The following is a 115,343-nucleotide window of genomic DNA, read 5'->3' on the forward strand; positions in this document are numbered from 1 at the left end:
CGACGGCGAAGCCGGATAGGTCTTCGCCTTCTCCTCCAGCGTATGCGGCGCGTGGTCCGAGCCGAGCACGTCGATGATGCCCTGCTCGATGCCGTACCAGATGCCGGCACGGTGATCGGCCGAGCGCACCGGCGGGTTCATCTGGGCGAGCGTGCCGAGCCGCTCGTAGCATTCCGGCGCGGCCATCGTCAGGTGATGCGGCGTCGCCTCGCAGGAGGCGACATCCTTGTGGTCGCGCAGATAGAGGATCTCTTCCTTGGTCGAGATGTGCAGCACGTGAATGCGCTTGCCGGTCTCGCGCGCGAGATTGACCAGGCGCTCGGTCGCCATCAGGGCTGCGGTCTCGTCGCGCCACACCGGATGCGAGCGCGGATCGCCCTCGATCCGCAGCGGCTTGCGCTCGTTGAGGCGGTATTCGTCCTCGGCGTGGAACGCGGCGCGGCGCCGGATCACCTTAAAGATCCGCCGCAGGCTCTCGTCGTCCTCGACCAAGAGCGCGCCGGTGGAGGAGCCGATGAACACCTTGACGCCGGCGCAGCCCGGCGCGCGCTCGAGCTCCGGCAGGTCCTGCACGTTCTCGCGGGTGCCGCCGATGAAGAACGCGAAATCGCAATGCATGCGATGGTGGCCGCGCTTGATCTTGTCGGTGAATGCTTCCTCGGTGACCGTCAGCGGATTGGTGTTCGGCATCTCGAACACAGCGGTGACGCCGCCCATCACGGCGCTGCGCGAGCCGGTCTCGAGATCTTCCTTCTGCGTCAAGCCGGGCTCGCGGAAATGCACCTGGGTGTCCATCACGCCGGGCAGGATGTGCAGGCCCTTGCAGTCGATCACCTCGCCGGCCGAGGCTTGGCCAAGCGAGCCGATCGCGGCGATGCGGCCATTCGTGACGCCGATATCGCGCACGCCCTCGCCGTCCTGATTGACCACGGTGCCGGATTTTAGAATGGTGTCAAAATGCTGATTCATCGGTCCTCGGCGCCCGCTTTCGGCTGTCGCGCGGGCCTTGTTCGGGGCACTCTAGCGCCTTAGCTTGGCAGGGGATATCCGCGAGGACCGCGTTTCCCAAGGAACTTGGAAAAAGAGCCAAATTTGCGAATGAAAGCAGCGTTTCTTCCAGATCGGGGCGTGGTCAAAGTCTCTGGCGAGGACGCCCGCAACTTCCTCAACGGCCTCATCACGACCGACGTCGAGCAGCTGGCCCCGGGGCAGGCCCGGTTCGGCGCGCTGCTGACACCGCAGGGCAAGATCATCGTCGACTTCCTGATCACCGAGATACCCACAGGCCATGGCGGCGGCTTCCTAATCGACGCACCGCGTGCGCTCGCCAAGGGGCTCGCCGACAAGCTCAGCTTCTACAAGCTGCGCGCCAAGGTCGTGGTGGAAAACCTCTCCGACAGCCTCGGTGTGCTGGCGGCCTGGGATGGCGAACCGGCGGCGATCCCCGATCTCGCTTTCGCCGATCCGCGCACCCCGGCGCTCGGCTGGCGCATCCTGATCCCGGAAGATTTGAAGCAGAAACTCGCTGATCTGATCGGCGCCGATCTCGTCGACTCCAGCGCCTATGAGGCGCATCGGATCGCGAGCGGCGTGCCGCGCGGCGGGCTCGACTTCATGTATGGCGACGCCTTCCCGCACGAGACCAACATGGACCGCCTCAACGGCGTCGATTTCGACAAGGGCTGCTATGTCGGCCAGGAGGTGGTGTCGCGCATGCAGCACCGCGGCACCGCGCGCACCCGCACGGTGAAGATCATTCTCGACGGCCCCTCGCCCGAAGCCGGCGCAACCATCCTCGCCGGCGACAAGCAGGTCGGCACCATCGGCTCGACCGCCGGCGAGAAAGGCCTCGCGCTGGTGCGCATCGACCGTGTCGCCGATGCGCTCGACGCGGGCCTCGCGCTGACCGCGGGCGGGCTGTCGCTTCATCTCGCCGAGCCGGACGCTGTCCGCATCACACCCAAGCAGACCGTCGCATGAGCCGTACCGCGCAACTGCATCCCGACGGCAAGACGCGCTGCCCGTGGCCGGGCGAGGACGCGTTTTACGTCGCCTATCACGACAATGAATGGGGTGTGCCGGAATATGACGACCGCGCGCTCTATGAAAAGCTGATCCTCGACGGCTTCCAGGCCGGCCTGTCCTGGATCACGATCCTGCGCAAGCGCGACAATTTCCGCAAAGCGTTCGACGATTTCCAGCCCGAGAAGATCGCGCGCTACACCGACAAGAAGGTGCATGCGCTGATGAACGACGCCGGCATCGTCCGCAACCGTGCCAAGATCGAGGGCGCGGTGGCGAGCGCGAAGGGCTATCTGGAGATCATGGAGAAAGGTCCCGGCTTCTCGAAATTCCTCTGGGACTTCGTCGACGGCAAGCCGAAGGTCAATCAGTTCAAGACCACCGCGAGCGTGCCGGCTTCGACGCCGGTCTCGATCAAGGTCTCCAAGGAGCTCGGCGCGCGCGGCTTCAAATTCGTCGGCCCCACCATCGTCTACGCCTTCATGCAGGCGACCGGCATGGTCAACGATCACCTCGTCACCTGCTTCTGCCACGAGTCTTGCAGCGGCAAGCTCCGCACGCCGCGGCTCAAGAAGAAATGACGGCGCGTAAATCGACGGAGACAACCCGCGCCTGGCAGCGGATGTTGTCGGGACGCCGGCTGGACCTGCTCGACCCGTCACCGCTCGATATCGAGATCGTCGACATCGCGCACGGACTGGCGCGGGTTGCGCGCTGGAACGGCCAGACCTCAGGCGCGCACATCTTCTCGGTGGCGCAGCACACGCTGCTGGTCGAGGCCGTGATGCGTCAGCAGACGCCGCGCGTCGACATCAGCCATCGTCTCGCCGCGCTGCTGCACGACGCACCGGAATACGTCATCGGCGACATGATCTCGCCGTTCAAGGCGGTACTCGCAGGCGAATACAAGATCGTCGAGAAGCGGCTGCTGTCGGCGATCCATATCCGCTTCGGCCTGCCTGCGGTGCTGGCGGACGACATCACCCAGCAGATCAAGGCCGCCGATCGCGGCGCCGCCTATCTCGAGGCCACGCATCTGGCGGGATTCTCGCAAGCCGAAGCCAAGCGGCTGTTCGGCCGCGATCCGGAATTGCCCGAGGCGACCGAGCGCGACTATCTGACGCCATGGACCGCAGCGCGGGCCGAGAAGCAGTTCCTCGAACGCTTCGGGGCATTGCACGCGTCGTAGGTACAGCACCGCGAAACCTGCCGCGGTTGCGCCGCAAAACGAACAACAGGCATGGCGCCCCGCGCCTTTGCCCACCGGGGAGCAGCCGTTATAATCGGGCTCACCCGATACCCAAGGACTATCATGCTTCACGTCTGCTCGCTTGCCGCGCTCTCCGACACGGTTCGTGCCACCGGCGCCAGCCATGTGCTGACCGTGATGGCCAATGTCGATCAGGTGCAGCGGCCGCCCTCGGTGCTTCCGGCCAACCACCTGAAAGTGTCGATGGACGACATCGTCGAACAGATGGACGGATTCGTTGCGCCCAACGAGACGCATATCGAGCGGGTGCTGAGCTTCGTGCGCGGCTGGGATCGCCGCGCCCCGATGGTGGTACATTGCTACGCCGGCATCAGCCGCTCGACCGCGAGCGCATTTGCCACCGTCTGCGCGCTCAATCCGCACCGCGACGAAATGTCCATCGCCCGGCTGATCCGCGCGGCCTCGCCGATCGCGGCACCCAACCGGCTGATCGTCAGCCTCGCCGACAAGGCGCTGGGGCGCGAGGGCCGGATGCTGCGCGCGCTCGATGCGATGGGCCCCGGCAGCATGAGCGTCGAAGGCCGGCCTTTCCACATCGATCTGGAATAGCACGGGCTGCGTGCCCGGATCGCTTGAACTTCCAGTCCCCTCGACTGCACTACTAGGTTGCGACGGACGGCCGGCCAGCCGATGGTCCGGCGCGTCCCGCCGGAGGCCCAATGTTCGATTCGCCGTTCGATTTCCTGACGCTCGTCATCGCCATTGTTGCGATCATTTTCTCGCGCAAGGCACTGGGCCAGATCGCGGTGCTGCAACGCCGGCTGGATGCGATCGAGACGGCCGGTGCGGCCGCCGCGCGCGCGGCCATGCCGCCTCCGCTGGCCCCGCAGCAGGAGTTCGAACAATCGCTTCCGGCGGCATCTCCCATCGCGCCGCCGCCGCTCCCTGAGGCGGCTGCCAGCGAGCCGACGACGCAGCCAGAGCCAGGTGCGGAGACTGCAAGCGGCGCCCCACCGCCGCTGCCAGAACCGCCCGCTCCGCCACAGCCGGCCCCCGGCTTCGAGGAGACCCTCGGCACCCGCTGGGTGGTGTGGATCGGCGGCCTGACGCTCGCGCTCGGCGGCTTCTTCATGGTGCGCTATTCGATCGAGGCCGGGCTGCTCGGCCCCGGCGTGCGCACGATGCTCGGCGGATTGTTTGCACTGGCGCTGCTCGGCGCCGGTGAATGGACGCGGCGCAAGGAGAGCATCTCGAATGTCGCGGCACTGCCGATCGCCAACATTCCGGCGATCCTCACCGCCGCTGGCACCGCGGTGGCGTTCGCCACCGTCTACGCCGCCTATGCGCTGTACGACTTCCTCGCGCCGGCAACCGCCTTCATCCTGCTCGGCATGGTCGCGCTCGGCACGCTCGCGGCCGCGCTGTTGCACGGGCCTGCGCTGGCCGGGCTCGGCATCGTCGGCGCCTTCGTCACGCCGATCCTGGTCTCATCAGACAAGCCCGACTTCTGGTCGCTCTACATCTATCTCGCGATCGTCACGGCGGCGGCGTTCGGCCTCGCGCGGATCCGGCTGTGGCGCTGGCTCGCGGTCACGACCATCGCCTTCGCGCTGCTGTGGACCTTCCCCTGCCTGCAATGCGGCCCGGAGATGATCGCGCCGCACGTCTTCCACGTCATCGCGGGCTTCGTGCTGGCGGCGCTGCTCGTGGTCTGCGGCTTCATGTTCGGCCCCGACGGCGATGGCGAGGAGATCGAACCGATCTCGTCGGGTTCGCTCGCCGCCTATCTGTTCGGCGCGATGCTGATCGTGCTCAACAGCGCCCATGCCGACACCGCGATGATTGGCTTCGCGTTGCTGACGGCCGCGAGCCTTGCCGTGGCCTGGCGAGCACCCGCCGCGACTGGCGCGATCGCCGCCGCATCGGCGTTCGTCTTCATCGTGTTCGGCGAATGGGCCGTGCGCCGTAACGTCGACATGCTGGTGCTGCCGGGCGGTGCGATCCCCGGGATCGGCTCGTCGGCGACCGACGGGTCGGTCTCGCTGCATCTCGTCACGGCTGCGCTGTTCGCCGCTGCTTTCGGCATCGCCGGCTTCCTCGCGCAATTCCGTTTTGCCACCACGAAGATCACGGTGAGCTGGGCCGCGGCAGCCGTGTTCACACCGGTCGCGCTGCTGGTCGCGCTCTATGCGCGGATCGCGCATCTCGATCGTTCGATCCCGTTCGCAATTCTGGCCGTGTTGCTCGCCGCAGCCTACGGCGCCGCGACCGAAGCACTGACCCGGCGCGGCGAGCGGCCGGAGCTGTCGCCCTCGATCGCGCTCGCGGCCACCGGCGCGCTCGCCTCGCTGGCGCTGGCGCTGACCTTCGCACTCGACAAGGGCTGGCTCACCATCGCACTGGCGCTGGTGTCGATGGGCACCGCGTGGCTGTCGGTGCAGCGGCCGATCCCGTTCCTGCGCTGGCTTGCCGCGATCTTCGCCGGCATCGTGGTGCTGCGCATCGGCTATGAGCCGCGGATCGCGGGCGATGTCGTCGGCACCACGCCGATCTTCAACTGGCTGCTGTGGGGCTATGGCGTTCCGGCGCTGTCATTCTGGGCGGGAAGCCATTTCCTGCGCCGCAACGGCGACGACGTGCCGCTGCGCATGGTCGAGTCGGCTGCGATCCTGTTCACGGTGCTGCTCGCCTTCATGGAGATCCGCCACGCGGTCAATGGCGGCGACGTCTACTACGCCAGCGCGGGGCTGACCGAGGTCGCCTTGCAGGTCGGCGTGGCGCTTGCGATGGCGATCGGGCTGGAGCGGCTGCGGCTGCGCAGCGGCAGCATCGTCCACAATGTCGGCGCGGTGCTGCTGACCGCCTTCGCCGGGCTTGCCAGCCTGTTCGGACTGCTGGGGCTGGAGAACCCGATGTTGTGGTGGCAGGACGTCGGCGGTAGCTTCATCAATCTGCTGCTGCTCGGCTATGCATTGCCGGCTGTGCTGGCGCTGTTGCTGTCCTATGCGGTGGCGGGGCATCGTCCCACTGCCTACGCCAACACGATCGCGGCCGGTGCGCTGGTGCTTGCGCTCGCTTATGTCACCTTCGAAATCCGCAGGTTGTATCATGGACCGGTGCTGACGCACGGCGAGACCACGGGCGCGGAGCAGTACACCTATTCGATCGCGTGGCTGATGTTTGGCGTCGCGTTGCTCGGCATCGGCATCGTGGTCAATTCGCAGCGGGCGCGGCTCGCCTCCGCTGCGGTGATCGGGCTGACGATCCTGAAGGCGTTCCTGGTCGACATGTCGACACTCACCGGTGTCTACCGGGCGCTGTCGTTCATGTGCCTTGGCATCGTGCTGGTCACGATCGGCTGGCTGTACCAGCGGATCCTGTTCCGCAGGCGGGCCGCTCCGCCTGTCCCGCAGACCGAGGCTTGAAGCTTGTTGTCCTGAGCGGCGAGAGCCTCAGTCGACGGATTCAGCGACCAGGCGAATCCGGAATACCGGTTTTCTGCCCTCGTCGAGCAGTTCCATGTGCCACTCGCTGTTCTGCTTCATGTTGCGCGAAATGCTGCCGAGGAAATTACCGCAGACCTTGGTCATCTCGGCCCAGGCCACGTCGCGGCTCTCGAACTCGGTCGCGTGATCGGATGCACCAGCGTAATCGCCATCGCTGATGCGGAAAAAATATTGCGCCATATGACTACTCAAATCGGTGTCCCCACCATCCCGCCTCTCGGCGATGAACGCTAGGTATTGAGTAGCTATCAACGCGTGGCGACCGCCATCCGTATGACTACGGCTCGGAGCGTATTCCCGTTAGCGCGCAGATGAGACGTTAGAACGCTTTCGAGCGAAGCCTGTCCCGCACTTGATGCGGGATGGATACCGGTTCGCGTGAAGAAAACGCGTCAAAACAAGAATCTAGAGCCTCGTTCCGATTCAATCGGAACGAATGGGCTCTAGTCGGTGGAGCGGCGCAATTCCGGTGCGCTCTCGACCTTTGCGGGCTCGGCCTTGACCGGCTCCAGCTTCGCGCTTCCGACCTGTGGCGTCTCAACGCGCGACACTTCGGTCGGCGTCGCATCGGCGGATCGGGTGCGCGGGTGCAGCGTGCGCGGACGCGCCGCTGCGCGCGCCATCAGCATCTGCTGGCCGCCCTGGTGATGGAAATCGCAATAGGCGAAGCCCATGCCGGAGACCGAGCCGCGGAACGAGCGGTCGTCCTGCTTGTCGAGATTGAAGCAAGGTTCGAACGGAATGCCCTTCAGCGACGCGCAAACGCTCTGACCGCGGATTTGCAGCGTATTGCCGGGCAGGCGCACGTGGCGGATCGGGCCGGAGCCGGAGAACTGGATCGAGCCTGCCGCGCCGAGATCGTCGAGGATACGGCCGGCGCCGCGGGTGCCATCGAAACAGGTGAACGCGAATACCTTGCCGGCGACGAATCTGCGGGCCTCATCGGCATTCATACTGCCTGCGAATGCCGGCACGACCATCGCTCCGGCCGTGACGGCCCCCAACACCAAACGCGCAAGCATGAGCTACTCCACTTACGAGCGCGGGCACCCGCTCCTTGTTGAGCATGATCCCCGCTACCGACGCTTCTCGGCGTCTGCGCGAGGACACCCGGCCCCCCGGGATCATGCCGCAAGCCTCTTTACCCGCTGCTTACCATACCAACAGTGGCAACATTGGAGCAGCTTCGTTGGTAAAGTCTGAACGTCCTCAGACTATTTTTACCACGATCCGCCCGCGGACCTGGCCACCGAGGATTTTCGCACCATAACCCATGACATCGTCCAAGGCGATTTCATGAGTGATATCAGCCAGTTTTGCCTTATCCAGATCGCGGGCAAGGCGCTGCCAGGCGGTCCTCCGGAGCTCGATCGGGCACATCACGGAATCGATGCCGAGAAGGCACACACCCCGCAAAATGAAGGGCGCGACCGACGACGGCAGGTCCATGCCGGCCGCCAGACCGCAGGCCGCGATGGCGCCGCCGTATTTGGTCATCGAAAGCAGGTTGGCGAGCGTGGTCGATCCGACGCTGTCGACGCCGCCGGCCCAGCGCTCCTTCGCGAGCGCCTTCGGGGCACCCGACAGCTCGGCACGATCGATCACCTCGGTGGCGCCGAGCCCCTTGAGGTAATCGGCCTCCGACATCCGGCCGGTCGAGGCGATGACGTGGTAGCCGAGCTTCGACAGCACGGCGATCGCGACCGAGCCGACGCCGCCGGCCGCGCCCGTCACCACGATCGGACCGCTCTTCGGGGTCAGACCATGCTTCTCCAGCGCCAGCACTGACAGCATCGCGGTATAGCCGGCGGTGCCGACCGCCATCGCGTCGCGGGCCGAGATGCCGTCAGGCAGCCGGACCAGCCAGTCGCCCTTGACGCGGGCCTTTTCGGCATAGGCGCCGAGATGGGTCTCGCCCATGCCCCAGCCGTTGCAGACGACCTTGTCGCCCGCCTTCCAGTCGGGATGGCTGGATTGCTCGACCGTGCCGGCGAAATCGATGCCGGCGATCATCGGAAAGCGGCGCACCACCGGAGCCTTGCCGGTCAGCGCCAGGCCGTCCTTGTAGTTCAGCGTCGACCATTCGACGCGGACGGTGACGTCGCCGTCCATCAATTCCGCGTCGTCGAATTGGGTCAGTGCGGCGGTGGTACCCTTGTCCGCCTTGTCGATCCTGATTGCCTTGAACGTTGCCACGATGAGCACTCCCCGTAATTCTGGTTTCGGGGAGTGTTTAGAGCATGATCCGGAAAAGTGGAAACCGGTTTTCCGGACAGATCATGCTCACTTGAAAGAGCATCAGGCGGGCTGCGCAACCGGGCGGGCGACCGGCGCCTCGACGATCGGCAGGTTGATCAGTGCCGACAGCACCCCGAACAGCACCGAGAGCCACCAGATCGGGGTGTAGGAACCGAACTGCTCGAACACGACGCCGCCGAGCCAGACCCCGAGGAAGCCGCCGACCTGATGGCTGACGAAGGCGAAGCCGTAGAGGGTGGAGAACCAGCGGGTGCCGAACATCAGTGCGACCAGCGCCGAGGTCGGGGGCACGCTCGACAGCCACAGCAGCCCTGAAACCGCGCCGAATGCGATCGCCGAGAACGGCGTGACCGGGAACGAGATGAAGGCGACCGTCGCCAGTGCGCGCGACAGGTAGATCATCGAGAGCAAATAGCGCTTCGGAAAGAAGTTCTGCAGCCAGCCGACGCTGAGCGAGCCGACAATATTGAACAGGCCGATCGCCGCGACCACCCAACCGCCTGTTGTCGCCGCAATGCCGCGATCCGCCAGATAGGCGGGCAGATGGATGGTGATGAAGGCGAGTTGAAAGCCGCAGGTGAAGAAGCCGAGCACCAGCAGGACGTAGGAGCGATGGCCGAAGGCCTCCGCCAGCGCAGTTTTGAACGATTGCTGATCGGCGGGCGCCACATCCTTGGTCTCTGCGGGCGGCGTCGCCAGCGCGAGCGAGAGCGGCAGGATCAACAGCATCAGCGCGCTGAACACGACCAGCGCAGTCTGCCAGCCGAAATTGTCGATCATGGCGACGCCGAACGGCGCAAACAGGAACTGGCCGAACGAGCCGGCGGCGGTGCCGGCGCCGAGCGCGATGCCGCGCCGCTCGGGCGGCAACAGCTTGCTGAAGGCCGCCAAGACGAGATTGAACGACGACCCCGACAGACCGAACCCGATCAGCACGCCGGCGCTGATGTCGAGCGACACTGACGTGGTCGAGTAACGCATCAGCAGCAGGCCGGCGGCGTACAGCAACGCGCCGACGATCATGACGCGCAGCAGCCCGAAGCGGTCGGCAATGGCGCCTGCGATCGGCTGGCCGAGACCCCACAGCAGGTTCTGCAGCGCGATGGCGAGGCCGAACACGTCGCGGCCCCAGGCGAATTCGCGGCCCATCGGCTGCACGAAGAAACCGAGGCTGGAGCGCGGGCCGAAACTCAGCAACGCGATCGCGCAGCCGCAGACGATGATGACGAGCGGCGTGCGCCACGTGCCGGACGCCGGCCGAAGATCTCCTGTCGTAACAGCCATCCTGTCTTCCCCCGCAACTGTTGCGGGGGAACCGCCCCGCCCAACGTTACCGGGAGTTAATGCAGTTGCATGAAAACCCCAAGAGGGGGCGGGAGAAAAATATTCGCCTGCAGAGCTGCCCTGCAGAATCCGAGAGGATGATGAGCGTCATTCCGGGGCATGGCTAACCCGGAACAGGGAAGCGACCGGCCTACCGCTTGGTGCTGGCCTGTTCGGCCGAGCTCTGGGCGGCCTCGGCGAGCTGCGCCGAGATCTTGGCGGTCTCGGCCGCGCTGCCCCAGCTCGGCGCATCGCTACCGTCGCCCCAGGCGCGCGGGCGATAGAAGGTGTGGACGCCGAACTTGTACATCTTCTTCATTTCGCTGACCCAGGACGGCCGCACCCAATAGGCGTGGTAGTGGGTCGAGCGATCGACTTCCGGCAGCCACAATTTGCCGTCGAGCATCGCCTTCGCGATCTTCTTGGCGCGGTCCCACATGTCGGGCTCGCGGACGACGTCGGGGATGTTGTCGCAGGCGAAGGTGAACTGGCAGGCGTAATGGCGGTTCTTGTTCTGGTAGACCACGCCGCACACCGTCTCAGGATACTTGCCGGAGAAGGCGCGGTTCAGCACCACCTGGGCGACTGCGATCTGGCCGCGCACCGCTTCGCCGCGCGCTTCGAAATAGACCGCCTCGGCGAGGCACTTCTCCGACTTGGCGCGCGACTTCTCGTCGAACAGGCCGAGCCGCTCCGCCGGCGTCTTGCCGTGCTGGTCGTCGGCATTGACTTCGCCCTTCGGCGCGATGCTCTCGCCCATCTCGCCGGCCTTGACCGGGCCGTCGGCATCGACCGGCAGTGACGCCATCACCTTCATGTCGGGATCGGGCTGCGCTGCGGGCGCCACGACGACCGGCGCCTCGCCGGGCTGCCAGCGCTCGAGATTTTCGGGCGTGCCGAGCGACGAGCCGAAGAACAGGCTGGCGGTCTTGAATGCGAACGGGTCGCGCTCGTGCGTTGCATCGACAGGCGGCGCAGCAGCGGATTTCGCGGGCGCAGGCTTCATATCGTCGAGCGGGTTGGCCTCGAGCGACATCGACACGTCGTATTGCTGCGGCGACGGCTTGGCATATTGCGGCAGCGGCGGCGCACGCAGCGCCTCCTGCAATTCGGGATCGAGCGGCGCGTTGTCCGCAGGTGGGCTGCCACTCGTTGCGGTCGCGGTCTTCATGCCCTTGACCGACGAATTCGACGTCGCGGGATCCTCGTTCGCCGGCGCCGGGTTTGCGGGCTCTGCGGGATCAACCTGGTCGGGCCGCCTGACGGCGAGTCGATCGCCCTTCAAAGTGCGATCGACTTTGGGAAAATCCGATGCCTGGTAGCGCGGCGGTGGCGTGGTGATCGGATTGCGCGTCACGGCGCCGGTGATGTCAGCGCTTGAGCTGTCCAGCCGCGCGAGCAGGATTTGCGGATCCTGCGGCGCGGAGGTTCCGATCGGACGGCCGAAGCTGTAGGTCGCAACCTGGATGGAGCCGACCGCGGAGGCGAAGACGCGCTTCTGCCAGCGCTCGGCGACGCCGGGCTGCCGGGCCAGGAGCGAGGCAATATCCTGATATCCGAGCTCGGTCGGCATCAGTGCGAAGATGCCAAGACCAAGACCGAAGAGCGCGAGCCGTGCGCCCTTCGGCTGGTTACGCGACACAAACATCGTACGCTCACGCAACGCTTACTGAGTGCAATCGAACGCGGTACATCCGCGCAATTCGACCTTTCCCGTTGCTAACTTGTTTAGGTTGCCGCGGAGTTAATCGGCGTTGCCCGCGCGCTACACTCAAGCGATCGCGCACATGTCGCGCGCTGCATCGCGCGCGTTGGTAAATGCGCAGCGCATGAAAGTCGTAAACGACAGGTCAACGAAGATGGTGAACGAGACGTTACCCGTCCCTCACCCGTCATTGCTAGGAGCGAAGCGACGACTTGTCCGCCGAGCCTTGGCGAAGGCGGAAGCAATCCATTGCTCCGCATAGCCGCTGTCATCACCCGCGAAAGCGGGTGATCCAGTATTCCAGAGGCAGCAGTGCATGAGCCGAGAGGTCGCGGCGTACTGGATCGCCCGGTCAAGCCGGGCGATGACGGCGGAGAGGCGCGTAGGATGGGTGGAGCGCAGCGATACCCATCATCTCTTCAAGCCGACGCAAATGATGGGTATCGCTTCGCTCCACCCATCCTACGAACTGCGCACGCATCAAACAAAATGGCCGGGACTTGGTCCCGGCCATTGCGCTTTCTGAACTGCGTTGCTTACGCCTGGCTGGCGATCTCCTTGCCGAGCGCGGCCTGTGCGGCGGCGAGACGCGCGATCGGCACGCGATAGGGCGAGCATGAGACGTAGTCGAGCCCGACCTCGTGGCAGAACGCGACCGAGGCGGGATCGCCGCCATGCTCGCCGCAGATGCCGACCTTGAGGTTCGGCCGGGTCTTGCGGCCGCGGGTGACGCCGATCTTGACCAGCTCGCCGACGCCGTCGCGATCGACCGAGATGAACGGGTCGATCTCGAGGATGCCCTTGGCGACATAGGTGCCGAGGAAGCTCGCGGCGTCGTCGCGGCTGATGCCGTAGGTGGTCTGCGTCAGGTCGTTGGTGCCGAAGGAGAAGAACTCCGCGGTCTCCGCCACCTCGCCGGCCATCAGGCAGGCGCGCGGCAGCTCGATCATGGTGCCGACCTGGTAGGTCAGCTTGACGCCGGTTTCCTTCATCACCGCGCCCGCGGTCGCATCGATCCGCGCCTTGACCAGATCGAACTCGGCCTTGGTCGCGATCAGCGGCACCATCACCTCGAGACCGACCGGCTTGCCGGTGCGCTTGCCGGCTTCGACGGCGGCCTCGAAGATCGCGCGTGCCTGCATCTCGGCGATCTCGGGATAGGCGATCGCGAGACGGCAGCCGCGGAAGCCGAGCATGGGATTGAACTCGGACAGTTCGCGGGCGCGGTCGGCGAGCTTGCGCGGATCGGTGTTCATGGCGCGCGCCACTTCCTCGATCTCGGCCTGGGTGTGCGGCAGGAACTCGTGCAGCGGCGGATCGAGCAGGCGGATCGTGACGGGCAGGCCCTTCATGATCTCGAACAGCTCGACGAAGTCGGCGCGCTGCATCGGCAGCAGCTTCGACAGCGCGGCGCGGCGCGACTGCTCGTCCTCGGAGAGGATCATCTCGCGCACGGTGCGGATGCGGGTCTCCTCGAAGAACATGTGCTCGGTGCGGCAGAGGCCGATGCCTTCGGCACCGAACTTCACCGCAGTGCGCGCATCATCCGGCGTGTCGCCGTTGACGCGGACACCGAGCTTGCGGACCTCGTCGGCCCAGCCCATCAGCGTGCCGAACTCGCCGGACAATTCCGGCTCGATCATCGGCATGCGGCCGGCCAGCACCTGCCCGACCGAGCCGTCGATGGTGATGACGTCGCCGGTCTTGAAGGTGCGCTGACCCACGCTCATGGTGCCGCGGCCGTAATCGACACGAATGGTGCCGCAGCCGGAGACGCAGGGCTTGCCCATGCCGCGCGCGACCACCGCCGCATGCGAGGTCATGCCGCCGCGGGTGGTGAGAATGCCTTCCGCGGCGTGCATGCCGTGGATGTCTTCCGGGCTGGTCTCGATGCGGACCAGGATCACCTTACGCCCGTCGGCCTGCAGCTTGGCCGCTTCGTCCGACGAGAACACGATCTCGCCCGAGGCAGCACCGGGCGATGCCGGCAGGCCGGTCGCGATCACGTCGCGCTTGGCGGCCGGATCGATGGTCGGATGCAGCAGCTGGTCCAGCGACGCCGGATCGATCCGGGTCACCGCGTCCTTGCGCGAGATCAGGCCTTCATTGGCGAGCTCGACCGCGATCCGCAGCGCCGCCTTCGCGGTGCGCTTGCCGCCGCGGGTCTGCAGCATCCACAGCTTGCCCTGCTCGACCGTGAACTCCATGTCCTGCATGTCGCGGTAGTGCTTCTCGAGCAGCGTGTAGATCCGCGTCAGCTCCTTGAACGCGACCGGCATCGCGGCTTCCATCGACAGCTTGTCGGAGCCGGATTCCTGGCGCGCCTCTTCGGTGATGTCCTGCGGCGTGCGGATGCCGGCGACGACGTCCTCGCCCTGTGCATTGATCAGGAACTCGCCGTACAGCTTGCTCTCGCCGGTCGAGGGGTTGCGGGTGAACGCAACGCCGGTCGCCGACGTCTCGCCCATGTTGCCGAACACCATCGCCTGCACGTTGACAGCGGTGCCCCACGACTCCGGAATGTCATGCAGCTTGCGGTAGGTCACCGCGCGCGCGTTCATCCAGGATGAGAACACCGCGCCGATCGCGCCCCAGAGCTGGTCATGCGGATCCTGCGGGAAGTCGTGACCGGTCTCCTTGGCGACCGCCTCCTTGTACTTGCCGACCAGCTCGACCCAGTCGTCGCCGGTGAGGTCGGTGTCGAGCGAATAGCCCTGGCCGTCCTTGAAGGTGTCGAGGATGTCCTCGAAGTGATGATGCTCGAAGCCGAGCACCACGTCCGAATACATCGTGATGAAGCGGCGATAGCTGTCATAGGCGAAGCGGCGGTCGCCGGAGAGTTCGGCAAGCGCTTCGACCGTGCGGTCGTTGAGGCCGAGATTGAGCACGGTGTCCATCATGCCCGGCATCGAGGCGCGCGCGCCCGAACGCACCGAGACCAGCAGCGGGTTCTTGGCGTCGCCGAACGTCTTGCCGGTCAGCTTGCCGACATAGTCGAGCGCCTTCTCAACCTGTGCTTTCAATTCCTTCGGATACGTCTTGTCGTGGTCGTAGAAATAGGTGCAGACCGAGGTCGGAATGGTGAAGCCGGGAGGCACCGGCAGGCCGAGATTGGCCATTTCCGCGAGGTTGGCGCCCTTGCCGCCGAGCAGATCGCGCAGGGTCGCCTGGCCCTCGGCCTTGCCGTCGCCGAACGTATAGACCCACTTGCCGGCCTTGATCGCCGGCGGAGCCGCCTTCTTCGCAACGGCCTTCGCCGGCGCCTTGCTGACGGGCTTTGCGGCCGGTTTCACAGCCGGCTTGGGGGCGGCTTTCGGCGCCGCTTTCGGGGCGCTTTTCTTCAATGCCTTGCGCGCCGGAGCAGCCTTGCGGGCCGCGGCGGAGGGCTTTGATTTCGCTGCAGTTTTCTCGGCAGTTTTCACAGCAGATTTCTTGGACTTCGCGACGGCTTTGGCCATGTCAGACAACAATCCGGAAGGAGGGGTCGAAGATGCGCGCCTTACACCATTTTGAGGGGTTCCGCGCAAGCCGCGAAACCCCGCTTTCCCGCTACAGGTGCAGCCAGCGCAGCAGGCCCATTCCGACGAGGCCAACGAAGATCAGGTAGATCGCGACGATGTAGTTGAGGAGCCGCGGCATGATCAGGATCAGGACGCCTGCAGCCAGCGCCACGATGGCAGGCAGATGCCCAGCGGTGATGGTCATTGAAGTTTTCTCCGGCAGTTTTTGGAGGTGCGAATCGAGCGGCAGTTTATCCGCTGAGGAGGTTCCCACATCAAGACGCATGGCACCGCAACAGGTTCCCGCGACTCATGAAAATTGCTCCAAATTGCCACGGATATGACAGCGGTTTTTCCGGAACATCACCGCAGCCGATGCATTGGCTCGACGTGCGCTTCGGCGAAGGCCGGCGCGCGCCATAAAGAATGGAGCGAGCCATGCGAAACAGAATACTTGCCGTTGCAGCCGTTGCTGCTGCGATCACGGTGCCGGCTGTTGCCGCACAGGCCCAGACCGTTGGCGTTGTCCGCGGTGGCCCGCCGGTTGCAGTCGAGGAGGATGGCGGGATTGCAGTCGATCAGCGACCCGCCTTTCGCGAATACATCGTGCGCGAGCGCGTACCGAATTACACCATTCCGGATCGCGTCGTGGTCGGCACCGTGCTGCCGGACGCCGGCGTGACCTATTACGACGTGCCGCAACGTTTCGGCGCGACGCCGTATCGCTACACCGTCGTGAATGGTGAGACCGTTCTGGTCGAGCCGCGTTCGCGACGGATCGTTCAGGTGGTCGACTAGAGCAAACGTCAGCGCGATGGCCTGAACGAACAGTCCGGGCGCCGCGCAAGCGGATCTGCGCGAAGATCGACCGGACCAGAAAGCCCCGCCCGGCCTCCCCACCGGGCGGGGCTTTTCTGTCGTGTTGGAATGTCGCGCCGGCTTAAGATTTCAGGATCGAGAGCAGCGTCGAGGTCGACTTGTAGCTCTTGATCGCGGCGTCCTGGAAATCCTGCGTCCAGTTGGCCGCCTGGCGCTCCTCCGCGCTCATCGAGGAATACTGCTTGAGGATGCCAAGTGAGAACTGGCGCGGATCGCCGGCCGACTGGCTCTGCTTCAGCGCATCGAGCACCGCAAGGCGCGTCCGCGTGTTGAGTTCCTGCTTGGCCGCGAAGGTCTCCTCGGCGGAGAACTTCTTGTCCTGGTTCAGCGAAATCGCCGACAGCGAGCGGTTGTCGAGCGAGGACAAGTCGGCGAGCTGTCCGGTCTTGCGCCTGGCATCGTAGACCAGTTCCTTGCCATGGCTTGCCGCATCGCTCTTCTGCCGGTCGAGGAAAGCGCGCACGTCGCTCGCCACGCTAGAGAAGTCGCGCGTGTTGCCTGTCGTGGGAGACGCGGTCCCTGCCAGCGCGGCCGCGACCGGGTCACCGGCAATTCCGGTCGGCGCCTTGTTCGGATCCTGCTGCGTCGCCTGATAACCCTTGAGCACCGCGGCGCGCTGGCTGGCCCAGGTCGCGGTGGCTTTCTCCTCGTCGCTGGCGCCATCAAGATAATCGAGCGCCGCCTTGTAGCTGACGCTGTAGTCGCCGGTCAGACGCGTGGTCGCCAGCGACGGCGCCAAGGCCTTGTCGAAGCGCTGCTTCAGTTCGGTCGCGGCAACCGCCTGCTCGTCCGGCGTGAACTTGCCGCCATTGTTGGTCGAGATCGCAAACAGCGAGCGGCGATCCAGGGTCGAGAGATCGATCGTGGTCTTGCCGTCGACGATCGGCTTCTTCACCCCTGCGACGGTGTAGAGCCGGTCGAGCGTGACGCGCGCATCATTAGTAACAGTCGCAAAATCCGGTAGCGGCGCCTTGGCGAGCTGCGCGCGGGCGGCATCCGACAGCGTGAGGTTGGTTGCCGCGCTCGATGTCAGGGACGCCGAAAGGTCGCCGGCCGTGCCGTCACTCGACAACGTCGCCGCCAGCGAGGGCGTCGCGGCGGCCCGCGCATAGGCCGAGCCATACTGGGCGTAGGGATTGGGCGAGGTGCCGATCGAGGTCATCGGGGAGGTCCCTGCATTGGCGCGAGGGGCGATTTCTTAAGAAATCGTTGATCCGGCGCGACCTTCGCAGGGCATGGTTAACAAATTGCAAATTGTGTCTAAATATTTCCCCGCCGGAACAAGCGCCCCGATCCGTCAGATGTCCGCCACCCAGCCGTGGCGGCGCTGCTTGTGGACCACGACGGAAGGCGCCGGAAAATCCGGGTCCGCGAACGCACCGACCGCGACCGCAACGAGGTCGGGCATCCGCGCGGGCTCCCAATAGACCGACGACCCGCAATTCGGGCAGAAATGGAACACCACGGAGGAGCCGCTGTCGCCAGGCCTGGTGTATTGCCGCGCCTCGCCCTGCGGCTCGACGTCGGCGCGGCTGAAGAAGGCCGCGATGCCGTAGGTACTGCCGGTTCGCTTCTGACATTCGAGGCAATGGCACAGCGCGACCGTGGCCGGTTCGCCCTGACAGGTCGCGCGAAGCTGTCCGCAGGCACATGTCGCAAGCCGCGTCATTGTCACCTCCTCTTGCTGGCGACCAGACGGTGAATGATCTTGCCGGAGGACGCGCTGACGACTTCCGCGTCGAGCAGCAATTCGGCCGCCGCCAGTTCGGCCCGCACCAGCGCGGTATCGAAGGCGGCATAGAGCCGGCCGTGCGTATCGCGCGCATCGTCGCCTCTGGTGACGCGCCAGCTCAGGTAGAAGATGCCGCCGGGCTTCACGATTTCGAACATGCGGCGCACCGACGGCGCGATCAGCGCGGGATCGAGATGCATGATCACGGTCTCGCACAGCACATTGTCGAAGCTGTTGGCCGCGATCCCTGAGAGTTCCGGCAGCTCGGCGCGCGCAAAGCGCAGCGCCGGATAGCGCGCGCGGGCTTCCGCGAGCAGGCCCTCGGAGGCGTCATAGCCTTCGGCCGGAAAGCCATTGGCGTTGAGCCAGGCGACCTCGCGGCCGCTGCCGCAGCCGATATCGGCGGTTGCGCCGCCCTTGATGAAGAATTGCCCGACGATCTCCTGCAGATCGGTTGGCGCCGGCTGGTCGTGCCAGTCCTGCGCAAACGCCGCCGCCTCCTTGTCGTAAGCGGCGAGCGTTGCGCGGTCCATCGGTCAGCCTTCGATCCTGGAGAAATCCGCCACCGCACGGGTCGCGGCGCGGATCTCGTTGAGCAGCTTCAGGCGATTTTCGCGGACCTTCGGATCGTCGTCGTTGACCTTGACCTTGTCGAAGAACGCATCGACCGCCGGACGCAGCTTGGCCATCGCGCTCATCGCGGCGGCGAAGTCTTCCTTGGCAACCGCAGTGGAGGCCTCGGCCTTCACCTGCTCGATCGCCGCAGCCAGCGCCTTCTCCTCATCAAGCTTGTAGAGCGCGGCATCGGGTGCGCCATCGAAGGTCCGCTTGTCCTTCTTCTCCTCGATGGCGAGGATGTTGCTGGCGCGCTTGGTGCCTGCGAGCAGGTTCTTGCCGTCGTCGCTGTCGAGGAACTTGCCAAGCGCCTCGACGCGGCGGACGACGAGCAACAGATCGTCCTGGCCACCGAGCGAGAACACGGCATCGACGAGATCGTGACGGGCACCCTGGTCGCGGAGCTGAACCTTGAGGCGGTCGGCGAAGAAGCCAAGTAAATCCCGTCCAAGGCTATTAAGTTTTTCGTTAAGGTCAGCAAGCGGCAGACTGATGCCCTCATCGGCTAGGGCTCGAGCGTCAATCGTCAAGTTACCGCTGTAGTTGACGTACCGAGAGACATCACGAACCCGACCGACGATGTCCAGTGTCTTTGCATTTCCGAGGTCGGACCAAACTAAGAATGCCGCGCGCGAGATCGGCCCTCGCAAGGGCATGCGAACCGAATTCTCGATCAAGAGTCTGATTACGCCTAAAGCTGCTCTTCGGAGAGCGAATGGGTCTTTCGATCCGGTCGGCTTCTCGTTGATTTCCCAGAATCCAACCAAGGTGTCGATTTTGTCAGCCAGCGCAACAGCAACGCTTACGGGATTCGTCGGCACACGATCAGACGGTCCCTGTGGCTTGTAGTGCTCTTCGCACGCGGCAGCCACAGAGCCTTCCTCCCCCTGAGCTTCGGCGTAATATTTACCCATCAGCCCCTGCAACTCAGGGAACTCACCAACGACTTCCGTGAGGAGGTCCGTTTTTGCCAACTGGGCCGCACGCGCAGATTTCGTTTGATCCGCGCCAACCCACGGCGCAATCTCGACTGCGAGATCCTGAATACGCCTGATGCGCGCAGCCTGCGTCCCGAGCTTCTCGTGGAACACGATCTGCTCGAATTTCGGCAGCCGATCTTCCAGCCTGGTCTTCAGGTCGGTCTCGTAGAAGAACTTCGCGTCGCTCAGCCGCGGGCGGATCACGCGCTCATTGCCGGCGACGATGGTCTTGCCGCCGTCCGGCGCCTCGATGTTGGCGGTCAGCACGAACTTGTTGGTCAATTTCCCCGTCTTGGGATCCCTGACCACGAAGCACTTCTGGTTGTTGCGGATGGTGGCGCGGATCACCTCATCCGGGATCGACAGGAATTCCTTCTCGAACGATCCCATCATCACCACAGGCCATTCGACGAGGCCGGAGACTTCGTCGACCAGCACCTGGTCCTCGACCAGCTCGAGGCCCTGCGCGAACGCCAGCTCCTTGGCGTCCTCGACGATGATGTCCTTGCGCGCCTGCGGATCGAGGATGACCTTGGCGGCCTTCAGCTTGGCTTCGTAATCCTCGAAGCGCCGCACCGAAATCGCACCCGGCGCCATGAAGCGATGGCCATAGGTGGTCTGCCCGGCCTCGATGCCGTCGACCGAGAACTTGACGATATCGGGCTCCTCGGTCTCAAGACCGAAGGTCGCGGTGATGGCGTGCAGCGGGCGCACCCAGGTCAGCGAGCCAGACTTGGCCGAGCGCGCGCCCCAGCGCATCGATTTGGGCCAGGGGAAGGTGCGGATGATCGCTGGCAGGATTTCGGCGATGACGTCGATCGCAGCGCTGCCCGGCTTTTCGATCAGCGCGATGTAGAAGTCGCCCTTCGCATCCTTCTGGATCTTTGCTTCATCCAGCGACTTGAGGCCGGTCGCTTTCAGAAAGCCCTGCACCGCCGCATCCGGGGCGCCGATCTTCGGGCCGCGACGCTCCGTCTTCAGGTCGGGCTGGCGTGCAGGGATGCCGTGCACGGTCAGCGCCAGGCGTCGCGGGGTCGCGAACGCCTTGGCGCCCTCATAGACGAGGCCTTCGGCGACGAGCTTGTCGGTCACCATGCGGCGCAGGTCGTCCGCGGCCTTGGCCTGCATGCGGGCGGGAATTTCTTCAGAGAACAGTTCGAGGAGAAGATCGGGCATCAGACCGCCCTGCCCGTTTCAGTGTGGATCCAAGCCTCGCCGCAGGCCTTCGCCAAATCGCGGACGCGGGCGATGTAGCTCTGCCGCTCGGTCACCGAGATGACGCCGCGGGCGTCGAGCAGGTTGAAGACGTGACTGGCCTTGATGCACTGGTCGTAGGCCGGCAAGGCCATCAGATGTTCCTTACTGTCGCCGCCCGGGCTCTTAGATTCTTGCCAGCCGGCGGCGAGATATTTGCGGCAGGCCTCTTCCGCCATCTTGAATTGCTCGAACAGCATCGTGGTGTCGGCGTACTCGAAATTGTGCCGCGAATATTCCTGCTCTGCCTGCAGGAAGACGTCGCCATAGGTCACCTTCTCGGCGCCCTCGCGGCCGTTGAAGTTGAGGTCATAGACGCGGTCGACGCCCTGCACATACATCGCGAGCCGCTCGAGCCCGTAGGTGAGCTCGCCCGCAACCGGCGCGCATTCGACGCCGGCGACCTGCTGGAAGTAGGTGAACTGCGAGACTTCCATGCCGTCGCACCAGCATTCCCAGCCGAGCCCCCAGGCGCCCAGCGTTGGGCTCTCCCAATCGTCCTCGACAAAGCGGATGTCGTGGATGGCCGAATCGATGCCGATCGCGGCCAGCGACTTCAGGTACAGGTCCTGAAGGTTCGGCGGCGACGGCTTCATGATCACCTGGAACTGGTAGTAGTGCTGCATCCGGTTGGGATTTTCGCCGTAGCGGCCGTCCTTCGGCCGCCGCGAGGGCTGCACATAGGCCGCGTTCCAGGGCTTTGGCCCGAGCGCGCGCAGCGTGGTCGCGGGATGGAAGGTGCCGGCGCCCATTTCCATGTCGTAGGGCTGCAGGATGACGCAGCCCTGCTCGGCCCAGAATCGCTGGAGGGCCAGGATGAAGCCCTGGAACGAACGTTCCGGGCGCATGTGGTCAGGCAGGGCGTCCATCGTTGGAATCGATCTCGCGAGGGGGTGTGAAAACGCGCGGGACCGTATCGGCGGCGGCCAATGGAATCAAGGCGATGGGGGTGGCGTTCGTCATTCCGGGATGGTCCGAAGGACCAGACCCGGAATCTCGAGATTCCGGGTTCGATGCTGACGCATCGCCCCGGAATGACATGAGTGGCTAGCCCGGGCGATATGCCCCGGTCACGGGGTCCCGGCGCAGGGTCTTGATTTCGCTCGCACGCGAGGCCTCGGCAACGCGGGACAATCGCGCCTCTTCCAGTTCCTGGTTGATCCGGACGGCCGTCTTGTATGCCCAGCGGACCACGGCCAGGCCACCCAGGACGCCTGCGAATGCAATCAGCGGCGGCATCGGTCGATCCTTGTCGTTCACGTCTGTCAGGCCCCCAATGGCCTCATTGTCGCGCAAGGCGGCCTGCGCCGCAATCGCGGTTTTGGGGCTAAATGGCGCGCTCAAATCCCCGTGTTCACAGCCCGAATCTGGCCCAAATTGCCCGTGTTTCCACCGCGGAGATCAGATCGTCCGGCAAGCTCGCGATCCCGTCCAGCGCCGCCATCGAGCCCGCCCCGGGCGCCCTGCGGCCGAGCAGGCCGGACAGCATGCCGCTGGCGGGCGCGATCACCGGAGTCAGCACCTTCTCGCCATAGCGGGCCCGCAGCGTGGCGCGGAGGTCGCCGATGCCGTCGGCAAGCCCGAGGCCAATAGCGGTCTCGCCCGCCCAGTATTCGCCGGTGAACAACTCGTCGTCAGGCCCCTTCAGGCGGCCGCCGCGGCTCTGCTTCACCAGGTTGATGAAGATCGCGTGGATCTCGCGCTGGATCGACTTCAGCCGGGCGACGTCGTCGGGGTTTTCGGGGAGGAACGGATCGAGCATCGCCTTGTGCGCGCCCGCCGTATAGAGCCGCCGCTCGACCCCGATCTTCTTGATCAACCCCTCGAGGCCGAAGCTGCCGCCGACCACGCCGATCGAGCCCAGGATCGAGGACGGGTCGCAATAGATCTCGTCGCCCGCGCAGGCGATCATGTAGCCGCCGGAGGCCGCGACGTCCTCGACGAACACCAGCACCGGCAGCTTCTTCTCGGCCGCCAGTTGGCGGATGCGCAGATAGATCTGGCGCGACTGCACCGGCGAGCCGCCCGGCGAATTGATCACCAGCGCCACCGCCTTGGCATTCCGCGTGCCAAAGGCGCGCTCCAGCATCTTGGCAACGCCGGAGAGCGTCATGCCGGGCCGCAGCGGCGTCACCGCACCGATCACACCCGACAGCCGCACCACCGGCACGACCGCCGTGCCGCGCCGGAAACGTGCCGGCAACATTCCCTGCACGCGATCGAACACTGCCGAACGTCCTCCGGAATGTGCTCCGGAATGGCCTTGGCGATCACTTATTTGTTCACTCATGCCGTTACCTCGGATTAACCACTTTTTATCACGCCACTGTCATTGGATTCCGTGGAACGCGTTTTGCATTTTGTCATCGGGGTTGCAATTCGCGGCGGAGAGGGACTCATGAAGATCTATCTGCTGATTATGCTGATCGGTACGCTCCTGACGGCGATCCGCTTCACATCAAGGCCGGAACGCCAGTCGGAAACGGCTTCGCAGTGATTTAGTGCCAGTGACTCGGGCAGCCCCACCTGCCCGTCAGCGCCGCGCCAGCGGCAATTCTCCCTTTCCAGCCAAGATCTCCTGCACCCATTTATTGGGCACACCTGACTCTTCATTGAGCAACAGCGCGGCATGGAGCCGCGTCGGCGCCCGGCCACCCTTGGTGGCCCGCACCAGGATTCGGATCGCAGGCGACATCCCGTCACCATGAACCGGCAGCAATTCGAGGCTGCCGAAGCCGCGGTCCAGCGCCGCCAGCACGTCGGCAATCCCGTCGGCCCGCCAGATCATCGCAAGCTGCCCGTTCGACTTGAGAATCCGCCGCGCCGCATGGACCCAGGCCGCAAGCGTGGTCGCGGTCGCGACATGGGCGCGCTGGCGGACGCCGTCCGGGGAGGCACGGTGCCGCGACGCATCGTTGAACGGCGGGTTCATCAGCACGACATCGGCGCTGTCGGACGCGAGGCCGGCATGCTCGAAGGCTGCGGCGCCGGCCTCGACGTCGAGCACGATCACGTCGGCCATGATCGCGTTGGCGCCGGCGTTATTCCGAGCAAGCTCGGCCATTGCAGGGTCGATCTCGACCAGGACGAGGTCGATCCCCCTCACCCGCCGCGCCACCGCAAGCCCGGCGGCGCCGACGCCAGCGCCGAGATCGACGACGCGGTCGCCTGACCGGGCCGGCGTCGCCGCGGCCAGCAGGATCGCGTCATGGCCGGCACGGTGGCCGCTGCGGGGTTGCCGGATGCGCAATTGCCCGCCGAGGAATCCGTCTTCGGTGATCTCGGCAGCCGGCGACTGCTTTTTTGACGCGTTTTCTTCACGCGAACCGGGGCCCACTTCGCTTGAAAACGCTCTAGTCATCGGCCCGCAATTCGTGGCCGAGGCCGGCGTCGGTCAGGAGCTGGCGGGCCTCGTGGTTGTCGTCCTCGTGCACCAGGATCCGCCGCGGCAGCACGCCGAGCGAGCCCTCGATGATGCTCATGTTCTGGTCCAGCACCAAATGGTGGATGTTAGCGCTGTCGAGCAGCGCGCCAATGGCGGAGACCAGCACCATGTCATTGGTCCGTACCAATTCCCGCAAAATACGCTCTCCTGTCGCCCCGGCAGTGCAGCGAATGCCTCACATGTCAACAGCTTCGAGGCCTTGCCGCTGCACCGCGCAGTTTCTATTGTTATAGCTGAGCATAATGCGTATTCGGCAAAATTGGAGACCAGCGTGGCGGTTATTGTACCCTTCGAAAGCCCGTCCAATGCTTCGATCGACGGGCTGGTGGGACTTGTCGCCGCCGACATGGAGCGCGTCAACGCGACCATCATTTCGCGGACCGGCTCCGAGGTCACCATGATTCCCGAGGTCGCCAATCATTTGATCTCCTCCGGGGGCAAGCGGCTGCGCCCGATGCTGACCCTGGCGATGGCCCAGCTGTCGGAATACTCCGGCGACGGCCATATCAAGCTCGCCGCCGCGGTCGAGTTCATGCACACCGCGACCCTGCTGCATGACGACGTGGTCGACGAGAGCGAACTGCGCCGCGGCAAATTGTCCGCGCGGATGCTGTGGGGCAACGAGGCCAGCGTGCTGGTCGGCGACTTCCTGCTCGGCCAGGCGTTCCGGATGATGGTCGAGGTCGGCTCGCTGCGCGCGCTCGACATTCTGTCGGCGGCCGCCGCCACCATCGCCGAGGGCGAGGTGATGCAGCTTGCCGCCGCCAAGAACACCGCGACCACCGAGGACGAATATCTCGCCGTGATCAGGGGCAAGACCGCGGAGCTGTTCGCCGCCGCCTGCGAGGTCGGCCCGGTGATCGCCAACCGCCCCAAGGCCGAGCAGACCGCCTGCCGCTCGGTCGGCATGAATCTCGGCATCGCCTTCCAGCTCGTCGACGACGTGCTGGACTATGGTGGCAAATCCGCAAAACTCGGCAAGAATGTCGGCGACGATTTCCGCGAGGGCAAGATCACGCTGCCGGTGGTGCTCGCCTTCCGCCGCGGCAACGATACCGAGCGCAAGTTCTGGATCCGCGCGCTCGAGCGCGGCGAGATCGGAGAGGCCGATCTCGACCACGCGATCGGCCTGATGACCAAGCACCGCGCCCTCGAGGACACCATCAGCCGCGCCCAGCACTACGGCGCGATGGCAGTCGACGCGCTGGCCCTGTTCCCGCCCTCGCCGATGAAGACGGCGCTGGAAGAGGTCGTGGCGTTCTGCCTGGCAAGATCGCACTGAGCTTCGCCAGCCAAACCGCCGCCGCATGAACGGTGTCGTCCCGGCCTAGTGCGCAATCGCGCACGGGGGCCGGGACTCATACTCCGCAGCAGATGTTGTGAGCGGGACTCGTCGTTCCAGCGTCGTTCAACAATCACCATTCGTGGTTATGGGTCCCGGCCTTCGCCGGGACGACATATCGTTTGCGGCCCGGGTGGACCGTCCGGTGCGCGAGCTTCAGCTACACGTCCTGCACGCAGTCGAGCACGGCGTTAAACACGGCTCCGGGAACGTGCACCCGCTCATCGCGATCAAGCGCAGCGAGTTCATCGACGTGCGCATCGGGCTCACGACTGACGATTGCCAGTCGGTCGAAAAAGGCGAGATCGAGTTCGCTGTCGTGCATGCGCATGGCGCCCCAAACGTCCCATGGCAGCATCTCACGATTGTTCAGCGCGCCGATGTCGCGGACGAGATTGCCCGCAATGAACCAAAGTCCGTGCATGTCGAGGATGCCGAAGGCGCCCGGGTCACGGCTCCCGGCACGGCAGAGCGACCAGGCATCGCCGGCGACCAGGAACTGATCTCGCGGCACATCCGCCGCATCGAAGCCGATCCCGAACAGCTCACGCTGCCGATCGTCGATCTGGGAATCGAACAAGACCCAGCATTTCCTGTCTTCGTTCCAGTACTCCGTCACCCAATGGTCGAGGTATTTTCCCGCTTCGAAATAGGCGCCAAACCCGCAACGGGCGCGCGCCGGAATGCCCTGCGTGCGCAACATCGCCACATGAAGCAGCGTGAAGTGCCTGCACACACCGACCTGCCGGTCGCCAACGGCACGTGCCACGGCAAGTGGCCGGGCGTCGCGCGCCACGATTTCACCCAGCATGTCCTCGACGGCGCGGACCTGCGATTGCGCTTGCCGGTCGCCGCCGAGCGTCACCCCATAGGCCGGGGCGATGTGCTGATGGATCAAGAGACCCTGCACCGTTGCCGCAAGCGCACTGGGCCCCCGCGGCAGGCCATCGAACAGAGCGGCGTGACGCCCCGGATCACTCATGGCAACGGGTCTTTCGTATCTGTCGACGTTCATCTGAAGGGTCTCCTGCACGTCTCGCCTCCCGCGCAACCACCACACAAGCCGCTACTCCTTCACCGGCACCCAGATCTCGAGCCCGCCAACGCCGGTCGACGCGTCGAACCTCTCGTCGTAGCGCTCGAAGTTCGGCGCGTCGGCGACCTTCATGCCGGATTGCGGCAACCAGCGATTCCAGATCGTGTTGACCGTGCGGCGGATGGTCGAGATGTGATCCTTGTGGGTGAACACCACATATTTCTGCGCCGGGATGCGGACGCGCGCGAACTCACGCGGCAAGTCGGAGAAATCGGCGACCTCGACGCCCGCGATGTAGTCAAAATTGCCGGCATCGTCGCCGTTGCAGCAGACGCCATAGGCGACATTGCCGACCTGGCGGGGAATGTGCGCGTATTGCTGGTGGAAGCCATGCCACTGGTTCGGAATGCCCGCGGTGCTGTCATTGGCGTGGTTGTAGCGCTCGCCGACACCGGCAACGAGAAACGCCTTGCCGGTGGCGATGCGCGGCGGATCGATGTGATCGAGAGCGGTCGAGATCATGGTGATCGGCTCCTGGAGCTTGAGCGTCGCCAGGCACGTCGTCGCGCGCACCGTCTCCGGCGTGACGCCGAAATGGTCGCGAAACGCGCGGGTGAATGCTTCGTGAGAGCCGTAGTCCGCATCCAGCGCGAGCGTGAGAATATCGGGCGCACCGGCCGCAAGCTCGCGCGCGGCCTCGCTGAGGCGGCGTGCCCGCACGTAGCGCATCACTGAGAACCCGGTCGCCTCCGCGAACGCCCGCACCAGATGGAAGCGCGAGACCCCGGCGACAACAGCGATATCATCGAGCGTCAGCGACGTGCGCAGGTGGCTTTCGATGTACCAAAGCGCCTTCTGGGCTGGATTCATGGACGACGGCCTTCCTGCAAAGCGCCGGCATCATGCACGGCCGCGACGCGCGGCATTTGACAGTCCTTGCTGCGCGCAGCGAAACCGTGGTTCCGCTCCGCAAAATTTTAACCCAAAGCCGTCGCTGGCAACAGCGTTGCAATCGTGCATACTCGCAGTTGCATCGATCCGACGGCTCATCAAGCTGCCCGAAAATCAAGACTGCACGAGCCGCGGCCAGCATGTCAGGGAGGACAATGATGCACCACCAACGCCTGAGCTATGCCAACTGCGTCGCATCAGCGGCGCTTGCCGGACTTTTGACGATCACCGTCGCCGGCGCAGCCAACGCCCAGAAGAAATACGATCCGGGCGCGACCGACACCGAGATCAAGGTCGGCAACATCATGCCCTATTCGGGCCCGGCGTCGGCCTATGCCACGATCGGCAAGACGGAAGCGGCCTATTTCAACAAGCTCAACAGCGAGGGCGGCATCAACGGCCGCAAGGTCAACTTCGTCTCCTATGACGACGGATACAGCCCGCCGAAGATGGTCGAGCAGGCCCGCAAGCTTGTCGAGAGCGACGAGGTGCTCTTGATCTTCAATCCGCTGGGCACGCCGGGCAACACCGCGATCCAGAAATACATGAACGCCAAGAGGGTGCCGCAGCTGTTCGTCTCCACCGGCGCCGCCAAGTGGAACGATCCGAAGAATTTTCCGTGGACCATGGGCTGGCAACCGAGCTACCAGGTCGAAGCGCGCATCTACGCCAAATACATTCTGGAGAAATATCCCGGCAAGAGCATCGGCGTGCTCTATCAGAACGACGATTTCGGCAAGGACTACCTGATCGGCCTGCATGAGGGGCTCGGCGATGCAGCCAAGAAGCTGATCGTCGTCGAATCCTCCTACGAGACCACGTCGCCGACGGTGGATTCGCAGATCGTGCAGATCAAGGGCGCCAACCCCGACATCTTCGTCAACATCGCGACGCCGAAATTCGCGGCGCAAGCGATCAAGAAGGCCGCTGAGCTCGACTGGCATCCGGTCCAGTTTCTCACCAACGTCTCGGTCTCGATCGGCGGCGTGATGAAGCCGGCCGGCTATGAAGCGAGCCAGGGCATCCTGTCCACGCAGTATCTCAAGGACCCCAAGGACACCGAGTGGAAGAACGATCCGGCCATGAATGAATGGCGCGCCTTCATGGGCAAGTGGTATCCCGAAGGCGACCTCGATGATGCGGCAACCGTGTTCGGCTACGGCGTCGCCAAGGGACTGGAGCAGGTGTTGCGGCAATGCGGCGACAACCTCACCCGCGAGAACCTGATGAAGCAGGCGGCCAGCCTCAACTTCGAGATCGGCATCTATCTGCCCGGCACCAAGATCAAGACCGGGCCGGACGACTATGCGCCGATCGAGCAGTTGCAGATGATGCGCTTCAAGGGCGAGAGCTGGGAGCGGTTCGGCCCCGTCATGAGCGGCGAGAAGAACAGCTAAGGGCTTCTCTCCACAACTTTGGGCTTCATGATGCCCGGCCTCGCGCCGGGCATCCACGTCTTCGACACGATTCACCCGCAAGCTTTTTTACAAACAAGGGTTGGCATGGCCGGAACCCGGCGAGCCGAAGCGACATTGTGCTTCTGGCAAAACTGTCCGGTCATCACGACATCCAGGCACATCCTGCGATCGGAAGGACAACAACAATGAAAATCACCGACGTCCGCGCCCACCATATCCGCATTCCCTATGACGCAGGCCCTGCGAGCTTCCGCCAGGGCGCATCCGCGATCTCGGCGCTCGACATGGTGCTGGTCGAGGTGTCGACCGATGCCGGCCTGACCGGCTGGGGCGATGCCTTCGCCTATGTCTGTCCGAAGACGAGCTGCACGGCGGTGGCCGAGATGATCGCGCCGCAGGCCCGCGGCCTCGAGGTGCCGGACGCCGCCCAAATTCCCGCCGCGATGGAGCAGATCCAGCGCAATCTGCATCTGTTCGGCCGCTACGGCATCACGATGTTTGCGATCTCGGCGCTCGACATCGCGCTATGGGACCTCGCCGGCAAGGTGAAGGGCGTGCCGCTGCATCAACTGATCGGCGGCGCGAAGCGCAGCACGATCCCGGCCTATGCGAGCCTGATGCGGATCGGCAATCCCGGCCACATCGCCGCCGAATGCAAGAAGGCGATCAAGCTTGGCTATTCCGCGATCAAGCTGCACGAGACCACCGTGCCTGCGGTATCAGCCGCGCGCGAGGCGATCGGCCCCATTGTGCCGCTGATGGTCGACATGAACTGCCCGCTGGACGGGCCGGCCGCGATCCAGTTCGCGCGCGACTGCAAGCAGGCCGCGCCGATGTTCCTGGAGGAGCCGGTCTGGCCGCCGGAGGATTTTGCGACGCTGGCGGAAGTACGCAGGGAAGGCCGGCTCGATATCGCCGCCGGCGAGAACGCCTGCACCGTGCATCAATTCCGCCAGATGATGACCGCAGGCGCCGTCAGTCACGCGCAGCCGTCGGTGATCAAGGTCGGCGGCGTCACCGAATTCCTGCGCGTCGCCGTGCTCGCCGACGAGTTCGGCGTCCAGGTGATTCCGCACTCGCCCTATTTCGGTCCGGGCTTCCTCGCAACGCTGCATCTGATGGCGATCCGCGACGCGGGGATGATCGAGGTGTTCTTCATGAAGCGCCCCGCCTGCCTGTGGGGCGACCGCATCGACGTCGATGCCAAGGGCCACGTCGCCGTGCCGCAGGGCCCCGGTCTCGGCTACGAGCCGGATCGCGACGTGATGGAGAAGTATCGGGTGGCTTGACCAGCCCGTTTCTCGCCACCGTCATTGCGAGGAGCGAAGCGACGAAGCAATCCATCTATCCGCGCGTTGAGATATGGATTGCTTCGCTTCGCTCGCAATGACGATCCCTACTTCGTCCCGTCCTTCGCGGCAGGCGTCGCGTCCTTCGCCGGCGGCACGTCGGCTTTCTTCTTCGTGTCATCGGTCAGCTTGACCTGCGCCGCCTGCAAATCGGTGACGAGCTTCTGCAAGGTCGCGAGCGAACTCTTCAGGCTGTCGATCTGCCGGTTGGCGGCGTCGAGCTTCTGCTGATGATCAGTCGTGAGCTTGCTGATCGTCTTCTGCAGGAAATCGACGTTGCTCTGCAGACAGCTCGTCCGCCGCTCCATCGTCTTCTCGACGGTGCAGATCTCGATGCCGGGAACGTCCTGCGCATGTGCTGTTCCGACGACGCCGAGCGCAAGCGGCACGAGCAGGACAAGAGCGAAACGAGCGATCATCGGCATCCCCATCAAACGCGTCATTCACAGTTTTGTGCTCGCGACGCTGAAAGCTGGGCAGACATACCACACTGAAACCGTATTCGAGCGGTGTGCTGCACGCATTACGGGGACTACTCGTGGGGACGGGGGCCTTCGGAACTTTGTTTGGTTCGACCCCTTTTGGCTCGACCTTGGGCAGTGGAGACAGATCGCATGGCAACGCGCGAAAAACGGCTGGCGCAATTCGATGGCAATGGCGAACCTTCGCCGGAACAACGCGTGGAAGTGCTTTGTGAGGATCACAGCGGAACGTATCAGCTGCCGTTCGCCTGCCGCTTCGTCGACGGCCAGTGGCGCAATGACACGACAGGTGGCGCGCTGGAAGCCAACGTCATCGCCTGGCGCAAGCCGCGCGAGAAGCAACCGGGCATGGCCTGAGCCGATCAGGCGCCGTTCTTGCGCATGGTCCTTCCGGGACCATGCGTGCTGTTTCAAAACGCGACGCGCACGCAGTGCGCTTTAAGATTTGGAACGCGGATGGAACGAACCGCGTCCGAATCACTGATTGAGCAGCGTACTCCGATGTTCACGGCTAGATGTGGTCAGCAACCCGAGCCGGCGCACCACATACAGAAGCATGACGATCGGCCGCAGCCAGCGGCCAACAACAAAGGTTAATTCCTCCGCAGACGACATTTGCGATCCCTCTCTGATCCTGCTTGGCGATCATTTCCACGGCGTGGTCGGCGGCACGGTCTCGGTCGCCGGCGGCACATCCACGGTCTTGAAATCGGCGGGGCTGACGATCTCGAGGTATTCCATGTCCTTCGAGTAATCGAACAGGTAGTGCGTGATGCCGGGCCGCTGGTGGATGACGTCGCCAGCTTCGACCAGCGTCTCCTTGTCCTCATACATGAAGCGCGCCCAGCCCTTGGTCATGATGACGATCTGGAAGTCGCACAGATGCTTGTGCCAGCCGGTGCCCTGCTCCGGCGGCATGTCGGGATTGGCCTTGACCAGATGGCAGATCACCTGCCCGCTGGTGGCATCGGCAATGCCAAGATCGCGATACAGGAAGAAGTCGCGCAGACCTCCGCCCTTGAACTCGGTGTCACCGGGTTTGACGTGGGAGAATTTGCTGACGACGGCGTGCTGGTTCATTTCAAGCCTCCACGGTTCTCGTGTTCGCGAGATCGCGGCGGGGCTCAGCGTCCAAATTTTCGGCAGCGTCGCATCGTCGCGGTCACAGCTCGATCATTGCTATGCGAAATCCTTGCCAGCCCGGCCACGCTGCGACGATCGGCCCCGCCACGCGCCGATATCGCGGCGGAAGCATTTGGCGTGAGGCGCATATTTGCGTTCGGCGCGCGCCGTGCTCGATCGCCCGCAGCGCCCGATCGCTGACGCGGACGGCACGACGTTTGAGCAAGGCTTGCCTGGAGCTTGAGCCGCCGACGCAGGCAGGCCGGGCGTGCGGGTTGCCTAATATTCGACCTCGAGCTCCTCGACGTCGGCAGGCTCCGCCTTCGCGGCCTCGATCCATTCCTGCATCTCGGGCATCGCCATGATGGTCCGGGCATAGGCCGCAAGAACAGGATCGAGCTTCACGTCATAGGTCATGAATCGGGTCACGACGGGCGCATACATCGCGTCCGCCATGGTGCGACGTTCGCCGAACAGGAACGGCCCGCCTGATTTACCGAGGCAATCGGCCCAGATGGTGCAGACACGGTCGATATCGGCCTGCGCCCGCGACCAGATCTTGAAGCCGGGAAAATGCCCCTTGAGGTTGACCGGTAGCGACGACCGCAGCGTGGCGAAGCCGGAATGGATTTCGCCCGAGATCGAGCGGCAATGCGCACGCTGGATCCGGTCCTCCGGCAACAGCCCGGCATTCGGCATGATCTCGTTGAGATACTCGCCGATTGCCAGCGTATCCCAGACCGTCGCGCCCTCATGGCGCAGGCAGGGCACCAGGATCGAGGACGACAGCAGCAGCAGTTCGGCCCGCGCCGAGGGGTCATCGGGCGCGGTGACCACCTCCTCGAACTCCAGCCCGGCGAATTTCGCCAGCAGCCAGCCGCGCAGCGACCAGGACGAATAGTTCTTGCTGCTGATGGTGAGTGTCGCCTTAGCCATATCGGTCCCTCACGCCTGAACGCGTCCTTGGCTCCCGGACCTGCGCGCGGGTCCAACCGCCGCGCCCCCGGGGAGCCGGTCATTTTCGCAGCAAGCCACGTGCCAATTTGCCGGGCAGGCCGCCCGCCTCTGGCCTCGATATTGCTTGGCAGACCGAGCCACCGGGTGGATGCGTATGATGTCAATGCTGTACCAGGCCTATCAGAACCAAATGGACCTCACCGCGCCGTGGCGGACCGGCGCCGCGGCGGCCTTGCGCTATCTCAATCTGGTGCCGCGGGGCACCTCCGACCGGACGTTCGGCCGGCTCGCCGCGGCGCTCGAGCTGATCTCGCGGTCCACCCTGACCTACGCCCGCCCCGACTACGCCATCGGCAGCGTGACCGTCGGCAACAGGGAATTGCAGGTGACCGAGGAGGTCGCCTACGCGACGCCGTTCGGCTCGCTGCTGCATTTCAGGAAGGTGGACGGGCCGCAGCAGCCGCGGCTGCTGCTGGTGGCGCCGATGTCCGGCCATTTCGCGACGCTGCTGCGCGGCACCGTGAAGACGCTGCTGCAGGACCACGACGTCTACATCACCGATTGGCACAATCCGCGCGACATCCCGCGCAGCAAGGGCCGCTTCGGGCTCGAAGACTACACCGACCATCTGATCGACTTCTTAGGCCAGCTCGGCCCGCGCGCGCATATGGTGGCGATCTGCCAGCCCTCGGTGTCGGCGCTGGCGGCGGCCGCGATCATGTCGGAGGACAATCATCCGGCGCGGCCGGCGTCGCTGACGCTGATGGCTGGGCCGATCGACACGCGGATCCAGCCGACCAAGGTGAACGAATTCGCCAAAAGCAAGCCGATCAAATGGTTCGAGGACAATCTGATCAACTACGTGCCGATGCAGTGCAAGGGCGCGTTGCGTCAGGTCTATCCCGGCTTCGTGCAGCTCACCGCGTTCGTGTCGATGAATCTGGAGCGCCACATCAAGCAACACATCGATCTCGCCACCCATCTCGCCAAGGGCGAGACCGACAAGGCCGAGGTGATCAAGACCTTCTATGACGAGTATTTCGCGGTGATGGACCTGCCGGCGGAGTTTTACATCGAGACCGTGCGCGACGTGTTCCAGGAACATCTGTTGCCGCAGGGCCTGCTGATGCATCGCGGCCGCCCGGTAAACCCGGCAACGATCCGGCGCATGGGCCTGATGACGGTGGAAGGCGAGAAGGACGACATCTGCTCGATCGGCCAGACGCTCGCCGCCCAGGACCTCTGCACCGGCGTGCGCACCTATCGCAAGGTGCACCACATGCAGGCTGGCGTCGGCCATTACGGCGTGTTTTCCGGCAAGCGCTGGAACAACGAGATCTACCCGCTGCTGCGCGATTTCGTGCATGTGAATTCGTGAGGGGATCCCGTAGCCCGGATGGAGCGCAGCGCAATCCGGGAAAGTGTTTCCGCTGAGAAGCCGGTCCCGGATTACGCTCCGCTTCATCCGGGCTACGAAATCTCACGTTCCCATTTGCTCTGTCTCTCCACCGTCATTGCGAGCCAACGGGTCGCGCGAACGCGCGCCCGATGACAGGCTCCGCGAAGCAATCCATCGCCCCACATACGCGGAGCCATGGATTGCTTCGTCGCTTCACTCCTCGCAATGACGAGTGGCGGCTAGCCACGCCTCTTCCCGAGCTATAGTCTCCCGGCCACGACGACCCCGCTTCCGAAGAATCGTCCAGGGAGAAACTCCATGCGCACCCCCACCGCCTTCCGTGCCCTCACGCTTGCCGTCATCGGCGCCCTCGCCTTCAGCTCAGCCGCATCCGCCGCCGAAGTCCATGTCATGATCTCCGGCGGGCTGACCGCGGCTTACAAGGCGCTGGTGCCGGAGTTCGAGCGCAAGACCGGGCACAAGGTGGTGACCGCCTTCGGACCGTCGATGGGCACGACCACGAACGCCATTCCAGTCCGGCTGGCGCGCGGCGAACCAGCCGACGTGCTGATCATGGTCGGCTATGCGCTGGGCGACCTGATCAAGCAGGGCAAGGTCGCGGCCGACAGCCGCGTCGACCTCGTGAAGTCGCCGATCGGCATCGCGGTCAAATCAGGTGCACAGAGGCCGGACATCAGCTCGGCCGACACCGTCAAGCAGGCGTTGCTGGCGGCGAAATCGGTCGCCTATTCCGACAGCGCCAGCGGCGTCTATGTCTCGACCGAGATGTTCGGCAAGCTCGGGATCGCCGATCAGATGAAGGACAAGGCGCGGATGATTCCGGCAACCCCGGTCGGCGAGATCGTTGCCAAGGGCGAGGCCGAGATCGGCCTGCAACAGATCTCGGAGCTCAAGCCGGTCGCCGGCATCGATATCGTCGGTCCGCTGCCGGAGCCGTTGCAGAAGATCACGGTGTTCTCCGCCGGGATCGCGTCGGTTTCCAAAGAGCCCGACGCCGGCAAGGCGCTGATCAGCTTCCTCGCCTCATCAGATGCCCGCGACGCGCTGGTCAAGAGCGGGCTGGATCCGATTGCGGGCGGCGCCACGCATTGAGCTCAGCCACCCAGCTCTCTCCCCGTCATCCTGAGGTGCGAGCGGAGCGAGCCTCGAAGGATGAATCGGCCACCAGCTGGGCCGTGCATCCTTCGAGACGCCGCTTCGCGGCTCCTCAGGATGACGGGGATAGATCAACGCAAATCGGACTCCCTACCGCAAATGATGCGCACCATACGCCAGCAGCAGCACCACGACGAGCGCCAGCAGCAGCGTGGTCGACTTCCAGAACAGCACCGGGTTGCGCTCGATCAGCGGGGTCGATGACGTCGTCAGGTACTTTGCGTTGGGATTGCGCAGGTCGAACAGGAACTCGGAAAAGCTGTCATAGCGCTTGAGCGGATTGACCTGCACGGCGCGCTCCAGGGTACCGTCGACCCAGCTCGGGATGCCGCGGCCGCGATGCGCAGCCGGGCGATAGACCAGCCGGTTGAAGTCGGAGCGGGTGCGGGCGCGTGCGATCTGCGCGCCGTAGGGCAAGCGGCCGGTCAGCATCTGATAGGTGACGACGCCGAGCGAAAACAGGTCGGAGCGCGCGGTGCCGCCATCGCCGAGGAAATACTCCGGCGCGGTGTATTGCTGGGTGCCCAGAATGTCCTCGGCGCCCGCCGGCGCCGCCTCGACAACGCCCGAGATCCGCGTCGAGCCGAAATCGATGATCTTCACCGTTCCGGTGGCGTCGATCATGATGTTGTCGGGCCTGACGTCCTGGTGCAGCATTTCCTTGCGATGAAAGGCGCGCAGCCCCTTTGCAATTTGCTCGGTGATGTCGCGCACCGTCTCGAGCGACGGCGCAGGATTGTCGATCATCCATTGTGTCAGGGTCTGGCCGTCGATGTATTCCATCGCGACGTAAAGGAAATTGCGCTTGCGTTGCGGCAGCCACGGCTTCAGCACATGCGGGCTGTCGATGCGCTTGGCGACCCACTCCTCCATCATGAAGCGCTTCAGATAGGCGCCATCGTCACGCAGGTCGATCGAAGGGATCTTGATCGTGACGGTAGTGCCGCTCTCCTCATCGACTGCGAGATAGATATGGCTGCGGTGCGATGCATGCAGCTCGCGCACGATACGGTAGCCATCGAACAGCATCCGTGCATCTAGCAACGGTGGCAATGGCAACTCGGCGGGCCGGCCGAACACCTCGCTGGCGTCGCCGTCAGGCAATTCGTCGATCCGGACGATCTGCGCGGTGAGATTGTCCGGGCTGCCGTTTTCAAAGGCCTGCTCGACGATCGACTTCGCTGTCGCATCGAGGTCGGCAGCGCCGTCCCTGATCGTCTTCGCCAGCTGCCGCGCCGCGACGTGCTCGTAGATGCCGTCGGTCACCAGCAGGAAGGTGTCGCCGCGCTCGAGCCGGAGATTCTGGTAGTCGATTTCGAGCTGCGGGTTCACGCCGAGCGCGCGGCCGAGATAGCTCTGCTGCGACGACAGCACGACGCGGTGGTCGTTGGTCAGTTGTTCGAGGCTGTTGCCGGCGACGCGGTAGATCCTGCTGTCGCCGACATGAAACAGATGCGCGGTGGTCGACCGGATCACCATGGCGCTCAGCGTGCAGACGTAGCCCTTGTCTTTGTCATAGGGGTTCTGGCTGCGCCGCGTCTGCGCGTGCAGCCAGGAATTGGTCGCCTCCAGCACGCGTTGCGCCGAGGTCTTCACCGACCAGGATTCCGAGGTGCAGTAATAGTCGGTCAGAAAGCTCTTGACCGCGGACTCGGCGGCCACGCGGCCGACGCTGCTCGAGGAGATGCCGTCGGCCAGCACCACGGCGATGCCCTTCAGGCCGAGCAGCGGCTCCTCGGGGATCAGGACGCCGTGGAAATCCTGATTGGTGTCCTTGCGGCCCTGATCAGAGAATTGCCCGACCGATATTGTCAGCGCGCGCGGCATCGACCGTCCCAAAGCGAATGGGGCTCTCCGTGACAGGAGAGCCCCATCTGCCGGCCGGGATCAAGCCGCGAGGCGCTGGCGCTTCGGCGCCGTTTTCACATGCGTGGTGTAGAGCGTCAGCCCGGTGAAGGCGAGACCGCCGGCGAGGTTGCCCAGGACGGTCGGGATCTCGTTCCAGATCAAATAGTCCATGATCGAGAACTTGGCATGGAGCATCAGTCCAGACGGGAACAGGAACATGTTCACCACCGAATGCTCGAACACCATGTAGAAGAACACCAGGATCGGCATCCACATCGCGATGACCTTGCCGGGCACCGTCGTCGAGATCATGGCGCCGACGACACCGGTCGAGACCATCCAGTTGCAGAGCATGCCGCGGATGAACAGCGTGGCCATGCCGGCCGCGCCATGCGCCGCGTAGCCCAGCGTTCGCGCCTCGCCAACGTTGCCGATGGTCATGCCGACCTTGTCGGGCTCCTGCGTGAAGCCGAAGGTCGTCACGAACGCCATCATGAACGCCACCGTGAGCGCGCCGGCGAAATTGCCGATGAAGACGAGGCCCCAGTTGCGCAGCACGCCGCCGAGCGTGACGCCGGGCCGCTTGTCGAGCAGTGCGAGCGGCGACAGCACGAACACGCCGGTCAAGAGGTCGAAGCCCAGCAGATAGAGCATCACGAAGCCGACCGGAAACAGCAGCGCGCCGACGATCGGCTGCCCCGTGTTGACATTGATCGTGACCGCGAACCAGGCTGCCAGTGCGAGGATCGCGCCGGCCATGTAGGCGCGGATCACGGTGTCGCGGGTCGACATGAAGATCTTGGATTCACCGGCGTCCACCATCTTGGTGACGAATTCGGACGGTGCGAGATAGGCCATTCGTAAATTCCCCTTGCGCAATTCGGCCGCGCCGGTTGCCTGCCGGAAGCGACGCGGGTTGGTTGAAATGCTCGTCCGTCGGGGAGATAGGGATGCAACGATTGCTCGAGGCGCCCGGGCCGGGCGCCTTGATCCCCTCACCTTGGCCAGCACTGGCCTGGGCGATCCGGAGGACGGCAGTCGTCATTGACTAGTGCAAGCAAAAGCAATGGGTGTGCCAACCGGCGACGGTGGCGGACGGCTTTAAAACCCTGTCAATACAATAGGTTAGACAGGCGGCACAGGAGCTGCCCGACGCGATGGCGCAGAATTATGCAGCATGCCCAGTTGTCGCCCAGACCGGGCGCGCCCATTCCATCCCCGTCATCCCCGCGCAAAGGCTTCGCCTTTGTCGCTGGAGGAGCGCGTAGCGCGCCTCGAAGGATGCACGGCCCGGGTGGTGGCCGTCGATCCTTCGAGGCTCGCAAGAGCTCGCACCTCAGGATGACGGGGCGAGAACGCGCGCTACTTCACCTCGGTCCGGACCGGCGAACCCTTCAGCCCGTTACTGTCATAGGCCTTGCGCAGCGTGCCGTTGGCGATCGCGTCGGTCATGAACTTGGTGGCGAACGCCGCGGCCAGCGGATGGTCGAGCGGCACCGCGACCGCGGTGACGGTCTGCTTGAAGGTCTCGTCCAGCACGCGCGTGCCCGGAATCTTCCTGGCCATCGCATTGAGTTGATCGCGCGACAATGCGAACGCGTCGATCTCGCCGCCCTTCAACAGATCGAAGATCTCGTCATAGGTCTGATAGCCCGTCACCTTGGCGCGCTTGAGATGCGCGATCGCGCCGCGCATCGTGGTGGTGGCGTTGACGGCGGCGACCTTGACGCCGTCCTGGTCCAGCGCGGCGAAACTCGCAATCGTCGAGCCCGGCTTGACGATGTAGGTCGCGTCGGCGACCTCGTAGATCGGCCCGAACGTCATCTTGGTCTCGCGCTCGGGATCCCTCGGCAGGAAGGTGACGTCCCAGGTGCTTTTCGCCGCGGCTTCGGTGATCTGGCCGGAGTTCTGATGCACGACGTATTCGACGGGAATGCCGAGCTGCGCCGCCATCTCGCGGCCGAGATCGACGGGAACGCCGGCATAGCCGTTCTCGGTCCGGGTCGACCAGAACGCGCCGCCCGCCGGGCTGATCGCAATCGCGACCCGGAGCTTTCCGGTCGGCGCGACCTGATCCTTCAAGGCGTCGGCATTGGCGGATGCGGCCATCACAATCACTCCCACAACGAGGCCGGCCAGACGCAGCAGTCGAGACAACATCGGGCATCCTCCACGCCGGGTCTTGCGCCCGGCGGCGCGCAACAAACCGCACGAGGCCGCCTGGCGCAAGCCGTGCTTCGCGCAAGGGAGCTATCCGTATCGGCCTATTTGACGCGGATGGTGATCTTTTCGGAGACGACCGGCGGGTTGAACGGATAGTGCTTGGCGTCGCCAAGCACCAGCTGCAAGGTATGCTTGCCGGGCACCAGATCGAGCTGCGTCTCCGTCTGGCCCGCTCCGAAGTGCAGATGAGACTTGTCCGACGGAATCGGCTCGTTCGGATTCAACGGCTCGTTCACGTCGACCAGGAGATGATGGTGGCCGCTGTTCGGGTAGTCGTCGCCGGCATGGGTGACGCCCATGTTGCGCAGCCCAAAGCGGCACACGAACGGCCCCTTGAGTGTCGCGCCGTTGCGCGGCCAGATGAAATACAGCTTGGTGTCCTTGCCGGCCGGTTTGTTCTGCGCGCTGGCCGGGCTCGCGAGCAATGCCAGTGCCGCAGCGATCATGATCAAGGATGCACCTCTCATAGCCCCTCCATGAAACCCGGGAATTGCAGATGATCGCTTAAGGAGACAGCGCAACCCGGAAGCCGTGGGTCGGATAGCGAACGTTGGTGTCGTAATTGTCGCGATTGGCCGGACGGACATAGCGCGCGTCATTCTTCCAGGAGCCGGACCGAATGACATGGGAGGCGCAGTCGCCTCCGGTCCAGACTGCGCCGTCGTCCGGCGCGCCCTGATAATTCCTGTGCCAGCAATCCTCGACCCACTGATCGACCCCGCCACCCATGTCGTAGAGACCGAACGGATTAGGCTTGAAGCTGCCGACCTTCACCGGTTGTTCGGCTGTACTGTCGCCGCCGCAATCCTTGCAGCCGGCGTGGCCCGGCTGCATCTGATCGCCCCACCAGTATTTCGATTGCGCTCCGCCACGCGCCGCGTACTCCCATTCGGCTTCGCTCGGAAGCCGGTAGGGCTTCTTGCTGCGCTCGGCGAGCCAGGTGACATATTGCCTCGCGTCGCTCCAGCTCACATTGGTAACCGGAACGTCGTCCTTGCCGCTGGCCGTGAAGCTGCACGCCTTGGCCGCCGCGCAGGCATTCCATTCCCGCACGGTGACCGGGTATTTGCCCATGGCGAACGGCTTGACCGCCACCCTGCGGATCGGCCGCTCCGACGGGTCGTCATTGCTTCCCATCGAGAAGCTGCCGCCCTTGAGCGACACCATCTCGGGGTCCGGCACGTCCGGGGCCGGGCTCGCGGCAGGCGCCGGTTGCGGCGACGCCTGCTGTGTCGGTGCCGCCGGGACCGGACTTGAACTTTGGCTTGGCACTGGCGCCGGCTGCTGCACGGCAGGCGACGTCGCCGGCGACGGAGGCGCCTGTGCCAATTCGGCCAGCTTGCTGCGCGGTTGCGCGAGCAGGTACCACAACACGCCGCCGGCAATGATCGTGATCGCCAGACCAAGCAGCGTGAGCAGGATGGACTCCCGCCGCCTGCGCGTCCTCTGGTACGCAGCCGCATCCGGCAGCACGCGATACACCCGGATCGGATCGGTGATGTTCTTCACCTTCTTGTCGCCGAGCGATTCGTAGCCGCAGACCATCTTGTGCTTGATCTGCTCGTAGATGCCGCCTGAGATGAAGACATCACCCGGCGCTGCAATCCCCTCCAGGCGCGAGGCCACGTTGACGCCGTCGCCATAGACGTCGTCGGGCTCGATGATGACGTCGCCGAGATTGACGCCGATCCGGTACTCGATCCAGTGATCCCTGGCGATCGCCGCGTTGCGGCCGATCATGTTCTGCTGGATCACGATGCTGCACCGGACCGCCTCGACCGGACTGTCGAACATCGCGATGAAGCCGTCGCCGGTGGTCTTGACCAGCTTGCCATGGTGCTCGGCAATGGTGGGCTCGATGAGATCACGCTCGGTCCGCTTGACGCGCGTATGCGTGCCCTCTTCGTCAAGCTGCATCAGCCGGCTATAGCCGGCGATGTCGCCGACAACGATCGCCGCGAGCCGCCGCGGCATTGCATCGCCGGGCGGTGGCTTGCCCGGCTTGCCGGATTTGAAGTCGCGAATTTCGCCCATGGCTTCGGCCGCTCCACAAACCACAAATGGCAGTGATCGGCGCAACCGGCGCCTCGGCCCTCGGGCCCGTATGGAGCGTATCACACCACCCGGTCCGGACAAAGTTTGCGACGCAATTGTGCGGTGCGCGAAAAGCCCATCCGCTCGTGGCGGATGGGCGCTATGGCTTGTTTCAGCTCGAGTTACTGCGGCAAACCGTCAGCAGGTCAACCCGCCTGCGCAGCGGGTGTCCGGATCTCGCGCGGCAGGATGATCGCGGCTGCGATGGCCAAAAGGCACAGCGCAGCGAACGCGCGCAGCATCATCGAGAAGCCGCCCTGGTCGTACAGCCAGGCCACCAGGCCGACGGAGGCGCCCGCCGCGGTGAAGCCGACGAAATAGCGCACCGCATAGGCGCGCGAGCGCCATTCCTCGGTCGTGTACTTGCCGACCATGGCGTCGTTCACCGTCACCTGGCCGAACGCGCCCATCACGATGCCGATCGAGACCACGATCAGCGGCAGATTGGACAGGCTTGCCGCCAGATAGAGGAACGGCGCCAGCAGGAACGACAGCGGCAGCGCCACCGTCTTCAGCGAATACCGGTCGAGCAGCTTGCCGATCGTGTACTGCGTCATGGCGCCGAACACATAGACCCCGGCCGCGATCACGCCGAGCAGCGCCGGGCTCTTGGTCAGATCGGCGAGCCGTTCGGCGAACAGTTTTGGCAGCGCCACCGTCACCGCATTGAACGTGGTCGAGATCGCGATCACCACGATCAAGAGCGACAGCACCACGCGCCACATGTCTTCCTTGGCGACCCGCACCTGCGCCGCGGCCTGCTTGGAGCCCTTGCGGTCCTCATGCACGACAGTCATCGCAAACGCGATGCCGATCAGCACGGTGACGGTGCCGGGCACGATGAAGGCCCAGCGCCAGCCGAGATACTGGCCGATCACGCCGGTGACCAGCGCCGAGGAGGCGACGCCGAGATTGCCCCAGACGCCGTTGATCCCCATCTGGGCGCCGAGCTTCTCGGCATAGGACACGATCATCGCGGTGCCGACCGGATGGTAGATCGAGGCAAAGACGCCGATCGAAAGCAGCGCCGCGCCGAGTTGCAGCGGCGTCTGCACGAAGCCGACCGAGATCATCGACGCCCCGATGCCGACGAAGAAGATCACCATCATGTGGCGGCGGCTCCAGCGATCGCCGAGCCAGCCGGTGATCAGCGAGCCGGCGCCGAACGCGATGAAGCCGGGCGTCGCATAGGGCAAGAGTTCCGAATAGGCCATGCCGAGCGCCGGACCCATGATGATGACGGCGGCGGCGAAGATCAGCATCGCATAGTGATCGATGAAATGGGCGGCGTTGACGAAGCTGATCACTCGGCTCGGACTGTTCATGGGCACGTCTCTCACGCGATTCTTCAATTACTCGGAAATAGGTTATAGGTGCTTGTCCTGACGGGATGTCGCCAATGACTATCGCTGAGCCGCCAATCAGAGCCCTCCACAAGGACCGGCGCGTCACCGGTGACGGCGTGCACATGGTCGCGCGCAGCTACCAGAAGGGCGTCCGCCTCGAGCCGCACATGCACCGCGAGGCGCAGCTGGTTTATGCCGCCAGCGGCACCATGCAGGTGACGACGCCGAAGGGCCGCTGGCTGGTGCCGCCGGACCGCGCGGTGTGGGTCCCTGCCCTGCTGCCCCACGCGATCGACGTGCTCGCCGACATCGAGATGCGCACGCTGTATTTCGACCAGGCCTGGCTCGCCCGCGAGAAGCGCAGCGACAGCCTCGACCACGAATTCGTGGTGCGGGTGTCGCCGCTGGTGCACCAGGCAATCCTCGCTCTATTCGACGCGTCATGCGGACGCGAGCGCACCCAGTTGCTGATCAGGCTGGTGATGCTGGAGCTGCACCAGGCCGAGGACTCCGCGACCTTCATCCCGCTGCCGCAGGAGCCGCGCTGCCGTCGCGCCGCCGACATCGTGCTGGCCGATCCGACCAGGGACCACGAGATCGACGCTTTGGCGCGCACGGTCGGCACCTCGGCGCGGACGCTGTCGCGGCTGTTCGCGGCGGAGACGCAACTCTCCTTCAAGAGCTGGTGCCAGCGCGCCCGCATCGCGGCCGCGATCGAGCGCCTGTCGACCGGCGCCAACGTCTCGGTCAAGCAGGTCGCCTCCGACCTCGGCTATGCCAGCGTGCCGGCATTTTCCCACGCGTTCCGCCAGGTTACCGGCAAGACACCGACCTCATTCGCGGAGAAAACGTGAACGGGGTTTGTCACCGGGCGCGGCGATGACGAATTATACCGCTGTCGCGCTGCGACATATTTCCGTACGATCCATGCGCTTGATTGCATTCCTGCCGACCTTAAATCCCGTGTAAGGTCCGGCTTCACTGGATACGACCCGCTGGATACGACCTGTAAATGGCCAACGCTTTCTTCTCCGATCTGCTCTCGACGATCTCCGAACGCGGCCGCGTCCTGCTCGGCCGCGCCAGCCCGGCCGATGACAAGCAGGATGCGTCCGAGCTGCTGGAATTGTGCGAGGCGCTGCTGTCCGGCCGGGGCGAGGCCTCCGGCACCGCGATGGCGCGCGAAGTGCTCGACCGCTACCACCACCTCGACGCCGCCGGCCGCCTGTCGTTCTTCCAGACGCTGGCCCGCGATTTCGGTCCCGATCACGCCAAGCTGACCCAGGCGATCGAGAGCTGGCGCGCCAAGGCCAATGGCGACGACGCCAGCGACCTGCATTTCGCCTCCGAGCCGCGCCGCCAGGAACTGATCCGCCGGCTCAACCGCGCGCCGGGCGGCACCGGCGAGCTGGTGTCGATCCGCTCGGATCTGCTTTCACTGATGAAGGGCAACAAGGATCTCGCCGCGCTCGATCGCGACGTGGTGCACCTGCTCTCGTCCTGGTTCAACAGGGGATTCCTCGTGCTGCGCAGGATAGACTGGTCGTCGCCGGCCAATATTCTGGAGAAGATCATCCGCTATGAGGCGGTGCATGAGATCCGCGACTGGGACGACCTGCGCCGCCGCATCGATCCGATCGATCGCCGCTGTTACGCATTCTTCCACCCGGCGCTGGCCGACGAGCCCTTGATCTTCGTCGAGGTTGCGCTGACCGAAGCGATTCCGGGGGCGATCGCGCCGCTGCTGGCGGAAGAGCGCGAGCCGGTGCCGGTCGAGAAGGCCCGCACCGCTGTGTTCTATTCGATCTCCAACACCCAGCGCGGCCTCGGCGGCATCTCGTTCGGCAGCTTCCTGATCAAGCAGGTGGTCGAGGAACTGCGCCGCGAATTGCCGAAGCTCGACAATTTCGTGACGCTGTCGCCGGTGCCGGGCTTCATGCAATGGGTCAAGCAGGCCGATGACGTGCCGCTGACCGACGAGGACCGCCAGCTGCTGGAGAGCCTCGGCAAGCCCGACTGGCCCGAGAACGCCGAGCTCGCCACGCAATTGCGCGCCGTGCTGGAGCCGCTCGCCGCCTATTACTTCCTGAAGGCGCGCACGCCGAAGGGCCGACTGATCGATTCGGTGGCGCGTTTCCATCTCGGCAATGGCGCGCGGCTGGAGCGGATCAACTGGCTCGGCGACCTCTCGCCCAAGGGCCTGCGCGAATCCGCCGGCGTCATGGTCAACTACCTCTACCGCCTCGACGACATCGAGAAGAACCACGAGGCCTATGCCAACAATGGCGAGGTGATCGCCTCGAGCGCGGTGAAGAAGCTGCTGAAGGGCGAAGGCCGGCGGCTGTTGGACATGCGGCTGTCGTAGTAGGCCACTGCTCACTCCCTGTCATTGCGAGCGAAGCGAAGCAATCCATAGTCCCACAGCGGAAGTATGGATTGCTTCGTCGCTTCGCTCCTCGCAATGACGAGCTCCTAGAGCTTCGCTCACACGGTCAGCCGCACCGTGCGCGCGTGCCCTCACGCCGTTGCGGATCGCGGCCGCAGTCCTGCCGGCAGATGCGCTTCGAGCCAGACGGCGATCGCACGCTCGTTGCGATGGTAGAGCAGGCCCGCGGCGATCACCGCAATTCCGATCAGCGACAGCGAGAACGGAAACCACAGCGAGTCCTTGAACACGACGTCGGCGAGATGGCCGAGGTAGAGGCAGATGCCGAACGCGCCGAACACCGCATAGGCACGCCGCATCAAGATCACCGCGATCACGATGAGGCCGACATTGAGCAGGCAGTAGATCGCTTTGCCCAGTTCGGTTGAACTTGAGGACGCGGTGATTCCGCCCCAGAACGCCATCAGACCGAACAGATGCAGCCAGAACGCAAAGTCGCGGTTGCTGCTGCGATAGTCCACGATCCAGGCCACCGCGAGGACAGCCAATCCGAACCACACCGACACACGGCGCTGCGTCTCGAAGTCGGCATGGGCCGTGCCGCTGAACCACGGCGCCAGGTCCATCGACATGAACCACAGCGCGAATGCGATGATCGCGACGATGAAGGCGAAGCGGAAGTAGCGCAGCGCGACGACGCCGGCGGCAACCGTCGCGAGCTCCATGAAGATCCAGCTGCCCTTCACCCAGACGTAGAAGTCCTGCACGGTTCCGGGCTTGCCGAACTTGCCCCACCAGCCGAGCTCGTCCTGGATGCCATAGACCGCAAGCGGCGCCATCGAGACCGCGATCGCGATCAATAGGCCGCCTGGAACCCGCAGATTCCTGCCGTACCAGAGATGGTGACCGGCCACGCCGAAAGCGGTGGCGTAGGCGATTGCGCAGGCCGTGAGCGCCCGGCCGCCCATCTGGGTGAACGCCAGGGTCGAGAACAGACCCATGGCGCCGATCACGATCAGCGCGCCGGCGTACCAGAGCACATGGGCGGCATCGAACCTGGCGGCCGCCGGGCTGGCGTCGCCCTGCCCTTCATGGCTGACAAGGAAGGCGAGCAGCCGGTCCAGATCAGCCGCGCTTATCACCCCGGCATCGGCAGCTTCCCGGAGACTCTTCGCTGAATATGGCATGCGGCGATCCTCATGGTCCGGTTCTGGCGCCTGCCCAATCTCGGACAAGGCGCCTCTCCAGCATGAGTATATCGGAACGTGAGCGACGTTCAATATTTTATTGAGCGTTGCTCAAATTATTCTGCAAGCGGACCGGAGCCTGCCGGGCTGACCGGATGGGCGCTGGCTAATCGGCCAGCGCCTTCATTTCCTTGTAGAGATCCGACTTGCCCTCGAAGCCGATGCCCGGGAGGTCGGGCATGACGATGTGGCCACCCTCGACGCGGACGCCGTCCGGGAAGCCGCCATAGGGCTGGAACAGGTCGGGGTAGCTTTCATTGCCGCCGAGGCCAAGGCCGGCCGCAATGTTGAGCGACATCTGGTGGCCGCCATGCGGGATGCAGCGGCTCGGCGACCAGCCGTGGGTCTTCAGCACCTCGAGCGTGCGCTGATACTCGCTGAGCCCGTAGGACAGCGCGCAGTCGAATTGCAGCCAGTCGCGGTCCGGCCGCATGCCGCCATAGCGGATCAGGTTCCGCGCATCCTGGTGGCTGAACAGGTTCTCGCCGGTCGCCATCGCGCCGGGATAGAATTCAGCCAGCGCGGCCTGCAACGCATAATCGAGCGGATCGCCGGCCTCCTCGTACCAGAACAGCGGATACTCCCGCAGCATCTTGGCGTAGGCGATCGCGGTCTCCAGATCGAAGCGGCCATTGGCGTCGACTGCAAGCCGCGCGTCGCTGCCGATCTCCTTGAGCACCGCCTCGATGCGCTCGCGATCCTCGGCGAGCGGCGCGCCGCCGATCTTCATCTTCACGACGTTGTAGCCGCGGTCGAGATAGCCGCGCATCTCCTTGCGCAGCGCGCCGAGATCCTTGCCCGGATAATAATAGCCGCCGGCGGCGTAGACGAACACGCGCGGATTGGCGCTCACACCGTGGCGCTCGGCAAGCAGCCGGAACAGCGGCTTGCCCGCGATCTTCGCCACCGCGTCCCACACTGCCATGTCGATTGTGCCGACCGCGACCGAACGCTCGCCGTGCCCGCCCGGCTTCTCGTTCGACATCAGCCTCGACCAGACCTTGTCCGGATCGAGATTGTCGCCGGTGGCATCGAGCAACGCTTTCGGATCGGCTTCCTTAAGCCGCGGCGCAAAGCGCTCGCGGATCAGACCGCCCTGCCCGTAACGGCCGTTGGAATTGAAGCCGTAACCGACCACCCGCTTGCCGTCGCGCACCACATCGGTGACCACGGCAACCAGGCTCGAGGTCATCTTGGTGAAGTCGATATAGGCGTTGCGAATCGGCGAGGAGATCGGTTTCGTCACCTCGCGGACGTCGACGATGCGGACGGACATGCTTGCGCCTTCAAAGTTGGACTTGCCGCCTCCTCATCGTCATTGCGAGGAGCGAAGCGACGAAGCAATCCACGTTTCAGCTTGCGGCGCGATGGATTGCTTCGCTGCGCTCGCAATGACGGCGGTGGAGTCTGCTCAGGACTTCGCCTTGTCCCGGAAATACGGCTCGACCGGCCCATGCACCTTGATGGTCAGCGGATTGCCGTAACGGTCCTTGGCATTGCCGGCGGTGACCCGCACCCAGCCTTCGCTGATGCAGTACTCCTCGACATTGGTCTTCTCGGCGCCCTTGAAGCGGATGCCGACATCACGGGCGAGAATCTCCGCGTTGTAATACGGGCTGTTCGGATCGACCGAGAGGCGGTCGGGGAATTGGTCGTTGGTGTCGTCGCTCATAGCAGCGCCTCGATTTCCTTCTTCAATCCTTCGGGCCGGGCGGTCGGCGCATGCCGCGCCACGACCTTGCCGGCGCGATCGACCAGAAACTTGGTGAAGTTCCATTTGATCGCCGGCCCGAGCAGGCCCGACTTCTCACGTTTCAGGTGTTCGTACAATGGATGCGCACCTGAGCCATTGACGTCGATCTTGGCGAACATCGGAAACGTCACGGCGTAGTTGGTCTCGCAGAAGGTGGCGATCTGCGCCGCCGTCCCCGGCTCCTGTGCACCGAACTGGTTGCAGGGGAAGCCGAGCACGGCAAAGCCGCGCGACGAGAGCCCGGCGTGCAGCTCCTGCAGGCCCTTGTATTGCGGCGTGAACCCGCAGGCGCTCGCCGTGTTCACGATCAAGAGCACTTGCCCCTCGAACTGCCGCAACGGCATGTCCTCGCCGGCGAGCGACTTGGCGGTGAAATCGTAGACGGTCGCCATCTTCAGGTCACCGGATCGATCGCAGCCGACGGCGTGCCGCCGGCCTCAACCGCCTCGCCCGCGGCGAGACAGAGATCCTCGCGGTAGCGGGCCGCCACCAGTTGCACGCCGACTGGAATCCGTCCCACCAGCCCGGTGGAGACGACGAGCCCGGGAAGCCCCATGAACGGGATCGCGATCTGCGGCAGCTGCGCGTGCCACACTCGCGCGAACGAGGCCTCGTCCTTGCGGTCGAGATGATCGGGGAACGGCAGTTCGCCGGACACCGGCATCAGCAGCACCGGATATTTGTCGAGGAAGGCAAACCATTCGCGGGTCAGCGTGGCGCGGCGGGTCAGCGCCTGCGACAGGTCGAACGGATGCACCCTTGAGCGGACGCCGCGCAGGCAGGCCAGCGCGCCGGGATCGCCCTCGCGCTCGGCAAACGCAAGCTGCGCCTCGTAGCCGTCGCCGAGCCACAGCCGGGTCTGGATCTCGGCCGCCTCGCGCAGCGGCGGCGTGTCGGCGATCTCCTCGACGATCCAGCCGGCAGCTTGCAGACGTTTGCCGGCATCGGCGACCGCGGCGACCACTTCCGGCACCGGGTTGAGACCATCGGGATTGAGGCACATTGCAACGCGCTTCTCGCGCGGCGGGCCCTCGAGCGGCACCGGCGCGTACCAGGGATCGCGATAATCCGGCGCCGACATCGCCGCGAGCGAGATCCGCAGATCGTTCACGGTGCGCGCCAGCGGGCCCGAGACCGCGCTGATCTGCGGGCCGATCGGCCGCTCCGGCAATGCCGCGTTGAAGGCCGGAATGCGGCCCATGCTCGGCCGCAGGCCGTGCACGCCGCAGGCATAGGCCGGATAGCGGATCGAGCCGGCGATATCGGTGCCATGGGCGATGTGACCGATGCCGGCCGCGACCGCGGAGCCCGCGCCGCCCGACGACCCGCCCGGCGTGATGCCGGGATCGCGCGGGTTCTTGGTGTCGCCGTGAATGAGGTTGGTGGTGAACCAGCGATAGGACACCGCCGGACAATTGGTGCGGCCGAGCAGCACCGCGCCGGCCTTGCGCAGATTGGCGACCACCGGGTTATCGGCCTTGGCGATCAGGTCGCGCTGCGCCTTCAGCCCGTTGGTGGTGGCGTAGCCCTCCTGGTCGACATTGACCTTGATCGTGATCGGCACGCCGGCGAGCGGCCCCACCGTCTCACCGCGCGCAATTGCCGCATCGACCTTCGCCGCCTGCGCCAGCACGTCGTCCGGCCGGTGATCGACCACCGCGTTGATCTTCGGGTTGACCGCATCGAGCCGGGCGAGCCCGGCCTCCGCGGCTTCCTTCGCCGATACCTTCTTCGTTTTGATGAGGCCGGCGAGCTCGGTTGCCGACAGACGCCAAAGATCCTGCATGAGACACTCCGTATGACGATGGCGTTTTAGCGCCGCACGGAGGACAAGGCCAGCTTCCCGCCGCGTAGCCGGTCAGCGGAAATGCGCGATGTAATAGGCAAGGTCGCCGATCTGCTCCTTGGTGACCGTCTGCATCACGTCCGCCATGGTGGCGTCGTAGCCGTGGCGGCTGTTGTCCTTGTATTCGGCCAGCGTCTTGGCGAGGTAGTCCTCGCGCTGGTTGGCGATGCGGGGGACGTTGTCCTTGCCGGAGAAATCGGTGTTGTGGCAGCTGTTGCAGCGGTTCTGCTGCGCCAGCGCCTGGCCGCGCGCCATCCGCGCCGGATCGCCGGCATCCGCGGGCGGCGTCGGCTTCGGCAGGGTGGCGACGAAATCCGAGAAGCTGCGCAAATCGTCGTCGGTCATCGGCTTCGCCATCTCGTTCATCGGGTCGAATACCCTGAGCTTCTCGCGAAACATGAACAGCTGGATCAGCGCATAGGGCGCCTGCTGGCCGCCGAGCGAGGGCGTATTCTCGGTCTCCGACGTGCCGTGCTCGCCATGGCAGGCGAAGCACGCCACGGCGCGTTCCTGGATGGTCTCCGCATTGGCGGAGAAGCTGAGTGCGGCGAGTGCCAGGACTGCGATGATTATTTTTTGCATTGGCCTCTCCCGGCATGTTCCGTCATTGCGAGGAGCGAAGCGACGAAGCAATCCACATCGCCGCAGGTGGCGGAATGGATTGCTTCGCTTCGCTCGCAATGACGATGGCTAGACTTTCGGCTTATTGATTGGCGACCTTCGGCTTGCCGTAGCTGACGCGATAGACCGCGCCGTTCCAGTCGTCGGAGACCAGCAGCGAGCCGTCCTTCAGCAGCATCACGTCGACCGGGCGGCCGACATACTTGTTGTCCTCGAGGAAGCCGGTCATGAACGGCTCGATCGACTTCACGGTGCCGTCCTTGTTCAGCCTCACGGCGACGACGTCGCCGCCCTGCTTCTGCGACTTGTTCCAGGAGCCGTGACGCGCGACGAAGATCACGTTCTTGTAGGTCTTCGGGAACTGGCTGCCGGTGTAGAAGCGCATGCCGAGCGAAGCGGTATGCGGGCCCATCAGGCCGACCGGCGGCGTGTAGTCCTTGCAGTTCTTGCCCCAGCCGAGCTCCTGATCGATGATGTTGCCCTGGTAGCAGAACGGCGCGCCGAAATCCTCGCCCGCCTTGGTGATGCGGTTGAGCTCGTCTTCCGGCACCGTCTCGGACAGCCAGTCGCGGCCATTGTCGGTGAAGTACATCTGCTTGGTCTCGGGATTCCAGTCGAAGCCGACCGAGTTGCGCACGCCGAGCGCATAGACCTCGGCGCCGGAGCCGTCGAGATTCATGCGGCGGATCTGGCCGTGGTCGGCGTCATGCAGCACGTTGTTGCCGGGCTGGCCGACCGGGACATAGAGCTTGTTGTCGGGACCGATGGCGATGAACTTCCAGCCATGCGCCTCGTCCTTCGGCAGCTTGTCGTAGATGACGGTCGGCTTCGGCGGGTTGTCCAGATTGTCCTCGATCTTGTCGATCTTGGAGACCTTCGAGAGCTCGGCGATGTAGAGCGTGCCGTCCTTGAAGGCGACGCCGTTCGGACGATAGAGGCCGGAGGCGATCACCTTGACCGAGCGCTTGCCATCCTTGTTGACGATTGCATAGACCTTGTCGACGAGCCGGCTGCCGACGAACACGGTGCCCTTGTCGCCGAGCGCCAGCGAGCGCGCATTGGCCATGCCGGCGGCGTAGACCTCGACATTGAAGCCGGCCGGCACCTTGAGCTTGGCGAGCGGCAGCTTGTCGGGCGCCGATGGCAGCGGCGGCGGCGCCACCGGCGCGAGCTTGGCGGCAGCTTCATTGTCCGGACGTCCGATCAAGGGCGAGCCCGGCGGCAGCGGCTGGGCGGCCGGAGCCGCACCTGCGGCGGGCGCGGCGGTCGGCTGCTGCGCCGCAGCAGAGAGCGTGAACGCGCCCAGCATGGCCCCGGCCAGCACAAGGCTGCGCGGTGCGAACGAGTGATTTTTCATGGATGTTCTCCCCTGGGTGGAAGCCTTTGTTCATCGCGCCATTGATGTCGATCGGCGCCGTCAGGCTTTCCGTTCATAGTCTTGCGAATTTGTCCGGACAATTGCAATCGGAAACATGCCGACATCGGCCAACGCATGGTTGTAGCCGGGCGGCCTTTGTCAGCGCGCGTCAGTGCCTTGTCATGGAGCGGTCCGGACGATCGAGGATCGCCTCGGTGAAGGGAAACTCCAGCACGATCTCGCCCTCGTCGTCGGTCACCTCGATGACCGCGCTGAGCAACGCGCCGTCGGCACCCTCGGTCTTGAGCAGCTCGCGAATCATCGCCCGCGCCATCTCCCACGCGCGATCCGGATCGCGCAGGATTTCGCCGTCGGGATCGGAGATCAGCTCGTCGCCGATACGGGTATTGAAGAAATAGCGTGGCATCGGCTGAACTCGGCTCGGTTAGTCGCTTCCCGTCACCGGGAAGCACAGAATCGTCATCAGGACCTTCGGAGGATCATCTGGCCCCTGTCTCTTAGTCCAAGATCACCATTCACCGTGTGGCGAACAACAGGAAAAAGGTCTGATGGCACCGGGTTTTGACGGGAAATGCGCGCACAAATTTGTGAGTGAGCCGGATTTGCCTTCCGCAGTGCAGCATACCGTTCCGCAGGGCGCCTAGCGAAAAATTTAAGTGGCGAACTTTTCCAACCACAGTAATTTACCTGCAGGGCGGAAAGTTCGTCCGGTTGCAACAAGGAGAGCCTAATGGCCTGGAAAGCACCGAAGATCGTCGAAGTGTCGGTCGGCATGGAAATCAACATGTATATGTGCGCTACCCGCAAGTAAGCGGCAGCGCCCTATACACGTTTAGCGTTTTAGCGCAGGTGGACATCCGGGCGTAACGCGCTCCCGAGCATGGGGGTGTGTTCCAAAGCCGGAGTCCACCTCGTAACGTTTCTGGGTCCAAGTTCTGGGTCCAAGTTCTGGGTTGAAGTCAAACTTCAGAGTGAAACTCTCCAGGGGACGGATCATGCTTCGTGTCGTCGTCCTGGGTGCCGCGGCGGGTGGCGGCGTTCCGCAGTGGAACTGCGGCTGTGCCGTCTGCAGGACGGCACGAAGCGACCATCCCGAATTGCAGAGCACGCAAGCCTCGATCGCCGTCAGCGGCGATGGCGCGCACTGGTTCCTGGTCAACGCCTCCCCCGATCTCCGTCAGCAGCTGATCGCAACGCCGCAGCTCCATCCGAAGCCCGGCGCGCTGCGCCACAGCCCGATCGCGGGCGTCATCCTCACCAATGGCGAGATCGATGCCGTCACCGGGCTGCTGTCGATGCGCGAGGGCTCGCCGTTCGCGATCTACGCCCATGAACGGGTGCTGGCGATCCTGCGCTCCAACAGCATCTTCAACGTGCTCAGCGAAAAGAACGTGACCCGCCTGCCAATCGCGGTCGACCGGGCTTTCGAGCCGGCCCTGCCCGATGGATCGCCGTCCGGGCTCGAGGTGCTGCCGTTCGAGGTTCCCGGCAAGGGCGCATGGTATCTCGAGGGCAAGGCGCACCCGGCGGGCGCCGACGGTGCCGGCGATACGCTCGGCCTGCGTATTGCGGACAAGCGCAGCGGCAAATATTTCTACTTCCTGGCCGCCTGCGCCCGTGTGACCGACGACCTGAAAGCACGGCTCAAGGGCGCGCCCCTAGTGTTCTTCGACGGCACGGTGTGGCGCGACGACGAGCTGATCGCGGCAGGGCTCGGCAACAAGACCGGCCAGGGCATGGGACATATCGCGATGTCGGGCGATCAGGGCGCGATCGCAAGCCTCGCCGGGCTCGACATCGGACGAAAAGTGTTTTTGCATATCAACAACTCCAACCCGGCGCTGCTTGGGACCTCAGCCGAACGCAAGGCGGCCGAACAGGCGGGCTGGCAGATTCCCTCCGACGGAACGGAGATCGTGCTGTGAATGTCGTGCTGACCTCAGGAATGACCGCGCTCTCGATCGGCAAGGGCATCACGCTCGAAACTGCCGAGGAGATGGAGGCGACGCTGCGCACCATCGGTGCGACGCGCTATCACAGCCTGCACCCGTTCCACCGCCTGCTGCACGGCGGCAAGCTCAACAAGGGCCAGGTCCAGGCCTGGGCGCTGAACCGCTATTACTACCAGAGCACGATCCCGCTGAAGGACGCGATGGTGATCTCGCGCTTCCGCGACCGCAACACGCGGATCGAATGGCGCCACCGCATCGAGGATCATGACGGCGATCTCGGCAATGAGGGCGGCATCGAGCGTTGGCTGAAGCTGACCGAAGGGCTCGGCCTCGATACCGCCTACGTCGAATCCACCGAAGGCATTCTGCCGGCGACCCGCTTTGCCGTGGAGGCCTATGTGCATTTCTGCCGCGACCGCACGCCGCTGGAGGCGATCGCCTCCTCGCTCACCGAATTGTTCGCGCCGAACCTGCATGAGGAGCGCATCTCGGGGATGCTGAAGCATTACGACTTCGTCAACCCCGACATCATGAGCTATTTCAGCCGCCGCCTGACTCAGGCGCCGCGCGACGCCGGCTTTGCACTCGAATACGTCAAGCAGCATGCCAGGACGCCGGCCGAGCGCGAGGCTGTCTGCAACGCGCTGATCTTCAAGACCAACGTGCTGTGGGTGCAGCTCGACGCGCTCTATCACGCGTACGTCGACGGCCAGATTCCGCCCGGCGCCTTCGTGCCGAAGACGGCTTGAGGACAACATCATGGCCAGCCGCAATATCAGCGTCAGCGAGACCAGCCGGCCGAAGCTGCCGCGCCACACCAAGCTGAAATTCGACGAGACGCGGCAGGTCTGGGTGATCCTGGCGCCGGAGCGCGTGCTGGCGCCGGATGAGATCGCGGTCGAGGTTTTGCATCTCTGCGACGGCGTGCGCAGCGTCGCAGAGATGGTCGACCAGCTCGCAGAGAAATACGCCGCCCCGCGCGAGGCGATCGCGACCGACGTGATCGCGATGTTGCAGGACCTGGCCGACAAGGGCTTTCTCACCGAAGCGCGCGAGAGCACAGCATGAGTGACACGCTCGCCGACAAGACAACGACAGCAGGCCCAACCGACGGGCTCGCAGTGCTCGAGCAAACGCGCTCGGCGGCCGAGACCTACGGCATCCCGCTCGCGGTGCTGCTCGAGATCACCCATCGCTGCCCGCTGCAATGCCCGTATTGCTCCAACCCGGTCGAGCTCGACCGTGGCTCGACCGAGCTCACCACTGAGGAATGGAAGAAGGTGCTGAGCGAGCTTGCCGAACTCGGCGTGCTGCAAATCCATTTCTCCGGCGGCGAGCCGACCGCGCGCAAGGACATCGTCGAGCTGGTGCAGCACGCGACCGATGTCGGGCTCTACTCCAACCTGATCACTTCGGCCGTGCTGCTGACCAAGGACAAGCTTTCGGCGCTGGCCGACGCCGGCCTCAGCCATGTGCAGATCAGCTTCCAGGGCAACGAACCCCTGGTTGCCGACCGCGTCGCAGGCCTGAAGGACGCGCACAGGAAGAAGCTCGAAGTCGCGAAATGGACCCGCGAGCTCGACATGCCGCTCACGGTGAATGCCGTGATGCACCGGCAAAACCTGCATCAGCTGCCCGACATCATCCAGATGGCGGTCGACCTCGACGCCGACCGGCTCGAGGTCGCCAATGTGCAGTATTACGGCTGGGCGCTGAAGAACCGCGCCGCGCTGATGCCGACGGTCGAGCAGATCGAGGAGACCAGCCGCATCGTCGAGGAAGCCCAAGTTCGCCTGAAGGGCACGCTCGCGATCGACTATGTGGTGCCGGACTATTACGCGCTGCGGCCGAAGAAGTGCATGGGCGGCTGGGGCCGCCAGTTCTTCAACATCTCGCCGGCCGGCAAGGTGCTGCCGTGCCACGCCGCCGAAAGCATCACCGGGCTCGAATTCTTATCGGTGCGCTCGAACCATTCGATCGCCTGGATCTGGCAGAACTCGGAGGCCTTCAACCGCTATCGCGGCACCGGCTGGATGCCGGAGCCGTGCAAATCCTGCGAATTCCGCGAGGTCGATTACGGCGGCTGCCGCTGCCAGGCCTTTGCGCTGACCGGCGATGCCGGGAATACCGACCCGGCCTGCGCGCTGTCGCCGCGGCACGAGGAGATCTTCAAGCAGGCCGAGCGGGAATCCGCCGGCTCGCAGAACCGTTTCCTGTATCGCAACTTCGCCGGCGGCACGCTGGAGACGGACGACCACCAGGAAAAACCTCATGGCGCCTGACGCCGACGCCGGCAAGGCTGCCAGGCGATCCGATCCCTTTGCTCCGCTGACGTCGGAATGGCTCGATGTCGGCGACGGCCACAATCTGCACGTCGAGAGCGTCGGCCGCGAGGGCGGCATCCCTGCGGTCTATCTGCATGGCGGTCCCGGCAGCGGATGCCAGCCGGATCATCGCCGGCTGTTCGATCCGGAGCGCTTCCACGCCGTGCTGTTCGACCAGCGCGGCTGCGGCCGCAGCCGGCCGAAGGGCAGCCGCGACCACAACACGACGCAGCACCTGATCGCGGACATGGAGAAAATCCGCGAGCGCTTCGGCTTTGCGCGCTGGATGGTGGCCGGCGGCTCCTGGGGCGCGACGCTGGCGCTGGCTTATGCGCAGGCTCATCCCGAGCGCGTCAGCGGCCTTGCGCTGCGCGCGACATTCCTCGGCACGGCCGAGGAGCTGGAAGACGTCTTCCTGCGCGCCTTGCCGCGCTTCTATCCCGATCTCTCGGAGGACTTCCTCAACTTCCTGCCCGAGCACGAGCGTGCGGCGCCGCTTGCGGCCTATTACCGCCGCATCCTGGATCCCGACGCCGCCGTGCATGCGCCGGCCGCGCGCGCCTGGCACGACACCGAACGTGTGCTGTCGGAGCACACCCCGAAGCAGACGCGGCTCGACCTCAAGGCCTCAGGCGCCCTGCCCTCGACGCCGTTCATGGAGGCGCACTACTTCGCCAACGATTGCTTCATGCGGCCGCACCAACTCATGGACGAGGCCGGCAAGCTCGCCGGGATTCCCGGCATCCTGGTGCAGGGCCGCTACGACCTGCTGTGCCCGCCCGCGACGTCGCACGCGCTCGCCGCGCGCTGGCCGAGCAGCGAAGTCCGCATCGTCGATGGCGCAGGCCACATCCTCTACGATCCCGGCATCCGCAATGCCGTAATGAAGGCGATCGCCGACCTGGCGGCAAGAGCATGACCAAGGCACCCGGCATTCCTCCGCGCGTCGGCTGACGAGGGTAAACCGGACCCTTTCGAGCATCGGCAAGATCGACGCAATTGACCCAGCGCTGCCGCGCCTTGCCTACAAAGGGCCCGGCCTGGTGCCAAAAGGAGTTGGCTCGGACAACTGTTCTCGCCGAGAGACGTATGATGGCCGATGGTTGACCGTTTCGACGTCGAGACCCGCGGCCTTTGCAAAGGAACCGCCGATGGCATCGAGTTCTTGACGTGAAATGACATCGTCGATGCAGACGAAGCCTTTTGGCGCGCGCTCTTCTGCAATCTGCATAGCCGCTTCAGGTCCAAAATTACGATTTCGCAAGATGATGTCGTTCATCGTCGGCCGGCGCTCTGCGTCGTAACGGTCCAGCGCCGCGACAGCATCATTAGTTTCTACCAGGGCACGGGTAAGCACACGGGAATCGAGGATGGCCTGGGAGCCGGCCTGGCCGCCGATTGGCTGCATCGGATGTGCGGCATCGCCAAGCAAAGTGACGCGGCCGAACGACCAGGCGGCAACCGGATCGCGATCGACCAGTGGAAATTCATAGATGTCGGGTGACTTGTCGATAAGCGCGGGGAGATCGAGCCACGGAAATTTCCAGCCGCCGAACGCTGACAGAACCTCTTCCTTCGCAACACGCCGGTTCCAGTCCTCACGCGGTGGCGCCTGTTTCGTCACCGTCTTTTGGCAAATCCAGTTGATTAGGACTTTGCCGCTCCGCCTCCGAGCAATGGGATAGATGATGACTCGCTGGTGAAAATGACCGGCAATGACCATCGTCTTGCCATCGAGGAACGAGTCGGCCTCCACGGCCGCTCGCCACAACACCTGACCGGCGAAGCGAGGCGCGCCTTCTCCAGGAAAAAGCTGCTGCCGAACGCCTGAATGGATACCATCGGCGCCGACGAGAATGTCCGCTTCCTCGACCTGATCCGATCCGGATTGACGATCAGCGAAGCGAACCTTGACGCGGCTCTCGTCCTGCTCGAATCTGACCAGCTTCAGTCCGGTTCGGACATTTTGGTCTCCGATACGCTCGCGGACGGCCTGGAGCAGGAGGCGCTGAAGCTTCCCTCGATGGATCGAGTATTGCGGCCAGCGATATCCGGCCTCCAGCCCCCGGCGCTCGGCATGGATCAGTTGGCCGAACTTGTTGCAGAGATTGAGCCGCTGCGTAGCGATGCCGGTCACCGCAAGGACGTCGCCCAGTTCGAGTTCAGTCAGTTCACGTACCGCGGTCGGTTGCAGATTGATGCCAACGCCGAGCGGCGCGGGATCGCGCACGGCCTCGTAGACACGGACTGCTATTCCGGCCTGATGCAGGCTGAGTGCAAGACTCAGCCCGCCGATGCCGCCTCCCGCGACGATAACTTCGAGATGCTTCATCGTGCCGCGACGCGAGGGTCTCTGACGTTGTTGAAGGTCTCGAACTCGACATTGCGCAGTTCGCTTCCGGTCTTCTCTACCTTGCGGATATAGATGTTGTGCACGACCTCGCCGGTGTTGCGGTCGATAGACATCGGGCCGCGCGGGCTCTCCCAGGCCATGCCCCTCATGGCGGCGATCAGCACCTTGCCATCCGCGGAGCCGGAAGTCCTCTTTAGCGCTTCATAGATTGTGTGCATCCCGTCATAGCCGGAGACCGCCATGAAGTTCGCGCCGTCTTTCGCTTCCTTGCGATAGGCGTCGGTGAATGCCGCGTTGACGGCGGATGCATGCGCTGCCGAATAAAAGTGTGCGGTGACGACGCCGAGCATGGCATCGCCCATGTTCGGCAAGGCTTCGTCGTCGGTCAGGTCACCGGGCCCAATCAGTGTGATGCCTGCCTTGTCGAGACCACGCTCGACGAACTGCTTGGCGAACGTCGCGGCTTGGGTCGAAGGTACGAACACGAACAACGCCTGCGGGGCGGCGTCCTTGACGCGCTGAAGGAAGGGCGCGAAGTCGGGATTGCGCAGCGGGACGCGGATCGCTTCCGCGATCTGTCCGCCCGCGGCCTTGTAGTTATTGGTGAAGGTTTCCTCGGCTTCCAGCCCGGGTGCGAACTCCGTTACCAGTGTCACCGCCTTGGCGACGCCTTTTTTCATCGTCCAGTCGGCCAGGATCGCGGAAGATTGCGCGAGCGTGCAGCTGGTGCGGACGTAAAACGGTGATTTTTCGATCACTGCCGTCGTGCTCGAAATCATGATGACGGTCGGCTTTTGTGCTTCCGTAATGAGGCCGGCGCTCGCGAAAAGGTCTGCGGTCAAGCCTCCGCCGATGATATCCACCTTGTCATTGACGATGAGCTCCTGGATCAGGCGCTTGCCGGTTTCGCCCGAGGACGCGCCGTCCCTTACGATCAGTTCAACCCTTCTGCCGGCAACCGTGTCGCCGTGCTGTTTCATATAAAGGCGGGCGCCCGCCAGCACCTGCTGACCTGCTGCAGCAAGTGGACCGGTCATGGGCATGACCATGCCGATCTTGACCGCGTCCTGCGCGCTGGCGTTCCCCGTTGCGGCGGTTGAAAGAACGAGAATCGCAGCGCCGAAGATACTTCGCTTGGACATCTCTCCCTCCATCAGGGCCGGCGCGGCTGCCGGGGACCGGAAGCCATGGCCGATCGCGGATTGAATGCTGCCTCGGGTCCCTGTAGTTTGAAAGTTCGATTTTTGGATATCCCTGTAGCTTGCAGACTAAGGGGTTCGAAAATGGAATGGTCTGAGCGGATTGGCCGGCGGATCAGGCTGCGCGACCTCCACATTGTGCTGGCTGTGGCCGAAGCGGGCAGCATGGCGAAGGCTGCCCAGCGCCTTGCGATCTCCCATCCCGTCGTCTCCAAGACGATTTCCGATCTCGAGCAGATACTCAAGGTAAAGCTGTTCGACCGCACCACGCAGGGCGTCGAGCTGACCAATTACGGCCAGGCGTTGCTCAAATGCGGAATCAACGTGTTCGATGAGATGCGTCAAGGATTGAAGCAGATCGAATTCCTGACTGATCCCACGTCGGGTGAACTTGCAATCGGATGCCCGGAGATCATGAATGCAGGCATGGTGCCTGCGATATCGGAGCGCTTCCTGCAACAGCATCCGCGGGTGCAGTTGCGTGTGGTCCATGCAGACATCGCATTGGCGCAGTTCGGTCCGCTGCGCGAGCGCAAAGTCGAACTTCTGATTGGACGGCTGCCGGATCCGTTTCTCGAAGAGGATTTGGTCTTCGAGCCGCTGATCCAGGAGCCGTTTGTGGCCGTTGCCGGAGTCAATAGTCAATGGGCACGTCGCCGTCGGATCGAGCTCGTTGATTTGATGGAGCAATCCTGGGTGCTTCCGCCGCATGACAGCACGCCTGGCGGAATCATCTCGGGAATTTTTACCGCAGGTGGGCTGAAGGCACCCCGGCCCTCGGTTGCCACGCTATCAATTCAATTGACCACGACCCTTATCGCAACCGGCAAATTCGTCGGCATTCTACCGAACTCGGTTGCCCAATTCAGTTCCCGACGGGTGGGGCTGAAAATCCTGCCGGTCAAAATCCCGATTACTCAGTATGCGGTCGCACTTCTTACTTTGAAGAGCCGCATACCGGGTCCGTTGGCAAAGTTGTTCATTGAGCACGCGAGAGCTGTAGCGAAATCACTATCGGCATGAACGTATGCTTCTGCCCAGAGACACGATTGAGATCGCGATCGACGGTCTGCTTGTGGCCCGAGGCCGACATTTGCCAAGTGCGCCTCTTTTGTCCGCTTCTGACGGACATGCTGACTGTCGTTCAGTGGGCGCACCGGCGGTCGACGCCGTTGCCTATGCCGGCAGCACGATCACCTTCGTTTTGACGGGCGTTCGCGAATAGAGGTCGAGCATGTCCTGGCTGAGGAGGCCGGTACAGCCGCTCGTAATGCCGTTCCCGATCGTTTCGGGGTCGCTGGTGCTATAGATCGTGTAAAGCGTGTACACTCCATTTTGATAGAGGTAGAGCACGCGGGCGCCGAGTGGATTGTCGAGACCTCCCGGCATGCCGCGAGCATATTTGCCCGCCTCCGGCTGGCGCGCGATCATCTCCTTGGGTGGCGTCCAGGTCGGCCATTCGGCTTTGCGGCCGACATAAGCCTCCCCGCTCCACCGGAACCCATCGCGGCCGACATTGGCGCCATAGCGGGTCGCGTTTCCCTCACCTTCAATACGGTAGACATAGTACTTGCCGGGATCGACGATAATCGTACCGGGCGCCTCGTTGCTGTCGTAGCGCACCGTCTTGCGAAAATATTTCGGATCGACCTTGCTGACATCGACCGCAGGGATCGGGAATTTCTCGTCAGGCACCGGCCCGTAGACTTTCTCCGCCTCGGCCAGGCTCATGTAGTCGGATGCGCAACCAGCCAGGCTCAGTGCGGCGAGACCGGCAGCGGAGCCGAACAGAAACGCCCGGCGGTTGACAAGGCGCGAGCGATGACCAGGCAGAGTCCCCTCACCCATCGCGCCGGCGTCGGCGTCGGCGTCGGCAATTCCACGGTCCATCAACATGGTTTCGGCTTTTCCCTTGTCCCGTCGTTCGCCCGGAGCAGACTTTGGCATACCGCAGGAAGGTGGAGAAAAAGTTCTTCGTCAGTCGAGGTCGAAATCTCCTTGACCAACAGACGGTCGTGTGAGACTCGCCCGAGAACAATACGAGAACTCTCTTCTTGAATGCTGCTGACCTGTCGCTGCTTTCGCTGAAGCGAAAACGGCCTAGGCCGGATCCATTCCCTTGGACTTGAGCACGGCGGAACCGGCCGGACCGGTGAGGAGCTCGATCAGCGATCTGGCCGCTGCCGGATCTTTGCTCGTGGATCCGATGCCGACCGCGAAGACGATCGCGCTGTTCAAATCACCGGGTAGAGGGCCGACCACCTGCGTCCCCGGAACCGCGGCAATTTCCGAGGCCTGTGCGACGCCCATTTCGACTTCGCCCTTGGCGACGAGTTCGCCCGCTTCGGCGCCCGGCACCAGGACGGTCTTGGATTTCATCTGATCAGTGATGCCGAGACGATCAATGACCTTGGCGAAATAGACGCCACTGGCGCCGCCCTTCGCTGGATCGGCGTAGGAGATCGATTTGGCGGCGAGAAGCGCAGTCTTCAGTTGCTCCACTGTGCTGATGTCGGGCTTGGGCGCACCGGTACGTACCCCGACGGCGACATAAGAGCTCCCCACGTTGACGATGCTGCCCTGGGCAACCTTGCCCTGGGTCATTAGGCCGTCGAGGGCAGTGCGCGACAGGATCATCACATCTGCGGTTTCGCCCGCCTCGATCCGCTTCTTCAGATCGGCGATCGTGCTGTAGACGACAATTAGCTTGTTGCCGCTGCGGCTCTCGAACTTCGGGATCAGTTCGCCGAGTGTAGGGGTGAGCGCGACCGTGCTCATGACCTTAACGTCGGCGGCATGCGCGGCGGGTGCTGCCGCTCCCAGAGTTAACAGGAACGAACACTCGACCGCCGCCATGAGGGCGGCCCGTCGCGAGAAAAACCGTCCCATCATGGCTTTCTTGCCTCCTGGTTAGCTGGATCCCAAGCATAACCGAAATGGAACAACACCTGCGACCGACGGCTACTTTGTTTTCGATATTTTGGCAGTGCCCCTTCAAACCAGGTTCAGGTCCTTCGGCTTGATGCCGGTGAAGATGCGTTCGAGGCTCGCCTGCTGCAGGCCGTAGACGTGCTGGACCAGGCCGGCGAAGAATGCCTTGTAGTCGGTCAGCACAGGATAGTCGCGGTTCTGGAACAGCGTCGCCTGTGCGACCTGGACCTGCTCGCCGGCCATCCGTCCGCCATTGATGCCGCCGCCCATCACCCAATAGACGCTGCCATGGCCATGATCGGTGCCGCGGTCGCCGTTCTCGCGGAAGGTGCGGCCGAATTCGGAGATCACGACCACGACGGTGTCGCGCCACATCGCGGGGCCGATCTCCTCGGAGAAGCCGGCAAGGCCCCTGCCCAGCTCGCCGAGGCGGTCGGCGAGATAGCCGGTCGCGGCGCCCTGGTTGACATGGGTGTCCCAGCCGCCGACGTCGACGAAGCCGAGGTTGAATTGCTCGCGCATCAGGCGGCCGATCCGCCGCGCCGACAGCTCGAAGCCGCGCGGCGACACCGCGCCGCGGTTGGCCGCCATCATCTCCTCGGAGACTGATTTGTAGACGTCGTCGCGGACGCGAAATCCTTCCGACACCGAATTGGCGAGATCGCCCTTGGCATACATCTCCCTGATCAGCCGCGCCTGCCGGTCGTCGACGCCGGGCTTGCTGACGCTGGCGATGCCGATGTTCGGGATCTGGCTCTGGCCGCGGAAGATCAGCGGCAGCTGGTCGGTGAAGGAGATCGGCTTCACCCGCGTCAGCTCGGTCGCGAGCCGGCTCATGAAGCCGGAGCGGTAGTCGCGGCTGCCGCCGACCGCCTGCCCGAGCTCGATCGTGTCCTGGGTCTCGAAATGGCTGCGCGAGAGGTCGTCGCTGGTGCCGGCAAACGGAACGAACGCGATCTCGCGCTTGGCCCAGAGCGGATAGATCGACTCGCGCAGCGCCGGATGCAGCCCCCAGCCGGCATCGAGCGCCAGCGCCGCGTTCGGATTGCCGGTATCGGGCCGCGCCACCGCGAGCGTCGGGCGCGAGGCGTAGTAGAACTCGCTGCCGACCGGCACCACCACGTTGGCGGCGTCATAGGCGCCGCGCAGGAACACCACCAGCAGGCGCGCGTCGGTCGCAGGCGCCGCCCAGACCCGGCCGGCAAGGGTGAGCGAGGTGGAAGCGGCGAAGGCCTTGATCAGTTCGCGGCGGTTCATTGGCGAACCTCCCTTTCAGTGCATGAACTCGGGTGACGACAGAAACAGCGTGTTCCAGTCCTGCGGCGACACCGCCTGGTCGAGCGCGGCGAGCGTGGTCGGGCTCAGCGTCTGCCTGATGTTGCTGAAGTAGAGCCCGTTCATGACGAGCGGAAACGCCGGCTGGTCGACGGCGTTGGGCTCGTTCGGCTTGAACAGTCCGGCCGATCCCGAGCCGATCGCGCGCGCGATCTCGAAGCGCAGCATCATCTGCCCGGGACCGTTCCAGGCCGCCGACAGCATCGAATAGCCGTCGGGCGTCTCGTGGTTGAACAGGCCTTCCGACAGGCGGTTGAGCCAGCCCTGGATCGGCAGCGTGTTGAGGACGACCTTGTTGTCGTAGGCGAGCCGCACCGACGACATCACGTAGAGCACCGGGTCCTTGAACTTGGCGCCGCCCTTCAGGCTCGCGGTGAATTCCGGAGCATGAACCAGCGTCGACATCACGGCCGCGATATCGCCGTCGGTCTTCTGGAAGGTCTGCGCCATTTGCTGCACCAGCGCGGGCGGCGGATTGTCCGAGACGAAATAGGTCGCGAGCTGCTTTGCGATATGCGTGGCGGTCGCGGGGTGGCGGCACAGGATGTCGAGGGCTTCATCGACCTCGGCGAGACCGCGGCCCTTGATCTGATGGCCGAGGAAGGTCTTGTCGCCGAAATCGTGCCGCGCCGGATTGAATTCGAACGCGCCCTCGCGGACCAGCTGGGATTGCTGCTCGGGCTTCAGCTTCGGATCCTCCGACTTGAAGTCGATGCCGACGCCGGTGAGGATCCGCGCCAATGCCTCGACATCGGCCTGGGTGTAGCCGGAGCCGACGCCCATGGTGTGCAGCTCCATGATCTCGCGGGCGTAGTTCTCGTTGAGGTGACCGGCCGCGTTGTCGGCGTTGTCGAGATAGCGCAGCATCACCGGATGATGCAGCGTCGCCGAGAGCAGGTTGCGGAATTTGCCGAGCGCGTTGGCGCGGATCGCGCGGTCCTCGTAGTCGCCGACCAGCACGCGGATGTTGGACTTGTACTGGTGAACGTTGAAGTGGTTGAACCAGAACCAGGTCAGGCGTTCGCGCAATTGATCGGGCGCATAGAGCGCGTGGAGGATGGTGCGGGCCGCGGCCTGCCGGGCGCGGTCGTTCATGGCCTGCTGATAGACCTGTTGCGCCGCCTTTTTCTGCTCGGGATCGGCGACCTGGTTGGCGGATTTCCCCTGCTGGTCGAACGAGGCCGCAATGTCGAACGGGAAGCGATGCACGTCCGGCATCGCCTCGATCTGCTTCTGGACGGCGGCCGGCAACGCACTGTTGGCCGGATGCAGCTGCTCCTGCAGCCAGCGTTCGACGCCGACCTCGCGCAGATGCGCCGCGCTGGACGCGTTGACGCCCCAGGTCAGGCGGTCGAGCAGCGCGATGTCCTGCGCCGCGAGCTCAGTCGCCCGCGCCGGCTGGTGGAATGCCACCAGCCCCGCGATCGTACCGATGATGAGTTTCGCGACTGTCCGCGGTCCGAGTGTGGCCGTGATGCTCATGAAGGCTGACCTGCTCGGCTCATGGTGTCATGCCCTCAATGTTTGCATTTGCCGGGAGGGCATGCCGGCGGGGCGGCTCGGGCTGGTGCTGCGGGCCTTGGCGGGGGCGCTGCCATCCGCGGCGGCGGTGCTGCGCGCTGCGCCTGCATCGCCGGCCGCGGTGGTGGTGGCGGCGGCGCGGCGCGCGGAGCCGGTGCGGGCGCCGGGCGCGGCGCAACGGCTGCGGCATGGGGCGGCGGAGGTGCGGCCCGCGGCGGAGGTGCAGCCCGCACCGGCGCAGCCCGAGAGACCGGCGGCGGCGACACCGCGGCATGCGCGGGTGCCGAACGCGCTGCCGGCGCCGACCGGCCCGAAGGTGCGCGGCTCGCCGGCGACGACGGCGCCGGTGCCGGCTTCACGTTTGTGGTCGGCGCGGTCGCGGCATGCGAGAGCGGTTGCTGCCGCCCCGGCTTGCCGGCGGTCGCGGGCGAAGCCGGCGCATTTGTCGTGGGGGCTGCGCCGGGCTTGGCCGGAGGCGCAGGTTGCGCATTGGCAGGCGCCATGGCTGTCGCCGGCTTGCCGGGAGCGACCACATTCGGCTTGGCCCCAGGCTGCACTGCCCCAGGCTGCGCGGCGCCAGGTTGTGCGGCACCCGGCTGCACGGCGCCATGCTGTTGCGCGGCGCTAGGCGGCGCGGTCGCCGACTGCGGCAGCGGCGGTCCATTCTTCGCGCCCGGAAGGGTATGCGCACCCGGCGCGCCCATTGCGTTCGGCGTCGTGGCTGCGTTCGGCGCGGCGGCAGCGTTCGGCGCAGCGCCGGGCGCTCCCATCGCCGCACCCTGTGCCGGCGTCACGCCTTGTGGACCGCCAGGCCGTGCCAGATTGGCGCGCTGCATCGCCGCGGCCGGCAGTTGCGGTGCCGCCGTGACCGGTGCACCGCCCATTGCCGCGGTCACCCCGGCCGCATGAAGCTGCGCCGGCGTCGGGTTGGGATTGTTGATCACCGTGTTGATGACGGTCGTGTTGTGGATGTTGTTGAACACGATGTTGTTCTGCGGCGGCACCACATAGGCCGGCGCGGCGACATAGGCCGGCATCGCCACGAAGAACGGCGTCGGCAGCACGAACAGGCCGATCGGCGGCGGCGGTGGCGGCAGCACGACGAAGTCCGGCGGCGGCGGCGGCAGGAAGAACACCGGCGGCGGCGGAGGCGGCGCGAAGTCGAACACCGGATCGCTGTAATAGAGCACCGGGCGGTCGACATAGACGATCTCGTCGGGCGGCGGCGGCGGCACGTCATAGTCGAGCACGGTGAACTGCGCGGGCGGCTCCAGCGCGGCCGACAGATAGGCGAGCCGGCGCCTTGCGTCGTAAGCATGCGGCCCGTGCGGATAACGCCGCAGATACGACCAATACGCATCGGTCGAGTCGGCGTTGTAGGTGCGCCGCCAGGTGATGGCCTCGCGCCGCGCCGCCACGATCGCGCGCACCCGCTTGGCCTGCGGATCGTTCGGATAGGCCTGCAAGTAGTCCTCGTAGCCCTGCAACGTGTCGCGCTCCAGCGCGGCCGCGTAGGCATCCTGGGCCGGGAAATCGCGGATCGGCTTGGTGCGCAGTCCGGCATCGACCTGCTGCGGCGGCGCGTCCGGCTTGCGCTCGAAGAACATGAAGGGCGCATCGACCTTCTGCGCATTCCACGGGATCTCGGCGCCCTTGGTCATTTCGTTGACGCGCAGGCGGACGCGATCGAACACCTCGGGCAAGGTCAGGCCGCCGGCGCGAATCATTTCCGCCAGCGCCTGCGCATACGGCCCGTAAGGCGGCGCGCCGTCGGGGGCGACGGTGCCGGGCGCGGAATTGAAGGCGATCAGCATCTTCGGATCGGGATCGACCAGCGCAAGGCCGCCGGCCAGCGGCTGGCCGTCCTTGGCGAAGGGATTGCTGCGCGCCGCATCGAGCACGATCACACCGGCCTTGATCGGCAGCGCCGACAGTTGATGGCTGTAATCGGAGATGCGAATCGCCTCGACCGGCACGTCGGTGTCGCGGGCGATCTTGGCGTCGACCGGCACGAAGTAGTTCTCGCCGGTGAGCTGCACGCCGTAGCCAGCGAGATAGACGAAGGCGACGGCATTGGGGCCCGCGTCCTGCACCTTCTGGATGAAATCGCGGAACGACTTGCGGAGCGTCTCGCTATCGAGATCGCGCGCTCCGATCACGTCGAAGCCGGCGGCCTGCAACGTCTGCGCCACCAATCCGGCATCGTTTGCGGCGGTCTGCAGCGCGCTGGCCTGATAGGCCCCGTTGCCGACCACGAGCGCGAGGCGCTTCTCCTGGTCCTCCGCATGGACAGGAAGCGCGGCGAACGACACCAGACCCACGATCAATGCCCACAGAATGCGCGTCATAGTGGTCGTCCCTTTTCTTCTCAAGAGTTGGCGTAATAGATGGAAATGCTACTTCCGTGAATGCGCGCTGAACAGGATTGCGGCAATTGTGGCAATCCTTGGTCTGCACGGTCTCGGGCGGCTCGGAACCGGCTTCCCCGGCCCGCACCGGTCGGCGATATTGTACAGATAAAACAAGGCAAAGAAGGAGCCCCCGATGCCAATCGCCGGACAAGGCATGCTGATGACCTCGATGGATATCGACAGCTTACACGAAGCTGAATTCAACCGCTGGTACGACCGCGAGCATCTCGAAGAACGTGTCGCCATCGATGGATTCGAGGAGGCCCGCCGCTACGTCGCCCATGACGGCAGGCCGAAATATCTCAGCCTCTACTCCACCGCGACCTTCGACGTGCTCGAGAGCCCGGCCTATCGCAAGGCGCTCGCCAACCAGACCGACTGGTCGAAGGCCAACATCGCGCGCTTCCAGAATATGATCCGCGGGGTGGCGCGCATCACGATCAGCCGCGGCGTCGGCCGAGGCGCCGCGCTCGGCATCATCCGGCTCCGTCCGCCGGCCGATGGGGCGGACAAGCTCCGCGCTGCATTGCGGGAGCAACTCGATCCCGCCGCGCGCGACGGCATCATCTCGATGCACCTCTTGGAGAACGATCCCGTGCTGTCGAAGCCGCTCACGCCGGATGCCGAGAAGGCCGATCCCGGCGCCGGCGACTGGTTCGTGCTGATCGACGCCACTGATGTCAGCGCGATCCCGGCGGCCGCGGCTGCCATCACCGGCAACGCTGCCTTGAAGCCGCTGGTGGTCACCAGCGGCGTCTACAGGCTGTTGTGGGACATCGCGAAGAGCGATCTGCCGCGCGATTAAACAAACGCGCAGCGCGTGTGTCGACTTTCATACCCAAACAAACGTTACGTGGCGGTGCGCGCATGCTGCACCGCCACATAACGTAATCGAGATTAACGCTACACGCGCATCAGCCGCGCGAAAGCTGATGATCAGACAATTTAGCCTTTGCCTTCTCTGGAACGGCTCTAATAAGATAAGCCTATGATCCAATTCAAAAACCAGAACAACGCCACGTGAGCGTTCGTCGTCAACGATAAGGCCGCGCGGGTAGGCATTTTCGCGCGGGTCAAAGGTAGGAATGAAACCGACTGATATCTCGGCGCCTGATTACTTTCATAAAGTAGTCGATTGCCAATGGGCCTGCCCCGCACACACCCCTGTTCCCGAGTACATCCGGTTGATTGCTGAGGGGCGTTACAGCGACGCCTACATGATCAATTGGCAGTCCAACGTGTTCCCCGGGATTCTCGGGCGCACCTGTGACCGTCCATGCGAGCCGGCGTGCCGCCGCGGCCGGGTCGAGGACAATCCGGTCGCGATCTGCCGCCTGAAGCGCGTCGCTGCCGACTTCAAGGACGACATCAAGCATCGCCTGCCGAAGCCGGGGCCGAAGAACGGCAAGCGCATCGCGCTGGTCGGCGGCGGCCCCGCCTCGCTCGCGGTGGCGCGCGATCTCGCGCCGCTCGGTTATCACTGCACCGTGTTCGACGGCGATCCCAAGGCCGGCGGCATGATGCGCAGCCAGATTCCAAAATTCCGTCTGCCCGACAGCGTGATCGACGAGGAGACCGACTACATCCTCGACCTCGGTGTCGAGTTCAAGGGCGGCCAGCGCGTCGACAGCCTGAAGCAGCTGCTCTCCGAGAATTACGACGCGATCTTCGTCGGCAGCGGCGCGCCGCGCGGCCGCGAGCTCGACATCCCCGGCCGCAAGGAAGCCGGCGCCAACATCCATATCGGCATCGAGTGGCTGGCCAACGTCTCGTTCGGCCATGTCGACAAGATCGGCCGCCGCGTCATCGTGCTCGGCGGCGGCAACACCGCGATGGATTGCTGCCGCACCGCGCGCCGCCTCGGCGGCGAGGCCGTCAAGGTGGTCGTCCGGTCCGGCTTCGAGGAAATGAAGGCCTCGCCGTGGGAAAAGGAAGACGCCATCCACGAGGACATCCCGATCCTCAACTACATGGTGCCGGTGGCATTCAAGCATGTGGCCGGCAAGCTGATCGGCGTCATCTTCCAGAAGGTCCGCGCCGAATACGATGACAAGGGCCGCCGCAATCTGGTGCCCTCGGGCGAGCCGGACGAGACGATCCCCTGCGACGATGTGCTCGTTGCGGTCGGTCAGGAGAATGCGTTCCCCTGGATCGAAGCCGATTGCGGCATCGAATTCGACAAGTGGCACATGCCGAAGGTCGACCCCAAGACGTTCGCCTCGACCAATCCGAAGGTGTTCTTCGGCGGCGACGCGGCGTTCGGGCCGAAGAACATCATCTGGGCGGTGGCGCACGGCCATGACGCCGCGCTCTCCATTCACAAGATGCTGTCCGGCGAGGACATCAACGAGCGCCCGCTGCCCGAGGTGCACGTCTCCTCGCAGAAGATGGGCATCCACGAGTGGAGCTACGACAACGACATCTCCGCCGACAAGCGCTTCAAGGTGCCGCATCGCGACAAGGTGGTGGCGCTGAAGGACATCCGCGCCGAGGTCGAGCTCGGCTACGACCTCAAGCTCGCGCTCGGCGAGGCGCAGCGCTGCCTGAACTGCGACGTGCAGACGGTGTTCTCAGCGCCGCTCTGCATCGAATGCGACGCCTGCGTCGACATCTGTCCGATGGACTGCATCAGCTTCACCGAGAACGGTGAGGAGGACGATTTGCGGCAGCGGCTGAAGGCCCCCTCGCCGCATCACGACCAGGCGCTCTACGTCTCCGGCGACCTGAAGACCGGCCGCGTCATGGTGAAAGACGAAGACGTCTGCCTGCATTGCGGGCTGTGTGCCGAGCGCTGCCCGACCGGCGCCTGGGACATGCAGAAGTACCTCATCGATATGGTTCAAGCGGGATCAACATGTCAGTCCAAAGCCCGATCAGCAGCGTAAACGACTTCGTCGTCCGCTTCGCCAACGTCAACGGTTCGGGCTCGGCTTCCGCGAACGAACTGTTCGCGCGTTCGATCCTGCGTCACGGCGTGCCGGTCAGCCCACGCAACATCTTCCCCTCCAACATCCAGGGCCTGCCGACCTGGTACGAGGTGCGCGTCACCGAGGACGGCCATCTCGGCGCCCGCGGCGGCGTCGACATGATGGTGGCGATGAACCCGCAGACCTGGGACAAGGACGTCGCCTCGATCGAGCCCGGCGGCTACCTGTTCTACGATTCGACCAAGCCGATGCCGTCGTCGAAGTTCCGCGAGGACATCACGGTCATCGGCGTGCCGCTGACCGCGATCACCAACTCGACCTACACCGATCCCCGGCAGCGCCAGCTGTTCAAGAATATCATCTATCTCGGCGCGCTCTGCGCGCTGCTCGACCTCGATCCCAAGGTGGTCGAACAGCTGATCGGCGAGCAGTACAAGGGCAAGGAGAAGCTGCTCTCCTCCAACGTCCATGCGCTGCATCTCGGCCGCGACTGGGCGCTGCAGAACCTGAAATGCCCGCTCGGGCTGCGGGTGAAGAAGTCCGACAAGGTCGGCGACCGCATCTTTGTCGAGGGTAACAGCGCAGCCGCGCTCGGCGCCGTCTATGGTGGCGCCACCGTGTGCGCCTGGTATCCGATCACGCCGTCATCGTCGGTGGCGGAAGCCTTCACCAGCCACTGCAAGAAGTTCCGTCACGATCCCGAGACCGGCAAGGCGAAATACGCCATCGTGCAGGGCGAGGACGAACTCGCCTCGATCGGCATCGTGATCGGCGCCTCCTGGAACGGCGCGCGGGCTTTCACCGCGACCTCGGGTCCGGGCATCTCGCTGATGACCGAGTTCATCGGCCTGTCCTACTTTGCCGAGATCCCGGCCGTGATCATGAACATCCAGCGCGCCGGCCCCTCGACGGGCATGCCGACCCGCACCCAGCAATGCGACGTGATCGCTTGCGCCTACGCTTCGCATGGCGACACCAAGCACGTGCTGCTGTTCCCGGAGGATCCGGCGGAGGCGTTCGAGTTCGCCGCCGCCGCCTTCGATCTCGCCGAGCGGCTGCAGACCACGATCTTCCTGATGCTCGATCTCGACATCGGCATGAACCACCGGCTGTGCCGCCCGCTGAAGTGGGACGATGCCAAGCAATACGACCGCGGCAAGGTGATGACGGCGGAGATGCTCGAGGAAGGCCGCGACTTCGGCCGCTATCTCGACGTCGACGGCGACGGCATCCCCTACCGCACCTATCCCGGCACGCATCCGACCAAGGGCTCCTACTTCACCCGCGGCACCTCGCGCGATCGCTACGCGCGCTATTCCGAGGAAGGCGCCGTTTACGCCGACAACATGCAGCGCCTGGTGCGCAAGTTCGAGACCGCGCAGGACATGGTGCCGCGGCCGCTGCAGGCCAATGCGGCGAAGCCGACCAAATACGGCGTGCTGTATTTCGGCTCGACCTCGCCCGCGATGGACGAGGCGATCGGGATATTGGAGGCGCGCGGCCATCAGCTCGACCGCATGCGCATCCGCGCCTTCCCGTTCCACTCCAGTGTCGCAAGCTTCATCGCCGACCACGACTTCGTCTACGTCGTCGAGCAGAACCGCGACGCCCAGCTGCGTCAGCTGATCGTCAACGAGAACGGCATCGACCCCGTCAGGCTGGTGCCGATCCTGCACTATGACGGCACGCCGATCACCGCGCGCTTCATCGCCAACGCGATCGGCGACCACCAGGACCACCTCAAGGTGACCCCTCTCCGCAAGGCCGTGACATGACCTACATTGCAAAGCCGAAGTTTCATCATCCCGGCCTGAAGAAGAACGAGCTGGGCTATACCCATCGCGACTACGAGGGCAAGATCTCGACGCTGTGCGCCGGCTGCGGCCACGATTCGATCACCGCCTCGATCATCGAGGCCTGCTATGAGCTCTCGATCGAGCCGCATCGGGTGGCGAAGATTTCCGGCATCGGCTGCTCGTCGAAGACCCCGGACTATTTCCTCGGCAATTCGCACGGCTTCAACTCGGTGCATGGCCGCATGCCGTCGGTCCTGACCGGCGCCAACCTCGCCAACCGCGACCTGATCTATCTCGGCGTCTCCGGCGACGGCGATTCCGCATCGATCGGCTTCGGCCAGTTCGCGCATTCGATCCGGCGCGCCGTCAACATGACCTACATCGTCGAGAACAACGGCGTGTACGGCCTGACCAAGGGCCAGTTCTCGGCGACCGCCGACCGCGGCTCGAAGTCCAAGAAGGGCGTCACCAACACCGACAATGCGATCGACCTGGTCGCGATCGCCTTGCAGCTTGGCGCCACCTTCGTGGCGCGCTCTTTCTCCGGCGACAAGACGCAATTGGTTCCCTTGATTGCCGCTGCGATCCGGCACAAGGGCGCGTCCTTCATCGACGTGATCAGCCCCTGCATCGCCTTCAACAACCACGCCGGCTCGACCAAGAGTTTTGACTATGTCCGCGAACACAACGACGCGGTGAACCGGCTCGACGTGCTGGTCGGCCGCGAGCCGATCAGCGTCGACTATGCGCCCGGCACCGTGCAGGTGGTCGAGCAGCATGACGGTTCGCGCCTCGCGCTGCGCAAGCTCGACGCCGACTACGATCCGCACGATCGGCTGGGCGCGATGACCTTCCTGCAAAAGCATGCGGCCAAGGGCCAGATCGTCACCGGCCTGCTCTATGTCGATCCGGATGCCGAGGATCTGCACACCCATCTCGACACCGTCGAGACGCCGCTCAACACGCTGGACGAACAGGCGCTGTGCCCCGGCTCAGCCGTGCTGGACAAGATCAACGCCAGTTTACGGTAAGCACTGGCCCTCGCCGTCACAAAGACGCGGCAAGGCTGTGCAACAAACTCCGTGTCGTCCCTGCGAACGCAGGGACCCATAACCACCGATACAGATTGTCGAGCTACGCTGGAACGACGAGTCGCGTTCACAACAGAGGCCGCGGCGTATGGGTCCCTGCTCCCGTGCGCAATTGCGCACTAGGCAGGGACGACAGCGGAGTTGGTGGCGCCTACTTGTCGCTCAGCACGTCGCCGAACAGCGCCCAGGACTTGCCGTCGAACCGCGCCATCTGGATCTGGCGGATCGGCGTCACATTGTCGGGCTCGGTCTGCACCTTGATGCCCGGCAGCAGCATCGGCAATTCCAGCGCCTTCAGATTGCTCGCCTGCTTGATGATGTTGTCGCGGCTGTAGTCGCCGTTGCAGTTCTTCAGCACGGCCGTCATGACCTGCGCGACCGTGTAGCCCTGCACGTTGAACAGATCGCCCGGGCTGGCATTCGGCTGGTACTTCTTCATCCAGGCCGAAAACTCCTGCTGCGCGGGATCGTCGGCCCAGCGCGGATCGGTCGGGTCCTTCAGGTAGAGCCCGGTCACGACACCAATGACGTTCTCGAGCCCGGCCGGCTCGAGCACTGCCGAGACCGAGTTGGAGACGGTCGGCAGGATGGTGAGCGGCTTCCAGCCCATGCTCGCCGCCTTGCGCAGCGCTTGCGCGGCGAATTTCGGCGTCGCCTCGGCAAAGAACACATCCGCGCCGGACTCGCGCATCGTCACCATCTGGGAATCGATGGTCGGATCGGTCGTGAGGTAGGTGGTCTCGGCGACGATCTGGCCGACATGCTCGCCAAGTCCATCCTTGAAGCCCTTGAGGTAGTCCTTGCCGGCGTCTTCGTTCGGCGTGATGACCGCGATCTTCGCGTCCGGCTTGGTCTTCAGGATGTATTTTGCGTAGAGCCGGCCTTCGAGCTCATAGGTCGGATTGAAGCCGACCGTCCACGGAAACTGCTTCGGATCGTTCCAGCGCGTCGCGCCTGACGACACGAACAGCTGGGGCACGTGCTTGATGTTCAGATATTTCTGCACCGAGATATTTGGCGCGGTACCGACCGCGCTGAAGATCGCGAGCACCTCGTCCTGCTCGACCAGCTTGCGGGTCTGCTCGACCGTCTTCGACGGCGAATAGGCATCGTCGAGACTTTCGAACTCGATCTTGCGGCCGTTGATGCCGCCCTGATCGTTGAGCATCTGGAAGTAGGCGGCTTCGGCGCGCGCGATCGTGCCGTAGGCCGACGCCGGGCCGCTATAGGGCGCGGTGTTCCCTATTCTGATCGCGGAATCGGCTGCAATGGATGGCGAGATCGACGAGGCCGTGAGCGCGGTGACGGCGAGAAGGCCCGCCAGGCGGGAGCGAGTTGACAAGAGCATATCCTTTTCTTGGTCTTCTTGACGCGGCGCACCTTATCAATCGCGCCCGCGCAGGCAATCACCAAGACCACTCCGCATGCCGGCCATCACGTTCGAGCAGAACATGATGCGCTTCGAGAGCTTCGAATGTTGCTGTGATGTTCATGATGTGAGCCTTCGATGGAAATGAAGGTTCACCAAGCGAGACACGCATTCCGCGCGGCAGTCACCGCGCGTTGCTGTTCTCGATTACGTGATGCTCAGGCGGCGACCGCAGCGGCGCGCGGGCTGACGACGTATTCCTTCAGCACCTTGTCGGTGCCGTCGACTTCGGTCAGCGCGACGTCGTAGGACCACAGATCGGCGAGATGCTGCAGCACGCGCCGCGCGTCGGTCTCGTTGAGTTGCGCGCCCTTCACGGTGGTGTGACGCAGCATCAGGCGACGATCGCCGTCGAGATCGACATCCATGACCTCGATATTGGCGTCGACGAAACCGACGTCGTATTGCCGCGCCAGCTCGCGCCGCACCCGGCGATAACCGCGCTCGTCGTGGATCGCATCGACCTTGATCCCCTGGCTTTCGGCGGGATCGTCGTGCAGATGGAACATGCGGAAGCGCCGGATCAGCGCCGGGCTGAGGAACTGGTTGATGAAGCTCTCGTCGCGGTAATTGCTCCAGATCTCGCGCAGCACGCCCTCGACGTCGCCCTTGCCGGCGATATCGGGGAACCAGTCGCGGTCCTCGTCCTCGGGATTCTTCACGATCCGCTCGATGTCCTGCATCATGGCAAAGCCGAGCGCGTAAGGGTTGAAGCCGGAATAGCGGCGGTCGTCGAACTCGGGCTGGAACACCACATTGGTGTGCGACTGCAGGAATTCGAGGAAATTGCCGTCGGTGATCCGGCCCTGCTGATGCAGCCGGTTCATGATGCGGTAATGGACATAGGTCGCGGTGCCTTCGTTCATCACCTTGGTCTGCCCTTGCGGGTAGAAATACTGCGCGATGTGGCGAACGATGCGAATGAGCTCGCGCTGCCAGGGCGCAAGGCGCGGTGCGGTCTTCTCGAGGAAATAGAGGATGTTCTCCTGCGGCAGGCCAAGCAGCGCGCGGCGGCGCTCGACGGTGAGCGTAGCCTTGCTCTTGTGCTTGGTGTTGGGCACTGTCCGCCACAAATCGTTGAACACGCTTTCCTCGTGCTGGCGGCGCTCGCCGGCACGCTTCTCCTCGGCGCGCAGGTCGAGGATCTTCTTGCCGGGATAGCGGTCGACTCCATGCGACATCAAGGCATGCGCGGCATCGATGGTCCGCTCCACGGTCTCGCGGCCGTGGCGGTCCTCGCAGGCGGAGATGTAGCCCTTGGCGAATTCGAGATAGTCGAGGATGCCGTCGGCATCGGTCCACTGCTTGAACAGATAGTTGTTCTTGAAGAAGTGATTGTGCCCGAACGCCGCGTGCGCGATCACCAGCGTCTGCATCGTCGCCGTGTTCTCCTCCATCAGATATGAAATGCACGGCGAGGAGTTGATCACGATCTCATAGGCGAGGCCCATCAGGCCCTTGCGGTAGGACGCCTCCTGGAAGGCGAACTGCTTGCCGAACGACCAGTGCTTGTAGAACAGCGGCATGCCGACCGAGGAATAGGCGTCGAGCATCTGCTCGGCGGTGATCACCTCGATCTGGTTGGGATAGACGTCGAGCCCGAGCTCCGTGCGCGCGATCTTCTCGCAGGCGTCGTGAACTCGCTGCAGCGTCTGGAAATCCCAGTCGGCGCCCTCGAACAGCCGTCCCCCGGAAGATCCCATCAAACTATACCCTTTCCTGACTGGTGGTGCGGCGCTTGAACAGGTCCTGGAACACCGGGAAGATCTCGCCGCGCTCGCTCACCTTGCGCATCGACAACGGCGCGCCGTCGTTGCGCAGACGCTCATAGAGCGTCCAGAGCGAGGAGTCCGGCATGTCGAAGGTGTAGTTGGCGGCCTCGCCGACCTCGAGATAGGCGAAGAACTGGCAGACCGGCAGGATCTTGTCGGTCAGCAGAAGTCCGGTCAGCCCGCTGTCGGAGGTCATGTTGTCGCCGTCCGAAGCCTGTGCGGCGTAGATGTTCCAGTCGGCCGGGCGGAAGCGGGTGCGGACGATGTCGTTCATCGCAACCAGCGCGCTCGACACCAGCGTGCCGCCGGAAGCCGGCCCATGGAAGAACGTATCCTCGTCCACCTCCTCGGCGCGGTCGGTGTGCCGGATGAACACGATCTCGACATGCTTGTAGCGCCGCTTCAGGAAGACGTAGAGCAGCATGTAGAACCGCTTGGCGAGATCCTTCATGTGCTCGGACATCGAGCCCGAGACGTCCATCAGGCAGAACATCACGGCCTGCGCCACCGGCTTCGGCACCGTCTCGAAGCGGCGGTAGCGGATGTCGATCGGATCGATGAACGGGATCCGCTTGGCCTTGGCCTTCAGCGCTTCGAGCAGCGCGAGCAGCTCGCGGCGGCGCGTATCGTCGTCGCATTCCGCAAGCTCCGCCTCGAGCGCTTCGATGTCGTCCTTGCGCGGCCGTCGCAGCGCGACGCGTCGCGCCAGCGCCCGGCTCACGGTGCGGCTGATCGAGATGTTGGCCGGCGAGCCCGAGGTCGCATAACCGGCGCGCTGGAGGCCCTCGCTCTCGGTTTCCGCGAGCTTGCGCTTGGCAAGATCAGGCAGTTCGAGATCGTCGAGGAAAAGATCGACGAACTCCTCGCGGCTCAACACGAAGCGGAAGGCGTCCTCGCTGTCGCCCTCACCCGCACCGGAGCCCTTGCCGCCGCTTTGGTTCGGCCGCTGCAGCCAGTCGCCCTCGACGAACTTCTTGTTACCGGGCAGCACCATGTCGCGCGTGCCGCCCTCGCGCCGGAACCGCGGCTCATCCATGCCGTCCAGCGGGATGGTTACTTCGCCGCCCTCCAGGACATCCTTGATGTCCCGGTCCTGTGACGACTTCTTGACGGCTCCCTGCACCAGCGCCTTGGCGCGTCGCAGGAAGCGCTGGCGGTTCTCCAGGCTCTTGCTACCCGGATTCAACCGCCGATCGACGATGTGCATGACCACTTTGCATCTGCCTCGCGCCGGATGCGATCATGACAGTCGCATCGCATTCTTATTGGACGGAACCGGACGAGACGGAAAGCCGCTGCCGGCTTTCCGGATCGCGTACTAGATTCTTGCTTAAGCATGATCTTTCGGAAAACCGCTTCGCACTTTTCCGGATCATGCTCTAGCCGGCCTGCTTCACCCGCATGTACCACTCGACGAGCCGGCGGACCTGGCGCTCGGTATAACCGCGCTCCACCATCCGCTCGACGAACTCGCCGTGCTTCTTCTCGGTCTCGCCGTCCTTCTTGGAGCCGAACGAGATGACCGGAAGCAGATCCTCCACCTGCGAGAATATCCGCTTCTCGATCACGTCGCGAACCTTTTCGTAGGAGGTCCAGCTCGGGTTCTTGCCGCCATTGTGCGCCCGCGAACGCAGCGAGAACTTGACGACCTCGTTGCGGAAGTCCTTCGGGTTGGCGATGCCCGCCGGCTTCTCGATCTTGGTCAGTTCCTGGTTCAAAAGCTCGCGGTTCATCAACTGGCCGGTGTCGGGATCCTTGAAGTCCTGATCCTCGATCCAGGCATCGGCGTAGTCGACGTAGCGGTCGAACAAGTTCTGGCCGTAGTCGGCGTAGGATTCCAGATAGGCCTTCTGGATTTCGTTACCGATGAACTCGGCATAGCGCGGCGCGAGGTCGGCCTTGATGAATTCGAGATAGCGCTTCTCGGTCTCGTCAGGCAGCTGCTCGCGGCGGATCGCCATCTCCAACACATACATCAGGTGCACCGCGTCGGCGCCCACCTCGGTCGTGTCGTGATTGAAGGTCGAGGCCAGCACCTTGAAGGCAAAGCGGGTGGAGACGCCGTCCATGCCCTCGTCGACGCCGGCGGCGTCCTTGTACTCCTGCACGCTGCGCGCCTTCGGATCGGATTCCTTCAGGCTCTCGCCGTCATAGACCCTCATCTTGCCGAACAGCGTCGAGTTCTCGTGCTTGCGCAGCCGCGACATCACCGAGAAGCGCGCCATCGTTTCCAGCGTTGCCGGCGCGCACGGTGCAGCGGCGAGCTCGGAGCCCTGGATCAGCTTCTCGTAGATCTTCTGTTCTTCGGTCACCCGCAGCACGTAGGGGACCTTGATGACGCAGATGCGGTCGATGAAGGCCTCGTTGTTCTTGTTGGTCTTGAAGCTCTGCCACTCGGCTTCGTTGGAGTGCGCGAGAATGATGCCGGTGAACGGGATCGCGCCGATGTTCTCGGTGCCGATGTAGTTGCCCTCCTGCGTCGCGGTCAGCAGCGGGTGCAGCATCTTGATCGGCGCCTTGAACATCTCGACGAACTCGAGCACGCCCTGGTTGGCGCGATTGAGGCCGCCGGAATAGCTGTAGGCGTCGGGGTCGTTCTGGGCGTAGGTCTCGAGCTTGCGGATGTCGACCTTGCCGACCAGCGAGGAGATATCCTGGTTGTTCTCGTCACCGGGCTCGGTCTTGGCAACCGCGATCTGGCGCAGCCGCGACGGCTGGATACGCGCGACGCGGAATTGCGAAATGTCGCCGCCGAAGGCCTCGAGCCGCTTGTAGGCCCACGGCGACATCAACCCGCTCAAGCGCCGCCGCGGAATGCCGTACTTCTCCTCGATGATCGGCCCGAGCGTTTCCGGATCGAACAAGCCGAGCGGGCTCTCGAACACAGGCGAGAGCTCATCGCCGGCTTTCAGCACGTAGATGGGGTGGACTTCCATCAGTGACTTGATGCGCTCGGCGAGCGACGACTTGCCGCCGCCGACCGGTCCGAGCAAATAGAGGATCTGCTTGCGCTCTTCGAGGCCCTGCGCGGCGTGGCGGAAGAAGCCGACGAGGCGCTCGATCGTGTCTTCCATGCCGTAGAAGCCGGCGAAGGCCGGATACGACCGGATCGTACGGTTCAAAAAGATACGGCCAAGGCGTGGGTCCTTGGCCGTGTCGATCATCTGGGGCTCACCGATTGCCGCTAATAACCGCTCGGCCGCATTGGCATATCGCATCGGATCACTTCGACACGACTCCAGATACTCGGCCATCGACATGTCGGTCTGGCTTCGCGCTTCAAACGACCTTGCGAAGGCGTTGAACAAAGAATCGTTGTACATGATCCCTCTCTCCACGATATGTATCGCCGCACGACTGACACGAGTCGTAACCAGAGCGTCCTAGGATCGAATCAGCGTCGGCACGCTGGGTCCATTGGACACTCGACCGACTCACTTCGGCAATGCACGGCGCGTGCAGCCTCTGCCTTATCAACAGGCAGGAAGCTTAATGGTTCATCAATATCCCCCGTTGGTGGCCTGTTTTTGACGGTTGTACCCCCTCCGCCACATCCGTGGTTTAACGGGGCCCAAGCCTCCGAACAGGCCTCCTAAGCGGACATCCGAGCGGGGCAACTTCCCCGTCCGAAATGAACGTTGGGCTTCCCTGAAAACGTGTGGCTGTCCAGCCTTGGCGTCAAGATGCGCACGTCACAGATTCGCATGAACAAACATTCAGAAGCCGTTGAACGTGCCTCGTTGTCGCCGCGACTAAGGCAACGAGCCCGCCCAGTTCCGCGCGGCGCCATTGCCGCGCTGTAAAGATGACACCTTGGAGGCGCAGGCTATTCCCGAGGCCGCCATGAAGCAGACGCTCCTTGTTGTCGCACTTGCCGCCGCAGCCTGCGCCGGCGCGTCGTCAGCCGTCCAGGCACAGGAAGAGGTCGACAAGGCCACGGCAGCCGCCTTCGACAACAGGATGTTCGCCGGCCCGCCTGGCGCGAAAGCCTATGCCTGCTTCGTGCGGCGATACGATGCAAATCATCTGGCGCAGCATCCGAAGCAGAAGGTCAGCGCGATGAAGCTCCTGGTGTCGGCGGAAGACGCGCCGGAGGACAAGACCACCAACTACTCATTCCGTCTCGGCGTCACCTACCGCCACCGCTCCGGCAATTTCGACTCCAGCGGCTTCTGCAACCACGCGGTCGCGACCGACTCCGGACACGAAATCCGCTTCGAATGCGGCGTCGATTGCGAGGGCGGCGGTATCAGCGTGGCGTTGTCGAAGGACGATAAATCCGCGATCGCACGCCTCGCCAGCATCAGGATGTGGAATCGCAACAGGCCCGACGACGACGCGAGCGAAGAGCTGCTCGCCGGCGCCGACGACAAGATCTTTCGCCTCGATCGCGCGGACGCCCGCGAATGCGCCGAACTTGTGACCGACCGCAAGGAACTCGCGGCGCTCCGCCACAAGTGATAGGCTCGGTCAGATCAACAACAATTGCGCGAGGGACGCCCATGCACAGACGCAGCATCCTGTGGGGCACGCTCTCGGCGATCGGCGCCGCCTTCGCGGCGTCACGGGCGAACGCCGCCGCCGAAGCACCGCCGCAGAAGCTGAAGGTGGTCTATCACCTCGACGACCTCGGCAAGGTCAATTTCGTGGTCGGCAACATCCAGAACCATCTCGACGGCGTCGGCGGCCCCGGCAATGTCACGATCGCGCTGGTGGTGCATGGCCAGGCGCTGAAGGCGTTTCATTCGGCCGCGGCCAATCCCGACCTGTCGAAGCATGTCGGGCAGTTCACCAGGGACGGGATCGAGCTTGCCGCCTGCGGCAACACCATGAAATCGCAGAACATCGGCCTGAAGGACCTGCTGCCCGGCTTCGTCGCCGCCGAGCGCGGCGGCGTCGTGCGCCTCGCCGAGCTGCAATCCCAGGGTTACCTCTACCTGCGGCCCTGACGTGCGGCGTGCGCCGCAACGCGTCATAAAAATGTGCTGAGTTCGGGGTCTGCTCGCACCCGCGTCCGAGGGGATCGAACTGTTGTGAATGGCGTTATCCCTTGGGAATGCTGATATTCCGCCCGGGCCCCCAGCCATGTTGACAATCCTCCTCCGCCCCCGAAAGCTGCCCGGGAACCCAAAAATCGACCCTCGATCGAACGAGAACAGGCACCCATGAACCCCGTCAAAGCACTCGAAAATCACCGCCAGGCCGTCTGGCTGGACTTCCTCGCTCGCGGCTTCGTCGCCAAGGGGGACCTGAAGCGGCTGATCGAGACCGACGGGGTCAAGGGCGTCACCTCCAACCCCTCGATCTTCGAGAAGGCGATCGGCTCTTCTGACGAGTATGACGGGGCGATCGGCCGGGCCCTCAAGAACGGCGACCGCTCGGTCGCCGACCTGTTCGAGCATCTTGCCGTCGCGGACATCCAGCATGCCGCCGACGTGCTGCGCCCGGTCTACGACCAGAGCCATGGCGGCGACGGCTTCGTCAGCCTCGAAGTGTCGCCCTATCTCGCGATGGACACCAAGGCCACGATCGCGGAGGCCGAGCGGCTCTGGAAGGACGTCCACCGCAAGAACCTGATGGTCAAGGTGCCGGCGACGCCGGAAGGATTGCCGGCGATCGAGTATCTGACCGGCGAAGGCATCAGCATCAACATCACGCTGCTGTTCTCGCAGGAGGTCTACCGCCAGGTCGCCGAGGCCTATCTGAAGGGCCTCGAGAAGTATGTCGCCAAGGGCGGCGATCCCTCCCATATCGCGAGTGTCGCGAGCTTCTTCGTCAGCCGCATCGACACCGCGGTCGACAAGCAGCTCGACGAGAAGATCGCGCGCGCCAACGATCCCTCCGAGAAGGAGCGGCTTGCCGCGCTCAAGGGCAAGGTCGCGATCGCGAATGCAAAACTTGCCTACCAGGACTACAAGCGGCTGTTCTCGGGCGCGCGCTGGGACAAGCTCGCCGCCAAGGGCGCCAAGCCGCAGCGGCTGCTGTGGGCGTCGACCGGTACCAAGAACAAGGACTACAGCGACGTGCTCTATGTTGAAGAGCTGATCGGCCCCGACACCGTCAACACCGTGCCGCCGGCAACGCTCGACGCGTTCCGCGACCACGGCAAGGTCCGCGACAGCCTCGAGGAGGATGTCGAGGACGCCCGCCACGTGCTGGAGGAGCTGGAGAAGTCCGGCATCTCGCTCGATGCGATCACCAAGGAGCTGGTCAAGGACGGCGTCAAGCTGTTCGCCGACGCCGCCGACAAGCTGTACGGCGCGGTCGCCTTCAAGCGCGCCACCTCGCTCGGCGGCGGCATCGATCACCAGAAGCTGGCGCTCGGCGCCGGTATCGAGAAGGCGGTCGAGAAGAGCACCGAGGAATGGCGCGCCTCGGCCAAGATCCGTAGGCTCTGGCACAAGGACAAGTCGGTCTGGACCGGCGATGACGAGGACAAATGGCTGGGCTGGCTGACCAGCGCCGCAACCGCCGACGTCGCCGACTACGAGGATTTCGCCGCGCGCGTGAAGGGCCAGAGCTTCACCGACGCCGTCGTGCTCGGCATGGGCGGCTCGAGCCTCGGCCCGGAGGTGCTGGCGCAAACCTTCCCGCACAAATCCGGCTTCCCGCGGCTGCACGTGCTCGACTCCACCGATCCGGCGCAGGTGCGGGCGATGGAGGAGTATGTCGACATCTCGAAGACGCTGTTCATCGTCTCCTCCAAGTCAGGCGGCACCACCGAGCCGAACGTGATGAAGGACTATTTCTTCGACCGGGTGGCCAAGGCGATCGGCAAGGACAAGGCCGGCCACCGCTTCATTGCGGTGACCGATCCGGGCTCCTCGCTGCAGAAGGTCGCGATCAAGCAGGGCTTTGCCCGGATCTTCTACGGGGATCGCGCGATCGGCGGCCGCTATTCCGTGCTGTCGCCGTTCGGCCTGGTGCCGGCGGCGGCCGCCGGCATCGACGTCCGCAGCCTGCTCGGCCATACCCTCGCCATGGTGCGCTCCTGCGGCGCCGACGTGCCGCCGCAGGAAAACCCGGGCGTCCAGCTCGGGCTTGCGATGGGCATCGCCGGGCTCGAGGGCCGCGACAAGGTGACGATCTTCGCCTCGCCCGAGGTCGCCGATTTCGGCGCCTGGGCGGAGCAGCTGATCGCGGAGTCGACCGGCAAGGACGGCAAGGGCCTGATCCCGATCGAGGGCGAGACGATCGGCGCCGCCGCGGTCTACGGCAACGACCGCTTCTTCATCGACCTGCGCACCGAAAGCGAGAGCGACGCCGCGCATGAGGCCAAGCTCGCGGCGCTCGAGGCCGCCGGCCATCCGGTGGTCCGGATCGTGATGAAGTCGATCGACCATATCGGCCAGGAGTTCTTCCGCTTCGAGATCGCAACCGCGGTCGCGGGCTCGATCCTCGGCATCAACCCGTTCAACCAGCCCGACGTCGAGGCCGCCAAGATCAGGACCCGCGAGCTGACGGCGGCGTTCGAGAAGACCGGGTCGCTGCCGGCCGAGCAGCCGGTGGTGTCGGCGGACGGGGTCGATCTCTACACCGACGCGCAGAACGCCGAGGAGTTGCGCCGGGCCGGCGCCAATGGCGACCTCAATTCCTGGATCAAGGCCCATCTGTCGCGCTCCGGCCGCGGCGACTATGTCGCCCTGCTCGCCTATATCGAGCGCGACGGCGACACCATCGACGCCATGCAGGCGATGCGGCTGAAGCTGCGCGACGCCAAACACCTTGCGACCTGCGCCGAGTTCGGCCCGCGCTTCCTGCATTCGACCGGACAGGCCTACAAGGGTGGGCCCGACAGCGGCGTGTTCCTGCAGGTCACGACCGACGATAGCAACGATCTGCCGGTGCCCGGCCAGAAGGCCAGCTTCGGCGTCATCAAGGCAGCACAGGCGCGCGGCGATTTCGACGTGCTCACCGAGCGCGGCCGGCGGGCGCTGCGCGTGCATCTCAAGGGCGATCTCAGCTCCGGGCTCGCGGCGCTCGATGCCGCGATCTCGGCCGCACTGAACTGACGGAGGCGAGGGATGCAACTCGGCATGATCGGCCTCGGGCGGATGGGCGGCAACATCGTCCGCCGCCTGATGAGCAACGGCCACACCAGCGTGGTCTACGACAAGGACCCCAAGGCGGTCGCCGCGCTGGTCGCGGACAATGCCACCGGCGCCTCGTCGCTGGAGGATTTCGTCCTCAAGCTGGAGGCGCCGCGCACCGCCTGGGTGATGCTGCCGGCCGGCAAGATCACCGAAGCCACCATCGAGGCGCTCGCCAAGCTGATGCAGCCCGGCGACGTCATCATCGACGGCGGCAACACCTTCTGGCAGGACGACGTCCGCCGCGGCAAGGCGCTCCGCGAGCGCGGGCTGCATTATGTCGACGTCGGCACCAGCGGCGGCATCTGGGGCATCGAGCGCGGCTACTGCATGATGATCGGCGGCGACAAGCCGGTCGTCGACCGGCTCGATCCGATCTTCAAGACGCTGGCGCCCGGCATCGGCGACATCCCGCGCACCCAAGGCCGCGAGGGCCGGGACCCGCGCATCGAACAGGGCTACATCCACGCCGGTCCCGTTGGCGCCGGGCATTTCGTCAAGATGATCCACAACGGCATCGAATACGGCCTGATGCAGGCCTATGCCGAAGGCTTCGACATCCTGAAGAACGCCAATATCGAGGCGCTGCCGGCGCAGCATCGCTTCGATCTCGACATCGCCGACATCGCCGAAGTCTGGCGGCGCGGCAGCGTGATCCCGTCCTGGCTGCTCGACCTCACCGCCTCGGCGCTGGCGCAGAACCACACGCTCGACAACTACTCCGGCTTTGTCGAGGATTCCGGCGAAGGCCGCTGGACCGTCAATGCCGCGGTCGACGAGGCGGTGCCGGCCGAAGTGCTGACGGCGGCGCTCTACACCCGCTTCCGCTCGCGCAAGGATCACACCTTCGCGGAGAAGATCCTCTCGGCGATGCGCGCAGGTTTCGGCGGCCACAAGGAGCCGCCGAAAAAATCTTGAAGAGGTCACGTGCAGAAGAAACCCGATCCTTGCTCCTTCATCATCTTCGGCGCCACCGGTGATCTGACGCACCGGCTGGTGATACCGGCCCTCTACAATCTCGCCGCCGGCAACCTGCTGCCGGACAAATTCTGCGTCGTCGGCATCGCCCGCAAAGGCATGTCGAGCGACCAGATGAAGGACAGCCTGCTGCAAGGACTACGGAAGTTCGCGACCCGTCCGGTGGACGAGGCGGTCGTCACGCGCCTGTTCGAATGCGTCACCTCGATCGAAGCCGATCCGAGCGATCCCCCCTCCTTCGATGCCATGAACGAACGGCTCGACAAGCTCGAGAAAGCGCGCGGCACCGGCGGCAACCGTCTGTTCTATCTTGCGACCCCGCCAAAGGCCTTCCTGCCGATCAGCGAGCAGCTCGGACGCACCGGCATGCTGGAGGAGAACGGCGCCTGGCGGCGGCTGGTCGTCGAGAAGCCGTTCGGCACCGACCTGGCGTCAGCCAAGGCGCTGAATGCCGCGCTGCTGAAGCTGATGGACGAGCACCAAATCTACCGGATCGATCACTACCTCGGCAAGGAAACCGTCCAGAACATCCTGGTGCTGCGCTTCGCCAACGGCATGTTCGAGCCGATCTGGAATCGCAACCACATCGACCACGTCCAGATCACCGTCGACGAGAAGCTCGGCGTCGGCCATCGCGGCAGTTTCTATGACGCAACCGGCGCGCTGCGCGACATGGTGCCGAACCATCTGTTCCAGCTGCTGTCGCTGGTGACGATGGAGCCGCCGGCGCGCTTCGACGCCCATGCGGTGCGCTCGGAGAAGGCCGAGGTGCTGAGCGCGATCCAGACCCAGACCGAGCAGGAGGCGCTATACAACTCGGTGCGCGGCCAGTATCGCGGCGGCAGGGTCGGCGACACCGAGATCGATGACTATCTCAAGACGCCCGACGTCAAGTCCGGCAGCTCGACCGAGACCTATGCCGCGCTGAAGCTGACCATCGACAATTGGCGCTGGGCCGGCGTCCCGTTCTACCTGCGCACCGGCAAGGCGCTGACCACCAAGCGCACCGAGATCGCGATCAAGTTCAAGCAGGCGCCGTTCGCCATGTTCCGCGACACCGCGGTCGACCGCCTGTCGCAGAATTACCTGGTCATCTCGACCGAGCCGACCGAAGGCATCGAGCTGCAGTTCAACACCAAGGTGCCGGGCCCGGCGATCAACATCGATGGCGTCGAGATGAAGTTCCGCTACAAGGACTACTTCAAGGCCGAGCCGTCGACCGGCTACGAGACGCTGATCTATGACTGCATGATCGGCGATAATCTGCTGTTCCAGCGCGCCGACAGCGTCGAGGCCGGATGGCAGGCGGTGCAGCCGTTCATCGACGCCTGGAAGAGCGCCGGCGGCCGCGGCCTGCAACCCTACAAGGCCGGCAGCGAAGGCCCGGAGGCGGCCAACGCGCTGCTGACGCGCGACGGCCGCAGCTGGCGGAAGCTGGGTTGAAATGACCACGAGCCACCAGCGCAAGATCATCACAGTCGCCGATCCGGCGGCGCTGGCGAAGACGGCCGCCGAGCGGGTGATCGCGGGGATCGACGAGAACCCCGGCCGGATCGCGATCTGCCTCACCGGCGGCTCCAGCCCGAAGGCGCTCTACCAGCTGCTGGCGACGCCGGACTATCGGGCGAGGATTCCGTGGGACCGCATCGACTGGTTCATCGGCGATGAGCGCCTGGTGCCGCGCAAGGACAAGCTGCACAATATGTGCATGGCACGCCAGGCCTTCCTCGACCGCTGTGCGCCGGCCGCCAATGTCCACCCGATCGCAACCGACACCGCCGATCTCAGGGATCCCGACGTCAGCGCGGCACTGTACGAGAACGAGCTGATGGCGTTCTACGGCGCCGAGCAGCTCGATCCGAAGCGGCCACTGTTCGACCTGGTGCTGATGGGCATCGGCCCCGACGGCCACACCGCCTCGCTGTTTCCCGGCTATCCCGCGGTCGAGGAAACCCAGCGCTGGGTGGTCGGGGTGCCCAAGGCCAATGTCGAACCGTTCGTGCCGCGCGTCTCCTTGACGCTGCCTGCCCTCGCCTCCTGCCGCGAGATGCTGTTCGAGGTGTCAGGTGAAAACAAGCGCGCGATCTTGACGCGCCTGTTCGCAGGCGAGAACCTGCCGGCAAACCGCGCGCGATCGCTGGGCGAAACCGTCTGGCTGATCGACCAGGCGGCGCTGCCGGAGGATTTTCCTGGATGATTTTGTTGGGTGATTTTCTTGGGTGACTTCCTTGGGTGACGGGAAAAATCCCTGCGCGCTGGTCGTGATGGGCGTCTCCGGCTCGGGCAAGAGCACCATCGCCGACCGCCTGGCGATCAGGATCGGCTGGCGCTTCGAGGACGGCGACAGCTTTCATCCGCCGAGCAATGTCGCCAAGATGCATTCCGGCCAGCCGCTCACCGACGAGGATCGCTGGCCCTGGCTGCGCGCGATCGCCGCCGAGATCGACCGCACCTGCGGCATCCGCGAGCGCGCCGTGATCGCCTGCTCCGCGCTGAAGCGCAGCTATCGCGACATCCTGGTGCACGGCCGCGACGATATTCGCATCGTCTTCCTCGACGGCACGCAGGAGCTGATCGCGACGCGGCTCGCCGCACGCAAGGACCATTTCATGCCGCCGGGACTCCTCGCCAGCCAGTTCAAGACGCTGGAGCCGCCGACGCCGGACGAACGCCCGATCACGGTTGCGATCGACCGCTCCGTCGACATCATCATCGAAGACATCGTCACTCAATTGAAGCTGGACCGCCCATGAACAGTATCGCGACCCGCATCGCCCTTGTCGTGTCCGATGTCGACGGCACGCTGCTCACCAAGGACAAGACCCTGACCGACGGCGCCAGGGCTGCGGTGCGCAAGCTGCATGAAGCGGGCATCGGCTTCACCATCGTCTCCAGCCGGCCGACGATCGGGATGGGTTTCCTGGTCGCGCCGCTCGACATCACGCTGCCGATCGGCGCCTTCAACGGCTCTTCGATCGTCGACCCGCAATTGAAGCCGCTCGAACAGCATTTGATCCCCGCGGCAATCGCGAAGCGCAGCATCGACCTGCTTCGCGAGCGCGGCATCGACATCTGGCTGTTCACCAACGACCGCTGGCTGACCCGCAATCCGGACGGCGAGTACAACGCGCACGAAAAGCGCGCGATCAAGCATGATCCGACCATCGTGAGCGATTTCACGCCGTATCTCGACCAGGCCTGCAAGATCGTCGGCGCGAGCTCGGATGCGGCCCTGTTGCAGCGCTGCGAGGCTGACATGCAGCAGATGGTCGGCAATGATGCGACCGCGGTGCGCTCGCAGACCTACTATCTCGACGTCACCCCGCCCGGCCACGACAAGGGCACCTTCGTCGAGGGCATCGCCGAGCGTCTCGGCGTATCGCTGGAGCATGTCGCCACGATCGGCGACATGCAGAACGATCTGCCGATGTTCGCAAGAAGCGGCGTCTCCTTCGCGATGGGCAATGCCAGCGATGACGTGAAGGCGCGCGCCACGCATGTCACCGAAACCAACGAGCACGACGGCTTCGCGCGCGCGATGGACACGGTGCTACAGCTTCGCTGAAGGGTTCGGACAATCACCTGCTCCCCGCGATCGAACGCGGGTGGCAGCGTGATCGCTATTCCTGTCCGTCACATCCGATCCGAGTCACCCTGATCATGTGATCGCATCACAGTGAGCACGCGGCCATTTGTCGCGGCGATGTCTGCCGTCCGGTCAACCCCGGCTCCACCGATCCATCGGCAGTCAGTTTCGAATGCCCTTCCTTCACGTTCGCGCGCGGCCGCCCGCATCCAGGAATTTTTCAGGAGGCAACCGATCACATCAGTTCGGCGAGTCCGGCCTGGGCACGCCAATATTGACTGGAGTGCAATTCATGGCCGTCACCGCCAACCTCGCCGCTGGAGTCCTCACCGTCCTCGGCGATGCCGCCGACGACACCATCACCACCAGCCGCGACGCGGGTGGGGTCATCGCGGTCAACGGAGGAGCGGTTCCGATCATCGGCGGGCCTGCGACGACGGCCAACACGACCGCCGTCGACATCCTCGGCCAGGATGGCAACGACATCGTCACGCTCGATGCGAGCCAGGGCGCACTGCCGCCGGTCACATTGAACGGCGGAGCAGGCAGCGATACCGCCGTGATCGAGGGCGAGGACACAAGCGAGACCTTCGTCATCGCAGCCAACGGCAGCCATGTCCGCGTTCTCAGGACCAGCCCCGACCCATTCTCCGTCGATATCAGCGCGACGGAAAACCTGGTCATCCACGCCGGCGGCGGAGACGACATCATCACCGCCGGCAACGGGCTGAGCGCGTTGATCTCGCTCACGCTCGATGGCGGCGACGGCAACGACACCATCACCGGCGGCGACGGTAACGATCTGCTGATCGGCGGCGCCGGCGACGACATCGTCACCGGCGGACGCGGCAACGATACCGCCCTGCTCGGCGACGGCGACGATACCTACATCTGGAATCCCGGCGACGGCAGCGACACGGTCGACGGCGGGGCCGGCAACGATACCCTGCAACTCAACGGCGCCAATATCGCCGAAAAGATCGACATCTCCGCCAATGGATCCCGGGTACGGCTCACCCGTGACGTCGGCAACGTCACGATGGACCTCAACAGCATCGAGAATATCAACGTCAAGGCGCTGGGAGGCGCCGACCGGGTCACCGTCAACGACCTCAGTGGCACCGACGTCAAGCACGTTACCGTGGATCTGCAGGCCAGCGCAGGCGGTGGCGACGGCGCCGCGGATACGGTGATCGTCGCCGGCACGGCCGGCGCTGATCACATCACCGTCAGGGAAAGCAGCGGAAACATTGTTGTCGATGGCCTGCATGCCGATGTCACGATCACAGGTCAGGAAGCCGCGAACGACACGCTCGAGATTCACGCAGGGGCCGGCAACGATATTATCGACGGATCCGCACTCGGGCCCGACCAGATCAAGCTTCTGATTGATGGCGATGGAGGTGACAACACCTACATCTACAAGCCCGGGGCCGGGGCCGAGACCATCACCGACTTCGTTGCCGGAGCCGGCACTCCCGACAAGATCGACGTCCGTGCCTTTGCAGGGGCCGGCGTCCACGGCCTCGCTGACATCCTCGCACTTGCAACCCAATCCAGCACCGACACCGTCATCGACTTCGGGGGCGGCAGCACGCTGACACTCGAACATGTCACCAAGGCCAATCTCGCCGCCGACGATTTCATCTTCAAGGTTCCGCTTGTCACCGCGATCAGCACCTCGGGCACCGGGGTCACCGCCGGGTCAGGCGATCTGAATGCCAACAAGGAGGTCGATTTTGCGCTGAAGTTCGATGCGAACGTGACCGTCACGGGCAACCCGATTTTACTTCTCAACGATGGCGGAGCCGCTGTCTATGCCGGCGGCGCCGGCACGGACACGCTCGTCTATCGGTATGTTGTCGGAGCGCATGACAACACCCCCGACCTTGCCGTCATCGGAACCGGTGGCGGCACGATCAAGGACCAGTCCGGTAACGACGCCGACCTTGCCGGCGCCGGCGGCAACCCGGCCGGCGTCCTCCAGATCGATACGATCGCGCCCCATCTGACCGACATCACCGCTGTGCCCACGAGCGGCACCCAGACCGCCGGATCGCTGATCCAGTTCACCCTCGATCTCGACGAGGCGGTTCACCTCGCCGGCGGATCGCCGGCCCTGTCGCTGAACGATGGTGGCACCGCGACCTTCGATGCCGCGGCCACCGCCCTGCTTGGCGATGCGAACAAGCTGGTATTCGACCATGTCGTTACAGCCGGCAATCCGCCGACGTCACCGCTGGCGATCACCGGCTTCAACGCCAACGGTGCTGTTGTGACCGACCTTGCCGGAAACCTTGCCGACCTTGGCCATGTGTCGCACACATTCGACAATCTGTTCGTCAACGAGAACACGCTGCCGGCGTTCACGCTGAACGGCTTCACCCGGCCGGAGTTGCATCTGAACGCAGGTGGACAAATCCTGCTCGACGATACGGCCTCTGCATTCGCGGCCAAATACGGCCTGGAGTATCTTTATCTCGGCGTGCCGCCGGGAACGCCGTACCCGCCGGTCGACCTTTCCTGAAGAACCAGGACGTGGACTCATAAGCTTCGGCCATGTCCGCTTCGCTCCGATAACGACCGCCGTTGCGCAACCGCAGCAAATGACGCGATAGGCCATCTGCGGGCATTCCCGTGGCTCACGATGGGAGGGCGACCATCCGCGCGAGGGTCGGACTTCCATCGTGATTAGACCTGTAGCCCGGGCTCAGGGCTGATGACCTAACTTCACAATCATCTGCGGATGACGTTCACTCAGGGCCTTCAACGTGAGCAGGCTCTTCCGTTCGCTTTCCCGGTCGAACGTGTAACTTCCGGGTTCGACGCCATGCTCCCAACCCCAGCGCGTGTGGCAAGCATCGCCCGTCAGGAGCACCGGACCCGTCGGTGTTCGTGCGAGATAGGAGACATGGCCCGCCGTGTGTCCGGGAGTCAGGATTGCGAACAACGAGCTGTCACCGAAGACATCGATCACCCCTTCGAACTTCCCGTCCGGGTCCTTGGTGAACTGAAATTCCTGAATGGCGGGCCGGCCCTCAAAGAAGGCGTCGTTCATCCCCTCGACAAAGAAGTTCTCGAACTTCTTTTCCCCAGCTTCTCCGGGACCTGTATAAAACGGCACATCTTTCGGAATGTCTGGCATCCCGAAGACATGATCGGGATGAAGATGGGTCATGAGCACCCCTTTGACGGAAGCCCCTTCCGATTTGATGATCGACAAGGGGTCTTGCCGGACTTGCATCTTGTCGAGCTTTGCGAAGTTCCGCACCACCCATCCGACCCCCAAGCTCTTGGGGTCCTCGACCAGCCGCTTCGAAACACCGGTGTCGACCATATAGAGTCCCTGGGTCGGATGCTTCACGAGATGTGTATAGATCTGGATTGGCTCCTCGTGATCCTTCAACCCGGCCTGAACGGCTTTGGGATCGTTCAGGTTGAGCACTCCCGAAAGATCGACAACCCAATCAGCGCTGGCGACCGTCTTGAGCTCGATCGGTCCCGGCTGATCGATCAAAGCCTCCATGGCCGCCGAGCTGATCGGTTTACCAAGGCCGGCAGACTTCGTCGGATGTGAGGTCTGCGCGCACCCAGAAAGCGCGACGACGGCAAGGGCGCCAATGAAAAAGAGTCCTGACTTGCGGAGCATGATTGTTTTTCCTCATTTCTGCTACCGCTTTTGCCGCGGACGGCTAGAATAGCAATCGTCTAAAGTCCTATGCCGCCATCCATAAATGAATGGCGTCGGACGAACCCAAGGAGTGACCGTGGACCTAGAGTGGGATGACCTCCGGATCTTTCTCGCCGTTGCCGACGCCGGCAGCCTGAGCGGCGCCGCGCGACGCCTCAAGGCGAGCCAACCCACTTTGAGCCGAAGGATTGCCGAGATGGAGTACGGGCTCGGCGAGCCGCTTTTCGTCCGCAAGAACCGGGGCATCACCTTGACGAAAACTGGGCTAAAGCTGCTTCCGGCCGCCCAAGGCATGGCGCAATGGGCGACGGAAGCCCATCGCTCACTCGACGCGAAGAACTCGCCCGTGAGCGGCCGCGTGCGCATCACGGCGGCACCGGCGTTCGCCTTATATTTTCTGGCGCCGTTCGCGGAAACGCTCAAGAGGAAGCACCCGCAGATCACTCTCGAAGTTCTGGTCAGCACGGAGCGCTTGAATCTCTCGCTCGGCGAGGCGGACATCGCACTCAGGAAGCAACCGTCCGATGATCCAGATCTGATCACAGTCGATGAAGTTATCGTTCCGATCGGCGCCTACGCGAGCAGGGACTACGCTAGGCGCCTGCCCGCGAAATACGACTTCCGCGACATCGACTGGATCACGTGGGCGGGCGCGCACGAGATAATGAGCCCGTATCCGGAGCTCGCGGCCAGGATCCCCGACTTTCGTCCCGCTTTCATGTCCGACGATTACAGCGTGCAGGTCGCGGCCTGCCGGGCCGGCGTCGGCGCGATGATCCTTCTGAAGACTTCCCATCGGCTCAAGCGGCCTGGCGAGCTCGTAGAGCTCAAGCTCGAGCTTCCGGCCTCGCTGCGAGCACCACAAGCAATCATCTGCCATAAACGCATGGCGGAGCTCCCGAAAGTCAGAACGGTCGTGGACCTGCTCCGTCAAGAGTTTGCTGATCTGAGGAAGAGCCAAGGCGCGCAGAAACTCCGAATGGTGACACCAACGATCCCGAGGCTCGCGAAGGATAAGAACGGCTCGCCCAAACATTCGGGACAACGGCATAAGGAGTAGAGGCGACAAAGCCTTGCCAGACCGCCGCAAGAGTCTGCTTAGAGTCACTAGCGTCGCGCTCCGCAATCGCGAATTACCCGTCGACTTCCGCTATGCTCCCGCTTGCGACCGAAGTCGTGCGGCGGCGCAACATGTCACGATCGGCCAATAGCGGTTATTCGGGGACGCGCGCTATTCGATAGGCCTGCCCAATCTCTCGATATCTTCGCGCCGACAGATTGGCGTTTTGCTCTGGATATTGGAAATGCCCGCTTGCGGGGTCGAGACGAGCGACGCAGGGTGCTTGCACGATTTCGGAATATTGGAAATGTATCGCTGAGTTGCCCGACGTGTCAAGTTGCCGGGTTGGACGCCTGCAGCCGCCGGCTCCTTTGCATGGGGTTGTTTTCGATATTTTGGCCCCGCGCTTCAGCTCGACCGCTGCACCGCGGGCTTCTCGGTGTCGGCTCTGGCGGCGCTGAGATTGTGCGCGGTGTTGATCAGCGCGATATGGGTCAGCGCCTGCGGAAAGTTGCCGGTCTGCCGGCCGGCGCCGGGGTCGAACTCCTCCGCCAGCAGCCCGAGATCGTTGGCGACCGCCACCACGCGGTCGAACATGGTCTGCGCCTTGTCGAGATCTCCCGCCAGCACATGGGCGTCGGCGAGCCACAGGCTGCAGGCCAGAAATGCGCCCTCGATCGGCTGGATTTCACCGGCCGCCTCGCGCGGATCGTGCCGCAGCACGAAGCCGTCGCGCATCATGTGCCGATCGACCGCCGCGATGGTGCCGCGGATGCGCGGGTCGTCCGGCGGCAGGAAGCCGACCGAAGGCAGCAGCAGCAGGCTGGCATCGAGCAGCTTCGAGCCATAGCTCTCGACGAAGCTGTTGAGGCGGGGATCGAAGCCCCGTTGGCAGACGTCGCGATGGATGGCCTCGCGCAGCACCCGCCATCTGACCAGCGGACCCTTGAAGCCGAACCGCTCGGCGCTCTTGATGGCGCGGTCGAAGGCGACCCAGCACATCACCTTGGAGAACACATAGTGCCGCGGCTCCCCACGGCGCTCCCAGATGCCGTGGTCAGGCTTGTCCCAGACCTCGGCAAGATGACTGACGACGGTGCACTCGAGCGACCAGTTCTCCTCGTCGAGCTTCAGCCTTGCCATGCGCGACTGGTGGAAGGCGTCGATCAGCTCGCCATAGACGTCGAGTTGCAGCTGCGCATGCGCGGCGTTGCCGACGCGGACCGGCTGCGCCCCCTCATAGCCGGACAGCCATCCGGCCTCCCATTCCAACAGGCGCCGCTGGCCGAGGATGCCGTACATGATCTGCATGTTGGCCGGCGCGCCGGCCGCGGCCCGCAGCAACCAATTGTGCCAGGCCGCCGCCTCCTCGGTGTAGCCCGAGTTCATCAAGGCCAGCAGCGTGAAGGTGGCATCGCGCAGCCAGCAGAACCGATAGTCCCAGTTGCGCGCGCCGCCGAGCTTTTCCGGCAATGACGTCGTCGGTGCCGCGACGATGCCGCCGGTCGGCCTGAAGGTCAGCGCCTTCAGCGTGATCAGCGAGCGCATCACGAGGTCGCGTTGAACGCTTCCGTCATAGGTCGAACGGCGGCACCAGTCCGTCCAGTAGTCTTCGGTATCCCTGAGCGCCGCCTCGGGATCGATCGGCTCCGGCACCGGCTGAAACGACGCACCATATGTCAGGACGAACGGCACCATGTCGCCCTCGCCGATCTCGAAATCGGCGAGCGTGGTCAGATCCTGGCCGCGGGTCTCGACCGGCGTGCGCAGCACGGTCATGTCCTGCCCGCTGATCGCCAGCAGTCCCTCCCCGTCCGGGTTCTTCTTCACCCAGGGAACATCGACCCCGAGGCCGAAGCGGATCACCAGCTCCATGTGCATCTTGACGCGGCCGCTGACGCCGCGAACGAGACGGACCACGTCGGACGCCTTGCCTCGCGGCGGCATGAAGTCGATCAGATCAACCACGCCATCTGCGGTCTCGAACCGGGTCTCCAGGATCAGCGTATCGTCTCGATAGCGGCGCGTGGTCCGCTTGATCTCGCCTTCGGGCGCCAGCAGCCAGCGGCCATTCCGCGATGTGCCGAGCAGCGCGGCGAAGCAGGCATCGGAATCGAACGCCGGCCAGCACAGCCAGTCGATCGAGCCGTCGCGGCCGACCAGCGCTGCGGTCTCGCAATCGCCGATCAGTCCATAGTCTTCGATCCGAGAAGCCACGCGCCGTGCTCCGCATTCTCAGGCATGCGACCGCTCATGGGTTGCGCGCTTGAGCGCGTCGATGTCGATCGCCGAGGCGAGATGCTCGATCGAGACCGGCAGCCGCCGTTTCCAGTTCGGATGCTCGTAGACGGTGCCGGGGATGTTCGGCTGCTCGACGATGCCGAGCAGGTCCTCCATCGACACCGCCATCATCCGCGATCGGGTTCGGGCCAGGAAGCTTGCCACCGAATAGAAATCGTTGTGGTGGACGTCGTGCCGGCGCAGCACGTCGTCGAGCTGGCCGAGCGCGTGCCAGCGCCCTTCGTCGGTCTCGCCGGGATCGATCCCGAGCGCGCGCTTGGTCTTGAGGTCGCTGAACGAACGCCAGCCGGCATAGGTCGACAGGTCGTGGGTGTTGAAGGTGACCAGCGCGTTCGGCAGATAATAGTCGGCGTTGCGGAACACGCCCTGGTCGTCGGTCTCGAACATCATCACGAGATAGGACCAGATGCCCCAGCCGTTCATCTGCTCGCGGAATCCCGGCGGCACGGTGCCGAGGTCCTCGCCGATCACGACGCAGCGGCTCGCTGCGCTCTCCTGCGCGGTCGCCGCCAGCAGCGCCTCGAACGGCATCAGCACATAGGCGCCGTTGGCCGGGCCGAAGCCGCGCGGCACGAGATAAAGCCGCTTCAGCCCGAAGGCGTGGTCGAGCCGGATCGCACCGGCATGGAGCATCGAGGCGCGCAGCATCTGCCGGAACGGTTCGAACGAGCGCTGCTCGAGGCCCGCGGCATTGAAGCCCGCGAGCCCCCAATCCTGGCCCGCGGTGTTGAGCGGGTCCGGCGGTGCGCCGACGCCGAGATGGCGCGAGATCGCGGTCTGCTCATTCCAGGCGTCGAAGCCATCCGACTGCACGCCGACGGCGACATCGAGATAGAGTCCGACCCGCATGCCGAGCTTGTGCGCGCGTGCCTGGCAGGCACCGAGCTGACGGTCCGCCGTCCATTGCACGAATTCGACGAACTCGACCTCGGCGGCGGTGTCGCGCGCCCGGTGCAATTTCGCGCAGGCCGCATCGTCGGGCTGCCGCCATTCATCCGGCCATTCCCACCACGGCGTGTTGAACTTGTGCCGCGTCACCTCGAAGCAGGCGAAGCGCGACAGCAACGTGCCCTGCTCCTTGCGATAGGCCTCGAAATCCTGCCAGCGGCCGATGCCGGGATTGGCCTTGAAGGCCGCGAAGGCCCTGCGCAGCGCCGGCCATTTCAGCGCCGCAACACCGACATAGTCGACCATGTCGTTGCTGCGCAGATGGGCAAGCGCGGCCTGCGTCGCCGCATCGATGCGGAATTCGGGAATCTTCTCGACGTCGATATAGAGCGCGTTGAGGAACAGCCGGCTGTTCGGCGAATACGGACTGCAATCGCCGGGCCGATCGTCGAACAGCGCATGCAGCGGATTGAGCCCGACGCCGTCGGCGCCGAGCCGATGCGCGAAGTCGAGCAGGCCCTCCAGATCGGTGAAGTCGCCGATGCCCCAGTTGCGCGCGGACCGCACGCCATAGAGCTGGACCGCGATCACCCAGCAGCGGTCGAACGCGCCGCCGAACGCACCGTCCGGCGCCACCAACATCGGCAGTTCCTCGCTGCCGGATGCGTCCGACAGCTGCAACCGGTGCACGCCTTCGGGCAGGCCGGCCGGCCACGTCACGCTCCGCGCATGCGCCTCACCTTGCGCGAGCACTGCGCTGCCGTTGGTGAGCTTCCATTGCACCGGAAGCTGGGTCGCTTCCGAGAGCTGCGTTTGCCCGCCATGGCCGCCTCTGACGACCACGGGATCGATGACGATCCGCCGCGGCGTGTGGGGCGGCAGCGCGGCGAGGATCGCCGCCAGCGCCTCGGGGGTTGTCACACGACGGTGACCGCTACCATCGATATACTCGGTCTGGATTCCCAGGGTCTGGGCTTTGACGTAAAGGTCCATTCGGCACGCTGCCTGCTCGCAACGGTATTGGGATCGTTGCTAAATTGTACAGATACGGGAAAGGGATAGTTGATGTTCAACGCTCTACCCTATCCGGCGTTCCCACCGGGAACCATTGCCCGGCGAGCGGCTTTCTATATGGGTCTGGCGCGCCTCCTTCCCGGCGCCGGGACGTCATTTGCATTTTCAATGGCGGCATCACCGTGAACAAAACCCTCCGGCCTGTCGAGAGTGCCCATGGCACTTTTCATATCACCGATGTCTATCCGTCGGTTGATGGCGGCCGCTTTCCGGTCAAGCGCATCGCGGGCGAACCGGTCGAAGTCTGGGCCGACATCTACCGGGACGGACATGATGTGATATCAGCGGCATTGGTGTGGCGGCGCGAAGGCGACGACGCGTGGCAATCCGCACCAATGACGCCGCACAGCGACGACCGCTGGGGCGGCGCCTTCGTGCCCGACCGCCCCGGCCGCTACAGCTTCGCGATCGAGGCCTGGACCGACGAATTCGCCAGCTGGCGGCATCGCTTCGAGCAGAAGCAGCGCGACGGCGGCGACCACGCACTGGACGCGCTCGAAGGTGCCGGCATGCTGACCCAGGCGCAGGCCGGCGGACCTGCCGCGGCGGCCGTCATCATCAGGCAGTGCGAGATCTTTCTGCAGACCGGCGAGCCGGGCGCATTGCTAGCACCCGAGTTGCGGGAGGCGATGGCCGGCAGCCAGTTTCGCGGCGACCTGATGCGATCGCAGCTCTATCCCCTCACCGCCGACAGGCCGCGGGCGCGCAGCGGCGCCTGGTACCAGATGTTTCCGCGCAGCCAAGGCAAGACGCCAGGCGTGCATGCGACGTTCAGCGATTGCATTGCGCGGCTCCCCGACATCGCCGCGATGGGGTTTGACGTCGTGCTGCTGGCGCCGATCCACCCGATCGGGCCGACGCATCGCAAGGGCCGCAGCAATGCCGCCATCGCGCAGGCCGGCGATCCCGGCAGCCCCTATGCGATCGGCGCGACGGAGGGCGGCCACGATGCGGTGCATCCGCAGCTCGGCACGCTCGACGATTTTCGTGCCTTCGTGGCGGCATGCCAGGCGCACGGCATGGAGGTCGCGCTCGATTTCGCCGTGCAGTGCTCGCCCGATCATCCCTGGCTGACCGAGCATCCGCAATGGTTCAAGCGGCGCCCGGACGGATCGATGCGCAGCGCCGAACATCCGCCGCAACGTTGGGATGACGTCGTCAATCCGGATTTCGGATCCGAGGACGCGGCTGCGCTGTGGCGCGCGCTGCGCGATGTCGTGCTGTTCTGGGTCGAACAGGGCGTCAAGATCTTCCGGGTCGACAACCCGCACACCAAGCCGCTGGCGTTCTGGGAATGGCTGATCCGCGAGGTGCAGGATCGCGATGCGGAGGTGCTGTTCCTGTCCGAAGCTTTCGCCCGGCCGAAACTGATGAAGGGCCTCGCCAAGCTCGGCTTCACGCAATCCTATACTTACTTCACCTGGCGCACGCAGCGCGCCGAGCTCGAACAGTATCTCGGTGAGTTGACCTCGTATCCTGAGCGTGACTTCTTTCGGCCGAATTTCTTCGTCAACACACCGGACATCCTGCCCTTCCACCTGCAAAGCGGCGAATCCTGGATGTTCAAGTCGCGTTTCGCGCTCGCCGCGACGCTTTCAAGCAGCTATGGCATCTATAGCGGCTTCGAACTGCTCGAGCACACGCCGGTGCCCGGCCGCGAGGAGTATCTCAACTCTGAGAAGTACGAGATCAGGGTGCGCGACTGGGACGAGCACGGGAATATCAAGCCCTACATTGCGACGCTCAACCGGATCAGGCGCGGCAATCCGGCCCTGCAACAATTCGCCAATTTGCGCTTTATCAATGTCGATGACGGCGGCGTGATCGGCTTCGTCAAGGAGGCGGCCGATCAGGGCAATGTGATCGCGGCGGCGATTGCATTGTCATCGGAGCCGCGCGAGGTCTGGCTTCCGCTCGGCGACGTCATGGTCGGCCGTGGCGCTGACCGCCGCCCCGTCACGGAACTGGAAGACCTTGTCACCGGCGAGCGCCACGCGCTCGAATGGGGAGGCATCCGCCTGCGTCTCGATCCTGCGCGCGATCCCGCGTTGCTGTTGCGCTGTGTCGCCTGAAGGAGCCGTCATGAACGTATTCTCCTCCGTCAATACCGAGGCGAAGGTCGCGACCGAGACCACCGACCAGCTGTGGTACAAGGACGCGATCATCTACCAGCTGCACGTCAAGGCGTTTGCCGACAGCAACAATGACGGCATCGGCGATTTCGCGGGACTGACGGAGAAGCTCGGCTATCTGCAGGAGCTCGGCGTCACCGCGCTGTGGCTGCTGCCGTTCTATCCCTCGCCGGGCCGCGACGACGGCTACGACATCGGCGACTACGGCGACATCAATCCCGATTTCGGGACGATGAAGGACTTCAAGCGCTTCATCCAGGAAGCCAAGAAGCGCGGCCTGCGCGTCATCACCGAGCTCGTCGTCAACCACACCTCGGATCAGCATGCCTGGTTCAAGCGCGCACGCCGCAGCCCGCCGAATTCGAGCGCGCGCAGCTGGTACGTCTGGAGCGACACCGACCAGAAATACCTCGATACGCGGATCATCTTCACCGACACGGAAAAGTCGAACTGGACCTGGGATCCGGAAGCCGGCCAATTCTACTGGCACCGCTTCTTCTCGCACCAGCCGGATCTGAACTTCGACAATCCGCGCGTGGTGCGCGCCATCGTGCAGGTGATGAAGCGCTGGCTCGACACCGGCGTCGACGGCTTCCGGCTCGACGCCATTCCCTATCTGTGCGAGCGCGACGGCACCAACAACGAGAACCTGCCGGAGACGCATGCCATCATCAAGCGGCTGCGCCGGGAGCTCGATGCCTATGCCAAGGGCAAGATCCTGCTGGCCGAGGCCAATCAATGGCCGGAGGACGTGCAGGAATATTTCGGCCATGGCGACGAATGCCACATGGCCTATCACTTCCCGCTGATGCCGCGCATCTATATGGCGATCGCGCAGGAAGACCGCTTTCCGATCACCGACATCCTCCGGCAGACGCCCGACATTCCAGCCGCTGCCCAATGGGCGCTGTTCCTGCGCAATCACGACGAGCTGACCTTGGAAATGGTCACCGACGTCGAACGCGACTATCTGTGGTCGACCTACGCCAACGACCCGCGCGCCCGCATCAATGTCGGCATCCGCCGCCGCCTTGCGCCGCTGATGGACAATGACCGGCGCAAGATCGAGCTGATGAACTCGCTCTTGCTGTCGTTCCCCGGCACGCCGATCATCTATTACGGCGACGAAATCGGGATGGGCGACAACATCTATCTCGGCGACCGCAACGGGGTGCGGACGCCGATGCAATGGTCGCCGGACCGCAACGGCGGCTTCTCGCGCGCCGACCCGGCGCGGCTCTACGCGCCGATGATCATGGACCCGGTCTACGGCTACGAAGCCGTCAATGTCGAGGCGCAGTCGCGCAGCCTGTCGTCGCTGCTGTCGGCGACCAAGCGCCTGATCGCGGTGCGCAAGTCGACGCTGGCGTTCGGGCGCGGCACCATGACCTTCATCCGCCCCGAGAACCGCTCGGTGCTGGCCTATGTCAGGCAGTATCAGGGCGAGGTCATCCTGTGCGTCGCCAATCTGTCGCGTTCGGCGCAGGCGACCGAGCTCGACCTCTCCGCCTTCAAGGACCGCATTCCGCTCGAAATGCTGGGACGCACGCGCTTCCCCGCGATCGGCGAATTGCCCTACATGATCACGCTGGCGCCCTACGGCTTCTACTGGTTCCAGTTGCAGGAGCGCGACAAGTCCGAGCCGGTGAAGCCGCGGGCGGTTCCGGAATTCGAGACCCTGGTGGTGCCGCTCAATTCGACCTGGACGTCGCTGGCCCGCGAGCGCGGCGTGTTCGAGCACGACGTGCTGCCCGGCCATCTCGCCCGCACGCGCTGGTACCCGGAGCATTCCGCCAAGGCGATCCAGCCGTCGCTGGTCTCCGCGATCCCGTTCTGCGACATCGGCGACAACCGGCCCTGGCTGATCTTCTTCGAAACCACCGAGCGCGGCAACACCAGCCGCTACGTGCTGCCGATGCAGATCGAGTGGGTGCGCTTCGACCGCGAGCGCTACAACCCGCGCGCCTTCGCCGCCGTCCGTCAGGGCGCGCGCGAGGGCACGCTGCTCGATGTCGCCACCGACCAGATCTTCACCGGCCTGTTCCTGCGCAACTTGCGGGAAAACCTCACGGTCAACGAGAGCGAGCAAGGCCTGAAGCTCGAATTCCGGCCGACCAGCCGCTTCTCCGACCGCCCGGTGCGGCAGCCCGAGCGCATCCGCGTCTTCGAGAACGATCAGCCGCATTCGACCGCACTGGTCGACAACGAGTATGTCACCAAGATCTATCGGAAGCTCGAGGTCGGCATCAATCCGGAGATCGAGATGGGCCGCTTCCTCACCGAAGTGGTCAATTTCCCCAACACGCCCGCGTTGCTCGGCACCTCGGAGCTGGTGGACGGCGACAATCGCAGCGCGATCGCGGTGCTGCACGCCATGGTGGTCAACCAGGGTGACCTCTGGAATGTCGGCGCCTCGCACCTCGACCGCCTCGTCGAGCGGCAGCGTCTGCTTGCGGCGAGCGAACATCCGGAGGAAAACGGCGATCACGCCACCTATCTGCGCCACCTGTCCCATGGCGGAAAGCGTCTCGCCGAGCTGCACATCGCGCTCGCCAGCAACCGCGACCTGCCGGACTTCGCGCCCGAGCCGAGCAGGCCCGAGGATCTGCAACGCTGGAACGACGAGATCATGGCGCGCGCCGAGCGGGTGTTCGACACGCTGAAGCAACGGCGCGGCTCCCTGAAGGAGGCCGACCGGCTGCTGGCCGATCAGTTGCAGGCCCAGCACGACATGCTGCCGGAGCGGCTGAAGGCGCTGCTGCCGCGCGAGAGCGACGGGCTCAACATCCGTCATCATGGCGACCTGCATCTCGGCCAGTTGCTGGTGGTCAAGGACGACGTCTTCATTATCGATTTCGACGGTGGGCCGGGCCGCACCATCGCCGAGCGGCGCCGCAAGGCGCCGGCAGCACGCGACGTCGCCGGCCTGATCCGCTCGATCGACTATGCCGCCACGGCGGCGCTGGAACGCGCGCTCAAGGTTTCGCCCGACGAGAGCGGCAGGTTGAGCCTCGCTTTGGCCGAATGGCGCGACCAGGCCACGGACGCCCTCCTGGCGGCCTACCGCGAGACCATCGCCGGCCAGCGCCTTTGGCCCACCGACGCCAAGGCGGCCGATCGCCTGCTCAGCTTTTTCCTGCTTGAGAAAGCCTTCTACGAGATCGAGTATGAGCTGGCCAACCGGCCGGATTGGCTGCGGGTGCCGCTGACCGGCCTGTTAAGGATTTTGGCGCAACAGCCGCATGAGGTTGCATGAGCAAACTGCCCGCCGAGGCCTATGCCATCATCGAGGGCCGCCACTCCGATCCGTTCCACTATCTCGGGCTTCACACCGAGGGGGATCGCAACGTCGTGCGCGCCTTCCTGCCCGATGCCGCCAATGTCGAGGCGATCGGCGAGCATGGCGAGACGGCGCCGCTGGCGCGGATCCACGACGCCGGCCTGTTCGCAGGTCCCCTGCCGAACGGATCGACGCGCTATCAGCTCCGCGCCCGGTTCGGCGACAATGTCGTCGAACTGGAGGACGCCTACCGCTTTCCGCCGATCCTGAGCGATTTCGATCTCTATCTGCTCGGCGAAGGCACCCATCAGCGGGTCTATGACACGCTCGGTGCGCATCCGATGACGCTCGACGGCGTCGACGGCATCGGCTTCGTGGTGCTGGCGCCGAACGCGCGGCGGGTCAGTGTGGTCGGCGACTTCAATTTCTGGGACGGACGGCGGCATCCGATGCGGGTGCGCGGCCCGGGCTATTGGGAGTTGTTCATCCCACGGGCGCGCGTCGGCGACCACTACAAGTTCGAGATTATCGGGCGCAACGGCCAGCATCTGCCGCTGAAGTCCGATCCGCTGGCGTTCGCCGCCGAGGTGCGTCCGAAGACCGCCTCGATCGTGATCGACGAGCGCAAGATCCCGCACCCACGCCCGGCGCCCGATCGCGTCAACGCGCTGAGCTCGCCGATGTCGATCTACGAGGTCCATCTCGGCTCGTGGCGCCGCAAGGGCCGCAATGAGTGGCTGACCTACCGCGAGATGGCGGAGCAGTTGCCGGCCTATGCCAGCGACATGGGCTTCACCCACCTCGAATTCCTGCCCATATCAGAGCATCCGTTCGACGGCTCCTGGGGCTACCAGCCGACCGGCATGTTTGCACCGACCAGCCGGTTCGGATCGCCCGACGATTTCGCCGCGCTGATCGACGCCTGCCACGGCGCCGGCCTCGCCGTGCTGCTCGACTGGGTCCCCGGACATTTCCCCGACGATCCGCACGGTCTTGGCAATTTCGACGGCACCGCGCTCTACGAGCACGCCAATCCGTTGCAGGGCCGGCACCTCGATTGGGGCACGCTGATCTACAATTACGGGCGCACCGAGGTCACCAACTTCCTGGTGTCGAACGCGCTGTTCTGGCTCGATCGCTACGGCATCGACGGGCTGCGCGTCGATGCCGTCGCCTCGATGCTCTATCTCGACTACAGCCGTCCCGCGGGCGGCTGGATTCCGAACAAATATGGCGGCCGGGAAAACATCGACGCGATCGACTTCCTGCGCCGCTTCAATACCGAGCTGTTCGCGCATTTCCCGCAGGCAACGACCGCCGCGGAGGAATCCACCGCATGGCCGCAGGTGTCGCGTCCGGTCGAATATGGCGGGCTCGGCTTCGGCTACAAGTGGAACATGGGCTGGATGCACGACACGCTGAAATATATCGGCAAGGATCCCATCCACCGCAAATATCACCACGGCGACATCCTGTTCGGCCTGCACTACGCCTTCTCGGAGAACTTCATCCTGCCGCTGTCCCACGACGAGGTCGTGCACGGCAAGCGCTCGATCCTCGGCCGCATGCCGGGCGACGACTGGCAGCGCTTTGCGAATTTGCGCGCCTATTACAGCTTCATGTTTGGCCACCCCGGCAAGAAGCTGATGTTCATGGGCTGCGAGTTCGGCCAGGAGCGCGAGTGGAATCACGACTACTCGATCGATTGGCATCTGCTGCAACAACCGCGGCACAGCGGCATCCAGAATCTGGTCCGCGACCTCAACCGGCTCTATCGCGCGCTGCCGGCGCTGCATGAGCTCGACTGCGACCAGGCCGGCTTCGAATGGGTCGTCACTGACGATGCCAACAACAACGTGTTCGCCTGGATCCGCAAGGGCAATGATGCCCGCGCACGCTGCCTCGTGATCACGAACTTCTCGCCCAACGTCTATCGCAACTATCGCGTCCGCGTGCCGTTCGCGGGCAAGTGGCACGAGGTGTTCAACTCGGATTCCTCGCATTACGGCGGCACCAATGTCGGCAATATCGGCGAAGTGCGCGCCTCGGAAGGCGCCACGCCGGAACTGAGCCTGACCATCCCGCCGCTGGCTGCGATCTTCCTCGTACCGGAAAGCTGATTCATGCGACTGACCGGGGGAACCTCCGCACGGCTCGGTGCAAGCTGGGACGGCAGGGGCACCAATTTTGCGTTGTTCTCGGCCAATGCCGAGAAGGTGGAGCTGTGCCTGTTCGACGGTCAGGGCCGCCGCGAGCTCGAGCGGATCGAGCTGCCGGAGCGCACCGAGGACGTCTGGCACTGCTATCTCAATGACGTTTCGCCCGGCCAGCTTTACGGCTATCGCGTCTACGGGCCCTACGCGCCGGAGCGCGGCCACCGCTTCAACGCCAACAAGCTGCTGCTCGATCCCTACGCCAAGCGGCTGGCCGGCCGGCTGGTGTGGAGCGATGCGCATTTCGCCTATCGCACCGGCAGCGCGCGCGAGGATCTCTCCTTTGACCGGCGCGACAATGCCCGCGGCATGCCGAAGGCCGTCGTGGTTGACGAGACCTTCAACTGGGGCCGCCGCGAGATCCGGCCGCACGTTCCTTGGGCCGACACCATCATCTACGAGGCCCACGTCAAGGGCCTGACGCAGAAGCGCGAGGACGTGCCGCCGAACCTGCGCGGCACCTATGGCGGCCTGTCGTCGCCGGCGATGATCGACCACCTCAAGCGGCTCGGCGTCACCACCATCGAACTGTTGCCGATCCACGGCCTGATCGACGACCGTGTGCTGGTCGAGAAGAAGCTGTCGAACTACTGGGGCTACAACACCATCGCCTTCTTCGCACCGGAGGCGCGCTACGCCCAGGACAATGCGCTGGACTCGTTCCGCACGACGGTGGCGCGGCTGCACGATGCCGGCATCGAAGTGCTGCTCGACGTCGTCTACAACCACACCGCCGAGGGCAACCATATGGGCCCGACGCTGTGCTTCCGCGGCATCGACAATGCCTCCTATTACTGGCTGAACCGCGAGAACCCGCGCTTCTATGACGACTTCACCGGCTGCGGCAGCTCGGTCAACCTCACCCATCCGCGCGTGCTGCAGATGGTGATGGATTCGCTGCGCTACTGGGTCGAGGTCTGCCATGTCGACGGCTTCCGCTTCGATCTCGCGACCACGCTGGCGCGCGGGCCGAACGGGTTCGATCGCAACCATCCCTTCCTCACCGCGATCCGCCAGGACCCGGTGCTGGCGACCGCCAAGATGGTGGCCGAGCCCTGGGACCTCGGCCTCGGCGGCTACCAGGTCGGCGCGTTTCCGTCGCAATGGTCGGAGTGGAACGACCGCTATCGCAGCGCGATGCGGCGCTATTGGAGTGGCGAAGGCAGTCTGATCGGCGACATCTCCGGCCGCATGACGGCGTCCTCGGATCTGTTCCACCACGACAACCGCGCGACCCGCGCCAGCGTCAACCACATCACCGTGCATGACGGCTTCACGCTCGCCGACCTCTTCAGCTACAACGAGAAGCACAATGAGGCCAATGGCGAGGACAATCGCGACGGCTCCAACGACAATCACAGCAACAATTGCGGCCATGAAGGCCCGACCGACGACTCCACGGTCATCGCACTGCGCCGGCAGCTCAGGAAGAACGCGCTGGCCTGCCTGCTGCTCGCGCAGGGCACACCGCTGATCCTCGCCGGCGACGAGGTCGCCAACACGCAAGGAGGCAACAACAACGCCTATTGCCAGGACAATGAGACCGGCTGGATCGGCTGGGACAACCTCGGCACCGACGATGACGCCATCGATTTCATCGGCCATCTCACCGCGCTGCGCCAGCGCTTCGGGCAGATCCGCTGCCAGAGTTGGCTCGACGGCCGCCGCACTGACGGCAGCTATGGCGTGCTCTGGCTGACGCCCGCTGCTGAGGAGATGAAGGAGTCCGACTGGAAATTCCCCGAGAGCCGGTTCCTCGCCTATGTGCTGGGGCCGATGGAACCAGGACAGGCGCCGATCTTTATCGTGCTCAACGCCGCACCGCAGGAGATCGTGTTCAGGATGCCGAGGATGGCGGAATACAGCAGCTGGCAGCAGGTCTTGAACACGACCAAGACGGAGCAAACGGGCGAGCTCATCGTATCGGGCGCTGACGCCACGGCACCGCCGCGCTCCGTGCTGGCATTTGCAGGCTCCGCATGAGCGCGCAGCATTTCGGACCCGAACTCACCGCTGATGGCGCGCGCTTCCGGCTCTGGGCGCCGGCGGCGAAGCGCGTCGACCTCCTGCTCGACAAGCCGCATGCGCTCACGCGCGATGCGGCCGGCTGGTACGTCGCCGAAATCCCGGGTGCGCGCCCCGGCGCACGTTACAAATTCCGCGTCGACGACGAGGTCGATGTCCCCGACCCCGCCTCCGCCTTCCAGCCGGACGACGTGTTCGGCCCGAGTGAGGTAATCGATCACACCGCCTTCAAGTGGCGCGCGACGGAGTGGCGTGGACGTCCCTGGCATGAGGCCGTGATTCTCGAGGCCCATGTCGGCACCTTCACGCGGGAGGGCACCTACCGCGCCATGATCGACAAGCTCGATCATCTGGTGGCAACCGGCATCACCGCGCTCGAACTGATGCCGCTGGCGGATTTCGCAGGGAAGCGCAACTGGGGCTATGACGGCGTGCTGTGGTACGCGCCCGACAGCGCCTACGGCCGGCCCGAAGACCTCAAGACCCTGATCGACGAGGCGCATCTGCGCGGGCTGATGGTGATGCTCGACGTGGTCTACAACCATTTCGGGCCCGAGGGGAATTATCTCGGCCACTATGCACCAACGTTCTTCAGCGACGCGCATACGCCGTGGGGCAGCGCGATCGATTACCGCGTGCCTGAAGTGCGCGCGTTTGCGATCGGCAGCGTGGTGACCTGGCTGCGCGATTATCGCTTCGACGGGCTGCGGTTCGACGCGGTCAACACCATCGTCGAAGCCGGCGAAGTCTCCATCCTGCACGACTTCAGCAAGGCCGCCGGCAAGCTCGCCACCGAGACCGGCCGGCAGATCAACCTCGTGCTCGAGAACGGCGACAACATTGCAAGCCTGCTCGATGCCGCCGAGGACCCGCCGCACGGCAAATTCCGCGGCCAGTGGAACGACGACTATCATCACGCCTTGCACGTGCTGCTGACCGGAGAAAAGCAGGGCTATTACGGCGACTACCGGGCGCCGAAGCAGGACCTCGCGCGCGCATTGTCGTCCGGCTACATCTACCAGGGCGAAGTCTCGGAGTTTTGGGGCGGCAAGGCCCGCGGGGAACCGAGCGGCATGCTGTCGCCGATCTGCTTCATCAACTTCCTGCAAAATCACGACCAGATCGGCAACCGGCCGCTCGGCGATCGTCTCGAGAGCATCGCAAAGCCGGAGGCGATCGAGGCCGCGCTGGCGGTGACGTTGATCGCGCCGACCACGCCGATGCTGTTCATGGGCGAGGAATGGGGCGCGATGACACCCTTCCCGTTCTTCTGCGATTTCAAGGGTGACCTCGCCAACGCGGTCCGCGCCGGACGGCGCAAGGAGTTCGCCTGGGCCTATGCCAAATATGGCGACGACATTCCCGATCCGCTTGCCGAGGAGACCGTGCGATCGGCCGTGCTCGACTGGTCGGCACTCGGCCACGATCCGGCGCGCACACGGCTGGCACTGGTGCGCGACCTGCTCGCCGTACGGCGGCGCGAGATCACGCCGCGGCTCACGGGGGCGCGCTTCGGCGGCGACCGCGTCGCGGGCGATCTCCTGACCGCGCATTGGCAGATGGGGGACGGCCGCACGCTGTGGCTCACGGCCAATCTGTCGGATCGGGATATCAGCGGCGTGACGGAACCGAAGGGAACTGCGATCTGGGGCGGCGCGTTGTCGAGCGACCTCCCCGGCTGGGCGGTGCGCTGGCACATCGGATAGCACAATGCCTCCGGCGATCCCGATCGCGACCTATCGACTGCAACTCACTGCCGATTTCGACTTCGATGCCGCCGCCAATGTGGCGCCCTATCTGAAGGCGCTCGGCATCAGCCATGTCTACGCCTCGCCCTTCATGAAGGCGCGCAAGGGCTCGACCCATGGCTACGACGTCGTCGACCATACCAAGTTCAATCCGGAACTCGGCGGCGAGGAAGGCTTTGCGCGGTTCAGCGACGCACTGAAGCGCAACGACCTCGGCCTGATCCTGGATTTCGTGCCCAACCATGTCGGTGTGCATTACGCCGATAATCCGTGGTGGCTCGACGTGCTGGAATGGGGACCGGCGTCGCCGCATTCGGTCTCCTTCGACATCGACTGGGACCAACTGCCCTATCGCGCGCGCGGCGGCGTGCTGCTGCCGATCCTCGGCTCGTCCTATGGCCAGGCGCTGGAGCGCGGCGAGATCGAGCTGCGCTTCGACGCAAACGAAGGCAGCTTCTCCGCCTGGTATTTCGAGCATCGCCTGCCGATCGCACCGGAGCGCTATGGCGAGGTGCTGCGGACCATCGTCCGCGAGGCCGGCGCCGAGGACAGCACTGCCGGGCGCGCTCTGCTTGAGCTCGCCGCCAGGTATCGCGGGCTGCGTCACCCGAACCGCAAGGAAGCACCGGCCCTGAAGGCCGCGATCAAGGCGATCGAGGGCAGTGCCGAGACCATCGCGCGCGGGCTCGATGCCTATCGCGCGGGCGAGGATCGCCCCACCCAGACATTGGCGCTGCATCATCTCCTCGAACGCCAGCACTACAAGCTCGGCCATTGGCGGCTTGCCTCCAGCGACATCAACTATCGCCGCTTCTTCGACGTCAACACGCTGGCCGGCCTCAGGGTCGAGGACGCCTCAACCTTCGAGGCGAGCCACAGCCTCGTCAAGCGGCTGGTCGCGGAAGACCGGCTGCAAGGCCTGCGGCTCGATCACATCGACGGCCTGCGCGATCCCGCCCAGTATTTCCAGCGGCTGCGCCGCCTGATCCGATCAGTGCAGGGCGCCAAGGCCAGGCCGTTCTACATGGTGATCGAGAAGATCCTCGGCGAGGACGAGAGACTGACGAAATTTGCCGGCGTGCACGGCACTACCGGCTATGAATGGATGAACACAATCAGCCAGGTGCTGGTCGATGGCAGCGGCCTCGATCCGCTGAGCGAGATCTGGCGCCAGATCAGCAACCAGTCGCCGAACCTGACGCCGGTGCTGCGCGCGGCCAAGCGCCGCGTGCTGGAGACACTGCTGACCAGCGAATTCACCGTGCTGGCGCGGCTTGTCGCCCGCATTGCCAGCGGGCACTATTCGAGCCGCGATTTCTCCGCCGACAGCCTGCGGCAGGCGCTCGAGCTCTATGTGCTGCACTTCCCGGTCTACCGCACCTATCTCACCGGCTCCGGCCCGACCGCGCATGACCGTGCGCTGATCAGCGAGACCATCGAGCGCGCCCGCGCCGACTGGTTCGCCGCCGACGAAGGCATTTTCGATTTCCTGCGCGATGCCTTGACCATGGACCTGCTGAAGCCCGGCCGGCCGCCACACAGCGCGCCGCGGGTGCGGCGCTTCGCGCTGAAGGTGCAGCAATTCACCGGGCCGATGATGGCAAAGTCGCTGGAGGACACCACGTTCTACCGCTATCACCGCCTGCTCGCGCTCAACGAGGTCGGCGGCGATCCCGCGGCAAGCGCGATCGCGCCCGAGACCTTCCACGCCATGATGCAGGCCCGTGCCCGCGAATGGCCGCACGGCATGACCTCGACCGCGACCCACGACACCAAGCGCGGCGAGGACGCCCGCGCCCGCATCATGGCGCTGGCGGAGATCCCTGGCGAATGGACCAGCGCGGTGGCGCGTTGGAAGGTGCTGAATGCGCCGCATCTGGTGCTGGATGGCGAGATGCGGGCGCCATCGGCGACGTTCGAATACATGCTGTACCAGGCCCTGCTCGGCGCCTGGGACCCGGACGATCCATCGCTGCTTGCGCGCATCCAGGCCTATGCGCTGAAGGCGGCGCGCGAAGGCAAGCAGGAAACCAGCTGGCTCAATCCGCACGAGCCTTATGAGGCCGGCGTGAAAACCTTCATCGACCGGATCCTCGATCGCAAGAGCTCGCCCGAATTCCTCGACGCGCTGGACACACTGGCGCGGCGCACCGCGCTGATCGGCGCGCTGAACTCGCTCAGCCAGATCACGCTGAAGGCGACGATGCCGGGCGTGCCGGATTTCTACCAGGGCACTGAAAGCTGGGATCTTTCGCTCGTAGACCCCGACAACCGCCGTCCGGTCGACTTTGCCGAACGTGCGGAGCTGCTCGCCGCGCTGGAAGCGCCGGATTGGGACGCGCTGACCGACAACTGGCGCGATGGCCGCCTGAAATTCGCGTGGACGCGACATCTGCTGCGACTGCGCAACGAGCTGCCCGAAGTCTTCACCAGCGGCGCCTACGAACCGCTCACCGTCAGCGGCCCGCATCGCGATCATGTCGTCACCTTCGCAAGGCGCCATGGCCGCGAGGCCGCCATCGTCGCGGTGGCGAAATCATTTGCGCCGGTCACGCAGGGCGGACGCAGCTGGCCACGCGCGGAGGCCTTTGAAGGCGAGATCGACCTGACTGGATACGCGCTCCCGGGCGGCGACAGCAGCATTCAGCTCGCGACGCTGTTCGCCAAGCTGCCGGTCGCGGTGCTGAAGGCGAAGGCCGCGGCTGGCACAAAGCAGGCCCCAAGACGCGCACGCGCACACGGCTGACGTCGTGCGTCAACGCTTGGTCAGCAGCAACTGCCCGCTCTTCTGAATGGCGGCCTGCGCGACCTCGGCGAAGCGTTGCAGCAGCCACGGCAACGTCACCTCCAGCCGCACATTGGTATCCTCGACATCGAGATGTCCGGCCGCGACCTGCCCCAGCGCGCGGACACGAAAGATCATGCGGTTGTTCTCCCAGCGCTCCTCGTCGACGCTCATGACCGGTACGTTCGCCGCTGCGCGCGACAAGCCGGTTTTCAAGCGGCGCATGGCCTCGTCGCGGCCGAGGCTGTGGGGAATCGAGACGATCAGCGGAGCCGACATCGCGGTGCACTCCTCCATGGATTCCGCTCATGTAGTTCTGTTCCACTGCAAATGGAAGATCACACAGTTTTATCGCGCCGCTCAACCCGGAACCTTCATTGTGACGGGTTGTTGCCTCCGAAGGGCAGAGACAGCAGGCCCTCGGGGCTGAGGAGGATTGAGATGTCACTTGGAACGATCATTCTTATTATTCTGATCATCGCACTGCTTGGCGGCTTCAGCGGCATCGGCGGCGGACCGTTCTATGGCACCGGCTATTACGGCGGCGGCGGCCTTGGCCTTGTGGTCGTGATCCTCCTGATCCTGCTCCTGCTCGGGCGGCTATAGCGCGTGGACGTTTGTTGCGTCGTATCCACATCAATAACTGTCATCACCCGCGAAAGCGGGTGATCCAGTATTCCAGAGACGTTGATGATTGAACCGATGAGCCGCGGCGTACTGGATACCCCGCTTGCCGCCTTCGCTAAAGCTTCGGCGGGCCCAGCCCCTTTACCCCGGCGAAGCCTTGGCGAAGACGGGTCGCGGGGTATGACGAGGAGAAGGCGCTCACTGCGCCGCAAGCTTCTTCATCGCCGCCTTGATCGATGAGGCTGCCTCCTCATAGCCGTCCCAGGCCTTGGACTTCGCGAGCAGCGCCGGCACGGAGCGGACCGTGTACTTCTTCGGATCGAGATCGCCGCGCACCTGCGGCCAGGTCAGCGGCATCGACACCGTCGCGCCCGGACGCGCCCGCGGCGACAGCACCGCGACCGCGGTCGAGAGCCGGTCGTTGCGCAGATAGTCGAGGAAGATCTTTCCGGTGCGCTTGGCCTTCGACATGTTGATCAGATAGCGCTCGGGATCATCCTGCGCCATCCACTGGCAGATGCCTTGCGCGAACGCCTTGGCCTCCTTCCAGGTCACCTTGTCCTTCGCGCCTGACAGCAGCGGCGCCACGACGTGAAGGCCTTTGCCGCCGGTGGTCTTGCAGAAACTCTCGAGGCCGACCGCGGTCAGCCGCTGGCGCATGTCCTTGGCGGCGTCGATCACGTCGGAGAACGCGACGTCGGGTGCGGGATCGAGATCGAACACCAGCCGGCCGGGCGTGTCATAGGCATCGGGTGCGCAATTCCAGGGATGCAGCTCGAGGCCGCCGAGCTGCGCGACCGCAGCAAGCCCCTCGACCTGGTCGATCTGAAGATAGGGCTTGCGATCGCCGGACACCTTGGCGAGCTTCAGCAGCTTCGACGTGCCGGCCATCGCATGGCGCTGGAAGAAGGTCTCGCCCTTGATGCCGTCGGGCGCGCGCACGATCGAGCACGGCCGGCCCTTGAGATAGCCGATCATCCATTCGCCGACCGCCTCGAAGTAGTTGGCGAGATCGAGCTTGGTCACCGGCGCGCCGTCGCCGGCGTCGGGCCACAATGCCTTGTCCGGGTGCGAGATCGCGACACCCATCACCGCGTTGGACGCTTTCCCTTTCGCCATCGGCTTCACCACGTTGGTTACGACCGGCCGCTCGGCCTCGACCTCATGCGCCGGCTTGTCCTGGCGCAGGCCCTTGAACGCCGCCTGGCGGATATTCTGAGCGTCGGTCCAGCCGGCGAACTCGATCTCGGCGACCAGTTCGGGCTTCAGCCAGTGCACGTCGCGGGTCTTCTTCGGCGCATTCTTGCCGCCGAACGGGTTGGTGTCGGATGCCGCCGCCTTCAGCGCCGGCATGATGCGGCGGACGGTGTCCTGGCCGAAGCCGGTGCCGACGATGCCGACGAAGGCGAGATGATCGTCG

General features: G+C 64.5%; 94 protein-coding genes (1 of these 94 running past the window's edge). 42 read left to right on the forward strand and 52 right to left on the reverse strand.

All coding sequences use genetic code 11. The features are described 5' to 3' along the window. Positions 1 to 969: dihydroorotase (locus tag QMZ05_RS03015; protein WP_353699423.1), on the reverse strand; the 969-nt coding region annotated here is incomplete at its 3' end. A gap of 129 nt (positions 970 to 1,098) precedes the next feature. Here QMZ05_RS03015 and QMZ05_RS03020 point away from each other — a divergent pair. The 5 genes from QMZ05_RS03020 (at position 1,099) to QMZ05_RS03040 (ending at position 6,657) form a co-directional block, all read left to right on the forward strand. Further along, positions 1,099 to 1,980 (forward strand): folate-binding protein YgfZ, encoded by an 882-nt coding sequence (locus QMZ05_RS03020; RefSeq protein ID WP_353699424.1) that lies wholly within the window; start codon positions 1,099 to 1,101, stop codon positions 1,978 to 1,980. Further along, complete coding sequence (locus QMZ05_RS03025; RefSeq protein ID WP_353699425.1) at positions 1,977 to 2,603, forward strand: DNA-3-methyladenine glycosylase I; 627 nt, start codon at positions 1,977 to 1,979, stop codon at positions 2,601 to 2,603. The genes QMZ05_RS03020 and QMZ05_RS03025 overlap by 4 nt, the downstream gene beginning before the upstream one ends. Then, positions 2,600 to 3,211, forward strand: a complete 612-nt coding sequence (locus QMZ05_RS03030) for an HD family hydrolase (RefSeq protein WP_353699426.1) — start codon at positions 2,600 to 2,602, stop codon at positions 3,209 to 3,211. The genes QMZ05_RS03025 and QMZ05_RS03030 overlap by 4 nt, the downstream gene beginning before the upstream one ends. A gap of 123 nt (positions 3,212 to 3,334) precedes the next feature. After that, complete coding sequence (locus QMZ05_RS03035) at positions 3,335 to 3,841, forward strand: protein-tyrosine phosphatase family protein (RefSeq protein WP_074132142.1); 507 nt, start codon at positions 3,335 to 3,337, stop codon at positions 3,839 to 3,841. Between the two features lie 110 nt (positions 3,842 to 3,951). Next, positions 3,952 to 6,657 (forward strand): DUF2339 domain-containing protein, encoded by a 2,706-nt coding sequence (locus tag QMZ05_RS03040; RefSeq protein WP_353699427.1) that lies wholly within the window; start codon positions 3,952 to 3,954, stop codon positions 6,655 to 6,657. A gap of 27 nt (positions 6,658 to 6,684) precedes the next feature. Here the strand turns inward: QMZ05_RS03040 and QMZ05_RS03045 are convergent, their stop codons facing one another. From QMZ05_RS03045 to QMZ05_RS03075, 7 genes are all read right to left on the reverse strand, one after another. Further along, the gene (locus QMZ05_RS03045; protein WP_024579958.1) at positions 6,685 to 6,918 is read right to left on the reverse strand and encodes a hypothetical protein; all 234 of its coding nucleotides are present in this window, start codon (positions 6,916 to 6,918) and stop codon (positions 6,685 to 6,687) included. 263 nt (positions 6,919 to 7,181) lie between these two features. Beyond that, complete coding sequence (locus QMZ05_RS03050; RefSeq protein WP_021080004.1) at positions 7,182 to 7,760, reverse strand: hypothetical protein; 579 nt, start codon at positions 7,758 to 7,760, stop codon at positions 7,182 to 7,184. 187 nt (positions 7,761 to 7,947) lie between these two features. Continuing rightward, complete coding sequence (locus QMZ05_RS03055; RefSeq protein ID WP_074129775.1) at positions 7,948 to 8,934, reverse strand: MDR family oxidoreductase; 987 nt, start codon at positions 8,932 to 8,934, stop codon at positions 7,948 to 7,950. A 102-nt stretch (positions 8,935 to 9,036) separates the two neighbouring features. Further along, positions 9,037 to 10,281 carry an MFS transporter gene (locus QMZ05_RS03060; RefSeq protein WP_353699428.1) on the reverse strand — a complete coding sequence of 415 codons (1,245 nt, stop codon included), beginning with the start codon at positions 10,279 to 10,281 and terminating at the stop codon, positions 9,037 to 9,039. 190 nt (positions 10,282 to 10,471) lie between these two features. Then, entirely contained in the window at positions 10,472 to 11,968 is a 1,497-nt protein-coding gene (locus QMZ05_RS03065) for a cell wall hydrolase (protein WP_353699429.1), read from the reverse strand. A gap of 593 nt (positions 11,969 to 12,561) precedes the next feature. Continuing rightward, the gene (gene ppdK, locus QMZ05_RS03070; RefSeq protein ID WP_353699430.1) at positions 12,562 to 15,483 is read right to left on the reverse strand and encodes a pyruvate, phosphate dikinase; all 2,922 of its coding nucleotides are present in this window, start codon (positions 15,481 to 15,483) and stop codon (positions 12,562 to 12,564) included. A gap of 91 nt (positions 15,484 to 15,574) precedes the next feature. Further along, entirely contained in the window at positions 15,575 to 15,730 is a 156-nt protein-coding gene (locus tag QMZ05_RS03075; RefSeq protein ID WP_021080009.1) for a DUF3096 domain-containing protein, read from the reverse strand. A 233-nt stretch (positions 15,731 to 15,963) separates the two neighbouring features. Between QMZ05_RS03075 and QMZ05_RS03080 the strand changes: the two genes are divergently transcribed. Then, positions 15,964 to 16,323 (forward strand): DUF1236 domain-containing protein, encoded by a 360-nt coding sequence (locus tag QMZ05_RS03080; RefSeq protein WP_146990778.1) that lies wholly within the window; start codon positions 15,964 to 15,966, stop codon positions 16,321 to 16,323. Between the two features lie 142 nt (positions 16,324 to 16,465). Here QMZ05_RS03080 and QMZ05_RS03085 read toward each other — a convergent pair whose 3' ends face one another. The 9 genes from QMZ05_RS03085 to QMZ05_RS03125 all read right to left on the reverse strand — a co-directional run bounded on the left by QMZ05_RS03085 (position 16,466) and on the right by QMZ05_RS03125 (position 24,566). After that, positions 16,466 to 17,566: a hypothetical protein gene (locus tag QMZ05_RS03085; RefSeq protein WP_353699431.1), complete on the reverse strand. Its 1,101-nt coding sequence runs from the start codon at positions 17,564 to 17,566 to the stop codon at positions 16,466 to 16,468. Between the two features lie 135 nt (positions 17,567 to 17,701). Next, positions 17,702 to 18,073: a GFA family protein gene (locus QMZ05_RS03090; protein ID WP_353699432.1), complete on the reverse strand. Its 372-nt coding sequence runs from the start codon at positions 18,071 to 18,073 to the stop codon at positions 17,702 to 17,704. Between the two features lie 2 nt (positions 18,074 to 18,075). Then, positions 18,076 to 18,669: a class I SAM-dependent methyltransferase gene (locus QMZ05_RS03095; RefSeq protein WP_353699433.1), complete on the reverse strand. Its 594-nt coding sequence runs from the start codon at positions 18,667 to 18,669 to the stop codon at positions 18,076 to 18,078. Between the two features lie 3 nt (positions 18,670 to 18,672). Further along, the gene (gene glyS, locus QMZ05_RS03100; RefSeq protein WP_353699434.1) at positions 18,673 to 20,907 is read right to left on the reverse strand and encodes a glycine--tRNA ligase subunit beta; all 2,235 of its coding nucleotides are present in this window, start codon (positions 20,905 to 20,907) and stop codon (positions 18,673 to 18,675) included. Further along, complete coding sequence (locus tag QMZ05_RS03105) at positions 20,907 to 21,854, reverse strand: glycine--tRNA ligase subunit alpha (protein ID WP_353699435.1); 948 nt, start codon at positions 21,852 to 21,854, stop codon at positions 20,907 to 20,909. Before QMZ05_RS03105 ends, glyS begins: the two co-directional genes overlap by 1 nt. Positions 21,855 to 22,032: 178 nt before the next feature. Next, the gene (locus QMZ05_RS03110; RefSeq protein ID WP_021080015.1) at positions 22,033 to 22,224 is read right to left on the reverse strand and encodes a hypothetical protein; all 192 of its coding nucleotides are present in this window, start codon (positions 22,222 to 22,224) and stop codon (positions 22,033 to 22,035) included. A 115-nt stretch (positions 22,225 to 22,339) separates the two neighbouring features. Further along, positions 22,340 to 23,275 (reverse strand): S49 family peptidase, encoded by a 936-nt coding sequence (locus tag QMZ05_RS03115; protein WP_353699436.1) that lies wholly within the window; start codon positions 23,273 to 23,275, stop codon positions 22,340 to 22,342. Between the two features lie 243 nt (positions 23,276 to 23,518). Then, positions 23,519 to 24,346, reverse strand: coding sequence for a methyltransferase (locus QMZ05_RS03120; protein WP_353699437.1), 828 nt, complete (start codon positions 24,344 to 24,346; stop codon positions 23,519 to 23,521). Beyond that, positions 24,339 to 24,566, reverse strand: a complete 228-nt coding sequence (locus QMZ05_RS03125) for a DUF2007 domain-containing protein (RefSeq protein ID WP_026193157.1) — start codon at positions 24,564 to 24,566, stop codon at positions 24,339 to 24,341. The genes QMZ05_RS03120 and QMZ05_RS03125 overlap by 8 nt, the downstream gene beginning before the upstream one ends. 135 nt (positions 24,567 to 24,701) lie before the next feature. Here QMZ05_RS03125 and QMZ05_RS03130 point away from each other — a divergent pair, with 135 nt between their 5' ends. After that, on the forward strand, positions 24,702 to 25,712 hold the full coding sequence (locus QMZ05_RS03130; protein WP_353699438.1) for a polyprenyl synthetase family protein: 1,011 nt from the start codon (positions 24,702 to 24,704) through the stop codon (positions 25,710 to 25,712). Positions 25,713 to 25,932: 220 nt separating this feature from the next. On the opposite strand, the gene QMZ05_RS03135 is transcribed toward QMZ05_RS03130, so the two are convergent. Then, positions 25,933 to 26,805, reverse strand: a complete 873-nt coding sequence (locus tag QMZ05_RS03135) for a transglutaminase-like domain-containing protein (RefSeq protein ID WP_353699439.1) — start codon at positions 26,803 to 26,805, stop codon at positions 25,933 to 25,935. Between the two features lie 33 nt (positions 26,806 to 26,838). After that, complete coding sequence (locus QMZ05_RS03140) at positions 26,839 to 27,678, reverse strand: AraC family transcriptional regulator (protein WP_353699440.1); 840 nt, start codon at positions 27,676 to 27,678, stop codon at positions 26,839 to 26,841. Between the two features lie 236 nt (positions 27,679 to 27,914). On the opposite strand from QMZ05_RS03140, the gene QMZ05_RS03145 reads away from it, so the two are divergent. Then, positions 27,915 to 29,156 (forward strand): ABC transporter substrate-binding protein, encoded by a 1,242-nt coding sequence (locus QMZ05_RS03145; protein WP_353699441.1) that lies wholly within the window; start codon positions 27,915 to 27,917, stop codon positions 29,154 to 29,156. Between the two features lie 206 nt (positions 29,157 to 29,362). Continuing rightward, complete coding sequence (locus QMZ05_RS03150; RefSeq protein WP_353699442.1) at positions 29,363 to 30,466, forward strand: mandelate racemase/muconate lactonizing enzyme family protein; 1,104 nt, start codon at positions 29,363 to 29,365, stop codon at positions 30,464 to 30,466. 107 nt (positions 30,467 to 30,573) lie between these two features. Here the strand turns inward: QMZ05_RS03150 and QMZ05_RS03155 are convergent, their stop codons facing one another. Next, on the reverse strand, positions 30,574 to 30,945 hold the full coding sequence (locus QMZ05_RS03155) for a hypothetical protein (RefSeq protein WP_353699443.1): 372 nt from the start codon (positions 30,943 to 30,945) through the stop codon (positions 30,574 to 30,576). 195 nt (positions 30,946 to 31,140) lie between these two features. Here QMZ05_RS03155 and QMZ05_RS03160 point away from each other — a divergent pair, with 195 nt between their 5' ends. Further along, the gene (locus QMZ05_RS03160; RefSeq protein ID WP_050629985.1) at positions 31,141 to 31,365 is read left to right on the forward strand and encodes a hypothetical protein; all 225 of its coding nucleotides are present in this window, start codon (positions 31,141 to 31,143) and stop codon (positions 31,363 to 31,365) included. Positions 31,366 to 31,653: 288 nt separating this feature from the next. On the opposite strand, the gene QMZ05_RS03165 is transcribed toward QMZ05_RS03160, so the two are convergent. Together QMZ05_RS03165 and QMZ05_RS03170 are read right to left on the reverse strand one after the other, a co-directional pair. Then, positions 31,654 to 32,088, reverse strand: a complete 435-nt coding sequence (locus tag QMZ05_RS03165) for a cupin domain-containing protein (protein WP_353699444.1) — start codon at positions 32,086 to 32,088, stop codon at positions 31,654 to 31,656. 321 nt (positions 32,089 to 32,409) lie between these two features. After that, positions 32,410 to 33,066: a glutathione S-transferase gene (locus QMZ05_RS03170; RefSeq protein ID WP_353699445.1), complete on the reverse strand. Its 657-nt coding sequence runs from the start codon at positions 33,064 to 33,066 to the stop codon at positions 32,410 to 32,412. Between the two features lie 175 nt (positions 33,067 to 33,241). Here QMZ05_RS03170 and phaZ point away from each other — a divergent pair, with 175 nt between their 5' ends. Next, a complete protein-coding gene (phaZ, locus tag QMZ05_RS03175) occupies positions 33,242 to 34,465 on the forward strand; it encodes a polyhydroxyalkanoate depolymerase (protein ID WP_353699446.1) in 1,224 nt (407 codons plus the stop codon). A 339-nt stretch (positions 34,466 to 34,804) separates the two neighbouring features. Beyond that, on the forward strand, positions 34,805 to 35,599 hold the full coding sequence (locus tag QMZ05_RS03180; protein ID WP_353699447.1) for a substrate-binding domain-containing protein: 795 nt from the start codon (positions 34,805 to 34,807) through the stop codon (positions 35,597 to 35,599). A gap of 153 nt (positions 35,600 to 35,752) precedes the next feature. On the opposite strand, the gene QMZ05_RS03185 is transcribed toward QMZ05_RS03180, so the two are convergent. The 6 genes from QMZ05_RS03185 to QMZ05_RS03210 form a co-directional block, all read right to left on the reverse strand. Further along, the gene (locus QMZ05_RS03185; RefSeq protein ID WP_353699448.1) at positions 35,753 to 37,489 is read right to left on the reverse strand and encodes a bifunctional protein-serine/threonine kinase/phosphatase; all 1,737 of its coding nucleotides are present in this window, start codon (positions 37,487 to 37,489) and stop codon (positions 35,753 to 35,755) included. Positions 37,490 to 37,549: 60 nt separating this feature from the next. Continuing rightward, positions 37,550 to 38,368 carry a formate/nitrite transporter family protein gene (locus QMZ05_RS03190; RefSeq protein ID WP_050629990.1) on the reverse strand — a complete coding sequence of 273 codons (819 nt, stop codon included), beginning with the start codon at positions 38,366 to 38,368 and terminating at the stop codon, positions 37,550 to 37,552. Between the two features lie 504 nt (positions 38,369 to 38,872). Then, complete coding sequence (locus tag QMZ05_RS03195; RefSeq protein ID WP_353699516.1) at positions 38,873 to 39,619, reverse strand: transporter substrate-binding domain-containing protein; 747 nt, start codon at positions 39,617 to 39,619, stop codon at positions 38,873 to 38,875. 155 nt (positions 39,620 to 39,774) lie between these two features. Beyond that, a complete protein-coding gene (locus QMZ05_RS03200; RefSeq protein WP_353699449.1) occupies positions 39,775 to 40,200 on the reverse strand; it encodes a DUF4399 domain-containing protein in 426 nt (141 codons plus the stop codon). A 37-nt stretch (positions 40,201 to 40,237) separates the two neighbouring features. Further along, positions 40,238 to 41,767 (reverse strand): SUMF1/EgtB/PvdO family nonheme iron enzyme, encoded by a 1,530-nt coding sequence (locus QMZ05_RS03205; protein WP_353699450.1) that lies wholly within the window; start codon positions 41,765 to 41,767, stop codon positions 40,238 to 40,240. A gap of 206 nt (positions 41,768 to 41,973) precedes the next feature. Beyond that, the gene (locus QMZ05_RS03210) at positions 41,974 to 43,152 is read right to left on the reverse strand and encodes an MFS transporter (protein ID WP_353699451.1); all 1,179 of its coding nucleotides are present in this window, start codon (positions 43,150 to 43,152) and stop codon (positions 41,974 to 41,976) included. A 74-nt stretch (positions 43,153 to 43,226) separates the two neighbouring features. Here QMZ05_RS03210 and QMZ05_RS03215 point away from each other — a divergent pair, with 74 nt between their 5' ends. Together QMZ05_RS03215 and QMZ05_RS03220 are read left to right on the forward strand one after the other, a co-directional pair. Further along, positions 43,227 to 44,027, forward strand: coding sequence for a helix-turn-helix transcriptional regulator (locus QMZ05_RS03215; RefSeq protein WP_353699452.1), 801 nt, complete (start codon positions 43,227 to 43,229; stop codon positions 44,025 to 44,027). 158 nt (positions 44,028 to 44,185) lie between these two features. After that, positions 44,186 to 45,538 carry a malonyl-CoA decarboxylase gene (locus QMZ05_RS03220; protein ID WP_353699453.1) on the forward strand — a complete coding sequence of 451 codons (1,353 nt, stop codon included), beginning with the start codon at positions 44,186 to 44,188 and terminating at the stop codon, positions 45,536 to 45,538. 152 nt (positions 45,539 to 45,690) lie between these two features. Here QMZ05_RS03220 and QMZ05_RS03225 read toward each other — a convergent pair whose 3' ends face one another. From QMZ05_RS03225 to QMZ05_RS03260, 8 genes are all read right to left on the reverse strand, one after another. Beyond that, positions 45,691 to 46,746 (reverse strand): hypothetical protein, encoded by a 1,056-nt coding sequence (locus QMZ05_RS03225; RefSeq protein WP_353699454.1) that lies wholly within the window; start codon positions 46,744 to 46,746, stop codon positions 45,691 to 45,693. 166 nt (positions 46,747 to 46,912) lie between these two features. Then, positions 46,913 to 48,082, reverse strand: coding sequence for a mandelate racemase/muconate lactonizing enzyme family protein (locus QMZ05_RS03230; RefSeq protein ID WP_353699455.1), 1,170 nt, complete (start codon positions 48,080 to 48,082; stop codon positions 46,913 to 46,915). A 135-nt stretch (positions 48,083 to 48,217) separates the two neighbouring features. Beyond that, a complete protein-coding gene (locus QMZ05_RS03235) occupies positions 48,218 to 48,478 on the reverse strand; it encodes a DUF3297 family protein (RefSeq protein WP_050422511.1) in 261 nt (86 codons plus the stop codon). Then, a complete protein-coding gene (locus QMZ05_RS03240; protein ID WP_353699456.1) occupies positions 48,475 to 48,951 on the reverse strand; it encodes a glutathione peroxidase in 477 nt (158 codons plus the stop codon). The genes QMZ05_RS03235 and QMZ05_RS03240 overlap by 4 nt, the downstream gene beginning before the upstream one ends. Positions 48,952 to 48,953: 2 nt before the next feature. Next, positions 48,954 to 50,345, reverse strand: a complete 1,392-nt coding sequence (locus QMZ05_RS03245) for an amidase family protein (RefSeq protein WP_353699457.1) — start codon at positions 50,343 to 50,345, stop codon at positions 48,954 to 48,956. A gap of 72 nt (positions 50,346 to 50,417) precedes the next feature. Beyond that, positions 50,418 to 50,987 carry a c-type cytochrome gene (locus QMZ05_RS03250; RefSeq protein ID WP_353699458.1) on the reverse strand — a complete coding sequence of 190 codons (570 nt, stop codon included), beginning with the start codon at positions 50,985 to 50,987 and terminating at the stop codon, positions 50,418 to 50,420. A gap of 121 nt (positions 50,988 to 51,108) precedes the next feature. Next, a complete protein-coding gene (locus QMZ05_RS03255) occupies positions 51,109 to 52,383 on the reverse strand; it encodes a PQQ-dependent sugar dehydrogenase (protein WP_353699459.1) in 1,275 nt (424 codons plus the stop codon). 169 nt (positions 52,384 to 52,552) lie between these two features. Next, positions 52,553 to 52,810, reverse strand: a complete 258-nt coding sequence (locus QMZ05_RS03260) for a hypothetical protein (RefSeq protein WP_016839844.1) — start codon at positions 52,808 to 52,810, stop codon at positions 52,553 to 52,555. A gap of 324 nt (positions 52,811 to 53,134) precedes the next feature. On the opposite strand from QMZ05_RS03260, the gene pqqA reads away from it, so the two are divergent. The 6 genes from pqqA to pip all read left to right on the forward strand — a co-directional run bounded on the left by pqqA (position 53,135) and on the right by pip (position 57,599). Continuing rightward, positions 53,135 to 53,215, forward strand: a complete 81-nt coding sequence (pqqA, locus tag QMZ05_RS03265) for a pyrroloquinoline quinone precursor peptide PqqA (RefSeq protein ID WP_035635412.1) — start codon at positions 53,135 to 53,137, stop codon at positions 53,213 to 53,215. Between the two features lie 184 nt (positions 53,216 to 53,399). Continuing rightward, complete coding sequence (pqqB, locus tag QMZ05_RS03270) at positions 53,400 to 54,329, forward strand: pyrroloquinoline quinone biosynthesis protein PqqB (protein ID WP_353699460.1); 930 nt, start codon at positions 53,400 to 53,402, stop codon at positions 54,327 to 54,329. Between the two features lie 20 nt (positions 54,330 to 54,349). Further along, positions 54,350 to 55,105 (forward strand): pyrroloquinoline-quinone synthase PqqC, encoded by a 756-nt coding sequence (pqqC, locus tag QMZ05_RS03275; RefSeq protein ID WP_353699517.1) that lies wholly within the window; start codon positions 54,350 to 54,352, stop codon positions 55,103 to 55,105. A 10-nt stretch (positions 55,106 to 55,115) separates the two neighbouring features. Then, the gene (pqqD, locus tag QMZ05_RS03280) at positions 55,116 to 55,424 is read left to right on the forward strand and encodes a pyrroloquinoline quinone biosynthesis peptide chaperone PqqD (RefSeq protein WP_050422505.1); all 309 of its coding nucleotides are present in this window, start codon (positions 55,116 to 55,118) and stop codon (positions 55,422 to 55,424) included. Then, positions 55,421 to 56,638: a pyrroloquinoline quinone biosynthesis protein PqqE gene (pqqE, locus tag QMZ05_RS03285; RefSeq protein WP_353699461.1), complete on the forward strand. Its 1,218-nt coding sequence runs from the start codon at positions 55,421 to 55,423 to the stop codon at positions 56,636 to 56,638. Before pqqD ends, pqqE begins: the two co-directional genes overlap by 4 nt. After that, positions 56,628 to 57,599, forward strand: a complete 972-nt coding sequence (pip, locus tag QMZ05_RS03290) for a prolyl aminopeptidase (protein ID WP_353699462.1) — start codon at positions 56,628 to 56,630, stop codon at positions 57,597 to 57,599. The genes pqqE and pip overlap by 11 nt, the downstream gene beginning before the upstream one ends. A 105-nt stretch (positions 57,600 to 57,704) precedes the next feature. Here the strand turns inward: pip and QMZ05_RS03295 are convergent, their stop codons facing one another. Continuing rightward, the gene (locus QMZ05_RS03295; protein ID WP_353699463.1) at positions 57,705 to 59,012 is read right to left on the reverse strand and encodes a flavin-dependent oxidoreductase; all 1,308 of its coding nucleotides are present in this window, start codon (positions 59,010 to 59,012) and stop codon (positions 57,705 to 57,707) included. After that, on the reverse strand, positions 59,009 to 60,175 hold the full coding sequence (locus QMZ05_RS03300; protein WP_353699464.1) for an ABC transporter substrate-binding protein: 1,167 nt from the start codon (positions 60,173 to 60,175) through the stop codon (positions 59,009 to 59,011). The genes QMZ05_RS03295 and QMZ05_RS03300 overlap by 4 nt, the downstream gene beginning before the upstream one ends. A gap of 141 nt (positions 60,176 to 60,316) precedes the next feature. Here QMZ05_RS03300 and QMZ05_RS03305 point away from each other — a divergent pair, with 141 nt between their 5' ends. Beyond that, complete coding sequence (locus QMZ05_RS03305) at positions 60,317 to 61,255, forward strand: LysR family transcriptional regulator (RefSeq protein ID WP_353699465.1); 939 nt, start codon at positions 60,317 to 60,319, stop codon at positions 61,253 to 61,255. Positions 61,256 to 61,408: 153 nt separating this feature from the next. On the opposite strand, the gene QMZ05_RS03310 is transcribed toward QMZ05_RS03305, so the two are convergent. The 5 genes from QMZ05_RS03310 to QMZ05_RS03330 form a co-directional block, all read right to left on the reverse strand. Next, the gene (locus QMZ05_RS03310) at positions 61,409 to 62,128 is read right to left on the reverse strand and encodes a L,D-transpeptidase (protein WP_353699466.1); all 720 of its coding nucleotides are present in this window, start codon (positions 62,126 to 62,128) and stop codon (positions 61,409 to 61,411) included. A 204-nt stretch (positions 62,129 to 62,332) separates the two neighbouring features. Continuing rightward, positions 62,333 to 63,124 carry a molybdate ABC transporter substrate-binding protein gene (gene modA, locus QMZ05_RS03315; RefSeq protein ID WP_353699467.1) on the reverse strand — a complete coding sequence of 264 codons (792 nt, stop codon included), beginning with the start codon at positions 63,122 to 63,124 and terminating at the stop codon, positions 62,333 to 62,335. Between the two features lie 102 nt (positions 63,125 to 63,226). Then, entirely contained in the window at positions 63,227 to 64,420 is a 1,194-nt protein-coding gene (locus QMZ05_RS03320; RefSeq protein ID WP_353699468.1) for a DUF1501 domain-containing protein, read from the reverse strand. A 15-nt stretch (positions 64,421 to 64,435) separates the two neighbouring features. Next, positions 64,436 to 65,980, reverse strand: a complete 1,545-nt coding sequence (locus QMZ05_RS03325) for a DUF1800 domain-containing protein (protein ID WP_353699469.1) — start codon at positions 65,978 to 65,980, stop codon at positions 64,436 to 64,438. A gap of 35 nt (positions 65,981 to 66,015) precedes the next feature. Then, the gene (locus tag QMZ05_RS03330; protein WP_353699470.1) at positions 66,016 to 68,367 is read right to left on the reverse strand and encodes a caspase domain-containing protein; all 2,352 of its coding nucleotides are present in this window, start codon (positions 68,365 to 68,367) and stop codon (positions 66,016 to 66,018) included. 196 nt (positions 68,368 to 68,563) lie between these two features. On the opposite strand from QMZ05_RS03330, the gene QMZ05_RS03335 reads away from it, so the two are divergent. The 4 genes from QMZ05_RS03335 (at position 68,564) to QMZ05_RS03350 (ending at position 74,184) form a co-directional block, all read left to right on the forward strand. Beyond that, complete coding sequence (locus tag QMZ05_RS03335; RefSeq protein WP_353699471.1) at positions 68,564 to 69,235, forward strand: hypothetical protein; 672 nt, start codon at positions 68,564 to 68,566, stop codon at positions 69,233 to 69,235. A gap of 280 nt (positions 69,236 to 69,515) precedes the next feature. Further along, positions 69,516 to 71,315 (forward strand): FAD-dependent oxidoreductase, encoded by a 1,800-nt coding sequence (locus tag QMZ05_RS03340; RefSeq protein ID WP_353699472.1) that lies wholly within the window; start codon positions 69,516 to 69,518, stop codon positions 71,313 to 71,315. Further along, positions 71,285 to 73,132: a 2-oxoacid:acceptor oxidoreductase subunit alpha gene (locus tag QMZ05_RS03345; protein WP_353699473.1), complete on the forward strand. Its 1,848-nt coding sequence runs from the start codon at positions 71,285 to 71,287 to the stop codon at positions 73,130 to 73,132. The genes QMZ05_RS03340 and QMZ05_RS03345 overlap by 31 nt, the downstream gene beginning before the upstream one ends. After that, positions 73,129 to 74,184, forward strand: coding sequence for a 2-oxoacid:ferredoxin oxidoreductase subunit beta (locus QMZ05_RS03350; protein ID WP_076865745.1), 1,056 nt, complete (start codon positions 73,129 to 73,131; stop codon positions 74,182 to 74,184). Before QMZ05_RS03345 ends, QMZ05_RS03350 begins: the two co-directional genes overlap by 4 nt. Before the next feature lie 211 nt (positions 74,185 to 74,395). On the opposite strand, the gene QMZ05_RS03355 is transcribed toward QMZ05_RS03350, so the two are convergent. The 4 genes from QMZ05_RS03355 to QMZ05_RS03370 form a co-directional block, all read right to left on the reverse strand. Beyond that, complete coding sequence (locus QMZ05_RS03355; protein WP_353699474.1) at positions 74,396 to 75,592, reverse strand: ABC transporter substrate-binding protein; 1,197 nt, start codon at positions 75,590 to 75,592, stop codon at positions 74,396 to 74,398. 239 nt (positions 75,593 to 75,831) lie between these two features. Then, entirely contained in the window at positions 75,832 to 77,376 is a 1,545-nt protein-coding gene (locus tag QMZ05_RS03360; protein WP_353699475.1) for a SpoVR family protein, read from the reverse strand. A gap of 4 nt (positions 77,377 to 77,380) precedes the next feature. Next, entirely contained in the window at positions 77,381 to 78,652 is a 1,272-nt protein-coding gene (locus QMZ05_RS03365) for a YeaH/YhbH family protein (RefSeq protein ID WP_353699476.1), read from the reverse strand. Between the two features lie 172 nt (positions 78,653 to 78,824). Continuing rightward, positions 78,825 to 80,768: a PrkA family serine protein kinase gene (locus tag QMZ05_RS03370; protein ID WP_146991787.1), complete on the reverse strand. Its 1,944-nt coding sequence runs from the start codon at positions 80,766 to 80,768 to the stop codon at positions 78,825 to 78,827. 520 nt (positions 80,769 to 81,288) lie between these two features. On the opposite strand from QMZ05_RS03370, the gene QMZ05_RS03375 reads away from it, so the two are divergent. The 9 genes from QMZ05_RS03375 to QMZ05_RS03415 all read left to right on the forward strand — a co-directional run bounded on the left by QMZ05_RS03375 (position 81,289) and on the right by QMZ05_RS03415 (position 92,626). Further along, on the forward strand, positions 81,289 to 81,906 hold the full coding sequence (locus tag QMZ05_RS03375) for a hypothetical protein (RefSeq protein ID WP_353699477.1): 618 nt from the start codon (positions 81,289 to 81,291) through the stop codon (positions 81,904 to 81,906). Between the two features lie 41 nt (positions 81,907 to 81,947). After that, entirely contained in the window at positions 81,948 to 82,394 is a 447-nt protein-coding gene (locus QMZ05_RS03380) for a DsrE family protein (RefSeq protein WP_353699478.1), read from the forward strand. Positions 82,395 to 82,610: 216 nt separating this feature from the next. Then, entirely contained in the window at positions 82,611 to 85,457 is a 2,847-nt protein-coding gene (locus tag QMZ05_RS03385; RefSeq protein ID WP_353699479.1) for a bifunctional transaldolase/phosoglucose isomerase, read from the forward strand. A 12-nt stretch (positions 85,458 to 85,469) separates the two neighbouring features. Continuing rightward, positions 85,470 to 86,453: a phosphogluconate dehydrogenase (NAD(+)-dependent, decarboxylating) gene (gnd, locus tag QMZ05_RS03390; RefSeq protein WP_353699480.1), complete on the forward strand. Its 984-nt coding sequence runs from the start codon at positions 85,470 to 85,472 to the stop codon at positions 86,451 to 86,453. A gap of 9 nt (positions 86,454 to 86,462) precedes the next feature. Next, the gene (gene zwf, locus QMZ05_RS03395; RefSeq protein ID WP_353699481.1) at positions 86,463 to 87,956 is read left to right on the forward strand and encodes a glucose-6-phosphate dehydrogenase; all 1,494 of its coding nucleotides are present in this window, start codon (positions 86,463 to 86,465) and stop codon (positions 87,954 to 87,956) included. Between the two features lies 1 nt (position 87,957). Continuing rightward, on the forward strand, positions 87,958 to 88,710 hold the full coding sequence (gene pgl / locus QMZ05_RS03400) for a 6-phosphogluconolactonase (RefSeq protein ID WP_353699482.1): 753 nt from the start codon (positions 87,958 to 87,960) through the stop codon (positions 88,708 to 88,710). A 31-nt stretch (positions 88,711 to 88,741) separates the two neighbouring features. Next, positions 88,742 to 89,266 carry a gluconokinase gene (locus QMZ05_RS03405; protein ID WP_353699483.1) on the forward strand — a complete coding sequence of 175 codons (525 nt, stop codon included), beginning with the start codon at positions 88,742 to 88,744 and terminating at the stop codon, positions 89,264 to 89,266. After that, entirely contained in the window at positions 89,263 to 90,078 is an 816-nt protein-coding gene (locus QMZ05_RS03410; RefSeq protein WP_353699484.1) for an HAD family hydrolase, read from the forward strand. Before QMZ05_RS03405 ends, QMZ05_RS03410 begins: the two co-directional genes overlap by 4 nt. A gap of 313 nt (positions 90,079 to 90,391) precedes the next feature. Then, complete coding sequence (locus QMZ05_RS03415) at positions 90,392 to 92,626, forward strand: hypothetical protein (RefSeq protein ID WP_353699485.1); 2,235 nt, start codon at positions 90,392 to 90,394, stop codon at positions 92,624 to 92,626. 183 nt (positions 92,627 to 92,809) lie between these two features. Here the strand turns inward: QMZ05_RS03415 and QMZ05_RS03420 are convergent, their stop codons facing one another. Continuing rightward, positions 92,810 to 93,748, reverse strand: coding sequence for an MBL fold metallo-hydrolase (locus QMZ05_RS03420; protein ID WP_353699486.1), 939 nt, complete (start codon positions 93,746 to 93,748; stop codon positions 92,810 to 92,812). Between the two features lie 112 nt (positions 93,749 to 93,860). Between QMZ05_RS03420 and QMZ05_RS03425 the strand changes: the two genes are divergently transcribed. After that, positions 93,861 to 94,850 carry a LysR family transcriptional regulator gene (locus tag QMZ05_RS03425; RefSeq protein ID WP_353699487.1) on the forward strand — a complete coding sequence of 330 codons (990 nt, stop codon included), beginning with the start codon at positions 93,861 to 93,863 and terminating at the stop codon, positions 94,848 to 94,850. Positions 94,851 to 95,258: 408 nt separating this feature from the next. Here the strand turns inward: QMZ05_RS03425 and QMZ05_RS03430 are convergent, their stop codons facing one another. After that, entirely contained in the window at positions 95,259 to 97,067 is a 1,809-nt protein-coding gene (locus QMZ05_RS03430) for a glycoside hydrolase family 15 protein (protein ID WP_353699488.1), read from the reverse strand. An 18-nt stretch (positions 97,068 to 97,085) separates the two neighbouring features. Beyond that, positions 97,086 to 99,032 (reverse strand): 4-alpha-glucanotransferase, encoded by a 1,947-nt coding sequence (gene malQ, locus QMZ05_RS03435; RefSeq protein WP_353699489.1) that lies wholly within the window; start codon positions 99,030 to 99,032, stop codon positions 97,086 to 97,088. A gap of 203 nt (positions 99,033 to 99,235) precedes the next feature. On the opposite strand from malQ, the gene QMZ05_RS03440 reads away from it, so the two are divergent. From QMZ05_RS03440 to treY, 6 genes are read left to right on the forward strand one after another with little or no spacing between them, the layout of a single operon-like run. Beyond that, positions 99,236 to 101,185: an alpha-1,4-glucan--maltose-1-phosphate maltosyltransferase gene (locus QMZ05_RS03440; protein WP_353699490.1), complete on the forward strand. Its 1,950-nt coding sequence runs from the start codon at positions 99,236 to 99,238 to the stop codon at positions 101,183 to 101,185. A gap of 10 nt (positions 101,186 to 101,195) precedes the next feature. Then, complete coding sequence (gene treS / locus QMZ05_RS03445) at positions 101,196 to 104,501, forward strand: maltose alpha-D-glucosyltransferase (protein ID WP_353699491.1); 3,306 nt, start codon at positions 101,196 to 101,198, stop codon at positions 104,499 to 104,501. After that, a complete protein-coding gene (glgB, locus tag QMZ05_RS03450) occupies positions 104,498 to 106,645 on the forward strand; it encodes a 1,4-alpha-glucan branching protein GlgB (protein ID WP_353699492.1) in 2,148 nt (715 codons plus the stop codon). The genes treS and glgB overlap by 4 nt, the downstream gene beginning before the upstream one ends. Positions 106,646 to 106,648: 3 nt before the next feature. Continuing rightward, positions 106,649 to 108,721 carry a glycogen debranching protein GlgX gene (gene glgX, locus QMZ05_RS03455; RefSeq protein ID WP_353699493.1) on the forward strand — a complete coding sequence of 691 codons (2,073 nt, stop codon included), beginning with the start codon at positions 106,649 to 106,651 and terminating at the stop codon, positions 108,719 to 108,721. After that, on the forward strand, positions 108,718 to 110,469 hold the full coding sequence (gene treZ, locus QMZ05_RS03460) for a malto-oligosyltrehalose trehalohydrolase (protein ID WP_353699494.1): 1,752 nt from the start codon (positions 108,718 to 108,720) through the stop codon (positions 110,467 to 110,469). The genes glgX and treZ overlap by 4 nt, the downstream gene beginning before the upstream one ends. Positions 110,470 to 110,473: 4 nt before the next feature. Beyond that, entirely contained in the window at positions 110,474 to 113,257 is a 2,784-nt protein-coding gene (treY, locus tag QMZ05_RS03465) for a malto-oligosyltrehalose synthase (RefSeq protein ID WP_353699495.1), read from the forward strand. 9 nt (positions 113,258 to 113,266) lie between these two features. Here treY and QMZ05_RS03470 read toward each other — a convergent pair whose 3' ends face one another. Further along, positions 113,267 to 113,575: a polyhydroxyalkanoic acid system family protein gene (locus QMZ05_RS03470; RefSeq protein ID WP_353699496.1), complete on the reverse strand. Its 309-nt coding sequence runs from the start codon at positions 113,573 to 113,575 to the stop codon at positions 113,267 to 113,269. Positions 113,576 to 113,737: 162 nt separating this feature from the next. Between QMZ05_RS03470 and QMZ05_RS03475 the strand changes: the two genes are divergently transcribed. Continuing rightward, positions 113,738 to 113,902, forward strand: coding sequence for a DUF3309 family protein (locus tag QMZ05_RS03475; RefSeq protein ID WP_353699497.1), 165 nt, complete (start codon positions 113,738 to 113,740; stop codon positions 113,900 to 113,902). A gap of 219 nt (positions 113,903 to 114,121) precedes the next feature. Here the strand turns inward: QMZ05_RS03475 and ligD are convergent, their stop codons facing one another. Further along, positions 114,122 to 115,343 carry the final stretch of a DNA ligase D gene (gene ligD / locus QMZ05_RS03480; protein ID WP_353699498.1) on the reverse strand. 1,400 nt of this gene lie beyond the right edge of the window, so only the last 1,222 of its 2,622 coding nucleotides appear in the window; its start codon lies off the right edge, out of view — the gene reads right to left on this strand; its stop codon occupies positions 114,122 to 114,124.

The sequence above is a fragment of the Bradyrhizobium sp. INPA03-11B genome (assembly GCF_040446015.1).
GTDB lineage: Bacteria > Pseudomonadota > Alphaproteobacteria > Rhizobiales > Xanthobacteraceae > Bradyrhizobium > Bradyrhizobium macuxiense_A.

Coding starts and splice junctions, on each gene's coding strand:
- QMZ05_RS03030 (WP_353699426.1), top strand. CDS start 2,600: ATGACGGCGCGTAAATCGACGGAGACAACCCGCGCCTGGCAGCGGATG.
- QMZ05_RS03320 (WP_353699468.1), bottom strand. CDS start 64,420: ATGAACCGCCGCGAACTGATCAAGGCCTTCGCCGCTTCCACCTCGCTC.
- QMZ05_RS03365 (WP_353699476.1), bottom strand. CDS start 78,652: ATGCACATCGTCGATCGGCGGTTGAATCCGGGTAGCAAGAGCCTGGAG.
- QMZ05_RS03190 (WP_050629990.1), bottom strand. CDS start 38,368: ATGGCCTATCTCGCACCGTCCGAATTCGTCACCAAGATGGTGGACGCC.
- QMZ05_RS03145 (WP_353699441.1), top strand. CDS start 27,915: ATGATGCACCACCAACGCCTGAGCTATGCCAACTGCGTCGCATCAGCG.
- ppdK (WP_353699430.1), bottom strand. CDS start 15,483: ATGGCCAAAGCCGTCGCGAAGTCCAAGAAATCTGCTGTGAAAACTGCC.
- QMZ05_RS03060 (WP_353699428.1), bottom strand. CDS start 10,281: ATGGCTGTTACGACAGGAGATCTTCGGCCGGCGTCCGGCACGTGGCGC.
- QMZ05_RS03170 (WP_353699445.1), bottom strand. CDS start 33,066: ATGGCTAAGGCGACACTCACCATCAGCAGCAAGAACTATTCGTCCTGG.
- QMZ05_RS03075 (WP_021080009.1), bottom strand. CDS start 15,730: ATGACCATCACCGCTGGGCATCTGCCTGCCATCGTGGCGCTGGCTGCA.
- QMZ05_RS03245 (WP_353699457.1), bottom strand. CDS start 50,345: ATGCAGGATCTTTGGCGTCTGTCGGCAACCGAGCTCGCCGGCCTCATC.
- QMZ05_RS03350 (WP_076865745.1), top strand. CDS start 73,129: ATGACCTACATTGCAAAGCCGAAGTTTCATCATCCCGGCCTGAAGAAG.
- pqqD (WP_050422505.1), top strand. CDS start 55,116: ATGGCCAGCCGCAATATCAGCGTCAGCGAGACCAGCCGGCCGAAGCTG.
- treS (WP_353699491.1), top strand. CDS start 101,196: ATGAACGTATTCTCCTCCGTCAATACCGAGGCGAAGGTCGCGACCGAG.
- modA (WP_353699467.1), bottom strand. CDS start 63,124: ATGATGGGACGGTTTTTCTCGCGACGGGCCGCCCTCATGGCGGCGGTC.
- pqqA (WP_035635412.1), top strand. CDS start 53,135: ATGGCCTGGAAAGCACCGAAGATCGTCGAAGTGTCGGTCGGCATGGAA.
- QMZ05_RS03035 (WP_074132142.1), top strand. CDS start 3,335: ATGCTTCACGTCTGCTCGCTTGCCGCGCTCTCCGACACGGTTCGTGCC.
- pqqC (WP_353699517.1), top strand. CDS start 54,350: ATGACCGCGCTCTCGATCGGCAAGGGCATCACGCTCGAAACTGCCGAG.
- QMZ05_RS03065 (WP_353699429.1), bottom strand. CDS start 11,968: ATGTTTGTGTCGCGTAACCAGCCGAAGGGCGCACGGCTCGCGCTCTTC.
- QMZ05_RS03215 (WP_353699452.1), top strand. CDS start 43,227: ATGACTATCGCTGAGCCGCCAATCAGAGCCCTCCACAAGGACCGGCGC.
- glyS (WP_353699434.1), bottom strand. CDS start 20,907: ATGCCCGATCTTCTCCTCGAACTGTTCTCTGAAGAAATTCCCGCCCGC.
- QMZ05_RS03155 (WP_353699443.1), bottom strand. CDS start 30,945: ATGATCGCTCGTTTCGCTCTTGTCCTGCTCGTGCCGCTTGCGCTCGGC.
- QMZ05_RS03050 (WP_021080004.1), bottom strand. CDS start 7,760: ATGCTTGCGCGTTTGGTGTTGGGGGCCGTCACGGCCGGAGCGATGGTC.
- QMZ05_RS03470 (WP_353699496.1), bottom strand. CDS start 113,575: ATGTCGGCTCCGCTGATCGTCTCGATTCCCCACAGCCTCGGCCGCGAC.
- QMZ05_RS03160 (WP_050629985.1), top strand. CDS start 31,141: ATGGCAACGCGCGAAAAACGGCTGGCGCAATTCGATGGCAATGGCGAA.
- phaZ (WP_353699446.1), top strand. CDS start 33,242: ATGATGTCAATGCTGTACCAGGCCTATCAGAACCAAATGGACCTCACC.
- QMZ05_RS03420 (WP_353699486.1), bottom strand. CDS start 93,748: ATGCTCCGCAAGTCAGGACTCTTTTTCATTGGCGCCCTTGCCGTCGTC.
- QMZ05_RS03295 (WP_353699463.1), bottom strand. CDS start 59,012: ATGAAGCATCTCGAAGTTATCGTCGCGGGAGGCGGCATCGGCGGGCTG.
- QMZ05_RS03385 (WP_353699479.1), top strand. CDS start 82,611: ATGAACCCCGTCAAAGCACTCGAAAATCACCGCCAGGCCGTCTGGCTG.
- glgB (WP_353699492.1), top strand. CDS start 104,498: ATGAGCAAACTGCCCGCCGAGGCCTATGCCATCATCGAGGGCCGCCAC.
- QMZ05_RS03140 (WP_353699440.1), bottom strand. CDS start 27,678: ATGAATCCAGCCCAGAAGGCGCTTTGGTACATCGAAAGCCACCTGCGC.
- QMZ05_RS03180 (WP_353699447.1), top strand. CDS start 34,805: ATGCGCACCCCCACCGCCTTCCGTGCCCTCACGCTTGCCGTCATCGGC.
- QMZ05_RS03415 (WP_353699485.1), top strand. CDS start 90,392: ATGGCCGTCACCGCCAACCTCGCCGCTGGAGTCCTCACCGTCCTCGGC.
- QMZ05_RS03370 (WP_146991787.1), bottom strand. CDS start 80,768: ATGTACAACGATTCTTTGTTCAACGCCTTCGCAAGGTCGTTTGAAGCG.
- QMZ05_RS03165 (WP_353699444.1), bottom strand. CDS start 32,088: ATGAACCAGCACGCCGTCGTCAGCAAATTCTCCCACGTCAAACCCGGT.
- pgl (WP_353699482.1), top strand. CDS start 87,958: ATGACCACGAGCCACCAGCGCAAGATCATCACAGTCGCCGATCCGGCG.
- QMZ05_RS03335 (WP_353699471.1), top strand. CDS start 68,564: ATGCCAATCGCCGGACAAGGCATGCTGATGACCTCGATGGATATCGAC.
- QMZ05_RS03410 (WP_353699484.1), top strand. CDS start 89,263: ATGAACAGTATCGCGACCCGCATCGCCCTTGTCGTGTCCGATGTCGAC.
- glgX (WP_353699493.1), top strand. CDS start 106,649: ATGCGACTGACCGGGGGAACCTCCGCACGGCTCGGTGCAAGCTGGGAC.
- QMZ05_RS03355 (WP_353699474.1), bottom strand. CDS start 75,592: ATGCTCTTGTCAACTCGCTCCCGCCTGGCGGGCCTTCTCGCCGTCACC.
- QMZ05_RS03080 (WP_146990778.1), top strand. CDS start 15,964: ATGCGAAACAGAATACTTGCCGTTGCAGCCGTTGCTGCTGCGATCACG.
- QMZ05_RS03020 (WP_353699424.1), top strand. CDS start 1,099: ATGAAAGCAGCGTTTCTTCCAGATCGGGGCGTGGTCAAAGTCTCTGGC.
- QMZ05_RS03360 (WP_353699475.1), bottom strand. CDS start 77,376: ATGGGATCTTCCGGGGGACGGCTGTTCGAGGGCGCCGACTGGGATTTC.
- QMZ05_RS03325 (WP_353699469.1), bottom strand. CDS start 65,980: ATGAGCATCACGGCCACACTCGGACCGCGGACAGTCGCGAAACTCATC.
- pqqE (WP_353699461.1), top strand. CDS start 55,421: ATGAGTGACACGCTCGCCGACAAGACAACGACAGCAGGCCCAACCGAC.
- QMZ05_RS03255 (WP_353699459.1), bottom strand. CDS start 52,383: ATGAAAAATCACTCGTTCGCACCGCGCAGCCTTGTGCTGGCCGGGGCC.
- QMZ05_RS03025 (WP_353699425.1), top strand. CDS start 1,977: ATGAGCCGTACCGCGCAACTGCATCCCGACGGCAAGACGCGCTGCCCG.
- QMZ05_RS03235 (WP_050422511.1), bottom strand. CDS start 48,478: ATGAGCGACGACACCAACGACCAATTCCCCGACCGCCTCTCGGTCGAT.
- QMZ05_RS03200 (WP_353699449.1), bottom strand. CDS start 40,200: ATGAGAGGTGCATCCTTGATCATGATCGCTGCGGCACTGGCATTGCTC.
- QMZ05_RS03240 (WP_353699456.1), bottom strand. CDS start 48,951: ATGGCGACCGTCTACGATTTCACCGCCAAGTCGCTCGCCGGCGAGGAC.
- treZ (WP_353699494.1), top strand. CDS start 108,718: ATGAGCGCGCAGCATTTCGGACCCGAACTCACCGCTGATGGCGCGCGC.
- QMZ05_RS03040 (WP_353699427.1), top strand. CDS start 3,952: ATGTTCGATTCGCCGTTCGATTTCCTGACGCTCGTCATCGCCATTGTT.
- QMZ05_RS03185 (WP_353699448.1), bottom strand. CDS start 37,489: ATGCCGCGCGCGCTGACAATATCGGTCGGGCAATTCTCTGATCAGGGC.
- QMZ05_RS03220 (WP_353699453.1), top strand. CDS start 44,186: ATGGCCAACGCTTTCTTCTCCGATCTGCTCTCGACGATCTCCGAACGC.
- QMZ05_RS03110 (WP_021080015.1), bottom strand. CDS start 22,224: ATGCCGCCGCTGATTGCATTCGCAGGCGTCCTGGGTGGCCTGGCCGTG.
- QMZ05_RS03310 (WP_353699466.1), bottom strand. CDS start 62,128: ATGTTGATGGACCGTGGAATTGCCGACGCCGACGCCGACGCCGGCGCG.
- QMZ05_RS03195 (WP_353699516.1), bottom strand. CDS start 39,619: ATGGCCGCATCCGCCAATGCCGACGCCTTGAAGGATCAGGTCGCGCCG.
- malQ (WP_353699489.1), bottom strand. CDS start 99,032: ATGGACCTTTACGTCAAAGCCCAGACCCTGGGAATCCAGACCGAGTAT.
- QMZ05_RS03085 (WP_353699431.1), bottom strand. CDS start 17,566: ATGACCTCGATCGGCACCTCGCCCAATCCCTACGCCCAGTATGGCTCG.
- QMZ05_RS03120 (WP_353699437.1), bottom strand. CDS start 24,346: ATGACTAGAGCGTTTTCAAGCGAAGTGGGCCCCGGTTCGCGTGAAGAA.
- QMZ05_RS03230 (WP_353699455.1), bottom strand. CDS start 48,082: ATGTCCGTCCGCATCGTCGACGTCCGCGAGGTGACGAAACCGATCTCC.
- pqqB (WP_353699460.1), top strand. CDS start 53,400: ATGCTTCGTGTCGTCGTCCTGGGTGCCGCGGCGGGTGGCGGCGTTCCG.
- QMZ05_RS03095 (WP_353699433.1), bottom strand. CDS start 18,669: ATGGACCGCGCAACGCTCGCCGCTTACGACAAGGAGGCGGCGGCGTTT.
- QMZ05_RS03150 (WP_353699442.1), top strand. CDS start 29,363: ATGAAAATCACCGACGTCCGCGCCCACCATATCCGCATTCCCTATGAC.
- pip (WP_353699462.1), top strand. CDS start 56,628: ATGGCGCCTGACGCCGACGCCGGCAAGGCTGCCAGGCGATCCGATCCC.
- QMZ05_RS03380 (WP_353699478.1), top strand. CDS start 81,948: ATGCACAGACGCAGCATCCTGTGGGGCACGCTCTCGGCGATCGGCGCC.
- QMZ05_RS03250 (WP_353699458.1), bottom strand. CDS start 50,987: ATGCAAAAAATAATCATCGCAGTCCTGGCACTCGCCGCACTCAGCTTC.
- QMZ05_RS03300 (WP_353699464.1), bottom strand. CDS start 60,175: ATGTCCAAGCGAAGTATCTTCGGCGCTGCGATTCTCGTTCTTTCAACC.
- QMZ05_RS03210 (WP_353699451.1), bottom strand. CDS start 43,152: ATGAACAGTCCGAGCCGAGTGATCAGCTTCGTCAACGCCGCCCATTTC.
- QMZ05_RS03305 (WP_353699465.1), top strand. CDS start 60,317: ATGGAATGGTCTGAGCGGATTGGCCGGCGGATCAGGCTGCGCGACCTC.
- QMZ05_RS03260 (WP_016839844.1), bottom strand. CDS start 52,810: ATGCCACGCTATTTCTTCAATACCCGTATCGGCGACGAGCTGATCTCC.
- QMZ05_RS03340 (WP_353699472.1), top strand. CDS start 69,516: ATGAAACCGACTGATATCTCGGCGCCTGATTACTTTCATAAAGTAGTC.
- QMZ05_RS03330 (WP_353699470.1), bottom strand. CDS start 68,367: ATGACGCGCATTCTGTGGGCATTGATCGTGGGTCTGGTGTCGTTCGCC.
- QMZ05_RS03045 (WP_024579958.1), bottom strand. CDS start 6,918: ATGGCGCAATATTTTTTCCGCATCAGCGATGGCGATTACGCTGGTGCA.
- QMZ05_RS03345 (WP_353699473.1), top strand. CDS start 71,285: ATGTCAGTCCAAAGCCCGATCAGCAGCGTAAACGACTTCGTCGTCCGC.
- treY (WP_353699495.1), top strand. CDS start 110,474: ATGCCTCCGGCGATCCCGATCGCGACCTATCGACTGCAACTCACTGCC.
- gnd (WP_353699480.1), top strand. CDS start 85,470: ATGCAACTCGGCATGATCGGCCTCGGGCGGATGGGCGGCAACATCGTC.
- QMZ05_RS03090 (WP_353699432.1), bottom strand. CDS start 18,073: ATGACGCGGCTTGCGACATGTGCCTGCGGACAGCTTCGCGCGACCTGT.
- QMZ05_RS03115 (WP_353699436.1), bottom strand. CDS start 23,275: ATGAGTGAACAAATAAGTGATCGCCAAGGCCATTCCGGAGCACATTCC.
- QMZ05_RS03205 (WP_353699450.1), bottom strand. CDS start 41,767: ATGGGCGAAATTCGCGACTTCAAATCCGGCAAGCCGGGCAAGCCACCG.
- QMZ05_RS03225 (WP_353699454.1), bottom strand. CDS start 46,746: ATGCCATATTCAGCGAAGAGTCTCCGGGAAGCTGCCGATGCCGGGGTG.
- QMZ05_RS03105 (WP_353699435.1), bottom strand. CDS start 21,854: ATGGACGCCCTGCCTGACCACATGCGCCCGGAACGTTCGTTCCAGGGC.
- QMZ05_RS03475 (WP_353699497.1), top strand. CDS start 113,738: ATGTCACTTGGAACGATCATTCTTATTATTCTGATCATCGCACTGCTT.
- QMZ05_RS03375 (WP_353699477.1), top strand. CDS start 81,289: ATGAAGCAGACGCTCCTTGTTGTCGCACTTGCCGCCGCAGCCTGCGCC.